The sequence below is a fragment of the Rhizobium sp. RU20A genome, assembly GCF_900155885.1.
In the GTDB taxonomy this organism is placed as follows: Bacteria; Pseudomonadota; Alphaproteobacteria; order Rhizobiales; family Rhizobiaceae; genus RU20A.
Window position 1 is genome coordinate 1,471,560 of the sequence record NZ_FTMB01000001.1, and the last position, 112,030, is coordinate 1,583,589.

General features: G+C 64.6%; 114 protein-coding genes and 1 tRNA gene (2 of these 115 only partly in view). 42 read left to right on the plus strand and 73 right to left on the minus strand.

Features of this window, described 5'->3' with window-relative positions; translation table 11 throughout:
• A protein-coding gene (locus F3H41_RS07050; RefSeq protein WP_149737857.1) for an SDR family NAD(P)-dependent oxidoreductase crosses the window boundary here: on the minus strand, positions 1-551 show its 5' portion. It extends 145 nt beyond the left edge of the window; 551 of the gene's 696 nt are visible here — the first part of the coding sequence; it begins with the start codon at positions 549-551; its stop codon lies off the left edge, out of view.
• Positions 552-729: 178 nt separating this feature from the next.
• Between F3H41_RS07050 and F3H41_RS07055 the strand changes: the two genes are divergently transcribed.
• Positions 730-806 (plus strand) — tRNA-Arg (locus F3H41_RS07055).
• A 119-nt stretch (positions 807-925) separates the two neighbouring features.
• Here the strand turns inward: F3H41_RS07055 and F3H41_RS07060 are convergent.
• From F3H41_RS07060 to gstA, 3 genes are read right to left on the minus strand one after another with little or no spacing between them, the layout of a single operon-like run.
• Positions 926-1,138 (minus strand): 4-oxalocrotonate tautomerase family protein, encoded by a 213-nt coding sequence (locus F3H41_RS07060; protein ID WP_149737858.1) that lies wholly within the window; start codon positions 1,136-1,138, stop codon positions 926-928.
• A gap of 5 nt (positions 1,139-1,143) precedes the next feature.
• On the minus strand, positions 1,144-1,527 hold the full coding sequence (locus F3H41_RS07065; protein WP_149737859.1) for a nuclear transport factor 2 family protein: 384 nt from the start codon (positions 1,525-1,527) through the stop codon (positions 1,144-1,146).
• Entirely contained in the window at positions 1,524-2,153 is a 630-nt protein-coding gene (gstA, locus tag F3H41_RS07070; RefSeq protein ID WP_149737860.1) for a glutathione transferase GstA, read from the minus strand. Before gstA ends, F3H41_RS07065 begins: the two co-directional genes overlap by 4 nt.
• A gap of 117 nt (positions 2,154-2,270) precedes the next feature.
• Here gstA and F3H41_RS07075 point away from each other — a divergent pair, with 117 nt between their 5' ends.
• Positions 2,271-2,627 carry a helix-turn-helix domain-containing protein gene (locus F3H41_RS07075; RefSeq protein WP_149737861.1) on the plus strand — a complete coding sequence of 119 codons (357 nt, stop codon included), beginning with the start codon at positions 2,271-2,273 and terminating at the stop codon, positions 2,625-2,627.
• A 13-nt stretch (positions 2,628-2,640) separates the two neighbouring features.
• Here F3H41_RS07075 and F3H41_RS07080 read toward each other — a convergent pair whose 3' ends face one another.
• Positions 2,641-3,567, minus strand: a complete 927-nt coding sequence (locus tag F3H41_RS07080; RefSeq protein ID WP_149737862.1) for an HD-GYP domain-containing protein — start codon at positions 3,565-3,567, stop codon at positions 2,641-2,643.
• Between the two features lie 533 nt (positions 3,568-4,100).
• On the minus strand, positions 4,101-5,723 hold the full coding sequence (locus F3H41_RS07085; protein ID WP_149737863.1) for an ABC-F family ATP-binding cassette domain-containing protein: 1,623 nt from the start codon (positions 5,721-5,723) through the stop codon (positions 4,101-4,103).
• Positions 5,724-5,912: 189 nt separating this feature from the next.
• On the opposite strand from F3H41_RS07085, the gene F3H41_RS07090 reads away from it, so the two are divergent.
• On the plus strand, positions 5,913-6,551 hold the full coding sequence (locus F3H41_RS07090) for an MliC family protein (RefSeq protein WP_149737864.1): 639 nt from the start codon (positions 5,913-5,915) through the stop codon (positions 6,549-6,551).
• Positions 6,552-6,611: 60 nt separating this feature from the next.
• On the opposite strand, the gene F3H41_RS07095 is transcribed toward F3H41_RS07090, so the two are convergent.
• Complete coding sequence (locus F3H41_RS07095) at positions 6,612-7,667, minus strand: dipeptidase (RefSeq protein WP_149737865.1); 1,056 nt, start codon at positions 7,665-7,667, stop codon at positions 6,612-6,614.
• Between the two features lie 264 nt (positions 7,668-7,931).
• On the opposite strand from F3H41_RS07095, the gene F3H41_RS07100 reads away from it, so the two are divergent.
• Positions 7,932-9,251, plus strand: coding sequence for an alpha/beta hydrolase (locus F3H41_RS07100; protein ID WP_244616091.1), 1,320 nt, complete (start codon positions 7,932-7,934; stop codon positions 9,249-9,251).
• A 19-nt stretch (positions 9,252-9,270) separates the two neighbouring features.
• Positions 9,271-10,290 (plus strand): substrate-binding domain-containing protein, encoded by a 1,020-nt coding sequence (locus F3H41_RS07105; RefSeq protein ID WP_149737866.1) that lies wholly within the window; start codon positions 9,271-9,273, stop codon positions 10,288-10,290.
• Between the two features lie 212 nt (positions 10,291-10,502).
• On the opposite strand, the gene F3H41_RS07110 is transcribed toward F3H41_RS07105, so the two are convergent.
• From F3H41_RS07110 to F3H41_RS07125, 4 genes are all read right to left on the minus strand, one after another.
• Positions 10,503-11,546 carry a Gfo/Idh/MocA family oxidoreductase gene (locus tag F3H41_RS07110; RefSeq protein WP_149738252.1) on the minus strand — a complete coding sequence of 348 codons (1,044 nt, stop codon included), beginning with the start codon at positions 11,544-11,546 and terminating at the stop codon, positions 10,503-10,505.
• 5 nt (positions 11,547-11,551) lie between these two features.
• Complete coding sequence (locus F3H41_RS07115) at positions 11,552-12,337, minus strand: ThuA domain-containing protein (protein ID WP_149737867.1); 786 nt, start codon at positions 12,335-12,337, stop codon at positions 11,552-11,554.
• A gap of 221 nt (positions 12,338-12,558) precedes the next feature.
• Positions 12,559-12,900, minus strand: coding sequence for an SMR family transporter (locus tag F3H41_RS07120; protein ID WP_149737868.1), 342 nt, complete (start codon positions 12,898-12,900; stop codon positions 12,559-12,561).
• Between the two features lie 151 nt (positions 12,901-13,051).
• Positions 13,052-13,612 carry a TetR family transcriptional regulator gene (locus F3H41_RS07125; RefSeq protein WP_149737869.1) on the minus strand — a complete coding sequence of 187 codons (561 nt, stop codon included), beginning with the start codon at positions 13,610-13,612 and terminating at the stop codon, positions 13,052-13,054.
• Positions 13,613-13,790: 178 nt separating this feature from the next.
• Here F3H41_RS07125 and F3H41_RS07130 point away from each other — a divergent pair, with 178 nt between their 5' ends.
• Positions 13,791-14,183: a group II truncated hemoglobin gene (locus tag F3H41_RS07130; RefSeq protein WP_149737870.1), complete on the plus strand. Its 393-nt coding sequence runs from the start codon at positions 13,791-13,793 to the stop codon at positions 14,181-14,183.
• Positions 14,184-14,250: 67 nt separating this feature from the next.
• Positions 14,251-14,628 carry a DUF423 domain-containing protein gene (locus tag F3H41_RS07135; protein ID WP_149737871.1) on the plus strand — a complete coding sequence of 126 codons (378 nt, stop codon included), beginning with the start codon at positions 14,251-14,253 and terminating at the stop codon, positions 14,626-14,628.
• 10 nt (positions 14,629-14,638) lie between these two features.
• Here F3H41_RS07135 and F3H41_RS07140 read toward each other — a convergent pair whose 3' ends face one another.
• From F3H41_RS07140 to F3H41_RS07165, 6 genes are all read right to left on the minus strand, one after another.
• Positions 14,639-15,019, minus strand: a complete 381-nt coding sequence (locus tag F3H41_RS07140) for a VOC family protein (protein WP_149737872.1) — start codon at positions 15,017-15,019, stop codon at positions 14,639-14,641.
• The gene (locus tag F3H41_RS07145) at positions 15,016-15,330 is read right to left on the minus strand and encodes an antibiotic biosynthesis monooxygenase (protein WP_149737873.1); all 315 of its coding nucleotides are present in this window, start codon (positions 15,328-15,330) and stop codon (positions 15,016-15,018) included. The genes F3H41_RS07140 and F3H41_RS07145 overlap by 4 nt, the downstream gene beginning before the upstream one ends.
• 89 nt (positions 15,331-15,419) lie before the next feature.
• The gene (locus F3H41_RS07150) at positions 15,420-15,689 is read right to left on the minus strand and encodes a hypothetical protein (RefSeq protein WP_149737874.1); all 270 of its coding nucleotides are present in this window, start codon (positions 15,687-15,689) and stop codon (positions 15,420-15,422) included.
• A gap of 31 nt (positions 15,690-15,720) precedes the next feature.
• Complete coding sequence (locus tag F3H41_RS07155) at positions 15,721-16,122, minus strand: DUF2325 domain-containing protein (protein ID WP_149737875.1); 402 nt, start codon at positions 16,120-16,122, stop codon at positions 15,721-15,723.
• Positions 16,123-16,346: 224 nt separating this feature from the next.
• Positions 16,347-17,333 (minus strand): TonB family protein, encoded by a 987-nt coding sequence (locus F3H41_RS07160; RefSeq protein WP_149737876.1) that lies wholly within the window; start codon positions 17,331-17,333, stop codon positions 16,347-16,349.
• Between the two features lie 63 nt (positions 17,334-17,396).
• On the minus strand, positions 17,397-17,795 hold the full coding sequence (locus F3H41_RS07165; protein ID WP_244616131.1) for a hypothetical protein: 399 nt from the start codon (positions 17,793-17,795) through the stop codon (positions 17,397-17,399).
• Between the two features lie 219 nt (positions 17,796-18,014).
• On the opposite strand from F3H41_RS07165, the gene F3H41_RS07170 reads away from it, so the two are divergent.
• The 7 genes from F3H41_RS07170 (at position 18,015) to F3H41_RS07200 (ending at position 23,117) form a co-directional block, all read left to right on the plus strand.
• On the plus strand, positions 18,015-18,173 hold the full coding sequence (locus tag F3H41_RS07170) for a hemin uptake protein HemP (protein ID WP_244616092.1): 159 nt from the start codon (positions 18,015-18,017) through the stop codon (positions 18,171-18,173).
• 10 nt (positions 18,174-18,183) lie between these two features.
• On the plus strand, positions 18,184-19,230 hold the full coding sequence (locus tag F3H41_RS07175; RefSeq protein ID WP_149737878.1) for a ChuX/HutX family heme-like substrate-binding protein: 1,047 nt from the start codon (positions 18,184-18,186) through the stop codon (positions 19,228-19,230).
• Between the two features lie 134 nt (positions 19,231-19,364).
• A complete protein-coding gene (locus F3H41_RS07180) occupies positions 19,365-20,279 on the plus strand; it encodes a hemin ABC transporter substrate-binding protein (RefSeq protein ID WP_149737879.1) in 915 nt (304 codons plus the stop codon).
• Positions 20,280-20,370: 91 nt separating this feature from the next.
• On the plus strand, positions 20,371-21,396 hold the full coding sequence (locus F3H41_RS07185) for an iron ABC transporter permease (RefSeq protein WP_244616132.1): 1,026 nt from the start codon (positions 20,371-20,373) through the stop codon (positions 21,394-21,396).
• Between the two features lie 23 nt (positions 21,397-21,419).
• Positions 21,420-22,214, plus strand: a complete 795-nt coding sequence (locus F3H41_RS07190; RefSeq protein WP_149737881.1) for a heme ABC transporter ATP-binding protein — start codon at positions 21,420-21,422, stop codon at positions 22,212-22,214.
• A gap of 94 nt (positions 22,215-22,308) precedes the next feature.
• Positions 22,309-22,674: a DUF883 family protein gene (locus tag F3H41_RS07195; protein ID WP_149737882.1), complete on the plus strand. Its 366-nt coding sequence runs from the start codon at positions 22,309-22,311 to the stop codon at positions 22,672-22,674.
• 11 nt (positions 22,675-22,685) lie between these two features.
• The gene (locus F3H41_RS07200) at positions 22,686-23,117 is read left to right on the plus strand and encodes a hypothetical protein (RefSeq protein ID WP_149737883.1); all 432 of its coding nucleotides are present in this window, start codon (positions 22,686-22,688) and stop codon (positions 23,115-23,117) included.
• A gap of 127 nt (positions 23,118-23,244) precedes the next feature.
• Here the strand turns inward: F3H41_RS07200 and F3H41_RS07205 are convergent, their stop codons facing one another.
• From F3H41_RS07205 to F3H41_RS07215, 3 genes are all read right to left on the minus strand, one after another.
• On the minus strand, positions 23,245-24,735 hold the full coding sequence (locus tag F3H41_RS07205; RefSeq protein ID WP_149737884.1) for an HWE histidine kinase domain-containing protein: 1,491 nt from the start codon (positions 24,733-24,735) through the stop codon (positions 23,245-23,247).
• Positions 24,736-24,844: 109 nt separating this feature from the next.
• Positions 24,845-25,399 carry an RNA polymerase sigma factor gene (locus F3H41_RS07210; RefSeq protein ID WP_149738254.1) on the minus strand — a complete coding sequence of 185 codons (555 nt, stop codon included), beginning with the start codon at positions 25,397-25,399 and terminating at the stop codon, positions 24,845-24,847.
• 8 nt (positions 25,400-25,407) lie between these two features.
• Positions 25,408-25,602, minus strand: a complete 195-nt coding sequence (locus tag F3H41_RS07215) for a NepR family anti-sigma factor (protein WP_149737885.1) — start codon at positions 25,600-25,602, stop codon at positions 25,408-25,410.
• Positions 25,603-25,743: 141 nt separating this feature from the next.
• On the opposite strand from F3H41_RS07215, the gene F3H41_RS07220 reads away from it, so the two are divergent.
• Complete coding sequence (locus tag F3H41_RS07220; protein WP_149737886.1) at positions 25,744-26,538, plus strand: response regulator; 795 nt, start codon at positions 25,744-25,746, stop codon at positions 26,536-26,538.
• A gap of 134 nt (positions 26,539-26,672) precedes the next feature.
• On the plus strand, positions 26,673-27,695 hold the full coding sequence (locus F3H41_RS07225; protein WP_188129361.1) for a sensor histidine kinase: 1,023 nt from the start codon (positions 26,673-26,675) through the stop codon (positions 27,693-27,695).
• 282 nt (positions 27,696-27,977) lie between these two features.
• On the opposite strand, the gene F3H41_RS07230 is transcribed toward F3H41_RS07225, so the two are convergent.
• The 9 genes from F3H41_RS07230 to F3H41_RS07270 all read right to left on the minus strand — a co-directional run bounded on the left by F3H41_RS07230 (position 27,978) and on the right by F3H41_RS07270 (position 38,265).
• A complete protein-coding gene (locus F3H41_RS07230; protein WP_149737888.1) occupies positions 27,978-29,609 on the minus strand; it encodes an FGGY-family carbohydrate kinase in 1,632 nt (543 codons plus the stop codon).
• Positions 29,606-30,298, minus strand: coding sequence for an HAD family hydrolase (locus F3H41_RS07235; protein WP_149737889.1), 693 nt, complete (start codon positions 30,296-30,298; stop codon positions 29,606-29,608). The genes F3H41_RS07230 and F3H41_RS07235 overlap by 4 nt, the downstream gene beginning before the upstream one ends.
• Before the next feature lie 42 nt (positions 30,299-30,340).
• On the minus strand, positions 30,341-31,825 hold the full coding sequence (locus tag F3H41_RS07240) for a mannitol dehydrogenase family protein (protein WP_149737890.1): 1,485 nt from the start codon (positions 31,823-31,825) through the stop codon (positions 30,341-30,343).
• Positions 31,826-31,958: 133 nt separating this feature from the next.
• Positions 31,959-32,732, minus strand: coding sequence for an L-iditol 2-dehydrogenase (locus tag F3H41_RS07245; RefSeq protein ID WP_149737891.1), 774 nt, complete (start codon positions 32,730-32,732; stop codon positions 31,959-31,961).
• Positions 32,729-33,730 (minus strand): ABC transporter ATP-binding protein, encoded by a 1,002-nt coding sequence (locus F3H41_RS07250; RefSeq protein WP_149737892.1) that lies wholly within the window; start codon positions 33,728-33,730, stop codon positions 32,729-32,731. The genes F3H41_RS07245 and F3H41_RS07250 overlap by 4 nt, the downstream gene beginning before the upstream one ends.
• A 27-nt stretch (positions 33,731-33,757) precedes the next feature.
• Positions 33,758-34,582: a carbohydrate ABC transporter permease gene (locus F3H41_RS07255; RefSeq protein ID WP_149737893.1), complete on the minus strand. Its 825-nt coding sequence runs from the start codon at positions 34,580-34,582 to the stop codon at positions 33,758-33,760.
• Positions 34,583-34,593: 11 nt separating this feature from the next.
• Positions 34,594-35,466 carry a sugar ABC transporter permease gene (locus F3H41_RS07260; protein ID WP_149737894.1) on the minus strand — a complete coding sequence of 291 codons (873 nt, stop codon included), beginning with the start codon at positions 35,464-35,466 and terminating at the stop codon, positions 34,594-34,596.
• Positions 35,467-35,829: 363 nt separating this feature from the next.
• Positions 35,830-37,143, minus strand: coding sequence for a sugar ABC transporter substrate-binding protein (locus F3H41_RS07265; RefSeq protein ID WP_149737895.1), 1,314 nt, complete (start codon positions 37,141-37,143; stop codon positions 35,830-35,832).
• A 168-nt stretch (positions 37,144-37,311) separates the two neighbouring features.
• Positions 37,312-38,265, minus strand: a complete 954-nt coding sequence (locus tag F3H41_RS07270; protein ID WP_149737896.1) for a sugar-binding transcriptional regulator — start codon at positions 38,263-38,265, stop codon at positions 37,312-37,314.
• Between the two features lie 197 nt (positions 38,266-38,462).
• On the opposite strand from F3H41_RS07270, the gene F3H41_RS07275 reads away from it, so the two are divergent.
• Positions 38,463-39,824 carry an NAD(P)-dependent oxidoreductase gene (locus tag F3H41_RS07275; protein WP_149737897.1) on the plus strand — a complete coding sequence of 454 codons (1,362 nt, stop codon included), beginning with the start codon at positions 38,463-38,465 and terminating at the stop codon, positions 39,822-39,824.
• 19 nt (positions 39,825-39,843) lie between these two features.
• A complete protein-coding gene (preA, locus tag F3H41_RS07280) occupies positions 39,844-41,157 on the plus strand; it encodes an NAD-dependent dihydropyrimidine dehydrogenase subunit PreA (protein WP_149737898.1) in 1,314 nt (437 codons plus the stop codon).
• A 272-nt stretch (positions 41,158-41,429) separates the two neighbouring features.
• On the opposite strand, the gene F3H41_RS07285 is transcribed toward preA, so the two are convergent.
• A complete protein-coding gene (locus tag F3H41_RS07285) occupies positions 41,430-42,059 on the minus strand; it encodes an exopolysaccharide biosynthesis protein (protein ID WP_149737899.1) in 630 nt (209 codons plus the stop codon).
• 351 nt (positions 42,060-42,410) lie between these two features.
• Here F3H41_RS07285 and F3H41_RS07290 point away from each other — a divergent pair, with 351 nt between their 5' ends.
• Complete coding sequence (locus F3H41_RS07290; protein ID WP_244616093.1) at positions 42,411-43,337, plus strand: DMT family transporter; 927 nt, start codon at positions 42,411-42,413, stop codon at positions 43,335-43,337.
• A gap of 6 nt (positions 43,338-43,343) precedes the next feature.
• On the opposite strand, the gene F3H41_RS07295 is transcribed toward F3H41_RS07290, so the two are convergent.
• Positions 43,344-43,988: a TetR family transcriptional regulator C-terminal domain-containing protein gene (locus F3H41_RS07295; protein ID WP_149737900.1), complete on the minus strand. Its 645-nt coding sequence runs from the start codon at positions 43,986-43,988 to the stop codon at positions 43,344-43,346.
• Between the two features lie 275 nt (positions 43,989-44,263).
• Between F3H41_RS07295 and F3H41_RS07300 the strand changes: the two genes are divergently transcribed.
• The 5 genes from F3H41_RS07300 to F3H41_RS07320 all read left to right on the plus strand — a co-directional run bounded on the left by F3H41_RS07300 (position 44,264) and on the right by F3H41_RS07320 (position 48,405).
• Positions 44,264-45,514 (plus strand): Zn-dependent hydrolase, encoded by a 1,251-nt coding sequence (locus tag F3H41_RS07300; protein ID WP_149737901.1) that lies wholly within the window; start codon positions 44,264-44,266, stop codon positions 45,512-45,514.
• Positions 45,515-45,554: 40 nt separating this feature from the next.
• Positions 45,555-45,782, plus strand: a complete 228-nt coding sequence (locus F3H41_RS07305) for a hypothetical protein (protein ID WP_149737902.1) — start codon at positions 45,555-45,557, stop codon at positions 45,780-45,782.
• A complete protein-coding gene (locus tag F3H41_RS07310; protein WP_149738256.1) occupies positions 45,766-46,386 on the plus strand; it encodes a DUF559 domain-containing protein in 621 nt (206 codons plus the stop codon). The genes F3H41_RS07305 and F3H41_RS07310 overlap by 17 nt, the downstream gene beginning before the upstream one ends.
• A 17-nt stretch (positions 46,387-46,403) precedes the next feature.
• A complete protein-coding gene (hydA, locus tag F3H41_RS07315) occupies positions 46,404-47,861 on the plus strand; it encodes a dihydropyrimidinase (protein WP_149737903.1) in 1,458 nt (485 codons plus the stop codon).
• A 97-nt stretch (positions 47,862-47,958) separates the two neighbouring features.
• Positions 47,959-48,405: a DUF559 domain-containing protein gene (locus tag F3H41_RS07320; protein WP_244616133.1), complete on the plus strand. Its 447-nt coding sequence runs from the start codon at positions 47,959-47,961 to the stop codon at positions 48,403-48,405.
• A gap of 86 nt (positions 48,406-48,491) precedes the next feature.
• Here F3H41_RS07320 and F3H41_RS07325 read toward each other — a convergent pair whose 3' ends face one another.
• A complete protein-coding gene (locus F3H41_RS07325; protein WP_149737905.1) occupies positions 48,492-48,902 on the minus strand; it encodes a cupin domain-containing protein in 411 nt (136 codons plus the stop codon).
• 104 nt (positions 48,903-49,006) lie between these two features.
• Here F3H41_RS07325 and F3H41_RS07330 point away from each other — a divergent pair, with 104 nt between their 5' ends.
• The 8 genes from F3H41_RS07330 (at position 49,007) to F3H41_RS07365 (ending at position 58,899) form a co-directional block, all read left to right on the plus strand.
• On the plus strand, positions 49,007-49,804 hold the full coding sequence (locus F3H41_RS07330) for an ABC transporter ATP-binding protein (protein ID WP_149737906.1): 798 nt from the start codon (positions 49,007-49,009) through the stop codon (positions 49,802-49,804).
• Between the two features lies 1 nt (position 49,805).
• A complete protein-coding gene (locus F3H41_RS07335) occupies positions 49,806-50,141 on the plus strand; it encodes a hypothetical protein (protein ID WP_244616094.1) in 336 nt (111 codons plus the stop codon).
• A gap of 2 nt (positions 50,142-50,143) precedes the next feature.
• Positions 50,144-51,028 carry an ABC transporter permease gene (locus F3H41_RS07340; RefSeq protein ID WP_149737908.1) on the plus strand — a complete coding sequence of 295 codons (885 nt, stop codon included), beginning with the start codon at positions 50,144-50,146 and terminating at the stop codon, positions 51,026-51,028.
• Entirely contained in the window at positions 51,025-51,906 is an 882-nt protein-coding gene (locus F3H41_RS07345) for an ABC transporter permease (protein WP_149737909.1), read from the plus strand. The genes F3H41_RS07340 and F3H41_RS07345 overlap by 4 nt, the downstream gene beginning before the upstream one ends.
• Positions 51,907-51,924: 18 nt before the next feature.
• Positions 51,925-52,917 (plus strand): ABC transporter substrate-binding protein, encoded by a 993-nt coding sequence (locus F3H41_RS07350; protein ID WP_149737910.1) that lies wholly within the window; start codon positions 51,925-51,927, stop codon positions 52,915-52,917.
• A gap of 313 nt (positions 52,918-53,230) precedes the next feature.
• A complete protein-coding gene (locus F3H41_RS07355; RefSeq protein WP_244616095.1) occupies positions 53,231-54,481 on the plus strand; it encodes an efflux RND transporter periplasmic adaptor subunit in 1,251 nt (416 codons plus the stop codon).
• A gap of 9 nt (positions 54,482-54,490) precedes the next feature.
• Entirely contained in the window at positions 54,491-57,805 is a 3,315-nt protein-coding gene (locus F3H41_RS07360; RefSeq protein WP_149737911.1) for an efflux RND transporter permease subunit, read from the plus strand.
• Positions 57,806-58,257: 452 nt separating this feature from the next.
• Positions 58,258-58,899, plus strand: a complete 642-nt coding sequence (locus tag F3H41_RS07365) for a Crp/Fnr family transcriptional regulator (protein WP_244616096.1) — start codon at positions 58,258-58,260, stop codon at positions 58,897-58,899.
• A gap of 286 nt (positions 58,900-59,185) precedes the next feature.
• On the opposite strand, the gene F3H41_RS07370 is transcribed toward F3H41_RS07365, so the two are convergent.
• The 18 genes from F3H41_RS07370 to urtA form a co-directional block, all read right to left on the minus strand.
• Positions 59,186-59,836: an abortive infection family protein gene (locus F3H41_RS07370; RefSeq protein ID WP_244616097.1), complete on the minus strand. Its 651-nt coding sequence runs from the start codon at positions 59,834-59,836 to the stop codon at positions 59,186-59,188.
• A gap of 622 nt (positions 59,837-60,458) precedes the next feature.
• Entirely contained in the window at positions 60,459-61,289 is an 831-nt protein-coding gene (locus tag F3H41_RS07375; RefSeq protein ID WP_149737913.1) for an MBL fold metallo-hydrolase, read from the minus strand.
• Position 61,290: 1 nt separating this feature from the next.
• A complete protein-coding gene (gene ureG / locus F3H41_RS07380) occupies positions 61,291-61,902 on the minus strand; it encodes an urease accessory protein UreG (protein ID WP_149737914.1) in 612 nt (203 codons plus the stop codon).
• A 38-nt stretch (positions 61,903-61,940) separates the two neighbouring features.
• Positions 61,941-62,645: an urease accessory UreF family protein gene (locus tag F3H41_RS07385; RefSeq protein ID WP_244616134.1), complete on the minus strand. Its 705-nt coding sequence runs from the start codon at positions 62,643-62,645 to the stop codon at positions 61,941-61,943.
• Complete coding sequence (gene ureE / locus F3H41_RS07390) at positions 62,638-63,159, minus strand: urease accessory protein UreE (RefSeq protein ID WP_149737915.1); 522 nt, start codon at positions 63,157-63,159, stop codon at positions 62,638-62,640. The genes F3H41_RS07385 and ureE overlap by 8 nt, the downstream gene beginning before the upstream one ends.
• A gap of 1 nt (position 63,160) precedes the next feature.
• Positions 63,161-63,457, minus strand: coding sequence for a putative quinol monooxygenase (locus F3H41_RS07395; RefSeq protein ID WP_188129363.1), 297 nt, complete (start codon positions 63,455-63,457; stop codon positions 63,161-63,163).
• Between the two features lie 65 nt (positions 63,458-63,522).
• A complete protein-coding gene (gene ureC, locus F3H41_RS07400) occupies positions 63,523-65,235 on the minus strand; it encodes an urease subunit alpha (RefSeq protein ID WP_149737917.1) in 1,713 nt (570 codons plus the stop codon).
• A 117-nt stretch (positions 65,236-65,352) separates the two neighbouring features.
• Complete coding sequence (locus tag F3H41_RS07405) at positions 65,353-65,970, minus strand: Urease operon accessory protein (RefSeq protein ID WP_149738260.1); 618 nt, start codon at positions 65,968-65,970, stop codon at positions 65,353-65,355.
• A gap of 32 nt (positions 65,971-66,002) precedes the next feature.
• Positions 66,003-66,410 (minus strand): lysozyme inhibitor LprI family protein, encoded by a 408-nt coding sequence (locus F3H41_RS07410; protein ID WP_149737918.1) that lies wholly within the window; start codon positions 66,408-66,410, stop codon positions 66,003-66,005.
• On the minus strand, positions 66,410-66,715 hold the full coding sequence (locus F3H41_RS07415) for an urease subunit beta (protein WP_149737919.1): 306 nt from the start codon (positions 66,713-66,715) through the stop codon (positions 66,410-66,412). Before F3H41_RS07415 ends, F3H41_RS07410 begins: the two co-directional genes overlap by 1 nt.
• 27 nt (positions 66,716-66,742) lie before the next feature.
• A complete protein-coding gene (locus tag F3H41_RS07420; RefSeq protein ID WP_149737920.1) occupies positions 66,743-66,997 on the minus strand; it encodes a DUF1272 domain-containing protein in 255 nt (84 codons plus the stop codon).
• A 9-nt stretch (positions 66,998-67,006) separates the two neighbouring features.
• Positions 67,007-67,309, minus strand: a complete 303-nt coding sequence (locus tag F3H41_RS07425) for an urease subunit gamma (RefSeq protein WP_149737921.1) — start codon at positions 67,307-67,309, stop codon at positions 67,007-67,009.
• 89 nt (positions 67,310-67,398) lie between these two features.
• A complete protein-coding gene (locus tag F3H41_RS07430) occupies positions 67,399-68,229 on the minus strand; it encodes an urease accessory protein UreD (protein ID WP_149738261.1) in 831 nt (276 codons plus the stop codon).
• A 28-nt stretch (positions 68,230-68,257) separates the two neighbouring features.
• Positions 68,258-68,953 (minus strand): urea ABC transporter ATP-binding subunit UrtE, encoded by a 696-nt coding sequence (gene urtE, locus F3H41_RS07435; protein WP_149737922.1) that lies wholly within the window; start codon positions 68,951-68,953, stop codon positions 68,258-68,260.
• A 220-nt stretch (positions 68,954-69,173) separates the two neighbouring features.
• A complete protein-coding gene (urtD, locus tag F3H41_RS07445; protein WP_149737923.1) occupies positions 69,174-69,938 on the minus strand; it encodes an urea ABC transporter ATP-binding protein UrtD in 765 nt (254 codons plus the stop codon).
• A 4-nt stretch (positions 69,939-69,942) separates the two neighbouring features.
• Positions 69,943-71,127, minus strand: coding sequence for an urea ABC transporter permease subunit UrtC (gene urtC / locus F3H41_RS07450; RefSeq protein ID WP_149737924.1), 1,185 nt, complete (start codon positions 71,125-71,127; stop codon positions 69,943-69,945).
• Positions 71,124-72,701, minus strand: coding sequence for an urea ABC transporter permease subunit UrtB (gene urtB / locus F3H41_RS07455; protein ID WP_149738262.1), 1,578 nt, complete (start codon positions 72,699-72,701; stop codon positions 71,124-71,126). Before urtB ends, urtC begins: the two co-directional genes overlap by 4 nt.
• Positions 72,702-73,185: 484 nt before the next feature.
• Positions 73,186-74,472, minus strand: coding sequence for an urea ABC transporter substrate-binding protein (gene urtA / locus F3H41_RS07460; protein WP_149737925.1), 1,287 nt, complete (start codon positions 74,470-74,472; stop codon positions 73,186-73,188).
• 256 nt (positions 74,473-74,728) lie between these two features.
• Here urtA and F3H41_RS07465 point away from each other — a divergent pair, with 256 nt between their 5' ends.
• From F3H41_RS07465 to F3H41_RS07475, 3 genes are all read left to right on the plus strand, one after another.
• Positions 74,729-75,739, plus strand: coding sequence for an SHOCT domain-containing protein (locus F3H41_RS07465; RefSeq protein ID WP_149737926.1), 1,011 nt, complete (start codon positions 74,729-74,731; stop codon positions 75,737-75,739).
• Positions 75,740-75,857: 118 nt separating this feature from the next.
• Positions 75,858-79,247, plus strand: coding sequence for an ATP-binding protein (locus F3H41_RS07470; RefSeq protein WP_149737927.1), 3,390 nt, complete (start codon positions 75,858-75,860; stop codon positions 79,245-79,247).
• Positions 79,234-80,160 (plus strand): DNA-binding response regulator, encoded by a 927-nt coding sequence (locus F3H41_RS07475; protein WP_149737928.1) that lies wholly within the window; start codon positions 79,234-79,236, stop codon positions 80,158-80,160. Before F3H41_RS07470 ends, F3H41_RS07475 begins: the two co-directional genes overlap by 14 nt.
• A gap of 123 nt (positions 80,161-80,283) precedes the next feature.
• On the opposite strand, the gene F3H41_RS07480 is transcribed toward F3H41_RS07475, so the two are convergent.
• The 11 genes from F3H41_RS07480 to F3H41_RS07530 all read right to left on the minus strand — a co-directional run bounded on the left by F3H41_RS07480 (position 80,284) and on the right by F3H41_RS07530 (position 93,814).
• A complete protein-coding gene (locus tag F3H41_RS07480; RefSeq protein ID WP_149737929.1) occupies positions 80,284-81,402 on the minus strand; it encodes a branched-chain amino acid ABC transporter substrate-binding protein in 1,119 nt (372 codons plus the stop codon).
• A 116-nt stretch (positions 81,403-81,518) separates the two neighbouring features.
• Positions 81,519-81,869: a DUF6867 family protein gene (locus tag F3H41_RS07485; RefSeq protein WP_149737930.1), complete on the minus strand. Its 351-nt coding sequence runs from the start codon at positions 81,867-81,869 to the stop codon at positions 81,519-81,521.
• A gap of 14 nt (positions 81,870-81,883) precedes the next feature.
• Positions 81,884-82,609: an ABC transporter ATP-binding protein gene (locus F3H41_RS07490; protein WP_188129364.1), complete on the minus strand. Its 726-nt coding sequence runs from the start codon at positions 82,607-82,609 to the stop codon at positions 81,884-81,886.
• On the minus strand, positions 82,609-83,496 hold the full coding sequence (locus tag F3H41_RS07495; RefSeq protein ID WP_149737932.1) for an ABC transporter ATP-binding protein: 888 nt from the start codon (positions 83,494-83,496) through the stop codon (positions 82,609-82,611). The genes F3H41_RS07490 and F3H41_RS07495 overlap by 1 nt, the downstream gene beginning before the upstream one ends.
• Positions 83,496-84,884 (minus strand): high-affinity branched-chain amino acid ABC transporter permease LivM, encoded by a 1,389-nt coding sequence (gene livM, locus F3H41_RS07500; protein ID WP_149737933.1) that lies wholly within the window; start codon positions 84,882-84,884, stop codon positions 83,496-83,498. Before livM ends, F3H41_RS07495 begins: the two co-directional genes overlap by 1 nt.
• A 4-nt stretch (positions 84,885-84,888) precedes the next feature.
• On the minus strand, positions 84,889-85,791 hold the full coding sequence (locus tag F3H41_RS07505; RefSeq protein ID WP_149737934.1) for a branched-chain amino acid ABC transporter permease LivH: 903 nt from the start codon (positions 85,789-85,791) through the stop codon (positions 84,889-84,891).
• A 303-nt stretch (positions 85,792-86,094) separates the two neighbouring features.
• Positions 86,095-88,521, minus strand: a complete 2,427-nt coding sequence (locus F3H41_RS07510; RefSeq protein ID WP_149737935.1) for an FAD-dependent oxidoreductase — start codon at positions 88,519-88,521, stop codon at positions 86,095-86,097.
• Between the two features lie 198 nt (positions 88,522-88,719).
• Positions 88,720-89,295: a sarcosine oxidase subunit gamma family protein gene (locus F3H41_RS07515; RefSeq protein ID WP_188129365.1), complete on the minus strand. Its 576-nt coding sequence runs from the start codon at positions 89,293-89,295 to the stop codon at positions 88,720-88,722.
• A gap of 22 nt (positions 89,296-89,317) precedes the next feature.
• Complete coding sequence (locus F3H41_RS07520; protein ID WP_149737937.1) at positions 89,318-92,275, minus strand: sarcosine oxidase subunit alpha family protein; 2,958 nt, start codon at positions 92,273-92,275, stop codon at positions 89,318-89,320.
• Positions 92,272-92,550 (minus strand): sarcosine oxidase subunit delta, encoded by a 279-nt coding sequence (locus tag F3H41_RS07525; protein WP_149737938.1) that lies wholly within the window; start codon positions 92,548-92,550, stop codon positions 92,272-92,274. The genes F3H41_RS07520 and F3H41_RS07525 overlap by 4 nt, the downstream gene beginning before the upstream one ends.
• Before the next feature lie 13 nt (positions 92,551-92,563).
• Positions 92,564-93,814 carry a sarcosine oxidase subunit beta family protein gene (locus F3H41_RS07530; RefSeq protein WP_149737939.1) on the minus strand — a complete coding sequence of 417 codons (1,251 nt, stop codon included), beginning with the start codon at positions 93,812-93,814 and terminating at the stop codon, positions 92,564-92,566.
• Between the two features lie 221 nt (positions 93,815-94,035).
• On the opposite strand from F3H41_RS07530, the gene cysQ reads away from it, so the two are divergent.
• A complete protein-coding gene (cysQ, locus tag F3H41_RS07535; protein ID WP_149737940.1) occupies positions 94,036-94,812 on the plus strand; it encodes a 3'(2'),5'-bisphosphate nucleotidase CysQ in 777 nt (258 codons plus the stop codon).
• Positions 94,813-94,956: 144 nt separating this feature from the next.
• Positions 94,957-95,991 carry a DUF2793 domain-containing protein gene (locus tag F3H41_RS07540; RefSeq protein ID WP_149737941.1) on the plus strand — a complete coding sequence of 345 codons (1,035 nt, stop codon included), beginning with the start codon at positions 94,957-94,959 and terminating at the stop codon, positions 95,989-95,991.
• 9 nt (positions 95,992-96,000) lie between these two features.
• Here F3H41_RS07540 and F3H41_RS07545 read toward each other — a convergent pair whose 3' ends face one another.
• Positions 96,001-96,378, minus strand: a complete 378-nt coding sequence (locus F3H41_RS07545) for a hypothetical protein (RefSeq protein WP_244616098.1) — start codon at positions 96,376-96,378, stop codon at positions 96,001-96,003.
• A 265-nt stretch (positions 96,379-96,643) separates the two neighbouring features.
• On the opposite strand from F3H41_RS07545, the gene F3H41_RS07550 reads away from it, so the two are divergent.
• Positions 96,644-97,153, plus strand: a complete 510-nt coding sequence (locus tag F3H41_RS07550; RefSeq protein ID WP_149737942.1) for a DNA starvation/stationary phase protection protein — start codon at positions 96,644-96,646, stop codon at positions 97,151-97,153.
• A gap of 37 nt (positions 97,154-97,190) precedes the next feature.
• On the opposite strand, the gene F3H41_RS07555 is transcribed toward F3H41_RS07550, so the two are convergent.
• Entirely contained in the window at positions 97,191-97,886 is a 696-nt protein-coding gene (locus F3H41_RS07555; RefSeq protein ID WP_244616135.1) for a Crp/Fnr family transcriptional regulator, read from the minus strand.
• A 390-nt stretch (positions 97,887-98,276) separates the two neighbouring features.
• Between F3H41_RS07555 and F3H41_RS07560 the strand changes: the two genes are divergently transcribed.
• The gene (locus F3H41_RS07560) at positions 98,277-99,140 is read left to right on the plus strand and encodes an SDR family NAD(P)-dependent oxidoreductase (RefSeq protein ID WP_149737944.1); all 864 of its coding nucleotides are present in this window, start codon (positions 98,277-98,279) and stop codon (positions 99,138-99,140) included.
• A gap of 94 nt (positions 99,141-99,234) precedes the next feature.
• Entirely contained in the window at positions 99,235-100,815 is a 1,581-nt protein-coding gene (locus tag F3H41_RS07565; RefSeq protein ID WP_149737945.1) for a VOC family protein, read from the plus strand.
• Between the two features lie 6 nt (positions 100,816-100,821).
• Here the strand turns inward: F3H41_RS07565 and F3H41_RS07570 are convergent, their stop codons facing one another.
• The gene (locus tag F3H41_RS07570; RefSeq protein ID WP_149737946.1) at positions 100,822-101,781 is read right to left on the minus strand and encodes a pyridoxal-phosphate dependent enzyme; all 960 of its coding nucleotides are present in this window, start codon (positions 101,779-101,781) and stop codon (positions 100,822-100,824) included.
• Positions 101,782-101,873: 92 nt separating this feature from the next.
• On the opposite strand from F3H41_RS07570, the gene F3H41_RS07575 reads away from it, so the two are divergent.
• Positions 101,874-102,344, plus strand: a complete 471-nt coding sequence (locus F3H41_RS07575; RefSeq protein WP_149737947.1) for an Lrp/AsnC family transcriptional regulator — start codon at positions 101,874-101,876, stop codon at positions 102,342-102,344.
• A gap of 258 nt (positions 102,345-102,602) precedes the next feature.
• On the opposite strand, the gene F3H41_RS07580 is transcribed toward F3H41_RS07575, so the two are convergent.
• From F3H41_RS07580 to speB, 9 genes are all read right to left on the minus strand, one after another.
• Positions 102,603-103,160, minus strand: a complete 558-nt coding sequence (locus tag F3H41_RS07580; protein WP_149737948.1) for an NADPH-dependent FMN reductase — start codon at positions 103,158-103,160, stop codon at positions 102,603-102,605.
• Positions 103,161-103,240: 80 nt separating this feature from the next.
• Positions 103,241-104,194 (minus strand): ring-cleaving dioxygenase, encoded by a 954-nt coding sequence (locus tag F3H41_RS07585; RefSeq protein WP_149737949.1) that lies wholly within the window; start codon positions 104,192-104,194, stop codon positions 103,241-103,243.
• 154 nt (positions 104,195-104,348) lie between these two features.
• Positions 104,349-104,855: a DUF3833 family protein gene (locus F3H41_RS07590; RefSeq protein WP_149737950.1), complete on the minus strand. Its 507-nt coding sequence runs from the start codon at positions 104,853-104,855 to the stop codon at positions 104,349-104,351.
• A gap of 65 nt (positions 104,856-104,920) precedes the next feature.
• A complete protein-coding gene (locus F3H41_RS07595) occupies positions 104,921-105,706 on the minus strand; it encodes a carbon-nitrogen hydrolase family protein (protein WP_149737951.1) in 786 nt (261 codons plus the stop codon).
• 10 nt (positions 105,707-105,716) lie between these two features.
• Positions 105,717-106,517: an ABC transporter permease gene (locus F3H41_RS07600; RefSeq protein ID WP_149737952.1), complete on the minus strand. Its 801-nt coding sequence runs from the start codon at positions 106,515-106,517 to the stop codon at positions 105,717-105,719.
• Complete coding sequence (locus F3H41_RS07605; RefSeq protein WP_149737953.1) at positions 106,517-107,368, minus strand: ABC transporter permease; 852 nt, start codon at positions 107,366-107,368, stop codon at positions 106,517-106,519. Before F3H41_RS07605 ends, F3H41_RS07600 begins: the two co-directional genes overlap by 1 nt.
• Positions 107,365-108,396 (minus strand): ABC transporter ATP-binding protein, encoded by a 1,032-nt coding sequence (locus tag F3H41_RS07610; protein ID WP_149737954.1) that lies wholly within the window; start codon positions 108,394-108,396, stop codon positions 107,365-107,367. Before F3H41_RS07610 ends, F3H41_RS07605 begins: the two co-directional genes overlap by 4 nt.
• Positions 108,397-108,656: 260 nt before the next feature.
• A complete protein-coding gene (locus tag F3H41_RS07615) occupies positions 108,657-109,736 on the minus strand; it encodes an ABC transporter substrate-binding protein (protein ID WP_149738264.1) in 1,080 nt (359 codons plus the stop codon).
• Positions 109,737-109,816: 80 nt separating this feature from the next.
• Complete coding sequence (gene speB / locus F3H41_RS07620; RefSeq protein WP_149737955.1) at positions 109,817-110,875, minus strand: agmatinase; 1,059 nt, start codon at positions 110,873-110,875, stop codon at positions 109,817-109,819.
• Between the two features lie 236 nt (positions 110,876-111,111).
• Between speB and F3H41_RS07625 the strand changes: the two genes are divergently transcribed.
• Positions 111,112-112,030: the 5' portion of a LysR substrate-binding domain-containing protein gene (locus F3H41_RS07625; protein WP_149737956.1), read on the plus strand. The gene runs 140 nt beyond the window's last position; 919 of the gene's 1,059 nt are visible here — the first part of the coding sequence; it begins with the start codon at positions 111,112-111,114; the stop codon falls past the right edge of the window.

A 112,030-nucleotide genomic window follows, 5' to 3' on the forward strand; every position in this document is an offset into this window, starting at 1 on the left:
GTATCGACCGTTCCGGGATGCAGCGTCGCCAGCACCGCCTGCGGATGGGTGCGCGCGATTTCGACGGCCGCGGTGCGCACGATCTGGTTCAGAGCCGCCTTGGAGGCGCGGTAGGAGATCCACCCGCCGAGCCGGTTGTCGGAGATGGAGCCGACCCGCGCTGAGAGCGTCGCCAGCACCGCCCGCCGGTCGCGCGGCAGGAGCGGCGAAAAATGCTTGATGATCAGCGCCGGCCCGATGGCGTTCAGCGCGAACTGCTTCATCATGACGGCCGGATCCAGCGCCTTCACCGTCTTTTCCGGCCCGGCGCCGTCGATGATCAGCGCCCCGGTCGCATCGAAAACGAGATCGAGGGGCCCCTGCTCCTTCAGCCGCTGCGCCGCATCCTTGACCGCCGATTCATCCGTCACCTCGAGCCCGTCCACCGAACGCGACAGGCCGATCACCGCGCCGGCCCGGCCATCGCTTTCAAGCGCCGCCACGACCGCCGCCCCGATCCCGCCGCTCGCCCCGATGACCACAGCCCGAAACCCATCCCGAAGCGTCCGCATCGCCCTTTGCTCCCATTCCACGCATCGAACGGCACCCTCTACGGGGCGCCGCCCGCAGCGGATCGCCAGAAACAAGAGACAAGAGGCGCTGAGTGCCATTATCCCATTGAAGGCAGCCCCATCCTGAGCTATGAACCCCTCACAGCCTGCTTCGGCGGCCAGAGCGCCGCCACCGGATGCACCCGTAGCTCAGCTGGATAGAGTGTTGGATTCCGATTCCAAAGGTCACAGGTTCGAATCCTGTCGGGTGCGCCATTAACCATATGTTTCGATGAAACAAAAAGCCCTCCGCCCGGTTGCCGGAGAAGGAAGCGGCTCGGCCTGCCGGATGAAGGGTCGCGGGCAGGCCGAGATATCTGGACCATCACACAGTCTTACGATGGCGTGCTGAGCGTTTTCCGGTAGTCAGCGACCGGAAGTCCGCCGACGCCCCAGTCTTCCATGGCGACCTCGTCGATGACGACGAATGTGGTTGCGGGATTTTTGTCCAGCACGGTCACCAGAAGGTCGGTCACGCCCTTGATAAGGCTGGCCTTTTGGTCCGTCGTCGCGCCTTCGCGCGTGATCTTGATGTTCACGTATGGCATGTGCGTCACTCCTGCGAGCGATGGTCGATAATCTGGAAGACCTTGGCGATGATCTGCCACTGCCCCTCGACGCGCACCAGGGTCAGGAAATCGACAAAATCGCGCTGGCCAATGGAGCAGCGCACGCGGGCAAGGGCCGTGTTGTCACCCGCAAGGTCGATCGCATCGATGTGGTCGCGCCGCTGATGGCCGAGCGAAGCGGGCGATTGCCGCGCCGCGACGACCGGAACGTAGTCGTCCATGGTCCGGTAGAGGAATGGCACCTCGTCGGCAGTCGCGTAGATCGCCCTCGGGTGGAAGACAGTCTGCAGTTTCTCGACATCGCAGAAATACAGCGCATCGAAGTAGTCCTGCAGAACGCCACAGATGTCCTGGATCGCCGCGCTCATGCCGCAGCCTCCCCGGCAAGAAGCCCTTCCGCGCGCAGGGCCTCGCGAACCGACGGCCGCTCCGCGATGCGCGCCACGTAAGCCCCGACCCGCGGCCACCGCGTCAGGTCGAAGCCGATGGCATGCGACCAGTTAAGAACGACGAACAGATAGGCGTCCGCCACCGTGAAGGCGTTGCCGAGGATGAAGGACCGGCCATCGGCAAGGCCGTGCGCCACATCGCCGACGCGCCGGGCCAGACGGTCCGCGGCCTGCTGCCCTTCGGTGGCATCGAGCGGATGTCCACGGAAATAGGGGCTGAAGGCCTTGTGCAGCTCGGACGCGGTGAAGTTGAGCCATTCCTGCAGCCGTGCACGCTCCAGGATCGCGACTGGCGGCGCGAGGGCCGCCGCGGGATGGGTATCGGCAAGGAATTGAAGGATCGCCGGGTTCTCGGTCAGGACGGTGCCGTCGTCGAGTTCAAGGGCCGGCACGTAGCCCTTGGGATTGACGCGGCGGTAATCGGCGTCGGTCTCGGTCAGCCCGGCCTGCGTATCGACCTGCTCGGCATCGAAGGTCGCACCGAGTTCGGTGAGCACGATCCGCGATGATAAAGAACACGCGCCTGGTTTGAGGTAGAGCCGCATGGAAAATCTCCTGGTTCATGGGGACGGTCAGACCCTATTGGTGCCGGTTACCATTGCCAACCAGGTTTCCATTGGTTACTTCATATTCAGGTTTCCACCCAGTAACCGGTCGCGACGATGAGCCTGAAAATCCGCAAGAACCGCAGTGCGCCGCCGCCGAGCCGGTGCGCCTTGACCGAATGCATGTCGATCATCGCCGGGGCATGGGCCCCGAATGTGATCTGGCATCTTCGGGCGGGTCCGCGGCGGTTCAGTGAATTGCGTCTCGATATTCCGCCCATTTCCGCAAAGGTGCTATCCCAGCGGCTTCGTGAACTGGAAGGCCGGGGCGTCGTGACACGCACGATCCAGCAGACGACGCCGCCATCGGTGGAATACGCCCTGACATCGCTCGGTCAGGAGTTGATCCCGGCGCTGGATGCGATCGTTGCTGTCGGCCACAAACTCAAGGGAAGTCCATCGTCGCAAGGATGAGCAGAAAGCGGAACTATTGCGGATCCATCGCGTCCAGCAGCCGCCCGAGCGTCAGGACCATTTTCCGATCAAAAAGATGGCCGCGATCAAACATCCAGTGGATGGCCTGCTCCTGCGTCCAGGCGCGCTTGTAGGGGCGCACGGTGGTGAGCGCGTCGAACACGTCGCAGACAGTGGACAGGCGGACAAAAGGGCCGATCTCATCGCCGGAAAGGCCGAGCGGATAGCCGCTGCCATCAAGCGCTTCGTGGTGCAGGCGGCACACGTCGAGGACCACCTGCGGCACGCCGGGATAGCGCTTCAGGATATCGAAACCGATCTGGGGATGGGTGCGGATGATGCGCCGCTCGGCATCGGTCAGCTCACCCTGCTTTTTCAGGATGGCATCGGGGATGAAGAGCTTGCCGAGATCGTGCAGCAGGCCGGCGGTGGTCAGAAGCTGGACCGTATCGGAATCGGAACCCGTCTCGTCGGCGAGCCGTGCCATGAGGCCGGCAACCGCAATGCAGTGGACGAAGGTGCCCTGATCCTTGCTCTTCAGCCGCGTCATCTGCAACAGCACGGCCGGCGCTTCCGTCACGCTGTCGACGAGCGAGGCCGCAGCCGGCTGCAGGGCATCGAAGTCGAACGCCTCGCCCTGCCGTATCATATCCAGCGTGTCGCCGAGCGCATTGATATTGTTTGTGATCGCGGTGCGCGTGCGCGTTGCGACGACCGGATCGACGGATTTTTGCGCCTTGCCGGCGTCAGCGCCGTCCACGGCCACCTGACTGCGCGCCGTATTGACGAGCACGGTTTCTGCGGAGGATGCGACAATGGCACGCAAATCCTGCTCCGACGTCAGCAGGAAGCGCCGCTTGGCAAATTCCGTCTCCGGGCACATCACCGCTTCGACGAACATTCCCTTGCGCAGGGAATTCTTCGGAACATCAACGAGCACACCCCAACCCCAAATTTCCGCTGTTCAGACCAACGTGCAGAGGTCGGAATGCCCTCCTCAGCCGTTGACCCGATGCGAGCAGGCAATCCGGATCCGAAGACGGCGCGCATCGACCGGCGCGTCCAGGCGATATTGCACGACTGTTCCTTAACTTAGAATAAAAGAATTTATAAAATCAACCGATGATGGTTCAAAATGGTGCAAGCCGTGATGGGTTCAGGCACCTTCAGCCGCGCCGGAAGTCCCTTTGCGATTTGGTTTAGAAAAGCATGCCACTCGCCACCGACAGCAAAAAAGCATGATTTTCATGCAAAACAGGATTCTACTGAAGAAAAATGCAGCTGAAGATTTATGATCTTCATGGTTATGACAAGAATACCACGTCAAAATTCGACGGCAATCGAAAATCAGCAATCTGAGCATGGGCATGCCCGATTCTGCGCAGAGTTGTATTCTTCCGCGCAGTCGAGATGAAGATTTCCGCGCAAGCGAGATGAAAATGCCCTGTCAAGCGTGGATGTCAGGCGTGAATGTCAGGCGTGGATGCCGGGCGCTTCCTGGCCGGTGCGGGCCACATATTCGTGATACCCGCCATCGTAGCGCAGGACACCGTCGGCTGTCAGTTCCAGCACGCGGTTGGAAAGGGCGCCGAGGAAGTGGCGGTCGTGCGAGACGAAGATCATCGTGCCCTCGAAGGTCGAGAGCGCCTTGACCAGCATGTCCTTGGTGTCCATGTCGAGGTGGTTGGTCGGCTCGTCGAGGACCAGAAGGTTCGGCGGATCGAAGAGCATCATGGCCATGACGAGGCGCGCCTTCTCCCCGCCCGACAGGACGCGGCAGCGCTTCTCGATATCGTCGCCGGAAAAGCCGAAGCAACCGGCAAGCGCCCGCAGCGGCCCCTGCCCCGCCCGCGGAAAGGCATTCTCCAGCGCTTCGAAGATCGTTTCCTCGCCATCGAGCATTTCCATGGCGTGCTGGGCGAAATAGCCCATTTTCACGCTGGCGCCGAGATTGACAGTGCCCTCGTCCGGCGCGCTGGCACCGGCAATGAGCTTCAGCAGCGTCGACTTGCCGGCACCGTTGATGCCGAGGATCGACCAGCGCTCGCGCCGGCGGATGGTGAAGTCGAGCCCGTCATAAATGACCCGGTCGCCATAGGCCTTGCGCACATTCTTGATGACAACGACGTCTTCGCCGGAGCGCGGCGCCGGCAGGAAGTCGAAGGCCACGACTTGGCGCCGGCGCGGCGGCTCGACACGGTCGATCTTGTCGAGCTTCTTCACCCGGCTCTGCACCTGCGCGGCATGGGAGGCGCGCGCCTTGAAGCGCTCGATGAACTTGATCTCCTTGGCGAGCATGGCCTGCTGGCGTTCGAACTGGGCCTGCTGCTGCTTTTCCGCCTGCGCCCGCTGCTCTTCGTAAAAGCCGTAGTCACCATTGTAGGTCGTGAGCCCGCCCCCGTCGATCTCGAGGATCTTGTCGACGATGCGGTTCATGAAGGCCCGGTCGTGCGAGGTCATCATCAGCGCGCCGTCATAGCCGCGCAGGAAGTTCTCCAGCCAGATCAGGCTTTCAAGGTCGAGGTGGTTGGAGGGCTCGTCCAGCAGCATCACGTCGGGCCGCATCAGAAGGATGCGGGCCAGCGCCACGCGCATCTTCCAGCCGCCGGAAAGCGCGCCGACATCGCCGTCCATCATCGACTGGCTGAAGGAAAGGCCAGCCAGCACCTCGCGGGCGCGCCCTTCGAGCGCATAACCGTCCAGCTCCTCATAGCGCGCCTGCACCTCGCCGTACCGCTCGATGATCTCGTCCATGCGGTCCATCTGGTCCGGATCGCTCATCGCGGCCTCAAGGCCTGCAAGTTCGGCCGCGACCTCGCTCACCGGACCCGCGCCGTTCATCACCTCCTGCACGGCGCTGCGGCCCGCCATTTCGCCGACATCCTGGTCGAAATAGCCGATCGATACGCCGCGATCGACGGAGATCTGCCCCTCATCCGGCTGCTCCTGCCCGGTGATCATCCGGAACAGCGAGGACTTGCCGGCGCCGTTCGGACCGACGAGGCCGATCTTCTCGCCCTTGTTCAGCGCGGCCGACGCCTCGATGAAGAGAATGCGATGGCTGAGCTGCTTGCTGATATTGTCGATGCGGATCATGGGTCGTCGGGCCTGAAAGGGGCGGCCGCTGTGGCCGATAACAATGGTTGGCCGGGCTTTGCCACGCGCGCCGCCCAAAGGAAAGGGTGGCCCAAGGCTTTTGCCGCCCGCCCCCGTTCAAACGGCGCCAGCCTTGCGCTATCGTGTCGGCAGCGCAACAGGCAGCGGTCCGCCGGGAGGAGAAAAGCCATGCGAGGAACGTCGGGGAACGGAAAGGTGGTTCGCGGCACGCTCGTCGCCCTCGGCATCGCCTCGGCGGCGATCGCCCCGCCGCAGCCGCTTGCCGCCGCGCAAAAGACGGGGCCGGCCTTCGACTGCAAGAGAGTGGAGACGGGGTCGATTGCCGAGCGCGTCTGCCGCGATCCGAAGCTGTCTGCCGCCGATCGCAGGCTGGACAAGGTCTACAAACAGGCGACCCTGAAGGCAAAGAACGAGCACCCGCCGACGCTCGCGGCCGAGCAGCGCGGCTGGATCAAGGGTCGTGACGACTGCTGGAAGGCCAAGGATGTCGGCGACTGCATCGGCTTTGCCTATGAAACGCGCATTGCCGAACTGGAAGCGCGCTACCGGCTGGTCAAAGCCCTTGGCCCCTTCCGCTGGCGCTGCAACGATGCGCCGCACAGCGAGGTCGTCACCACCTTCTTCGAAACCGAGCCCGCCACGCTGATCGCCGAACGCGGCGACGAGACGTCGCTGATGTTTTCCCAGCCCGCCGCCAGCGGCACCCGCTATGCCGGCCGCAACGAGACCTATTGGGAGCATCAGGGCGAAGCGACCATCACTTGGGGCTATCAGGCGCCGGAAATGACCTGCAAACAGGTGAAATAGCCTTCACCTGACGGCGCAATGCCACCACCCGTGAGGGGTCGGCACCCGGCCCGGCGTCCCTCAGGCGGTCTCGCCGAAGGCACCGGCCAAAACGCGCAGCCAGTTCTCCCGCGTCAGCTTCGCGAGATCGTCGTCGCCGTAACCGGCGTCGCGCAGCGCATCGACCAGCACCTGCGTGCCGGCCGCATCGCCGATTTCGGCCGGAATGGTCGCGCCATCATAATCCGAGCCGAGCGCCACGCAGTCGATGCCCATGCGCTCGACCATATAGTCGATATGGCGCACCATGGCGGAAACCGGTGTCAGCGCATTTTCCAGCCCGTCCTCGCGCAGCATCGTCGTTGCGAAATTCAGGCCGGCAACGCCCTTGCGCTCGGCAATGGCATCCATCTGCCGATCCGTCAGGTTGCGCGCCACCGGCGTCAGAGCGTGCACGTTCGAATGACTGTGGATCAGCGGCCGGTCGGAAACGCGGGCCACATCCCAGAAGCCCTTCTCGGTGATGTGGGCGCAATCGACGAGAATGCCGAGCCGATCGCAGGCCTTCACCAGCGCCTCGCCGGCCTCGGTCAGGCCCGGCCCCATATCCGGCGTGCGGGGAAAGGCAAAGGGTACGCCATGGCCGAAGATGTTGTTGCGGCTCCACACCGGCCCCAGAGAGCGAAGGCCGGCGGCATGAAACACCTCCAGCTCGGAAAGATCGGCGCTGATCGCCTCGCAGCCCTCCATGTGCAGGACGGCCGCGAAGATGCCATCGGCCATCGCAGCACGAATATCGGCCACGGACCGGCACAGGCGCCAGGCACCGGCGCGGTGCAGTTGAAGCGCGATGGCCGCCATCTCCATGGCGATGTCGAGTGAGGAATGCCGCTCGAGCGGCGGCGACATCGGCGTATCATAGTGACCGTTCTCATCGGGCTGACGCAGGATGATCCCGTCAGAGGGGATGTAGATGGCGGAAATGCCGCCTGCCAATCCGCCTTCCCGTGCCCGCGGCCCGTCAATATGGCCGTTCGGGGCTCCGTCGATAAATTCGGCGATCGGATCGCCGCCGCGTCGCTGGTGCGACCAGAGGCGCAGCAATACGTCGTTGTGACCGTCGAATACCGCCTGCATGTCATGCCTTTCAAGAGGCAGGGCCGGCACCGGGGTTCGATGCGGGAATCGCTGCCTGTCGCCTGCAAACGGTACGTGAGCACCCCGCCTGCATCAATGGGCACCGCATAAACCGGCGGCTGCCCGCCTGGTTCCACGGCGCCGCGCCTTCGTCATCACGCGGATTTCATGCCTTGCGAAGGAGTTGATTTGTGGCAAAGGTAGCGCCGCGGCATTCGGGCGGCATCGGAAAGATCGGCGCCACGCCAGCGGAACGGGAGAGCCATGACGGCGACAGGAATGGTTTTCACATGGCTGGCAGCGTCTTCGCGTCTGCGCGGCACAGCTCCCGCACCGCGTCTGCTGAGCCGCGACAACCGGCTGCGGAGAGCGGCGCTGCTCTTCGTCGGCGCCTTGGTGCTCACCGCCTGCGCCGGCCGCCCGGAGGGCGTACTGGTTCCCGGCGGAACGGCACCCGGTGCCAGCGAGGTCGATATCTTCGTCGCAACGACGCGCGCCCCGTCGGAAAACCCGGGCGTGCTGTTTGGCGGCGATCGTAGCCAGCAGATCTCGGCCGCCTCCATCGTCGTCTCGATACCGCCGGATGCGGCGCGCGAGGTCGGGCAGGTGCAGTGGCCAAAACGCCTGCCGGCCGATCCGCGCAAGGAATTCTCCACCGTCAGCGTCACTCCGCTCGACGGCGAAGCGAGCGTCAAGGCCTGGGCGCAGTCCAACATTCCCGCCAGCGGCCGCCTGATGATCTTCGTCCACGGCTTCAACAACCGGTATGAGGACGCCGTCTATCGTTTCGCGCAGATCGTTCATGATTCGAAGGCGGATGTGGCGCCGGTGCTCTTCACCTGGCCCTCCCGCGCCAGCGTGTTCGACTATGTCTACGACCGCGAGAGCACCAACTACTCCCGCGATGCGCTGGAAGAGCTGATGCGCAGGGCCGCGGAAAACCCGAAGGTCAAGGAAATCACCATCATGGCCCATTCCATGGGTACATGGCTTGCCATGGAGTCGCTCCGCCAGATGGCCATTCGCGATGGGCGCGTGGCGCCGAAGATCCGCAATGTCATCCTGGCCTCGCCTGATATCGACGTGGATGTCTTCGGCAAGCAGTGGGAACAGATGGGGAAAAACAAGCCCAACTTCACACTCTTCGTCTCGCAGGACGACCGGGCGCTCACCGTTTCGCGCCGCATCGCCGGCAATATCGACCGCCTCGGCCAGATCGACCCAAGCGTCGAGCCCTATCGCAGCCAGTTGGAAAGCGAGGGCATCACCGTGCTCGATCTCACCGCGCTGAAGGTCAATGACCGGCTGAACCATGGCAAATTCGCCGAAAGCCCCGAGGTGGTGAAGCTGATCGGCAACCGCCTGATCGAGGGACAGACGATCACCGACAGCGAGGTCGGCATCGGCGACCGTCTGGGCGCCGTCGCGCTTGGCACGGCGCAGACCGTCGGCACGGCCGCGAGCGTCGCGGTCTCGACACCCATTCTGATCTTCGATCCGAAAACGCGGGAAAGCTACGACGACCAATGGCGACGCCTCGGCCGTTCGGTCGAAAACACCGTCGGCTCGGCGGTCGGGCAGTGAGCGGAGTCGAAGGACAGCCATGAACCTCAAGGAGTTCGCCAGCCATCTCGGCCTGTCGCAGACAACCGTCAGCCGGGCCTTGAGCGGCTATCCGGAGGTGCGAACCGAGACCCGCGAGCGGGTGATGCGTGCCGCCCGCGAACTCGGCTACCGGCCGAACACGGCCGCGCTCGGCCTTGCCACCGGCCGGGCCGGCGCCATCGGCATCGTGCTGCGCGGCGCCGGCTTCGGTCCCCACGCCACCGAGTTTCTCGGCGGCCTTGGCGGGCGCCTGCAGGCCGAGGATATCGACATGCTGATCTCGACGGTGGAGAGCGAGGAGGCGGAACTGTCGATCTACCGGCGTCTCGCCGCCAGCAAGCGCGTCGACGGTTTCGTGCTGCATTCCCCGCGCCTTGGCGATCCGCGCGTTGCGCTTCTCGAAGAGCTCGGCCTGCCCTTCATCGTGCACGGACGTCCCGAACAGCCGGGGGGCTGCTCCTGGGTCGATATCGACAATCGCGGAGCGACGCGCCAGGCGACCCGGCTGCTCATCGATTTCGGCCACCGCCGCATTGCCCTGCTCAATGGCCATCGCGGCATGATCTTTGCCGAACACCGCCACGAGGGCTATTGCGAGGCGCTCGGCGATGCCGGCATCGCCATCGATCCGTCCCTGACCGGCAATGGCGACTTCACCGACGAGATGGGCTTTCGCCTGACGCAGTCCTTCCTCGCGGGCGCCAACCCGCCAACCGCCATCATCGCGGGATCCATGATGTCGGCGCTCGGCGCCATGCGCGCCATCCGCGTCGCGGGCCTGACGGCCGGCGAGGACGTCTCCCTCATCGCCCATGACGACGTCTTCGCCTATCTCAGCCCCGAAAACCTCATACCGACGCTGACGACCACCCGCTCCTCCATCCGCGCCGCCGGCACGCGGATTGCCGAACTGCTGCTGCAACGGATGAAAGGCCGGCCGGCCGAGGACCTGCGCGAGGTCTGGCCGGTGGAACTCGTCATTCGCCGCTCGACGGGCCAGCCGAGAGTGAAGGGGTGAGATGCCGGCGATGATTTGTGGTGGCTGCAGAGGTGGTGCCCAAGGGACGCATTGTCCCAACTGCTATCATCGCGCCCCCAGCCATCATCCTCGGGCTTGACCCGAGGATCCACCCGCAAGGCACCGAGTCCGCCGCATGGATGCTCGGGTCAGGGTCGAGCATGACGCAGGAGAGGGCCTTCCCGCCGTAGACGGGCAGGCGCAACCTCGTCTCACACCTTCATTTCCCGCCGCTCGGTTTCCGTCGCGAAGGAGAGGTCCAGCACGCGCTGCAGATTGGCGGCGCGGCGGAAGTCGGGTTCCTGCTTCTGGCCGGTCGTGACGGCGTCCACGAAGCGCTGGTAGTTGGTCGGCACCGTGCCGGCGTCGATGTCGCGCCAAGTGCCGGTCTCGATGTCCTCGCCAAGGCAGCCCTTGAGCGTCGAGCCCTGCGGTGTGTGGATGACCTCCAGCGCGCCGCGGTCCCCGTGCAGCTTCAGGCGCAGTTCGTTGAGATGGCCCGTCGCCCACCGGCTGGAATGCACGACGCCCATGGCACCGTTCGAAAACTCCACCGTCATGGCAAAGCTGTCATTGGCGTCGAGGTCGTAGTCGCCGATGCGGTTTTCCGGTGCCTTGTCGAAGGTCTTGAGCCGCGTGAAAATGCGCTCCACATCCGCCGCACTGCCATAGCTGGCAAAATCGAGAATGTGGATGCCGACATCGCCGAGCACGCCGTTCGAGCCGTGCTTGCGCGACAGGCGCCAGAGCCATTGCGCTTCCTTGGCCCAGTCGCCCCAGGCCTTGGAGACCAGCCAGCTCTGGAGATAGGAAGCCTCGATGTGGCGCACGCGCCCAATCGTGCCGTCCAGCACCATCTGCCGCGCCACCTGCAGCGGCGCGACATTGCGATAGGTGAGGTTGACCATGCCGATCAGCCCGGCCGTTTCGGCCGCAGCGGCCATTTCGTCGGCCTCTGCATAGGTCTCGGCAAGCGGCTTTTCGCACAGCACATGCTTGCCGGCGGCAATCAGTTGCAGAGTCGTGCGATAGTGGATGCGATCCGGCGTGACATTGGTGGCGGCGTCGAATTCGCCCCAGGCGATCGCCTCTTCAAGCGAAGAGAAGGTGCGGGGAATGGAATGACGCTCGGCAAAGGTGGCCGCGCGCGTCGCATCCACATCCACGCAGGCGACCATCTCCACGCCGTCGATGGTCGAAAAGGCGGCGGCGTGGCTGTTCGCCATGCCGCCCGTGCCCAGCACGAGAAGACGGATCGTCATCAGCGATACCCCGCCTCGCCGGCTTCGTGCAGCTTGGGCCCGCGCTCCTCGATCGGCTCCAGCGCCTGTTCCACCGGCACGTTCGGCGCATCGTGAATGGCCTTGTAGGTGCCTTGCGGATTGTGGGCCCACTTCACCGAATTCGTCAGCACGCGGTGCACGTTGGCATCGTGATAGGTCGGATAGGTCTCGTGACCCGGGCGGAAGTAGAAGATGTTGCCCGCCCCGCGGCGCCAGGTGAGGCCGGAGCGGAAGACTTCGCCGCCCTGGAACCACGAGATGAAGACGGTTTCCAACGGCTCCGGCACGGAGAACTGTTCGCCATACATCTCCTCGTTTTCCAGCACGAAATTCTCGTCCAGGCCTTCGGCGATCGGGTGGCGCGGATTGATGACCCAGATGCGCTCGCGCTCGCCCGCCTCCCGCCATTTGAGCGCGCAGGGGGTGCCCATCAATCGCTTGAACGGCTTGGAGAAATGGCCCGAATGCAGGACGATGAGGCCCATGCCCTCCCAGACCCGCGCCGCGACGCGCTCGACGATGGCATCGTCCACCGCGCCGTGATCCTTGTGGCCCCACCAGAGCAAGACGTCGGTCTCGGCCAGCCGCTCGACCGAAAGGCCGTGCTCCGGCTCCTGCAGCGTGGCCGTCGTCGCCTCGATGGCGGGGTCCGCATTCAGCGCCCGCGCAATCGTCGTGTGCATGCCCTCGGGATAGATGCTGCGGACCACATCATTGGTCTGCTCGTGAATGTTCTCGCCCCAAACGACCGCCTTGATCGCCATGACGTCACACCTTTCCGGCCCGCTTCCGGGCCTCCGTTTGCTGGAATTTGAAACCGCTTTCAAATGAAGCGTTACAACGCCCCGATGCGTCCCGCAAGGTCGGATAAAAGCGGTCTGCGAAGAAAATTAGCCTTTGCGGATCAGGCCCTTCCCCGCCGGTTCATCCGTGGAGAGGGCCCGGGTTGCATGATGATCGGTCGCCGCCCGAATGCGACACCCGCCTAGTGAAATGTAGACGACGACAAAAGGTTCAAGACCAGAACACCGGCAATGATGAGGCCAAGCCCGACGACGGCGGCCAAATCCAGCTTCTGGCCGAACACCACGAAGCCGACGATGGAAATGAGGACGATGCCGAGCCCGCTCCACACCGCATAGGCAATCCCGACGGGGATGGTGCGCAGCGTCAGCGACAGGAAATAGAAGGCGATGGCGTAGCAGACCACCATCATCGCCGTCGGCCAGGGCCGCGTGAAGTGCTGGGCCGCCTGCATGGCGGAGGTGCCCAGCACCTCGAAGATGATGGCGATGACGAGAAGGGAATAGACGGCGACAGGGCTCATGATACGGCTCCGGAAACGGCGGCAAGACTTGCAGGGCGACAAAGGGATGGCGTGCGCCATTGGGAAGGCGCACCGTGGGGATGGCGTGCGCCACTGGGACGGCGCACCGGGAAAGCAGGAGGCCACCGTCCGATGACGACAGCAGCACCCCTCACGCGGTGGTGAGGGCCATCAGGCGCGCCTTTAGCGCTTGCCGTTCCGGTGGCTCCAGCCGGTGGCTGCCTAGCATGTCGGCCAGCCAGAGACCGTCTGCCGCAAACCGCGCCGCAAGACAGCCGGCGCTCCCATCCGTTTCCGCATGTCGCTCGGCCTTTTTTGTAACGAAGGCCTGCCAGCGGCCCTTAAGCGCGGGTTCGGCCAGGAGCGCGATGGTCAGAACCCGCCAGCCGGCGCCGGCCGCATCCTGATCGAGATCGAAACAGACGGCGACATAGGCGCGCGAATAACGACCGACCGGCTCGACGTCGCAAGCCATGGCGGCCTCGACCGCCGCCTCGAATTCGGAAAGAAGCCGCGCGAACAAGCCGTCGATCAGCGCCGCCTTGTTCGGAAAATGGTGCAGCAGGCCGCCCTTGCTGACCCCTGCCGCCGCCGCCACCGCATCCAGCGTCAGGCCGGCAAGCCCCGCCTCGGCCGCGAGCGCCCCCGTCACCGCCAGCAATTGCTGGCGGACCTGTTCGGGCTGCTTGGATCTGCGGTGCGCGTTCATCATGCACGCGCTCTAACATACCGTCCGGACGGTTTGCAACAAGAATGCGCGAAGCCTTGGGAACCACGCGACGCGCCATTTGCCGCAGGGCAACGCGCACGGGGCCAGGTGGCATTTTGATCCACCGCATTGCGTCTGACCGCCGCCCTGTCCTATCTGGTGCTGATGACGGGAGACGGATATGGCGGAAGGCGAGACCACAACGCTCTATGAGGCGATCGGCGGCGACGCGACGGTCAAGGCGCTGACGGCGCGCTTCTACGACCTGATGGACACGCTGCCCGAGGCGGCACGCTGCCGGGCCTTGCATCCCGACGATCTCTCCGGCAGCCGCGAAAAGCTCACTCTCTACCTCACCGGCTGGCTCGGCGGCCCGCCCGTCTATGTCGAGCGCTTCGGTCACCCCATGCTGCGGCGGCGCCATTTCGGTGCGGCCATCGGTCCGGCGGAGGTGGAGGAATGGCTGCTCTGCTTCGATCGCGCCCTCAACGAGACGGTCGCCCATCCCAAGCTGCGCGACATCATCCGCGAGCCGATCACGCGCCTTGCCCATCACATGCGCAACGTCGAGTGACGATGGCAGCCACGCCACGCCGACCGGCCATTCCCAAAGAATTTTGCCCGATACCAAGGACCAGATGATGACCTTAGATGCCCCGCTTGCCCTCGCCCAGCGCGCCTTCATCGCCGTCGCCGGCCTGATAGGCGCCGCCGGTGTGGCCCTTGCCGCGGCGGCCGCCCATGGCGGCGATGCCCGCGAGCTTGGCGCCGCCTCCGCCATCTGCCTCGCCCATGCCCCGGCCCTTCTCGCACTCGGCCTCGGCGGACGGGGGCTGCGCCTTGCGGGGCTTTCGGCGATCCTGCTCTTTGCTGGTGCCGGCCTCTTCTCGCTGGATATGGTCTCGCGCCATTTTGCCGGCGCACCGGTCTTCCCGATGGCGGCGCCGACCGGCGGCACCACGGCGATCCTCGGCTGGGTACTCCTCGCCATCGGCGCCCTGCTGCCGCAGCGGCGCTAGAAGCGAGCCGTCAGCGTTCCGGCAGCGGCAAGCGGCGGCCGAACCGCAGCAGATTGCCGTGCGGATCGTGGATATAGAATTCCTGCATGCCCCAGTCGCGATCCATCAGCGGCGACAGGCGCTGGATGTCGCCGCGCGCCTGATATTCGGCGTAGAGTTCGACGATGCCGTCGCCCCTCAGATAGACGGAGGTGTTTTCGCAAAGCGTGCGGTCGCCCGCTCGCCAGAAGTGAAGTTCGGCGATGCCGCGGCGCAGGATGAGATAGGTGTCGTCTCGATACGTCGTGGTGAAACCGAGCTTGGCGCCATAAAAGGCCTCGGTCTCGCCCATGTCGAGGGATGGCAGAACCGGCAGCGCTTCCACGCCGGCCTCGGTTTCGGAAGCGCTCATGCGCCCTCCACCACCGTGTAACCCTCGAACTGCGGCGGTCCGACATACATGGCGCGGTTGTCGCCGGCATTGCGGTGGGCGGCCCGGAAGTTCTCGGAGGTCGTCCAGGCGGCAAAGGCCTCTCGGCTTTCCCACAGCGAGTTGGAGATGAAAGGCGTGTATCCTTCATCGGCCTTTGTCTCACCCCGCAACAGGCGGAATTCGATGAAGCCGGGATTGTCCGCAAGCGTCGAATCGCGGTTCTTCCATACGGCCTCGAAAGCCTCCTCGTGACCGGCAACGATCTTGAAGCGGTTCATGGCAATGAACATCGGTCGTCTCCCATACTGAAATGCAGCTTGAAGATGGGCCGGATAGGAGCCGTGGGCAAGTGCATGAGGCAAGGCGCGCCCGCGCGCCGTCAGGGACGGCGCGATGCCGGGGGCCGGAACAGGATGACCTCGCCACCAGCGGCAAGTGCCCGGCCAAGACGCTGTCCCTGTCGTCGCACGAAGGGCAAAATCTGCGCCGCAGGCCGCGGGAGATCGGCCAAGTCAGGCACCTCTTCGACATCCGGATACGGCAGGCGCGAGAGCGCCGCATGCAGTTCCGGCACCATTGTGTCGCCCTGTGTCTCAGCCAGCTTGTGAAGGCCGATCAGGTGGTAGGGATCCACTCGCTCGTCAGTCATGGGTCACTCCTTGCAAACGGCGTGAAAACCGTCAGGCATCGCGGGCGGTCTTCAGGTCCTGCAAGGCCCGCTCGAGGCTGGACTTGCTGCCGTTGCGCAGCGGCACGAAAGCCTTGCCCCACTTTTTGCAGCCCGTCTTCACGCGCAGACACGCATCATGGCTGATGCAGTCGATAGGGCAGAACACGCAATCGACCGATGGCAGCACGCGGTCGATGCGCGAGACGGCCTCGCGCAGCCCGCCATCATGGTGGATCAGTTCGGCGCCGAAGGAACTGGCGATCTCGCGCAGATGCGCGACCTGGCAATCCCGCCCGCCGACATAGAGAAAGCTGCGCCCGGCAAGTGGATCGCCGGCACGCGCCGTTTCCTCGACACGGGAAGCCCCTGCCTTGCCCTGCTTCTGGTCCTTTTTCCGGCGCTTGTCGGCCATCGCACGACGCTCCCTTTTCCCCTGGCCGCATCGCACGGCCGACGCTCTTCGAATCCGCCGTCGCGGCGGGAATGAGCGGACCCTACAAAACATGAGTATTCCGGTAAAGTATAATCTTGACGAAGATACTCATATTTTTAAGCCGTGGGAAAAAGGCTGTAAAAACAAAAGGCGCCGCCCCGCATACGCGGCAAGCGACGCCCCGATCCTTGGAAGGCAGAGGATTAGCGGTGGAAACCGAGGGGAATGGTGAAGGCCCAGCTGTCTCGGCCGGCCCCCTCGGGGATTTTCGGAAACGGTGCAGCCCGCCGCACAGCAGCCAGGGCAGCCTCATCGAGAATGGGCGACCCGGTGCTGCGCGCAAGACTGATGCTCGCCACCTGCCCGTCGGCCCTGACGGTGAAGCGCACCTGCGCATCGCCCTTGATGCCGCCACGGGCGGCGCCGGGCGGATAGCGCAGCGCCCGCGTCAGACGTGCGCGCACCTTGCCGGGATAGTTCGAAACGGCCGCATTGCCGGCCGCCTGCTGGCGCTGGCCACGCTGCCCGCCGCCGACATCGGCAGCTTTCGCCTGATTCTGTCCGTCCGCCACGCCGCGCTTCTTTGTCTCGGCCGCCTTGCCGTCATCGCCCGCCTGCCGTCGCTCCACCACCTTGCGCGGTGGTTCCTTCTTTTCGATGCGCTTCTTTTCCGGCGCCTTGGGCGTCGGCTTCTCGACAACCTTTTCGGGTTCCGGCCGCGGCATCGGCGTCACCACGTCCTCGATCTCCGGCATCAGCTCTTCGGCAGGCTGAAGGGACGCCGTGACCAACGGATCGTCGGCCGTCACCGGCGGCTCGGCATCGGCGGGCAGCACCACATCCGCCGCAACGGGCGGCGTGATCTCCTCCGGCACGACGTCGCTGACCTCAGGCGTCACCTCGGGCACAACCGGCGTCGGCTCCGCAGGCGCAACGATCGGCTCGCTCTGCAAATCCGGCGAAAGGGCCGCAACCTCATCGGGCGCCACCTCTTCCGGTGTCACCGTCTCGGATATCTCGCCCGCCTGGATCGCATCCTCGAAGGCATTGCCGAGCAGCGCAACCTCCATCGGCTCGCCGCCGGCGACCTGCGCTTCCTCCGGCTCCACGGCGGAGAGATAGGCCGCCGCTCCCGCATGGGCTGCGAGCGAAAAGGCAATTGCCAGGCCCCATTTCACTGTCGTCTTCATTCTGCCTGTCCTGTCGGGACCTCATGCCCGCATTGATCTGTTCTGGCTGCTCAGTGAGGGCCTTCACCCCTTCAGGGAAACGCCATCCACCTTCGATCCCGCCTTCAGCCCCTTCATGCAGGCATCGGCGGAAAGCCCGGCACCGGTGCAGGCCGGGCTGTCATTGAGGAGAAGACCGCCGACATCCTCACAGCGCGTACCGCTGAGATCGAACTGCCGCACCTTGGTCTTGCCTTCCGGAAGGTCGCGGAAATCCAGCACGGCCATACGCTCAACAAGCCCCTTGCGATCGAAGAGCACGACCTCGAAGGAAACTTTGTCGATCGACTGCGGCAGCGTGTTCTCGGTAACGAAGGTCAGCTTGCAGCCCTTCTGCGAGGTCGCGAGATCATTGAGCTCGACCGAGAGCTGACCCGCACTGGAAGCCACCGGCGGCGCATCCTGCGCCACGGCCGGCAGCACGCCCGCAGGGCCGAGCAGCCCCGAAACAACAAGCAGACCCCGCCCCAATGACCGCCTTGCCATATCGCCCAACCCCCACAGCCAAAAACTTGAATCTAAAAATCCGGTATTGCAGGCTTACAAAAAGATGAGTTATGAAGTCAACAAATAATCCAGCCATGCGCGGCGCGCCAGCCGCACCGAAGGGGCCATTGCGCCGTGATCGCCGAGGACAGAAAATTGCCGGAAACCGCCGTCGCGACCGACCGCAAAACCGCACCGAAGGTGGTCGAAAGCCGCGAGCTCTTTGCCGGCCGCAGTGAAATCCTGATCAGCCATGACGGTGCGCTCTACCGCATGAAGATCACCCGCCAGAACAAGCTCATTCTCAACAAATAGGCATGCACAGATGATTGACCGTCGCCCGACCCCCGCCGAAATCCGCGCCTTCCGCACCGAAAATCCCAAGATGCGCGAGCGTGACGCCGCCGAGCGCCTCGGCATCAGCGAAGCCGCGCTGGTTGCCGCCGAATGTGGCCTGTCCGTCGTGCGCATCGACGGCGACGCCAACCGCTTTCTCGCCCGCGTCGGCGAACTGGGCGAGGTCATGGCGCTGACCCGCAACGAAAGCGCCGTGCATGAAAAGATCGGCCCCTTCGAGAAGGTGCAGGCCGGCAAGCAGGCAACGCTCGTGCTCGGCACCGAGATCGATCTGCGCGTCTTCCCCTCCGCCTGGGCCCACGGCTTTGCCGTGACGAAGACGGATGGCGACACGGTCCGCCGCAGCTTCCAGTTCTTCGACCGCGCCGGTATCGCCGTGCACAAGGTGCACCTGCGCCCCGCGTCCAACCTTGAGGCCTATCAGGCAATCCTCGATGATTTGCGCCTTGAGGATCAGGCCCAGACCTTCACCGAAGAGGCAATCCCCGCCGACAAGCCGACGGGCGATGTGGATGCGCTGGAACTGCGGGCCCGCTGGAGCCGCATGACCGATACGCACCAGTTCCACGGCATGCTGCGCAGCCTCAACGTTTCGCGCCGCGACGCCCTGCACAATGCCGGCGCCGACTATGCCGAGGCGCTGGAGCCTTCCGCCGTCGAGGCCATGTTCCGCGGCGCGGCCGGCACCGATCTGCCGCTGATGTGCTTTGTCGGCAATCGCGGCGTCATCCAGATCCATTCCGGCCCCGTGGCCAATGTGCAGACCATGGGACCGTGGCTGAACGTCATGGACCCGACCTTCCACCTGCATCTGCGCACCGACCACATTGCCGAAGCCTGGCTGGTGCGCAAGCCGACCAGCGACGGCCATGTCACCTCCGTCGAGGTGCTGGACGCGCGCGGCGAACTGATCATCCAGTTCTTCGGCAAGCGCAAGGAAGGCAAGATGGAGCGCGACGACTGGCGCGACCTTGCCGAAGGCCTGCCGCGCCTCGCGCGCACCGTCGCGGCCTGATCGCACGGCTGAGCAACTTGCGGGGCGCATCGCGAAAGCCGTCGCCCCGCAGATAAACATCACCCGGCAAAGACTCCGCGGACATCGTGCCGCCGCGCTTTGCCGTGCCCGCCCCTCGGGAGAAAGAGTTCGCCATGATCCGCCCGGCTTTCCGCCTTTTGTCCCGCCCGGCTCGTCTGACCGCCGCGTTTGGCCTCGCCTTGCTGACCGGCCTTCCCGCCCTTGCGGACGACGCCAAGCCCGCCCCCGATGCCAGCCGAATCGTGTCCATCGGCGGCGCCGTCACCGAGATCGTCTACGCGTTGGGCGAAGAAAAGCGGCTTGTCGGACGTGATTCCACCAGCATCTACCCGGCCGCGGCGGGCTCGGTTCCCGATGTCGGCTACATGCGCCAACTCTCGGCCGAAGGCGTGCTTGCCACCAATCCAACGGCCATCCTCGCCGTCGAAGGCAGTGGCCCGCCGGAGGCCGTCGCCCTCCTGGAGAAATCCGGCATCGCCTTCCTCACCGTGCCGGAAACCTTCGACATCGAGGGCATCGCCGCCAAGGTGCGCGCCGTCGGCCATTTTCTCGGCGTGGATGCGAAGGCTGAACCGCTCGCGACAAGGATCGAGGCCGATGTGACGGCAGCAGTGGAGGATGCGGCCAAACGGCCGGAGGCGGAGCGCCGGCGTGTGCTCTTCATCCTCAGCACGCAGGGTGGCCGCGTCATGGCTTCCGGCACCGGCACCGCGGCCGATGCCATCATCACCCTTGCCGGCGCCGTCAATGCCACACCCGACTTTCCCGGTTACAAGCCGCTCTCCGACGAGGCGATCATTACCGCAAAACCGGACGTCATCCTGATGATGGACCGCGGCGGCGACCATGGCGCTTCCAATGCAGAGCTTCTCGCCCATCCCGCCATCAAGCTCACGCCGGCCGGCGACAAAGCGGCGATCATCCGCATGGACGGCCTGCACCTGCTCGGCTTCGGCCCCCGCACCGCCAGCGCCGTGCGTGATCTCAACGCCGCGATCTATGAAGGGCAGAACCATGTCGCACAGTGAGGTGCCGCTGGGGCGCGGGTCGGTGTTGCAGGCGAACGGACGGCAGGGCCTTGCAGCCGCCTGGCGGCTTGGAGATCGCTCCGGCCTCGCCATGCTCGTCATCATCGGTCTCGTCATCGCGACCGGCGCCATGTTCGCCCTCTCGGTCACGGTCGGCGCTTCCGATGCCTCGGTGACGAGTCTCATCGCCACGCTGCTGGGGTTCGGCGATGCGGATGCCGCGCTTTCGGCGCGTGACCGCATCATCATCCTCGACATCCGCCTGCCGCGCGCCGTGCTCGGCCTGATGATCGGCGCCTCGCTCGCCGTCTCCGGCGTCGTGCTGCAGGGCCTCTTCCGCAATCCGCTGGCCGATCCCGGCCTCGTCGGCGTTTCCGCCGGTGCCAGCCTCGGCGCCGTCGGCGTCATCGTGCTCGGCGGCACGGTGCTTGCCCCGCTGTTTGCCTTAGCCGGCATCTACACCCTGCCGCTCGCCGCCTTCTTCGGCGGCCTTGCAACCACCTTCCTTCTCTACCGCATCGCCACGCGCGGCGGACAGACATCGGTCGCGACCCTGCTGCTCGCCGGTATCGCGCTCGCTGCCCTCACCGGCGCGGTCACCGGCGTGCTGGTCTATATGGCCGATGACAAGCAATTGCGGGACCTCACCTTCTGGGGTCTCGGCTCGCTTGCGGGTGCGACCTGGTCGAAGGTCGTCGCCATCGCCCCGATCATCCTCGTCTCCTTCCTCGTCATCCCGTTCCTCGCCCGTGGCCTCAATGCCATCACGCTTGGCGAGGCCGCCGCCTTTCACATGGGCGTGCCGGTGGAACGGTTGAAGCGCATCGCCATCGTCGCCGTCGCCGCGGCCACCGGTGCTTCCGTTGCCGTCAGCGGCGGCATCGGCTTCGTCGGCATCGTCGTGCCGCATCTCCTGCGCCTCGTCATCGGCCCGGATCATCGCACCCTGCTGCCGGCCTCCGCGCTGCTCGGCGGCGCGCTGCTGCTCTTTGCCGACATGATCGCCCGCACCATCGTTGCGCCCGCCGAACTGCCGATCGGCATCATCACGGCGCTGGCCGGCGGGCCCTTCTTCCTCTGGCTGCTACTGCGCGGCCGCGCCCAGCTTGGCCTCTGACACGAGACGACATTGGAAACCCCATGACCCTCCACGCCCGCAATCTCACCTTGAGCCTCGGCAGCAAACGCGTGCTGGATGGCGTGAGCTTCACCGCCCGCACGGGCGAACTTACCGCCATTATCGGCCCGAATGGCTGCGGCAAGACGACGACACTGAAGGTGATCTCCGGCGAGATCCGCAAGGCCGGCAGCGTCACGCTCTTCGGACGCCCGCTGGAAGCCTACAAACCCTGGGAGCTTGCGCTGCGCCGGGGCGTGCTCGCCCAGCACACCACCATCGCCTTTCCCTTCACCGTCCGTGAAATCGTCGGCATGGGCGTCACCGCCGGCACCGGCGCCACATCTGCCTCGGCCGAGGAGCAGGCCATCGAACGCGCGCTCGCGGCCGTCGATCTCGAAGGCTTTGCCGGTCGCTTCTACCAGGACCTGTCGGGCGGCGAACAGCAGCGCGTGCAGCTTGCCCGCGTTCTCTGCCAGGTCTCGGCGCCGGTGCGCGATGGCGAGCCGGCCTTCCTCTTCCTCGACGAGCCGGTCTCCAGCCTCGATATCCGCCACCAGTTGTCGATCATGGCGCTTGCCCGCCGTTTTGCCGATGCCGGCGGCGGCGTCATCGCGATCCTCCACGATCTGAACCTGACGGCCATGTATGCCGACCACGTCGTGATGATGCGCGCCGGCACGGTGGCTGCGGGTGGCGCGCCTCAAGCGGTCTTCACCGACGATACGCTCCAGTCCGTTTTCGGTTGCACCATGCGCGTCGGCGTTGCCCCGCCAATCGGCACGCCCTTTATCCTGCCGCAGACCGCGATCCATTAGAAAAACGGGAACAAAAGCCCGGTCAACGCGTTTTGAGGGCGAACCCGGCCGCGCCTGCGGCCTCGAAATTTGTCCTGATGAAGGAGTTGAACCAATGGCAACCGGTCTTTTTTCCAGCAACAGCAAGAAGCACAACGGCGCCCACCTGCAGGCCTCCATCGAAGAGCGTATCGAAGCCCTGCGTGCGGAGCTTTCGTCCCTGACGGACGAACTGTCCGACCGCGGCCAGGATGCCGGCAAGTCGATCCGGGCCAAGGCCCACGTCGCGCGCGAACGCGCCCAGGAAGGCGTCGAGGATCTTCTCGAAACGAGCGAAGCCGTGCTGCGCGAACTCCGCCGCGCCTCCGCCCGCACCGGCCGCGAAGTCACCAAGACCGTGCGCGAGAACCCGCTGATCGCCGTCGGTGCCGCGGCCGCATTCGGCCTCGTGATCGCCTCGCTGCTCAGCAGCCGCCGCTAAGCCGCCCCATCATGGGTTCGCTCGGGGCACTTCTTTCCGCTGCGGCGTCCTTCGATGCCACAGCGACCACCCACAGGCTGAAGCGAAACGCGCTGGTCTACGGCATCGCCGCCCTCCTCGGCGTCACAGCCTATATCACGCTCATCGTCGCACTCGCGCTCTACCTGGCCACCCGCATGCCGGCCCACCTTGCCGTCGCCACGGTGGCAGCTATTGCGATCGCGCTGATCCTTGTGGTGGTCGTGATCGCAGTCATTCTCAACGCGCGCGACCGCCGGCTGCGCGAAATCAAGCGGCAGCGGTCAATGGCGCGCACGAACCTGATCGTTGCCACGACCCTTGCTCTGGCGCGCAAGAAGCCGGTGCTGGCAGCCGGCGCGGCCATCGCACTCACGGCCGCATTGGCAATGATGCGCGGCGACGATGATGACGCCGACGCATAGGTGACCAGAGCCTTAAAACGACATGAAGCCCCGCGAGCCATTGAACCGGCCGCGGGGTTTTTCGTGCGATCCTGGATGAAGCCCGGTCAGCAACGGCCGCGATCTGCCCTCGTTCAGCCGGATGCTCTCACAGCGGCAACCGGATCAGGGCCGTGAGCCCCGACGGCAGATAGGACACGGAAACGGCGCTGCCGAGAACCTTGTCGAGGCTGCGCTCGATCAGGATGGACCCGAAGCCACGCTTCTCCGGCTCGGTAACCAATGGCCCGCCGATTTCGGTCCAGGTCAGGTTCAGCACCTCGGCCCCCTCCTCCTGGATGCGGCGCGCGGTAATCACGACCTTCCCGGTCGGCACGGAAAGGGAGCCGTATTTGGTCGCATTGGTGGCCAGTTCATGCAGCACGAGACCGAGACCGAGCGCCTGATCCGGTCCGAGCTCGATCTCATCCTTGTGGATTTCGATCTGTGCCGCATAGTCGCGCACATGCGGCATGAGTTGCTTGCTCAGCAAGGCCGCGAGCCGGATCGAGCCCCATTCGTGGTCGGAAAGAAGTCCATGGGATTCGGAGATCGCCTGCAGGCGTCCGGCAAAGGCCGTCATGAACTGTTCGGGGTCGCTGGTGCGCCGCAACGTCTGTCGCGCCAGGGATTGCAGCATGGCAAGCGTGTTCTTGACGCGGTGATTGAGCTCGCGCAGCAAAAGCCGCGTCCGCCGGGCCGATGTCTGCTGCTCGGTCACGTCGATCGTCACGCCCAGCAGATGCGTGGGCTTGCCGTTCGCATCCCGCTCGTGAACCCTGCCCCGTCCCATCACGAAACGGTTCTTGGCGGGGATCCGGAAGGTGCCGTCATAGTCTTCGGTGCCGCGTGCCGCTGCCTTCAACTGGCGTAGCATGGCGGGCCGGTCGGCCGGATCAATGGCGGAGAACATGGTCTCGGCCGAAATCTCGCCGGACTGCGGCAGGCCGAACATGCAGGCGAGCGGCCTGTTGCCCTGCACCGTGCCTTTTCGGATGTCCCACAGCCAGCTTCCGACCTGGGCCGCTTCAAGCGCTGCCGCATGGCGCTGCTCGTCGCGCGCCACCGCAGCTTCCGCCGCCTGATGGCGCCGCGCCACCGCCTTCATCTGGAAAAGCTTGCCCGCCAGACGCGCCAGCCTCAGCAATTGCCCCGCCTGCTGGTCCGTCACCCCGGGGCGCGCAGCGACATCGAAAACGCAGACCGTTCCGATCGGCTGGCCGTCGACCGTGATGGCGGCGCCAGCGTAAAAGCGCAGATGAGGTTCGCCAGCCACCTGGGGATGGGTAGCGAAACGGGGATCATCGCCGGCATCGAGAACAGAAAAGACGTTGCCCTCCCCCATGGTGAGCGTGTGGATGCAAAAGGAGATATCGGCCGGCGCCTCGCTCTGCTTTGTCCCTTCGGCCGCGGTAAACCACTGGATGCGCTGTCCGACGAGGGTGACAAGGCCGACCGGCGCCGCAAAGGCGCTTGCGGCCAGTTTTGCAAGGTCGGAAAAGTCGGCGTCGGGCCGCTCGGGGTTGGGCACGGTTGCACGGAGCACGTCGAGGCGGCCTGGGGCAACCATCAGATCCTGCGCCGTCCCTAACGTGCCCATCTCGGCGTCACTCCTTTGCGTACCCATAGAAAGACCGGCGGGCATGCCCACCGGTCCTTAGTCCCGCTGCCGAGGCGCGGAACACACGTCCTGCTCCCCTGTTGCTGCCTCACGATACGAAGGCGCGGGATGTCAAGGGCGCGGACGTTGCATCCGGCCCGTATTCATGCTCGCCGTTCACCTTCAGGAGATCCTGAAGCCTCTGGCGCGCGCGATTGACACGGCTCTTGATCGTACCCAGCGCGCAGCCGCAGATTTCGGCTGCCTCCTCATACGAAAAACCGGAGGCACCCACAAGAATGATGGCTTCCCGCTGGTCGGGCGGCAGCATGTCCAGCGCCTTGCGGAAATCCTGCATGTCGAGAGATCCGTATTGCGAGGGGTGCTGCGCAAGCGACTCGGTAAAATAGCCGTCGCTATCCTGCACTTCGCGGCCACGCTTGCGCAGCTGGCTGTAAAGCTCGTTGCGCAGGATGGTGAAAAGCCAGGCCTTCATATTCGTGCCCATCTCGAAGTGATCCTGCTTGGCCCAGGCCTTCATGATGGTGTCTTGCACGAGGTCGTCAGCCTTGTCGTGACGTCCGATCAGGGACATCGCGAACGCACGCAGGCTCGGCAGCGCTGCGAGCATTTCACGCTTGAAGCTCGTCTTTTCGGGTTCCATGCTCACGCTCACTCGCTGGCGCTCTTCTTCGATACCTGCTCGACGGCGTCGAGTTGCTCGAGCAAGTCCAGAAAGCGATCGGGAATCGCCTCCTCCTGGACAGAAAGATAAAGCGATCGCAGGCGCGTCGCGATCTGCGCGTTGGGGTCGTCGGTCGCGACCGTCCGGACCGGCGGACGCCCCTCCCCGTGCTGATGTTTCATAGTCGGATGCCATCCTGTGCACAATTTCCTGACCAGAAATGCATCAGAGGTTTTTTTGTTCCAGTAGCAGGAACCTTTTTTTAACATTCGCGTTGTGGCACCATTGGGGAAGCATACGCCCCGCATGAGGGAGTTTCTTGAATGTCATTGTCTACCCGGATCGCGCCTTACCTGCCGTATCTGCGTCGTTACTCGCGTGCCCTGACCGGTTCCCAGACATCTGGCGACGCCTATGTGGCCGCCGTGCTTGAGGCGCTCATTGCCGATATTTCCATCTTCCCGGAAAACGACAACGATCGCGTCGCGCTGTTCCGCCTGTTCACCAAGCTCTACGGCCAGACGTCGCTGGATATTCCCGAGCCCGTTTCTCCCTTTGCCTGGGAGCAGCGCGCCTCGCTCAATCTCGCCAGCGTTTCCCCGCTGGCACGCCAGGCCTTCCTGCTGGTTGCCGTCGAAGGTTTTCAGCCGGCAGAAGCGGCTGAGATCCTCGACATCGACGCCCGCCAGATCTCGACGGTCCTAGATCGTGCCTCGCACGAAATTTCGCGTCAGGTCGCGACCGATATCATGATCATCGAAGATGAGCCGCTCATCGCCATCGATATCGAGCAAATGGTGGAAAGCCTCGGCCACCGCGTCGTCGGCATTGCCCGCACCCATGAGGAGGCGGTGACGCTCTACAAGAACACCCGTCCGAGCATGGTGCTCGCCGACATCCAGCTCGCCGATGGCTCTTCCGGCATCGACGCCGTGAACGACATCCTCAAGACCGCCGCCATTCCGGTGATCTTCATCACCGCCTTCCCGGAGCGGCTGCTGACGGGCGAACGCCCCGAGCCGACCTTCCTGGTGACCAAGCCCTTCAACCCGGACATGGTCAAGGCGCTGATCAGCCAGGCGCTGTTCTTCAACGAATCCACCAAGGCTGCGGCCTGATGGTCGCGAGCCGCACTTGCTGCGGCTCGTATTTCCCCTAGTTTAGCATTGATAGACACGGCGCGCCGCCCTGAACCCGTCCGGCGTCGCGCCCCGTCCGCGCAGTGTCTTCTGCTGGCATGCGGACGACAACAATGAGGCAGACCGTGACACAGGCGGCGGACGGAACAGAGACTGCAGACAATGAACACCCGGTCGAGCGAGTCCTGCGCACCGTTCTTGCCCGCAGCGGTACCGCGTTTCGCTTCCAGCGCGACGATGGCGGGCTGATTACCGCCCATAATCTGTCAGGCCCGCTCGCATCGTTGACGGAAGAATTCGGCGATGCCCGCCTGCTGTTTCAGGCCGAAGCCGGAGAAAGCTTCCGCTCGGCCCTCGGCGCCACGCTGCCGGGAACAGATCCCCGATCCCTTGAACTCGACATGGCCGCCAGTGACGGCACGCGAAGTTACCGCGTTGATCTGGAATGGCTGGAAGCGGGGGACCACAAGGGCGTGCTGCTCGTCTTCACCGACATTTCCGACACGCGGCACCGCGAGAAGGTTCTGAAAACGCTGCTGCGCGAACTCAGCCACCGCTCGAAAAACCTGATGGCGATCATCCAGGGAATCGCGACACAGACCGCACGGCAGGCCCAGTCACTGGAAATCTTTCTCACCCAGTTTCGCGGCCGGCTGCACTCCTTGTCCCGCTCGCAGGACCTCGTGACCGATTCGAGCTGGCGGGGGGCCGATCTCTTCGAACTCGTGGATCAACAGATGACCGCCTATGCCGGCGATGCGTCCACTGTCCTGCGGCGCGACGGCCGCGACATCCGACTGAGTCCGAATGCCGCGCTCCATGTCGGCCTCGCCCTGCACGAACTCATCGTCAATTCCGCCAGTGAAGGAGCGCTCGCCGCCGGCACTCCGCCTGTGCGACTTTCCACCCGACCATCGACGCTGCGCGATCTTCCGGCGATGGACATCGTCTGGCACGAGGAGCGGGGCAAGGCAGAAGGCGCAGATGTCGCCGAAGCGCGCGGTTTCGCCCGCACCGTCCTGGAGCGCGTGGTGCCGACCGCAGTCGGCGGCACGGCCACCTATGGCGCCGATAGCGATCTCGTCGAGTACCGGCTCACCATCCCCGGCAATGAATACGAGGAATTGCCAGGCTGAGCCAACCGCTTTGGGGGCCGGCGTCGATCGACATCGGCTCGGTGGAAGCCCGGTTGGCGCAAGGCTGAAAAAAGAACAGCCAGTGCCGAGGGGGGGGCACTGGCTGATTTTTCGCAACTCACCGGGGGGCGTGAGTTGGATGTTCCTGAGTATCGGATGTGCAGTTGGGGGCATGCACACATCAGGAACACCCCTGAAACGGCCCGACCATGAAGAAGGTTCCAGCCGCATCGGAGTTTTTTTGAAGCGACTTTCCATTTTATTAGGAATGGCGATCCGCGCTCATGCTGAGATGAGAGCTTCCAGTTCGGCGCGCTGGCGTTGCAGCAGCAGAAAAGCCGCATAATCGCGTTCGTAGTGCGCCGCACGCTCCGGCGATGGCAGTATCGTCTCTCCCTCCGGCTGCATCGCGACCCCTGCCGCCTGAAGGTCGGGATGGAGCCCTGCGGCGACGCTCGCGCCCATCGCCGTGCCGAGCAGCACCGCATCCGGCGTGCGCGGCACCACGACCCGGCACCCGGTCACGTCGGCATAGAGCTCGACCAGCAGCGAATTGCGCACCTGGCCGCCCGTCACATGCAGCGTCTCGGCGGGGTACCCTGCCTTTGCCATGAGGTCCAGAATTTGGCGGATACCCAGCGCGAGCGACACCAGCGTGCGCCAGTAGAGCCGGCACAGCGCATCGAAGGAACTGTCGAGCGGCAGGCCGGAGATGACGCCCAGCGCATCGGGCGTCGCGTGCGGGGAGCGATTGCCGTGAAAGTCGGGCAGCACGTGAAGGCGGACGGCGAAGGCCGCACCTTCCGCATCCCGCAACGCCCGGATGCGGTCGATGATACGCCTGTGGCCCGCGGCATCCGGCAGCATCCCGCCGCCATGACTGCGGACAATGTGGTCCAAAAGCCCGCCCGCCGCCGACTGACCGCCTTCGATCAGGAAGAGACCGGGAAAGACGGCTTCATGATAGGGTCCCCACAGACCCCGCGCCGGCCGCGCGGTGGCGGAAAAGGCAACGAGGCAGGCCGATGTTCCGCCGATCAGCGCCATCTGCCGGCCAAGAGCCCCGACATCGCCGGCCTGCCCGCCCAGAACGCCAAGCGCCCCGGCATAGGCATCGATGAGCCCGGCCGCGACCCGCGTCTCGGGATCAAGACCGAGATCGGCGGCTGCCTCCGGCGTCAAGGACCCGATACTCGCCCCGACCGGCAGAACCCCGGCGGAAAGACCGCACCGCTCTTCAAGGTCTTCGAGCCCGATGGCCGCGAGAAAATCGCGATCCCAACCCGATCCCGCCGCCGGCCCGTAATGCCATTTGGCCGCCAGCGTGCAGCGCGAACGCGCCGCCGAGCCGGTCGCCCGCCAGGTCATGAAATCCGCAAGGTCAAAGATGAGGCCCGCCCGGGCCCAGCGCGCCGGCAGGTGCCGCTTCAGCCACATCAGCTTCGGCATCTGCATTTCCGGCGACATCACGGTTCCCGACGCAACCATCACCGGATGGCCGGTCGCCGTGCAGGCCTCTGCCTCCTCCGCCGCGCGATGGTCGAGCCAGACGATCGTGTCCCAGCGCGGCCCAGCCGCTTCCTCTTCCCCTTGCGCCTCGCTGATGCAGAGCGGCTGCCCTTCGCAATCGCGCACGACCAGCGAGCAGGTCGCATCAAAGCCGATGGCGCCGATCCGATCCGCACCGACACGCGCTGCCATCCGGGCGGCGCGAACCGCCGTGCAGGCCGCACGCCAGATATCCTCCGAATCCTGCTCGGCCCGCCCCTCGGCCGGGCGATGCATCGCGATCGGATGGTCTGCGCGCGCCAGAAGCGCGCCTGCGCCGTCAAAGACGCCGGCACGCGCACTGCCCGTCCCGATATCCACGGCTATGACATGGTCACGCTCGGCATTTACGGGGTCACGCTTCAAAGGGATGTTCCGTCGACCTGTTTCTCGCGCACAAGGTGGACCAGCGCGCGCATGTCGTCAAACAGGAGGTCGGGCTGAAGCTCGGCCAGCGCCGAGCGATGCCGGTCATTGCGCGAGTGGCCGGCGCCGGCAAAGGCAAAAACCCGCATGCCCGCCGCCTGCGCCGCGGCGATGCCGGCCGGACTGTCCTCGATGACCACGCAGTCCGCCGGCGCAACGCCCATGCGGTTGCTTGCATGCAGGAAAAGATCCGGTGCGGGCTTGCCGTTGGCGACCATGGTCGCACTGAAGATGTTGGGCTCGAAGCGGTCGAGAAGCCCGGTGACACCGAGCGAGAGGCGAATGCGCTCCGGCTGGCTGGAGGAGGCCACGCAATGCGGCACGGGCAGCCCGTCAATCGCCTCGGCGATGCCCTCCACCGGCTGCAGCTCGGCGCGGAAGCGGTCGTAGAGCCGCGCCCGCATGGCTTCCAGCATCGCCTCGTCGGCCTTGAGACCGAAATCCTGATGAAGAATCTCGATGATCGTCTTCATGCTGCGTCCGAGGAAGCGGTGCGTTGCCTCCTCGGTCGTCATCGCGACACCGGCCTCGGCCAGCACGCTGAGCATCACGCCCATGGAGATCGGCTCGCTGTCCACGAGTACACCGTCACAGTCGAAAATCACCAGCTGTGGCGGCGTCCAGTCCATGTCGATCACGTCTCCGTCGTCATTCGGGTGCAACCCGCCGCCTTACTCGGCCAGCTTGCCCTCGATATAGAGCCTGAGCGTCTGGCGCGTGCCCTTCTCCCAGAGCGTTTTCAGCGCATGGGCAAAGCGCCGACGGAAAAGGTCGGAGCGCCCAACATCGCCGAAGATGTCGGAAAGCGCAAGGAAGGCGTCCGGATCGGTCTTGGCAGCGAGCGCCGCCGCCTGCAGCCGCTCGGCGCTGGCATCGTTGAAGACAATGGTCTTGCCGCTGTCGGAGGTCCCGGCGAAATACCGGCACCACAGCGCCGACACCAGCGACAGCCCGACGACGTCCTCGCCGCGCGCCAGCCGGTCGGCCGCCGAGGGGAGGATAAACTTCGGCTGGCGGTTGGAACCGTCCTGCGCAAGGCGCGGGATCGTATCGCCGATCTTCGGGTTCAGGAAGCGCGTCTCGATCAGCTTGAAATAGTCGTTGAGATCGGTGTCCGGCACCGGCGGCACGACGGCGATGATCTCGTCATGCTCGAGCTTTGCGAGGAAGGCGCGGATGTCGTCATCTTCCATCGCCTCGTGCACGAAATGGATATCCAGCAGCGAGGCCGGATAGGCGATCGCCGCATGGCCACCGTTGAGGATGCGGATCTTCATGTGCTCGTAGGGCGCAACATCCGGCACGAACTGCACGCCAACCTTTTCGAGCGCCGGACGGCCGAGCGGAAACTTGTCTTCGAGAACCCACTGCTTGAATTCTTCGCAGAACACCGGCCAGGCATCGTCGATGCCATAGTCCGAGGCCGCAATGCCGATCTCGCGCGGACCGGTGGCGGGCGTGATGCGGTCCACCATGCCGTTCGGGAAGGCGACGTTCGCATCGATCCAGTCGGCAAAGGCCGCATCCGACAGCCGCGCCAGACCGGAAACGGCCGCGTGGGTGACTTCGCCATTGCCGGGAATGTTGTCGCAGGACATCACGGTGAAGGGCGCGAGGCCGGCCGCCTTGCGCGCCTTGAGGCCGGCGACGATCAGGCCGAAAACGGTCTTCGGCGCATCGGGATTGGCACCGTCCGTGGCGATAGCCGGGTGCTCGGGATCGAAGTGGCCCGACGCCGGATTGATGAAATAGCCGCCTTCGGTGATCGTCAGCGAGACGATGCGGATGGCGGGATCGGCGAGGCGCGCAACGATGGCGGCGGGATCGCCGGGCGTGACAAAATCGATCATGGCGCCGGTGACGCGCGCGCCGCTCTTGTTGTTGTCCTGCTCGACCACGGTCGTCAGGTAATCCTGCGCCGCGAGCTTGTCCTTCATCGCGGCGTCGGAGGCCAGCACGCCGGCGCCGACGATCGCCCAGTCATGGTCGAGGCCGAGATTGAAAAGATCGTCCAGATAGACCGCCTGGTGGGCGCGATGGAAATTGCCGACGCCGAAATGCAGGATGCCGGCCGACAGCTGATCGCGCCGGTAGGCGGGCACCGTCGCCGTCTTGCTGATGGCATCGAGCGTGCCGAGCGAAAGTCTGGTCGTCATGGTCATGTCCTCACAAGCGGCCGTGCGCCGGTCATCATCCGTCAGGCCGCGCCCATTCCTTGCGCGCGGCTTTGGCAAAGACAACCGACATCGTTGCCTTTGCCTGCAAATTTCATGAGCCGAAGCTCATACGTCAACTCATCCAGTTGCCGCCATCGACATTGTAGGTCTGGGCGACGATGTAGTCGGCCTCCGCCGAGGCCAGGAAGACGGCCATGCCGGCGAGATCTTCCGGCGTCCCCATGCGCCCGAGCGGCACGGCTTCGCCGACAAGGCGCTTCTTCTCGCCGAGCGGCCGGTTCTCGTATTTGGCAAACAGCGCGTCCACCTCGTCCCACATCTCGCTGCCGACCACGCCCGGCGCGATGCCATTGACGCGGATGCCGTGCTTGATGAGATCGAGACCGGCCGACTGGGTCAGGGAAATCACCGCCGCCTTGGAGGCGCAGTAGACGCCGACCAGCGCCTCGCCGCGACGGCCGGCCTGGCTCGCCATGTTGATGATCTTGCCGCCGCGTCCCTGCGCGATCATCTGCTTTGCCACGGCCTGCAGCGTGAACAGCGTGCCGGCAACGTTGATGTCGAAGATGCGCTGGTAGCTCTTGCGGGTGATCTCGACGATCGGTGCCAGATCGAAGATCGCGGCATTGTTGACGAGGATGTCGATGCCACCGGCCCGCTCCACGCAGGCGCCGACGGCCGCGTCGATGGAATCCTGACTGGAAACGTCGATCTTCACCGCATAGGCCTGCGGGCCGATCTCGGCGGCCGTGGCGCTGGCGCGCTCCATGTCGATATCGGCGACCGCAACCGTCGCGCCCTCGCGCACATAGGCTTCGGCAAACGCCCGGCCAATGCCGCGCGCAGCACCCGTGATGATGGCGCTCTTGCCGTCCAGTCTCTTCATCGGATTGCAACTCCCTTGTCATTGAAACGGTGCAGGCGCCCGGCCTCAGGCGTCAGGTAGACGGTATCGCCATGCGAGACCGGAACTTCGCCGCCGGCGCGCACCGTCATCGTGCCGATGCCATCGACATTGACATGCAGGAACGTGTCGGCGCCCAGATGTTCGGCCACGCCAACGGTCCCTCGGAAGGTGCCGGCCTCACCGCTGATGCGGATATGTTCGGGACGGATACCCACCGTATGAGCGTCCGAAATGCCGGCCTTGGCGGCCGGAATGAAATTCATGCGCGGCGAGCCGATGAAGCCGGCGACGAAGAGATTGTCGGGCTTGTTGTAAAGATCGAGCGGTGAGCCAACCTGCTCGATCCGGCCGGCATTCAGCACGACGATCTTGTCTGCCATGGTCATGGCCTCCACCTGGTCGTGCGTCACGTAGATCATCGTGGTCTTGAGCGTCTGGTGCAGCTCGGAAATTTCGAGCCGCATCGTGCCGCGCAGCGCCGCGTCAAGGTTCGACAGCGGCTCGTCGAAGAGGAAGGCCGAGGGCTCGCGCACGATGGCCCGGCCGATGGCGACGCGCTGGCGCTGGCCGCCCGACAATTGGCCCGGCCGGCGATCGAGATAAGCCGTGAGGTTCAGGATTCGGGCGGCATCCGTCACCTTCTTTTCGATGATGGCAGGATCGGTCTTCGCCATCTTCAGGGGAAAGGCGATGTTGTTGCGCACGCTCATATGCGGATAGAGCGCGTAGGACTGGAAGACCATGGCAAGCCCGCGCTTTGCCGGCGCCTCAGCCGTCACGTCGCGCCCGTCGATCTCGATGACGCCGCTCGACGTATCCTCGAGGCCGGCGATGAGACGCAGCAGCGTGGACTTGCCGCAGCCGGAGGGACCGACGAAGACGACGAACTCGCCGTCATCGATCGTCAGGTTGATGTCCGGAATGACGGTCGTCGCGCCGAAGGACTTGGTGACGTTCTTGAGAATGATCTTGCCCATAAACCCGCTCCCCGCGGTGACAGTGTTTTACTTGACGGCGCCGAAGGTCAGGCCGCGCACCAGTTGCTTCTGGCTGAACCAGCCCATGATCAGGATCGGCGCGATCGCCATGGTCGAGGCGGCCGAAAGCTTCGCCCAGAACAACCCTTGAGGACTGGAGAAGGAGGCGATGAAGGCCGTCAGCGGCGCGGCATTGGTCGTCGTCAGGCGGATCGTCCAGAAGGCCTCGTTCCAGGCGAGGATGATGTTGAGCAGCATGGTCGAGGCAATGCCCGGCACCGCCATCGGCGTCAGCACGTAGACGATCTCGCCCCAGAGCGATGCCCCGTCCATGCGCGCCGCCTCCAGGATCTCGCCCGGAATTTCGCGAAAGTAGGTGTAGAGCATCCACACCACGATCGGCAGGTTGATCATCGTCAGCATGACGGTGAGGCCGATGCGGGTGTCGAGCAGGCCAAAATCGCGGAACATCAGGTAGAACGGCACGAGAACCGCCACCGCCGGCATCATCTTGGTGGAGAGCATCCACATCAGGATGTCCTTGGTGCGCTTCGTCGGCGAAAAGGCCATGGCCCAGGCAGCCGGCACGGCAATGACGAGCGCCAGCAGCGTGGAGCCGACCGCCAGCACCACCGAATTCATGAAGGGTTTGAAATAGTCCTTCTGCGACTGGACGGTGAAATAGTTCTCCAGCGTGAAGGACGGGATCAGGCTGAAGCCGGAGATCGCTTCCCCTTCGGTCTTGATGGAGGTGATGACCGTGTAGAGGATCGGGAAGAAGATCACCAGCGCGACAGCCCAGGCGGCAACGGTGGCGGCGAGCTTGCGGCGGCTTGAAACGGCGCGGGCCATGGTGTGCTCCCTTAACGATCGAGGTTCTTGCCGACGGCGCGCATCAGGAAGATGGCGACGATATTGGCGAGGATGACGGCGATGATGCCGCCGGCCGAGGCGCCGCCGACGTCGTAGCCGAGAAGCGCGGTGCGATAGATGAGGAAGGCGAGATTGGTCGAGGCATAGCCCGGCCCGCCATTGGTGGTGACGAGGATTTCCGCGTAGACGCCGAGCAGGAAGATCGTCTGGATGAGGATGACGACCGTCATGGCGCGGGCCAGATGCGGCAGCGTCAGATAGATGAAGCGCGAAACGAAGCCGGCGCCGTCCATCTCGGCCGCTTCCTTCTGCTCGCCATCCAGCGATTGCAACGCGGTCAACAGGATGAGCGTCGCAAACGGCAGCCACTGCCAGGCAACGATGATGACGATGGAAAGCAGCGGATATTGCGCGAACCAGTCGACCGGCTGGAAGCCGAGGGAGCGGTTGATGTCGGCCAGAACCCCGTATTCGGGATGCATGATCATGTTCTTCCAGATCAGCGCCGCCACCGGCGGCATGACGAAGAAGGGCGAGATGATCATGATGCGCACGATGCCCTGTCCGAACATCGGCTGATCGAGGAGGAGCGCGATCGCCGTGCCTCCGATCAGCGTGATCAGGAGAACGCCGACGACAATGACGAGCGTGTTCCAGACCGACTGGAAGAAGGCGGGGTCCGTATAGAAATACTGGTAATTGAAGAGCCCGGCGAAGCTGACATTGGCCGGGTTGAGGAGATTGTAGTTCTGGAACGAGAACCACAGCGTCATGGCCAGCGGTACGATCATCCAGATAAGCAGCAGGACGACGGACGGCGCCATCATGGCTCTGGCCAGTCCCTGCGTGTTGCGGGTCGACATGATGAAATCTCCTCCCCCGTGAAGCGCCCCGCTGCCATCAGTGCGGGGAGGCCTTCCGCATAACGTTCCTGTGAGGCCGAACATCTCCTCGACGTCATCCTCGGGCTTGACCCGAGGATCCACTTTTTCAAGCGCTGACGGGTGTGGCCATGGATCCTCGGGTCGAGCCCTAGGATGACGGATGGTAGATTTCGCCTGTATCTCAAGATGCTCAGGCGCATCGTGAGGCTCGACTTTAGCGTCGCGCAAACCCTGTCCGCCCGGCTGAACGCCCTGCGGAAGGACCGGCCTCCCCCTGTCGGAAGAGGCCGGCTTGGCTGGTCCGGCGGTTGCCGGGCGAGCCGTCCTTTGGAGCCAGTCTGCTTACTTGATGTAGCCGGCGCGGGTCATTTCGCGCTCGGTCACCTGCTGGGCCTGGGCCAGCGCATCATCCACGCTCGACTGTCCGGCAAGGGCTGCCGAGAAAAGCTGGCCGACGGTCGTGCCGAGGCTCTGGAACTCCGGAATGGCCACGAACTGCACGCCGACATAGGGAACCGGCTTGACGGTCGGGTTCTTCGGGTCGGCCGCGTTGATCGAGTCGATCGTCATCTTCGCGAAGGGTGCCGCCTTCTGGTATTCCGGGTTTTCATAGAGCGAGGTGCGCGTGCCCGGAGGAACGTTGGCCCAGCCTTCCTTGGACGCGACGAGTTCGCCGTAGGCCTTGCCCGTTGCCCAGGAGATGAACTTCTCGGCCGATTCCGACTTCTGCGAGCCGGCGGGGATGGCAAGGCTCCAGGCCCACAGCCAATTGCCGCGCTTGCCGAGGCCGTTGTCGGGAGCGAGCGCGAAGCCCACCTTGTCGGCGACGGTGGAGTCCTTCGGGTTCGTCACGAAGGATGCCGCCACGGTGGCGTCGATCCACATGCCGCACTTGCCCTGCTGGAAGAGCGCAAGGTTCTCGTTGAAGCCGTTCGAGGAAGCGCCCTGCGGGCCGGCGTCGTTCATCAGCTTGACGTAGAAGTCCAGCGTGTTCTTCCATTCCGGCTGGTCGAACTGCGGCTTCCAGTTTTCATCGAACCAGCGCGCGCCGAAGGAGTTGGAGGTGGCCGTCAGGAAGGCCATGTTCTCGCCCCAGCCGGCCTTGCCACGCAGGCAGATGCCGTTGATGCCGGCATTGCGATCGGTCATCTTGCGGGCGGCATCGGCAATGAACTCCCAGGTCGGCGCGTCGGGCATGGTCAGCCCCGCCTTCTCCATCAGGTCCTTGCGGTACATGACGAAGGAGCTTTCGCCGTAGAAGGGCGCGGCATAGAGCTTGCCGTCTTCGCCGGTGAGGCCCGAGCGGATGGCCGGCAGCAGGTCGTCGACGTCATAATCGGCGCCGAGATTGTCGAGCGGCAGCAGCCAGCCCTGCTTGGCCCAGATCGGAACCTCGTAGGTGCCGATCGTCATGATGTCGTACTGACCGCCCTTGGTGGCGATGTCGGTGGTGACGCGCTCACGCAGCACGTTTTCTTCCAGCGTGACCCACTCGATCTGGATGTCGGGGTTCTTAGCGGTGAATTCGGATGTGAGTCCCTGCATGCGGATCATGTCGCCATTGTTGACGGTCGCGATGGTCAGGGTTTCGGCCTGCGCAAAAGAGCACAGAACGACAGCCGAGCAGGTGCCCAGCAGCAGCGCTTTCAAATTCATGGTCTTCCTCCCAGAAGCAATAATGAGCATTTGCTTCGCTCGTGAGCAATTACCCACAAATTCCCGCAAACTGTCAACTGCATTCGTCGCTGCAGTGCCGAAAAGCAGAGGCCGCCTTTTGTTTTAAAAGGAAAATTTCTGAAAATCAGTGGCGAACTGACCTGTGGATCAGGCGGAAAGTACGGCCCGCGCAGTCGCCTCATCCGTGATGATGCCGTTGACGACACGACCTTTGAGGGCAGCCGCGAGCGCCGGCAGCTTGCGCGGCCCCATGGCGATCCCGATCACCGAGGCGCTCTCGCGCGACGGCAGCGGCACGGACGCAACGCGCGCGTTGACCCCCCGCTCGATCAGCCTCCCTTCGCCATCGAACATCCAGCCGCAGATTTCCCCGCAGGCTCCCTCCGCAATCAGCCGCATCATCTCCTCGCGCTCGAGGAAGCCGTCGAGCACCAGCGGCGCGTCCGGCCCGAGCTCGCCGACGCCGACGAAGGCGACATCGGCGGCGCGGCCAAGCTCCAGCGCCGACTGCACGAGCTGCTGCTTGTGGAGAATGTCACGTTCTTCCGGCGAGGAGGCCAGCACCGGCAGCGGCATGGGAAAATGCCGCGCCTTCACCGCATCAGCCATGGAAAAGATGACGTTGTAATAGGCCGCCGATCCGTCCCGGCCGATATTGCCGGTGAGCGACACGATGCGGTGTTGCGGGCATTCCATCGGCGCCAGCTGGTCCACGGCGGCCTTCAACGTGCGGCCCGTGCCGAGCGCCATGATGATCGGTCGCTCCGTCTTCAGCCAGCGGCTGATTTCCTCCGCCGCCGCCTCCGCAATGCCGATCGTGGTGGAGGCCGATTGCCGGTCGCTCGGCACCACCTCGACATGGCCGAGGTCGAACCGCGCCTTCAGCGCCGCCGCAAGCTCCAGACAGGCGGCGATGGGATGGTCGAGCCGGACCTTGATCAGCCGCTCGGACATGGCGAGCGACACCAGGCGCTGCGCCGACTGGCGCGAAATGCCCATCTGGCTGGCGATCTCGTCCTGCGTGCGGCCGGCGACGTAGTAAAGCCAGCCGGCGCGGGCGGCATCATCCAGTTTGGTCGTGCTTTCGGGTCGGCGGGCCATCGGCTTTCCTCCATCCGACTTTGCTGCCATTTTTTTCCGCATGCTGTCAAACAGCCTGCAAAAGGGAGCGACAGAAGGGAAAAATACGACAATATTTCAATACCTTGAGAAAATCTGCGAACCAATATTTTACCGTTTGATAAAAATATTTTCCGTGTTACCGTTTTGGCATCCTGAGACAACATTGGGAGCCGATAATGGGAACGAACCAGACTGGGATTGCGGCAGGGCGCCTTGCGCCGGCCGATTACGCGGCGAATTTCGCCGATCTCCATCCGCCACTCGACAAACATGAGGCGCTCGTCGCCTCCGACCGCTGCTATTTCTGCCACGACGCGCCCTGCATGACGGCCTGTCCGACCGAAATCGACATTCCGCTCTTCATCCGCCAGATCTCGACGGGCAACCCGATCGGCTCTGCCAAGACGATTTTCGACCAGAACATTCTGGGCGGCATGTGCGCCCGCGTCTGTCCGACCGAAACCCTGTGCGAGCAGGCCTGCGTGCGCAATACGGCCGAGGAGCGTCCGGTCGAGATCGGCCGCCTGCAGCGTTATGCGACCGACACCGCCATGGCCGCCGGCCGTCAGTTCTACACGCGCGCCGCCGCGACCGGCAAGACGATCGCTGTCGTCGGCGCCGGGCCGGCCGGCCTTGCCTGTGCCCACAGACTCGCCCTGCACGGCCATGACGTCGTGATCTACGACGCGCGCCCCAAGGCCGGCGGCCTCAACGAATACGGCATTGCCGCCTACAAGGCGCCCGGCGATTTCGCCCAGGCCGAAGTCGACTACGTGCTTGCCATTGGCGGCATCGAGGTCGTCAACGGCAAGGCGCTCGGCCGTGATTTCACGCTTGCCGATCTCTCCGCCCGCTACGACGCCGTCTTCCTCGGCTTCGGCCTTGCCGGCGTCAACACGCTGGGAGTTCCCGGCGAAATGCTCGAAGGCGTCGAGGATGCCGTCGATTTCATCGAGCGTCTGCGCAGCGCCGACGACAAGGCCACTCTGCCCGTCGGCCGCCGCGTCGTCGTCATCGGCGGCGGCATGACCGCCATCGACGCGGCCGTGCAGGCCAAACTGCTCGGCGCGGAGGAAGTGACGATCTGCTACCGCCGCGGCAAGGAGCAGATGAACGCTTCCGTCTACGAACAGGAACTCGCCGCCTCCAAGGGCGTCTTCATCCGCCACTGGCTGGCGCCGAAGCAGATCATCGAGAAGGATGGCAAGGTCGCCGGCATCGAGGTCGAATATACCGCCCTCGTGGACGGCCGCCTTGCCGGCACCGGCGAGACCGGCGCCATTGCCGCCGACCAGATCCTCGTCGCCATCGGCCAGAAACTCGACAATCCCGCGCTCGACGGCCTTGCCCTTGAGGGCGGCAAGATCGCCGTGGACGGCGAAGGCCGCACCTCGCTTTCCGGCGTCTGGGCCGGCGGCGACTGCGCCTTCGGCGGCCAGGACCTGACAGTCTCCGGCGTCGCCATGGGCCGCGACGCGGCCGAGAGCATCAACCACGTCCTGATGAGCGCAGCCGCGCCCGTCACGGCCGTTGCCTGAGAACGGGGAGGATTGAACCATGGCTGATATCAGAAACACTTTCGTCGGCATCAAATCGCCCAACCCGTTCTGGCTGGCCTCCGCGCCCCCGACCGACAAGGCCTACAATGTCGAGCGTGCCTTTAAGGCCGGCTGGGGCGGCGTCGTCTGGAAGACGCTCGGCTCGGAAGGGCCGCCGGTGGTCAACGTCAACGGCCCGCGCTACGGCGCGATCTGGGGCGCCGACCGCCGCCTGCTCGGCCTCAACAACATCGAGCTCATCACCGACCGCGATCTCTACGTGAACCTGCGCGAGATGAAGCAGGTGAAGATGAACTGGCCGGACCGCGCCCTCATCGCCTCCATCATGGTGCCGTGCGTGGAGGAAGAGTGGAAGGCGATCCTGCCGCTGGTGGAAGAGACCGGCGCCGATGGCATCGAACTCAACTTCGGCTGTCCGCACGGCATGTCCGAGCGCGGCATGGGCTCTGCCGTCGGCCAGGTGCCGGAATATATCGAAATGGTCGTGCGCTGGTGCAAGCAGTACACCCGCATGCCCGTCATCACCAAGCTGACGCCCAACATCACCGATATCCGCCACCCCGCCCGCGCCGCCAAGCGTGGCGGTACGGATGCCGTGTCGCTGATCAACACGATCAACTCGATCGTCTCCGTCGATCTCGACAATTTTGCCCCCGTGCCGAGCATCGGCGGCAAGGGCAGCCATGGCGGCTATTGCGGCCCGGCCGTCAAGCCGATCGCGCTCAACATGGTCTCCGAAATCGCCCGCGACGAGGAAACCTACGGCCTGCCGATCTCCGGCATCGGCGGCGTGACCACCTGGCGCGACGCGGCCGAATTCCTGGCGCTCGGCGCCGGCAACGTGCAGGTCTGCACGGCGGCCATGACCTACGGCTTCAAGATCGTTCAGGAAATGATCACGGGTCTTTCCGACTGGATGGACGCCAAGGGCCACCGTACGCTGGACGATATCTGCGGCCGCGCCGTACCAAATGTCACGGACTGGAAGTACCTCAACCTCAACTATGTGGCCAAGGCCCATATCGACCAGGACGCCTGCATCAAGTGCGGCCGCTGCCACATCGCCTGCGAGGACACGTCCCACCAGGCCATCACGTCGCTGGTGGACGGCGTCAGGCACTTCGAGGTCATCGAGGAAGAGTGCGTCGGCTGCAATCTCTGCGTCAACGTCTGTCCCGTCGAGAACTGCATCACCATGCAGCCCCTCGACCCCGGCGCCATCGACAAGCGCACCGGCAAGATCGTCGATCCCACCTATGCCAATTGGACGACACACCCCAACAACCCGATGTCCACGCAGGCGGCGGAATAGTCGGTCCCACCCGCCCCTTGAGGGGGCGGGTCGGCGCTTGCGCCGGGGTGGGGTGACGCTGGGCAGGCGACACCGAAGGTGAAAGGGTTTCGAAACGGTCGGCTCGGCGGCGTACGAAAACGCGCACTGTCGGGCTACCTCTTCTCCCCCTGGGGAGAAGTGCCGAACGCAGTGAGGCGATGAGGGGTTCCCCCTTGATCAGGCGGCCGGAACCCCTCATCCGACCCTTCGGGCCACCTTCTCCCCGAGGGGAGAAGAGGAAGAGAACCACATCACCCGCCCAGCACACTCTGCCCGGCCGACACCGCCAGCCAGGCCAGCACGGCGAAATAGACGAGCGTCAGCGCGATCATCAGATAGCCGCCGGCCACCACCAGCCCGTCGCGCTGGGAAATGCCGGCCGAGAGCAGGAGGATCGCGACGCCCGGAAGCGTGTTCGAGAAGGGAATGATCGAGAGCGGCATCATCAGGAGAACGCCCGCACCGGTCAGCGCCATGCCGTTCACCCGGTTCACCACCCGGCCATCCGTCAGCGCGTGCATCCTGACCCGGAAGAAGCGGTCGAAGCGGCGCAGGATACCGAGACCCTTTTCCAGCACCGGCACCAGCTTTTCCGCATCGAGCGGCTTGTCGGCAAGGCGCGAGGGTAGCCAGGGCAGCCGGTTGAGGGTGATGGCGATGCCGATCAGCACGATGCCGATGCCGAAGACGGTGGAGACCCCGGGAATGGAGACCGGAACGAGAAAGGGCAGGCTCAAAAGACCGCAGAGCAGCAGCAGGCCGCTCTCGCCCATCTGGGCGAGGATGTCGCGCAACGTCACGCGCTCGCCCTTGATGGTGGCGATCACCTCTGCAAGCGCATCGCTGCTGCGCCGTTCCGTATCCTGAAATTCGATCGTCATCTTTATCCTTCAAACGTCAGACCATCCCGCCGGTCGATCCGGCGTCGGCACAGGTCATCATCAAAATACCTGCCGCACCGAAGGGGCAATTCCCAAGCGCGATCCTGGCAGGAGAGCTTCAATATTTTCTGCCGGGTCATACGCATCCCGGCCCGATATGCAGTAGGGAAGACGACAAACGTGCGACCCCGCCTGAAATACGCAAACCGCGTTCCAGTTGACAACTGCCGGGCAAGGCAACGCGTGCAGAGAGAGCCGCATTCGAAGAATGCGTCACGCCCTGCACCGCGGCGACCCGGCGCTTCCAACCACGATCCGGCGCATGCATGCCGTGACACGAGACCAGACCTGATGCCGCTCGAAAAACCCGCCCAAACCGCCAATATCCACGCCAAGGGCCGGGAAAAGCTGATGGCGCATGCCGCCATGTTGCTCTTTGCAGCCCTGGTCGCCGGCTCCTTCTCCTTCGGCGGGCTGGCGTCCCGCGCACTCGGCGCGGCCCCCGTTACACTTTTGCGTTACCTGATGACGGTCGTGGTCATGGGCGTCGTCGCCTTCGGCGTTTTCCGGGCGCCGCGCGTCTTTCCGCGCCAGCCCTGGCGCTTTGCCATACTTGGCGGCCTCATCGCCGTGTACATGCTGACCATGTTCACGGCGCTGGAAATCACCAGCCCCGTCGCGACCGGCGCCGTCTTCACGCTGATGCCGCTCATCAGCGCCGGCCTTGCTTTCGTGCTGATGGGCCAGAAGACAAGGGGCGGCGTCATCATCTCCCTCGTGATTGCCGCAATGGGCGCCGTCTGGGTGATCTTCCGCGGCAATGTCGACGCCATCCTTGCCTTCGATATCGGTCGCGGCGAACTGATGTATCTCGTCGGCGTCGCGGCGCATGCCGCCTATGTTCCGTTGATCCGCAAGTTCGAGCGCGGCGAACATCCGGTCGCCTTCGGCTTCTGGGTCGTGGTCTTCACGGTGCCCTGGCTGCTGCCCTTCGGGCTGCGTCCCGTGCTTCAAATCGACTTCCCCGCAGTGCCGGCAGCGATCTGGCTCATCCTCGCCTATCTCGCCGTCGTCACGACGGCCATCACCTTCCTGCTCCTGCAGTTTGCCTCGCTGCGCCTGCCGGCCTCCAAGATGCTGGGCTACAACTACCTGACGCCGAGCTTCATCATCCTGCTGGAAGGCCTGCTCGGCCATGGCTGGACAACGATGACCGTGGTGATGGGCGCGATCGCCACGGCACTCGGCCTTCTGGTCGTCGCCCTCCTGCCGGATTGAGGGGCCTCAGGCCTCGCGCATCCTGAGGCCGTTGACGAACAGCGTCTCGAGAAACCGCGCCGCATCCTCGAAGCGGCCCTCGCCGTCATTTTCCTGCCCCAGGACGGCGCGCACCTGCACGTCGAAGTCGGCATAATGCTGCGTCGTGGACCAGATGGAGAAGATCAGGTGATAGGGATCGCATTTGGCGATCTTGCCGGCCTTGGACCAGGCGCGGATCACCTGCGCCTTTTCGTCCACCAGGCTTTTCAGCGAGCCTTTCAGCATATCCTCGATATGTGGCGCGCCCTGCAGGACCTCGTTGGCGAAGAGCCGCGATTCGCGCGGAAAATCCCGCGCCATTTCCAGCTTGCGGCGGATGTAGCTGCGGATCTCGCTTTCGGGATTGCCGGTGGCATCGAAGGCTTTCAGCGGGTCGAGCCAGGTCTCCAGCACCCGGTCGATCAGCGCCCGGTGCATCGCCTCCTTGGTGCGGAAATAATAGAGAAGGTTCGGCTTCGACATGCCCGCGACCTCGGCGATCTGGTCGATCGTCGCGCCGCGAAAGCCGTGCAACGAAAAGACCTCCAGCGCGGCCTCGAGGATCTGCTCTTCCTTCTCCTCCTGGATACGGGTGCGGCGCTGGGTTTTCGCTGCCCTCGGAAGTGCCATTGCGTCCTCTGCCCCCTGCCCGTCACGATCCCGCCATCAAGGCACATGCTCAAATTTAAGGCCAGCCAAAAATTTGAGCACACATCCCACTTTCCCGCAAATTTCGTCTTGAGTGCCGCACCGGAAAGAGTAATGTTTACCAACCGGTCAAATTATCAATCAGTTTGCCACGAAGAGCAACGGTTGATGCGAGGGCAGCGCAAGAATGCACCGATTGGTCCGGCGGGAACAAGAGGGAGCCGCAAAGGCTCCACGACAAAAATGGGAGTATCGCCGTGGCCGCACCGGGCGAAAACATGCGCGTGAACGCCGACCGTCTGTGGGATTGCCTGATGGAGATGGCGAAGATCGGCCCCGGCATTGCCGGCGGCAACAATCGCCAGACGCTGACTGATGCCGATGCCGCGGGGCGCCGCCTCTTCCAGTCCTGGTGCGAGGCCGCCGGCCTCACCATGGGCGTCGACACCATGGGCAACATGTTCATGACGCGCCCCGGCACCGATCCCGATGCCCTGCCCGTCTATATCGGCTCCCACCTCGACACCCAGCCGACCGGCGGCAAATATGACGGCGTGCTCGGCGTGCTCGCCGGCCTCGAAGTCGTCCGCTCGCTCAACGACCTGAATATCAAGACCAAGCACCCGATCGTCGTCACCAACTGGACCAACGAGGAAGGCGCGCGCTTTGCCCCCGCCATGCTCGCCTCCGGCGTCTTTGCCGGCGTGCTGACGCAGGATTACGCCTATGGCCGCAAGGACATGGACGGCAAGAGCTTCGGCGAGGAACTGGCCCGCATCGGCTGGGTCGGCGACGAAACGGTGGGCGCGCGAAAGATGCACGCCTATTTCGAGTATCACATCGAGCAGGGCCCGATCCTCGAAGCCGAAGACAAGCAGATCGGTGTCGTCACCCACTGTCAGGGCCTCTGGTGGCTGGAATTCACACTCACCGGCCGCGAAGCGCACACCGGCTCGACGCCGATGACCATGCGCGTCAATGCCGGCCTCGCCATGGCCCGGATCATGGAAATGGTGCAGACCGTCGCCATGGAAAACCAGCCGGGCTGCGTCGGCGGCGTCGGCCAGGTGAAGTTCTCGCCGAACTCCCGCAACGTGCTGCCCGGCACAGTCGTCTTCACCGTCGACATCCGTTCGCCCGACCAGGGCAAGCTCGACGCCATGCGCGCCCGCATCGAGACGGAAGCCGCCGACATCTGTTCCGCCCTCGGCGTCGGCTGCGCCGTCGAGGCCGTCGGCCATTTCGACCCCGTCACCTTCGACCCGACGCTGGTCGCCTCCGTGCGCAAGGCGGCCGAAGAACTCGGCTACTCCCACATGAACCTCATCTCCGGCGCCGGCCACGACGCCTGCTGGACAGCGAAGGTCGCCCCCTCCACCATGATCATGTGCCCCTGCGTCGGCGGTCTCTCCCACAATGAGGCGGAGGAGATCTCCAAGGAATGGGCCAGCGCCGGCTGCGACGTGCTGCTGCGCGCCGTGGTGGAGACGGCGGAGATTGCGGGGTGATGACTTTCAGCCTATCTTCTAATTCGAGAGAGGTGATGTCATGTCAGACAAGGTCACGAACGAACTCATATACGAGACTCTCAAACGGATGCAGGAAACGTTGGCTCTGCACACGCAATACCATCTTAAAACCAAGGAGCGCATCGGGCTTCTCGAGTATCAGTCCGGGGGACTCACGGCTCAGTACGCCAGCCTCTCCAAGCGTCTCGACCGCGTGGACGAACGACTGTCACGGATCGAAAAGCGGCTGGATCTGGTCGAGGCTTAGGTACGGAACCGCCTGGAATACCCCCTCATCCGACCCTTCGGGCCACCTTCTCCCCGTGGGGGAGAAGGATGGGAGATTGCCTCGCCGCAACGATGCCAAAGCCGTTGACGACGGCGGCACCACGCGGGAAACTCCCTTCTCCCCAGCGGGGAGAAGGTGGCCCGAAGGGTCGGATGAGGGGGCTTTCCGGATGTCGCCCAACACGATTACCAAGCGCCGGCCGGGCAAGACGATGCAAGCCCGCCGACTGCGCCGCGCGGGAACCCTGGACGAACACGACCTCTGCAACGCCCTGCGGAACCGCCACCTGAACGGCTACAAATTCGCGCGGCAAGTGCCTCTCGGCCCCTACATCGTCGATTTCCTCTGCCGGGAGCACCGGTTGGTGATTGAACTGGACGGCTACCAGCATGCCGACAGCAAAGCCGATCTGCAGCGAACCGAATGGCTGAACGCAAACGGCTACAGCGTCCTGCGCTTCTGGAACCACGAATTCGGCCGCGACCGCGCGTCCGTGCTCGATACGATCTTGGCGACCCTGACCGGTGCGCTGACAGACGGCGCCGACAATGACCGCTTTCACCCATCGCAAACAGGCCAATGACGAACGGGAACATCATCATGACCACCACAGTCATCAAAAACGGCACCGTCGTGACTGCCGATCTCACCTACAGGGCGGATGTGAAGGTCGAGGGCGGGAAGATCGTGGAGATCGGGCCGAACCTTGCCGGTGATACCGTGCTGGATGCGACCGGCTGCTATGTCATGCCGGGCGGCATCGATCCGCATGTGCATCTGGAAATGCCCTTCATGGGCACCTATTCGGCCGACGATTTCGAGAGCGGCACGCGGGCGGCGCTTGCCGGCGGCACGACGATGGTGGTGGATTTCTGCCTGCCCGATCCCGGCCAGTCGCTCCTCGATGCGCTGAAGCGCTGGGACAACAAGTCGACGCGGGCGACCTGCGACTATTCCTTCCACATGTCCGTCACCTGGTGGGGCGAACAGGTCTTCAACGACATGAAGACCATCGTGGAAGACAAGGGCATCAACACCTTCAAGCACTTCATGGCCTACAAGGGCGCGCTGATGGTGAACGACGACGAGATGTTCGCCTCCTTCCAGCGCTGCGCGGCGCTCGGGGCGCTGCCGCTGGTGCATGCCGAAAACGGCGACATCGTCGCCTCCATGCAGGCAAAGCTGATGGACGAGGGCAATAACGGCCCCGAAGCGCATGCCTATTCGCGCCCGGCTTCGGTCGAGGGCGAGGCCACCAACCGTGCCATCATCATCGCCGACATGGCCGGCGCGCCGCTCTATGTCGTGCACACCTCCTGCGAACAGGCCCACGAAGCCATCCGCCGCGCCCGGCAGAACGGCATGCGCGTCTATGGCGAGCCGCTGATCCAGCACCTGACGCTGGATGAAAGCGAATATGCAAACCCGGACTGGGATCACGCCGCCCGCCGCGTCATGAGCCCGCCCTTCCGCAACAAGCAGCATCAGGATTCGCTGTGGGCCGGCCTTGCCAGCGGCTCGCTGCAGGTGGTCGCCACAGACCACTGCGCCTTCACCACCGAGCAGAAGCGCTTCGGCATCGGCGATTTCCGCAAGATCCCGAACGGAACGGGCGGCCTTGAAGACCGCATGCCAATGCTGTGGACCTACGGTGTGGCGACCGGCCGCCTGACGATGAACGAATTCGTCGCCGTCACCTCCACCAACATCGCCAAGATCCTCAACGTCTATCCGAGGAAGGGCGCGATCCTGGTGGGCGCCGATGCCGATATCGTGGTCTGGGACCCCACGAAGGAAAAGACCATCACCGCGAAAAGCCAGCAGTCGGCCATCGACTACAATGTCTTCGAGGGCAAGACCGTGAAGGGCCTGCCGCGCTACACGCTGACCCGCGGCGTGGTGGCGATCGACGACGGCGCGGTGAAGACGCGCGAGGGCCACGGCCAGTTCGTGGCCCGCGAGCCCTTCCCCGCCGTCTCCAAGGCGCTGTCGACCTGGAAGGAGATCACGGCGCCGCGCAAGGTCGAGCGCACGGGCATCCCGGCGAGTGGGGTGTGATGCGCGACGGGCATGCGATGATGGCGGCATGTGGGGCGAAATGACCGCGCCGCGCGGTCTCTTCTCCCCTTGGGGAGAAGGTGGCCCGAAGGGTCGGATGAGGGGTCTTGCGATGGCAGAGACGAGTTCAGCCTGGATCAGAAGGGATGGTGCGACAGGACGCGCCCGTTCGCTCCGACGCGACGAAACGGAAGCCGAGTATCGCCTCCGGTTCGACCTTAAAAATCGGAACCTCAACGGTTTCAAATTCTCTCGCCAGATTCCGCTCGGGCCGTTTTTTGCCGATTTCGTCTGCAGACAAGAGAAGCTGGTCGTCGAGATCGATGGGTCGCAACATGCCGACAGTCTCTCGGACGCAAGGCGCACCGACTGGCTGAATGCGCAGGGTTACAATGTCTTGCGGTTCTGGAACCACGAGATTCTGGAGCATCGTCGGGATGTGCTCGAAACGATCGTTGCGGCTCTGGAAGGTCGTCTTTGCAAGAGATCAGAAGCGACGCGGTTTTATCCGGCCGCGAGCGGATGTGGCGAGGGAACAAGGTGATCATCAACGAGAGACTGTGCCGCGCGGGCCCCTCACCCGGCGCTGTCGCGCCACCCTCTCCCCAAGGGGAGAGAAGAAACCGCTTTTCACACCGCCAGCGCGTCCAGTTCCGGCATCAGCACCACGCTCTCCTGCTCGTTCGGGTCCGTGCGGGCAATGACCGCGCAGGCCGGCTGGTCGGAGAGGTTGGCGGGCAGGTGCGGCACGCCGGCCGGGATGTAGAAGAGTTCGCCGGCCTTGACGATCACATGGTGCTCCAGCCGGTCGCCGTACCAAGTGTGGGCCTCGCCGGAGAGCATGTAGATCGCCGTCTCGTGGCTTTCGTGCCGGTGGGCCTTCGCCCGGCCGCCCGGCGGGATGGTCAAAAGATGCATGCAGATGCCCTTCGATCCCACCGTCTCGGCGGCGATGCCGGCGAAGTAGCTGAGGCCCTGCTTGCCGTCATAGGTGCTCTCCGGCCGCACGATGTGGCAGGTCGGCTTCGTCGTCTCGTCCATCCCCGGTCCTCCTGTTCCGTTTTGCAAAAGAAGCATGATTTCCGCCGCCCGCGCAACGTGGCACAAGGGCTGCGGAAAACCTCCAGTCACGAAAGCCAGTCAGCATGACGTCGTCCCACGCCTCCGTCGTCTCCGCCCGCGATCTCGGGCTCACCTTTAACACCGGCGACGGACCGGTGCATGCGCTGACCGGCGTCAATCTGGAGGTGAAGAAGGGCGATTTCGTCTCCTTCATCGGCCCCTCCGGCTGCGGCAAGACGACCTTCCTGCGCGTCATCGCAGATCTCGAAAAACCGACCTCCGGCACCATCACCGTCAACGGCACGACGCCCGAGGATGCGCGCAAGAACCGCTCCTACGGCTACGTCTTCCAGGCGGCCGCGCTTTATCCCTGGCGCACCATCGAGAAGAACATCGCGCTGCCGCTGGAAATCATGGGCTATTCGAAGGCGGAGCAGCAGGCGCGCATCGCCCGCACGCTGGACCTCGTCAACCTCACCGGCTTCGGCAAGAAGTTTCCCTGGCAGCTCTCGGGCGGCATGCAGCAGCGCGCCTCGATCGCCCGCGCGCTCGCCTTCGATGCCGACCTGCTGTTGATGGACGAACCCTTCGGCGCACTGGACGAGATCGTGCGCGACCACCTCAACGAACAACTGCTGAAGCTCTGGGCGGCGACGGAAAAAACCATCTGTTTCGTCACCCACTCCATTCCGGAAGCCGTCTATCTTTCCACCAAGATCGTGGTCATGAGCCCGCGCCCGGGCCGCGTCACCGACGTCATCGACAGTCCGCTGCCGAAGGAGCGCCCGCTCGACATCCGCGAGACGCCGGAATTCCTCGAAATCGCCCACCGTGTGCGCGAGGGCCTGCGCGCCGGACACAGCTACGAGGAGCATGTCTAGGATGTCCCCGACCTTCCTCACGGTCCTCGCCGCTTCCATGGCGACATTCCTGGCTGCCGCGACCGCTTCGCGCGCCTACGTCTCCAGCAACCAGATCTGGATGCTGCTGCTCTCGCTCGCCCTTTACTGCGCCGGCAATCTCATGATGGTGAAGCTGATGCGCGAGGGCGGGCTTGGCCTTGCCATCTCGCTCTCGGCCGTCGTCCAGCTCGTCGCCATCAACGTCATCGCCTTCCTCGTCTTCGGCGAGCGGCTGACCACGATCCAGATGGCCGGCGTCGGCATTGGAATTGTCGCGATGGCGCTGATGATGCTGCCAACCGGCGGGAGGGCGTGACCATGAGGACCGATAGTTTCCTGCGCGACCGTCTCATCCCCGTCGGCACGGTCATCGCGATCCTGATTGCCGTCTGGTACGTCGCCGCCGTCTTCCTCAACGCGCCCTTCGAGCGCGATACGGCCGCCCGAGCCGGCACGGAGGTCACTTTTGCCGAGATCCTGCCGAGAACGATGGCGCAGGAGCGTCCCGTTCTGCCCGCGCCCCATCAGGTGATCGCCGAGATCTGGGACACGACCGTCAACAAGGCGGTCACCTCCAAGCGCAGCCTCGTCTACCACGCCTGGATCACGCTGTCCGCCACCCTGCTCGGCTTCGGCATCGGCGCCGCGCTCGGCATCGTGCTTGCCGTCGGCATCGTCCATAACAGGGCCATGGACCGCTCCTTCATGCCCTGGGTCATCGCCAGCCAGACGATCCCGATCCTGGCGGTCGCGCCGATGATCATCGTGGTGCTGAATGCCATCGGCATTTCCGGCCTGCTGCCGAAGGCGCTGATTTCCACTTACCTGTCCTTCTTCCCCGTCGTGGTGGGCATGGTGAAGGGCCTGCGCAGCCCCGAGGCCATCCAGCTCGACCTCATGCACACCTACAATGCCACGCCGGCGCAAACGTTCTGGAAGCTGCGCTGGCCGGCCTCCATGCCCTACCTCTTCACCTCGCTGAAGGTCGCCGTAGCCATTTCGCTGGTCGGCGCCATCGTCGGCGAACTGCCGACCGGTGCGGTCGCAGGCCTCGGCGCGCGGCTGCTCGCCGGCTCCTATTACGGCCAGACGGTGCAGATCTGGTCGGCGCTCTTCATGGCGGCGGCGCTTGCCGCCATCCTCGTCGCCATCGTCGGCATAGCGCACACCGCCGTGCTGCGCCGCATGGGAGCACGCCCATGAGCGGAGAAAACAACTGGGGCCTCATCCTCGGCACGCTCGTCTTCTGGGCCGCCGCCTGGGCGCTGAACGAATGGCTGGTGCGCCGGGATTTTGCCGCGCCGCTCGCCCGCAGGGCTGCGCGTCTTGCCGTGCCGCTGATCTTCGGCATCACCATTCTCGTGCTGTGGGAAGGGCTGGTGCGCGGCTTCAACGTACCCTCGGTGCTGCTGCCGCCGCCCTCGATGATCGGCGTGCGGCTCGTCAATTCGCTGCCCATCCTCGCCGCCGATTTCCGCCAGACCTTCCTCAAATCGGTGCTGACGGGCTATGCCATGGGTTGCGGCCTCGGCTTTCTCGTCGCCATCCTTATCGATCGCTCGCCCTTCCTGCAGAAGGGCCTGCTGCCGCTCGGCAATTTCGTCTCGGCGCTTCCGGTCATCGGCGTCGCGCCGATCATGGTCATGTGGTTCGGCTTCGACTGGCAGTCCAAGGTCGCCGTCGTCATCATCATGACCTTCTTCCCCATGCTGGTGAACACGGTTGAGGGCCTTGGCGCCGCCAGCCATATGGAACGCGACCTGATGCGCACCTATGCCGCCAGCTGGTGGCAGACGCTGATCAAGCTGCGCCTTCCGGCCGCATGGCCCTTCATCTTCAACGCGCTGAAGATCAACTCGACGCTCGCCCTCATCGGCGCCATCGTCGCGGAGTTCTTCGGCACGCCGATCGTCGGCATGGGCTTCCGCATCTCCACCGAAGTGGGGCGGATGAATGTCGACATGGTCTGGGCCGAGATCGCGGTCGCCGCGCTCGCCGGCTCGGCGTTTTACGGGGCCGTGGCGCTCATCGAGCGCATGGTCACCTTCTGGCATCCGTCTGTCCGTGGTGGGCAGGCCTAACAAGAAGAGGGAACGACAATGAAGACCACCATCGCATCGCTGATCGCCGGCACCGCGCTGGCGCTGACGGCCTTTTCCGCGCACGCGGCCGACAAGGTCACGCTGCAGCTGAAGTGGGTGACGCAGGCCCAGTTCGCCGGCTACTACGTCGCCAAGGAAAAGGGTTACTACGAGGAGGAAGGCCTTGATGTCGAGATCAAGCCGGGCGGCCCGGACATTGCCCCGGCCCAGGTGATCGCCGGCGGCGGCGCCGATGTCATCGTCGACTGGATGCCCTCGGCGCTGGCCACCCGCGAAAAGGGCGTGCCCCTCGTCAACATCGCCCAGCCCTTCAAGAAATCCGGCATGATGCTGACCTGTCTGAAGGAAAGCGGCGTCGCGACGCCCGCCGACTTCAAGGGCAAGACGCTCGGCGTCTGGTTCTTCGGCAACGAATATCCGTTCCTGTCCTGGATGAGCCAGCTGAAGCTGAAGACCGATGGCGGCCCGGATGGCGTGACGGTGCTGAAGCAGGGCTTCAACGTCGATCCGCTGATCCAGAAGCAGGCCGCCTGCATCTCCACCATGACCTATAACGAATACTGGCAGGTGATCGACGCCGGCATCAAGCCGGAAGACCTCGTCACCTTCAAGTACGAGGACCAGGGCGTGGCGACGCTGGAAGACGGTCTCTACGTGCTGGAAGACAAGCTGAAGGACCCGGCCTTCAAGGAGAAGATGGTCAAGTTCGTCCGCGCCTCCATGAAGGGCTGGAAATACGCCGAGGCCAATTCGGACGAAGCCGCCGAGATCGTGCTCGAAAACGATTCCACCGGCGCCCAGACGGAAGCCCACCAGAAGCGCATGATGGGCGAAGTCGCCAAGCTGACGGCCGGCTCGAACGGCGCGCTGGATGAAGCCGACTACAAACGCACCGTCGCCTCGCTTCTGGCCGGCGGTTCCGACCCCGTGATCTCCAAGGAGCCGGAAGGCGCCTGGACGCATGACGTGACCAATGAGGCGCTGAAGTAATCCGCAGCGCGCGGCTCAGAGTAGAAGGGGGCGTGCGACAAGCTGTTGCGCGCCCCTTTTGCGTTGGCGACTCTTCTCGTGTTGCAGTGCAGTGCAAAGCAGGCTAAAAATTATTGAGGCACCACAAGATTTGCAATCTTGTAAGCATTTCGGGCGCTGATTACATTCGCCTGCGCCCGCAGGTTCGAAAAACCTACGAGAAGCCGTTGGTTTTGCGGTGTCTCCGGCAAGCAATGACGCCCGCAAGACTCCGGGCAGAGCGGAATGACGGCGAATGCCACAGGCGGTAAGGCCGCACGCAGGCGCAAAGTCCATGGTTTTGAAAGTATATGAGATGGCCGACACGTTGAACCCCCTCCTGGCCGGCGCCCTTCTTGCAGGGCTTTCGCTGGCCGCTGCGGCCCCCTTGCAGGCTCTGGCGCAGGACACTGCCACACCTGCCGCTGAGACCAGCGCGCAGCCGTCTGCCGAGCAGGCGCTGCCCGCCATCGTCGTCAGCGCCGTGACAAGCCGCAAGATGACGGACCGCGTTCTGACCTCCGGCACGATCCGCGCCATCGAGGAAGTTTTCGTCGCGCCGCTCGTCGAAGGCCTGTCGATCCGCTCGCTTCAGGCCGATGTCGGCGATACCGTTGCCGCCGATCAGGTTCTTGCCACCCTCAATGACGACCAGCTCGTGTTGCAGAAGAGCCAGCTGGAGGCAACGCTTGCGAAGGCCGAGGCGGGCCTCGCCCAGTATCAGGCAGCGCTCGCCGAAGCTCAGGCCAATGCCGAAGAGGCCGTGCGCACCCGAGACCGCAATGCCGCGCTCGTGAAGAACGGCATCGTCTCAACGGCCATCGCCGACCAGACACGCGCCGCCGCGACGGCCGCCCTCGCCCGGGTCAACTCCGCCGAGCAGGCGATCGCCGTCTCCAAGGCCGACATCAAGGTCGCCGAAACCCAGATTTCCGATATCGACCTTCGGCTTGCCCGCACCGCCGTCAAGGCGCCGGTCGCCGGCGTGATCTCCGCTCGCACCGCCAAGGTGGGGGCGATCGCCAGCGGCGCCGGCCAGCCCCTCTTCACGCTCATTCGCGACAATGCCATCGAGCTCGTCGCCGACCTTTCCGAAACCGACATCCAGAAGATCAAGGTCGGCCAGCCGGCCACTGTGACAGTGGCGGGCGGAACGACGGCAATCGAAGGCAAGGTGCGGCTCGTTTCGCCCACCGTCGATCCCGTCACGCGCCTCGGCGCCGTGCACATCGTCGTCAGCGGAGATCAGGGCGCGCGCGCCGGCATGTATGCGAGCGCCGAGATCGTCATCCGCGAGGAAGAGGGCCTTGCTTTGCCGCTGTCGGCCATCACCAGCGGCCGGGACGGCTCCTTCGCCCGCGCGGTGGAGAACGGCGTCGTCAAGCAGGTGAAAATCGAAACCGGCATCCAGGATGGCGGCTTCATCGAAATCGTCAGCGGCCTGAAGGCTGGTGACCTTGTGGTGGCGAAGGCGGGGGCTTTCGTGCGGGATGGCGACAAGATCAAGCCGATCCGTAGCGAAGAGACCCAGGCCGCGTCCAACTGAGGGTAGGACATGAACTTTTCCGCCTGGTCGATCCGCAATCCCATTGCGCCGCTGCTCGGCTTTGCCCTGCTTCTCTTCATGGGGATCCAGGCGTTCTACGCCCTGCCGATCACCCGCTTCCCGAACATCGACGTCCCCGTCATCGCGGTCAGCGTCCAGCAGAGCGGCGCATCACCCGCCGAGCTGGAAGTGCAGGTGACCAAGGAAATCGAGGACGCGGTGGCGTCCATCAGCGGCGTCGATGAGGTCCAGTCTACCGTCACCGACGGCAATTCGCAGACCGCCGTCGTCTTCCGCATCGAAAAGCCGACGGCCGAAGCGCTGCAGGAAACCAAGGACGCCATCGACAAGATCCGCGGCGACCTGCCGGCCGGCATCGAGGAACCCGTCATCACCAAGGTGGACGTGGAAGGTCAGGCCATCCAGACCTTCGCGGTGACCGCACCGAACATGACGCTGGAAGAGCTTTCCTGGTTCGTGGACGATACCGTCAAGCGCGCCCTTCAGGGCCAGCCCGGTGTCGGCCGCATCGACCGCTACGGCGGGGCGGACCGCGAGGTGCGCATTGCGCTGAACCCGGACAAGCTCGCCGCCTACGGCATCACCGCGCCAGACGTCAACGCGCAGCTGCGCGGCACCAACGTCGATCTCGGTTCGGGCCGCGGCCAGGTGGCCGGCAACGAGCAGACGATCCGCACGCTCGGTGACGCCCGCAGCGTCGCCCAGCTCGCCAACACCACCATCGCCCTGCCGACAGGGACCTTCGTCAAGCTCTCCGAACTCGGCACCATCACCGACACCTATCAGGAACAGAAGTCCTTCTCGCGCTTCAACGGCGCGCCGACGGTGACCTTCGCCGTGTTCCGCGCCAAGGGCGCCAGTGAAGTCTCGGTCTCCGACACCGTCGCCGAAAGCCTTGCGGCCGTGCGCAAGACCCATCCCGAAGTCTCCATCGCCATGGTGGATGACAGCGTCTACTTCACCTACGGCAATTACGAGGCGGCCCTGCACACGCTGATGGAGGGAGCCCTGCTCGCCGTCATCGTGGTCTTCCTCTTCCTGATGAACTGGCGCGCCACGCTCATTGCCGCCGTCGCCCTGCCGCTGTCCGCGATCCCGACCTTCTGGATCATGGACCTCATGGGCTTCTCGCTGAACCTCGTCAGCTTCCTCGCACTGACGCTGGCGACGGGTATTCTCGTCGACGACGCCATCGTCGAGATCGAGAACATCGCCCGCCACATCAAGATGGGCAAGACGCCCTATCGTGCCGCGCTGGAAGCCGCCGACGAAATCGGCCTCGCCGTCATCGCGACGAGCTTCACCATCATCGCCGTCTTCGTACCGGTGTCGTTCATGCCGGGCATTCCCGGCCAGTACTTCATCCAGTTCGGCCTGACGGTCGCCTTCTCCGTGTTCTTCTCGCTGATGGTGGCGCGTCTCATCACGCCGCTGATGGCCGCCTATCTGATGCGCTCCGGCGACGGCATGGACGAACACCACGACAAGGACGGCCTGATCATGCGCGGCTACACCCGGCTGGTGTCCGGGACGACCCGCAAATGGTACTGGCGCTACACCACCCTGCTCGGCGCCATCGCCTTCCTGATCGGCTCCGTCATGCTGCTCGCGCAGGTGCCCGGCAGCTTCCTGCCGCCGGAAGACAATTCCCGCGTCGTTCTCTCGGTGGAACTGCCGCCGAACGCAACGCTGGATGAAACCAGCGCCTCGACCAACCAGATCTATGCGGCGATACGCGACATCCCCGGCGTCGAGAGCGTCTTCGTCCTTGGCGGCGCCTCGCCGAAGGGCGATCTCGAAATGCGCCGCGCCACCGTGCGCGTCATCCTCGAACATATCGACCACTCGCTGCTGAAGACGCTCGTCAACAAGGGTCTCGGAAATCTGCCGCTGATCGGCCACCTCATGCCCAAGGTGGAAGACAATGGCCGCACGCGCCCGCAATGGGATATCGAGCGGGAGATCTTCCAGGCGGTGCGATCGATCCCGGACGTGCGTATTTCCAAGGTCAACGACCGCGCCGAGCGTGACCTGACCTTCAACTTCCTCTCGACCAACGAGCAGGATCTGAACGAGGCGATCGGTACGCTGGAATCGCGCCTGCGCGCCTCCTCGGTGCTCGCCAACGTCTCGTCCGAGGGCGCCCTGCCCCGGCCGGAATTGCAGATCCGCCCCCGCACGGCGGAAGCGGCCCGCCTCGGCATCACGCCGCAGCAGATCGCCCAGACAGTGCGCGTCGCCACCATCGGCGACGTGGACGCCAACCTCGCGAAGATCTCGCTGGACGACCGGCAGATCCCGATCCGCGTGCAGATGTCGCTGGATGTGCGCCGCGATCTCCAGGCGATTCGCAACCTGAAGATCAAGACCGCGAGCGGCGCCAGCGTGCCGCTCTATACGGTCGCCGACATCGACTATGCGGAGGGCCCGAGCTCGATCAAGCGCAACAACCGCAACCGCGTCGTCGCCATCGGCTCCGACGTGCCTTTCGGCACCGCGCTCGATACGGCAACGGCCGAATTCAAGAAGATCGTGGCCGAAACCCAGCTGCCGCCGACGGTGCAACTGGCCGAAAGCGGCGACGCCAAGGTGCAGGCGGAGATGACGCAGAGCTTCGGCAACGCCATGCTGCTCGGCCTCCTGATGGTGCTCGTGGTGCTGATCCTGCTCTTCAAGGACGTGATCCAGCCCTTCACCATCCTCTTCTCGCTGCCGCTGGCCATTGGCGGCGTGGCGATGGGGCTCATCCTCACCGGCAACTCGCTCTCCATGCCCGTCCTCATCGGCATCCTCATGCTGATGGGCATCGTGACGAAGAACGCCATCCTGCTGGTGGATTTCGCCATCGAGATGAAGCGGCACGGCATGGAGCGGGTGGAAGCCATGATCGAAGCCGGCCGCAAGCGTGCGCGCCCGATCATCATGACCTCCATCGCCATGTCCGCCGGCATGCTGCCCTCGGCGCTCGGCGTCGGCGAAGGCGGCTCCTTCCGCGCACCCATGGCGATCGCCGTGATCGGCGGCATCATCGTCTCGACGGTGCTCAGCCTCGTCGTCGTGCCCTCCTTCTTCCTGATCATGGATGATCTGTCGCGCCTGCTCGGCCGCATCTTCGGCCGCTTCGTCGGCAAGAAGGACGAGGAAAGCCCGCCGATGGACAACGAGGCGCTGACGGAAACGGTGATCGACCAGAGCCGCGTCATCAATGCGCTGCAGACGCGCCTTGCCAAGCTGGAGGCCGAGGAAAACGGCCCGCCCGCCAAGTCGAACGTGATCAACCATCCGGCGCTCGCCGCCGAATAGCGGCCACGACATCCGATCGGCTGACAGGCCCCCGGCATCCGTGCCGGGGGCTTTCTTGTTTTTGAGCCGTCTTCCAGACCTGCGCCAGCGCCTCAACGAAGCGAAAACGGGTCTGGTCAGAAATCACCCTCTGCCTGCAAATGCTCCCGCTTGCTGCGGCCGCCGATTGATCAAGATCAAGGCCGGTCTTGCCCTTTGCTGCGATTGTCTTCCCAGAACGAACCATGTGCCACCGAAGGCCTGAACCCGCGCAAGCCGGTTCAGCGCGCTGTCAGCATGCCTCGCCCAATGGTCCTGCTTCCTTGCGGGAGACGGCGCGGCGGCCGGGCCATGGGGCTGGGGCGCGTCACGACGGGCGCAAAGAACGGGGGCGGCGACCAGACCTTGCCGCACCCGGAAAGGGGATGACGGTGAAAACCTTGAGATTGAACACGAGAGACCGCGAAACGATCATGAAATGCCAGCTCTTTGGCGGCGTGCGTCCGGAAACGGCGGCGCGCCTGCTGGATGGCGCGCTGGTCTCGAGCCATGAGGCCGGCGACATTCTCTTTCGCGAAGGCGAAGGCATCGACAGCCTGATGGTGGTGCTGAACGGCCTGGTGCGCGTTTACCGCAGCGGCCGCGAAGGCCGGGAAGCCGACCTCGGCGTCTTCACCGCCGGCGACGTTTTCGGTGAATGCGCCATCCTCTCGCGCGGCCGCGTGGCCGGCGCCCATGGCCAGGCGCTGGAACCGAGCCTGATCGCCCACATCGACATGCACCGCGCCCGGCAGATGCTCGCCGAAGACCCGAGCTTTGCCAGCGCCGTCATGACGCTGCTCTGCCAACGCCTGCACGATCTGCAGGACAGCCTGGCCGAAGACCGCCTGCTGACGGCCCACCAGCGCGTCGCCCACTATCTGCTGCGCCACTGCCCGGAAGGCCAGGCCCCGGTCAGCTTCCGCCTGCCCTTCCAGAAAAGCGTCCTCGCCGGCAAGCTCGGCCTTGCGCCGGAAGCCCTCTCCCGCGCCTTCTCCCACCTTCGCCAACGCGGCGTGGTGGTGCGCGGCCGGGTGATCGAGGTGCACGACAAGGATGCGCTGCGCGAGGCGTGAGGGGTGCAGCGGGTGTGAGTGGCGGTTGGGGGTCTTGGCGGCAGGCTCAGGGCTGTCGTCGGCTTTTTGCCCGAAGCAGACCTACTTATCTGGAATTCTGACGGCGGCTTTGCACCCTCAATTCGGACGTTTGGATAGCTTCCAGTTTTACCCAAATCCCGTCGTTCGCATTCGTATATCGAGGTGACTTATCGTGCGGAGATTGGGAAATGAGACTCGTTGGTGAAGTCTAGATGCGAACCTTTTTCGGCGTGTGAGGCAGAGGCTTATCGGTGTCTGTTTTGGGTTAACGGGAGCGTTCAAGCGATGTTTCTACAAGAAACATCGCCATGGCACCTGCTAAATTAACCGCAAGTGCCGCGTGGCGTTCGGTTGCACGCGCGGGTTTGGAGCCTCGTCCATGGGCATCGCTTAGTTTGTTCCGGATCGCGCCCAACCCTTCAACAACAGCTTGGCAGCTACCGAGTATACGTTTGAAAATATCTTCGGTGTGCTGATCTGGAGCAAGATTCAGGCATTCGGCAGCGCTGCGATATAGGCGCGGCAGTTCATCTTTTTCATTATAGGCCGCGCCTGCTCCTTCGATAATATGCTTGCAGACCGTCTCTAGTAGCGTGCGGGCCAGGGTAATTGCGCCCTCCGGATCGGTTTGCCTGCGTTCAAGAGCACGTTGCCAAACCGTGTGAACGCCTACTTCGTCGAAAGAGGCTAAGGCGTCGGACACAATGCTGTCGGCAGGCTGCCTTTGCGTTGCGCGTTGGACCGCTTTAAAAAGTTCCGGAGTAGGGTATTTGTCGAAGGTCCGGCGGGCCACCTCTAACACTTGTTCACGCGACAGCTTGAGCAGACGGATCGAAACATAACGCTGTTTGCTTGAGAATGCTTGGTCACGCGTGCCTGGCTCCAGACCAAGTGCCTCGCAGACATCTGCGAGCATGTTGGCGCTGATCGGGTATAACGCTTGTACTATGGCAGCTCGGAGTGCCGCGGTGCTAGACTGTTGCATAACTTATTCTGACATATTGCAAAGCCGCATCACCTTACGTTGCACTTGCGGTTAGTGCTAGATTAAACTGGAATCGAATGATTGAGATCGGCTGATTTGTAGCCGAATGGCAGCTCACCCAACTTGTCATGCGAAACTCGCCGTTACCCTCTCGGCATACCTAAATATAAAGCGGGCGCTGTTTTTATAACTCATCCCAGATATTTTTTGAACACCTGCACAACGGTGCCGTGATTGCTGCGGGGCCAGCACACGGGGTGACCATCACGCGGGAGGTAGTGTATGTCGTAAGCGCAGCAAGCTGCGGCTTTTCCGCCAAGTTCAAGATGTATTTATAGCAGTTGATGACCGCATTTTGATGGCTGGTGCCAAACAGGCGGCTCCTAATCAAGTAGTAAAACTCACCTGCTTGAACGACTGCGTTCCATAATCGAACCTTAAAACCGCCAGTCCGGTCCCGGCCCCATGGCAGCCTGCACCCTCGAATTGGTCCATGTCTCCTATCGCCGCTTCCCATCCGATGAACCTCGCGCCCCGGAAATGCCCCCGCCCCTCAGGCCAGAAACGACGACGGCACCAGGCGGTAGCCCTCGCCATCGCGCATCACCAACCGGAAGCCGTCAATGTGCCCGCCGCTGATGACGAGTTTCTCTTCGGCGGCGAGCGCCAGCGCCTTGCGGCGGCTCTCGCGGGCGGTCTCCGGATCGAGGTCGAAGGTGAAGCCGAGAGCGGGGTCCTGCGGTTGCAGCGCCTCGGCATGCACGACATCGCCCCACAGCAGCAGGCCCCAGTCACCGGCGCCGATGCGGTAGCCGCTGTGCCCCGGCGTATGGCCGGGCAGCGCGAGGCAGCACAGTTCCTCGGCCACGTTGCCGGGCTCGATGGTGCGCAGCCGCAGGCCGGGCGTCGCAAGAAGCCGGGCGGCGACATCGAAGGCGCCGCGCCGGCCCTCCGGCACATGCGCGCGCGCCGCTGCATCCGTGTAGAAGGCGAGTTCGGATGCCGGCACCAGCACCTCCGCATTCGGAAAATAGGCGCTCTCCCCATCGACCAGCCCATAGGCGTGATCGCCATGCAGATGGGTGAGGTAGATCCGGTTGATGTCGCCGGGTTCCACGCCCTGCACGTCGAGCGCGCGGCGCAGGGATCCGTAGGTGTCGCCCCAGACCGTGCCGCAGCCGACATCGACGAGGCTGAGGCCATCCGGCCCCTCGAGGAGAAAACCGTTGACGGGCATGGGGATGGTATCGGCGCTTTCCCCGAGCAGGTCGGCGATACGGCCTGCCCCCTCCGGATGCATCAGCGCGGAGACAGGCGCCTTGAAGATCCCGTCGACCAGCCGGGTGATCGTATAGACGCCAGCCCTGACCGGATGTGCCCGCATGTCAAAGCCCGCCGTTCACCGTGAGAAAATCGACGATCTCGTCCACGCCCGCGCCGCGCTTCATGTCGGAAAAGACGAAGGGCCGCGCCGCACGCATCCGGCCCGCGTCGGCCTCCATGACGGAAAGATCGGCGCCGACGAAGGGCGCAAGATCGGTCTTGTTGATGACGAGGAGGTCCGAGCGCGTGATGGCCGGCCCGCCCTTGCGCGGGATTTCCTCGCCCTGGCACACGGAGATGACGTAGATCGTCAGATCCGCGAGATCCGGCGAAAAGGTCGCGGCCAGATTGTCGCCGCCCGATTCGATGAAGATGACGTCAAGATCGGGAATGCGCCGGTTGAGATCGGCAATGGCCTGCAGATTGATCGTCGCATCCTCGCGGATCGCCGTGTGCGGGCAGCCGCCGGTCTCAACGCCCACGATGCGCTCGGACGGCAGCGCCTGCATGCGCACCAGCGCCTCGGCATCTTCGCGCGTGTAGATGTCGTTGGTGACAACGGCGACGGAATAGCGCTCGCGCATCGCCTTGCACAGCTTGTCGGTCAGCGCCGTCTTGCCCGAGCCCACCGGCCCGCCAATGCCCACACGAAGCGGTCCGTTTCTCGATGCCATGTCCTGTCCTCGTCCTTGCCTTCGGTTTGCGCGGCCGCTCACGAGCGGAACAGCCGGGGCTCCATCGTCTCATGCTGCAACACCATCACATCTGCAACAAGAGTGGATGACCAGAGATCATCTAAACTGGAAATATCCGCACGTCTCGCAACCTGAAGTGTATTATCTTCGATTCCGGCCAGAATGGCCACCCCGCCCGTCTGCCCCGTGACACCGAGGCGGATCGCCGCCGAAACGGCATTGGCGGCCCCTGCATGGAGATAGGCCGCGATGGCATCGACCCGCGACACGCCATGGGCGCCGGCGACGGCCCCGACCGCCACGGCATAGGGAACCTCGGCCGGCAGCCGATCGAAAACCGCATGCGGCCAGCTCAGCGCCGCCGTCAGGAAAGCCTCGCCCTGCAACAGCGCTTCCATCTGCCGCTCCCGCCCGCCGAACATGGCGACCGCAAGCGCGCAGATCTCGCCGAGGCGATCGGCATCGTCGTTGGCACGGTGAGCCGCGGCCAGCAACACGCAATCGGCCCAACCGCTGCCCGACACGAACAGGCTCTCCAGCCAGCCACGCAGCGTGGCGGCATCGGTCACCAGCCCACCCTTCACCGCCTGTTCCAGCCCGCCCGAATAGGCAAAGGCCCCGACCGGAAAGGCGGGCGATAGCCAGGTGACGAGACGGATCAGGCCGCGCGTCCCCGCGCCGCCCTCCTCAACCCGCGCCCCGGCCACCGCCGCGTCAGTCATGGTGGTGATGCCCGTGATCATGGCTGTGATCGTGGGAATGCCCATGGCTATGCGAATGACCATGCGAATGCCCGCCGCCGGCCTGGTGGTAAGCGCCGCGCACGGGATGGAACGGCTCGCTCGCCTCCCTCAGACTTGCGCCCAGCCCCTCCAGCATGGTCCGGATGACGGGATCCCTGAGGATCACGATCCGCTCTTCCTCGATCTGCGCCGGCAGATGGCGATTGCCGAGATGCCAGGCAAGCTCGATCAAGTGCAGCCGGTCGCGGCCGCGGATATCGTAGACCTTCTCCTCCGCCGCGATCACCTCGACCACGGTGCCGTCATCCAGCGCCAGCAGGTCGCCATGCGCCAGCATCACCGCTTCCTTGAGATCGAGCATGACCATCTCGCCATGCTGGAGATGCAGGAGCTTGCGGCGCAGGTGCCGCTGGTCATGCGCGAGAACGACGACATCGACCGGCACCGGATGCTCGGCGTCCGCCGGCAGGATGCGCGTGCAACGCTGCGTCATCTCAGAGCACCTCGACCTTGTCCGAATGCACCACTTCCAGATTGCGCCAGGCCACCATGCCGTCGATGGAATCGAGGAAGGTCTTCACATGCGGCTGGCCGAAATGCGCCTGAAGGTGATCGCGGCTTTCCCAGCGCTCCACGAAGACGATGAAGTTCTCGTCCTCCACATCCACATTGACCGTGTAGTGGATGCACCCCGCTTCCTTGCGCGTCGCCGCGGCCACGATCTTGGCGGCCTCGATGAAGGCGGCGGTCTTGTCGGGATGGATGCGGTGTTCGGCCAGCACGTAGATCATGGTGTCTCCTCGGTATGGGTTTCGGGTGCCCGTTGATCGGACATCCCGCATCATTGCGGCAGATATCAGAACAGGAAGTAGCGCTGCGCCATCGGCAGCACGGTTGCGGGTTCGCAGGTCAGCAGCACGCCGTCGGCCCGTACCTCGTAGGTCTCGGGGTCCACCTCGATATGCGGCGTCAGGCTGTTGTGGATCATTGAGGCCTTGGAGATGCCGCCGCGGGTGTTCTTGACCGCGACAAGTTGCTTGGCAACGCCGAGCCGGCCGGCGAGGCCGCCGTCGAGGGCGGCCTGGCTCACGAAGGTGACCGAGGAATTGGTGCGGGCCTTGCCGTAGGAGCCGAACATGGGGCGGTAGTGCACCGGCTGCGGCGTCGGGATCGAGGCATTCGGATCGCCCATGGGTGCTGCCGCGATCATGCCGCCGAGCAGCACCATGTCGGGCTTCACGCCGAAGAAGGCCGGGTTCCAGATCACAAGATCGGCGCGCTTGCCGACTTCCACCGAGCCGATCTCGTGCGACAGGCCATGGGCGATGGCCGGGTTGATCGTGTATTTGGCGATGTAGCGCTTGACGCGCACATTGTCGTTGTTACCAGTCTCTTCCGTCAAGGCGCCACGCTGGCGCTTCATCTTGTCGGCCGTCTGCCAGGTACGGATCGCAACCTCGCCGACGCGGCCCATGGCCTGGCTGTCGGAGGAGATGATCGAGAAGGCGCCGATATCGTGCAGGATGTCTTCCGCCGCGATGGTTTCCTTGCGGATGCGGCTTTCGGCAAAGGCGATGTCTTCGGGGATCGACGGCGACAGGTGATGGCAGACCATCAGCATGTCCAGGTGCTCGGCGAGCGTATTGACCGTGTAGGGCCGCGTCGGATTGGTGGACGATGGAATGACGTTCGGCTGGCCGCAGATCTTGATGATATCAGGCGCATGGCCGCCGCCAGCCCCTTCGGTGTGGAACGCGTGGATGGTGCGGCCCTTGATGGCCGAGATCGTGTCTTCCACGAAGCCGCTCTCGTTCAGCGTATCCGTGTGGATCATCACTTGCACGTCGTATTGGTCGGCAACGGACAGGCAGCAGTCGATGGCGCCGGGCGTCGTGCCCCAGTCCTCGTGCAGCTTCAACGAGGTGGCACCGCCGAGCACCATCTCCTCCAGTGCGCCCGGCAGCGAGGCATTGCCCTTGCCGGCAAAGGCAAGGTTCATCGGAAAGGCGTCCGCCGCCTCGATCATCCGGGCGATATGCCAGGGGCCGGGCGTGCAGGTGGTGGCGAGCGTGCCATGCGCCGGTCCCGTGCCGCCGCCCAGCATGCAGGTGAGCCCGCTCATCAACGCTTCCTCGATCTGCTGCGGGCAGATGAAGTGGATATGCGCATCCATGCCGCCGGCGGTGACGATCTTGCCCTCACCCGCGATCGCCTCGGTACCCGGGCCGACGATGATATCGACGCCCGGCTGCGTATCCGGGTTGCCGGCCTTGCCGATGGCGACGATGCGCCCGTCCTTCAGCCCGATATCGGCCTTCACGATGCCCCAGTGGTCGACGATCAGCGCGTTGGTGATGACGGTATCGACCGCGCCCGCCGCCCGCGTCACCTGGCTCTGGCCCATGCCGTCGCGGATCACCTTGCCGCCGCCGAACTTCACCTCCTCGCCATAGGTGGTGAAATCCTTCTCCACCTCGACAAAGAGTTCCGTATCGGCCAACCGCACCTTGTCGCCCGTGGTGGGGCCGAACATGGAGGCATAGGCGGCACGCGGCATTTTGTAGGACATGGGTTCATCCCTCTCGTCTGTTCGGTCACGTCAGTCTGGCTCTGCCTTGCGGCGGACACCACGGCATTGACGGGGCCGGCCCGGGGAAGCCTTGCGCTTCCCGCGATCATCGTCGGCCTATCCGGCCAGTTCTGCCGGCTCAGCGACAAGCCGGGATAGCCGGCCGGCGGCGACGTGAGCCTCCACCCACAGCCGCTCGGCCTCCCACGGGTGCCATTCCCAGCCCTGATGCCCGAAACCGGCGAGCAGGATGGCATCCCCCTCAACCGCATGGTTCCACAGCACCTCGGCAATCACGATGAGGCCGGTGGAGGGCACCACGAAGGGCGTGCTGTCCAGCGCCGCCAGTTCAAGGGCAAGCCGCTGATGCGTTCCGGCCGGCAGCACGGTGTGTCGCTTGCCGGCCTCCGCACAGATCGCCGCAAAGCCATCGGTGTAGTCGTCGCAGAAATCGTCGAGTTCAGGATGCGTCAGCGAAAGCGGCGCGCGCATCGCGGCAAACATTTCGGGATCGCGGATCGACCAGATCTCGCCCGCCGCCATCACCGCCGGATTGAGCCGCCACGCCACGCCTTCCGTCATCGCCTTGCCGGGCCGACCCGTGTTGCAGACGGCGACGATATCGGTGCGATGGGCCTGGCCGCCGGCAGAGCGGCAGTCATTGAAGCGGATCACGCAATCGGCGGCAAGGATCGCGGCTTCAGCCTCCGCCGCCACCGGTCCGTTCCCCACGATCGCAAAGCGCCGTCCGCCCACCAAGGCTCTCCTCAATACATCTGCAGCAGGGCATCGAGCTCCTGCGTGCGCTTGCGCGTCAGTTCCGCCCTGCAGCTTTCGATCAAGAGCGGCTCCATCGATCCGCCATGGGCCGAAAAGCCTTCCGCCTCGCACTGGCCGTCGCGATAGTCGATCCAGGCGCGCTGCGCCTTGAGGAGCGCCGCTTCCGCGCCGGTTGTGAGCGCGCTCTCCGCCACCGTCTTGTCCCAGTCGGCCATCGCCTTGCGGACCTTGGGCCAAAGCGCGTTCAGCGCCTCATCCGCCTTCTGGAAATCCTCGGCCGCGCATGCGTTCATGTCGGCCTGCGTCATGGCATTGTTGCAATCGATCTCCGGCGTCTCCTCGGCGAAAGCCGGGAGCGCGAGGAAAAGCAGACCGATCGCCACCGCAGCACGCATCACAGGCTTCCCATCACCTGCTGGCGGAAACCGTACACTTCGCGCTTGCCGGAAAGCGGGATCAGCGACACCGTCCGCGTCTGGCCTGGCTCGAAGCGCACCGCCGTGCCCGCGGGAATGTCGAGCCGCCGGCCGCGCGCTGCGTCGCGATCGAAGACGAGGCCCGCATTGGTTTCGGCGAAGTGGTAGTGGCTGCCGACCTGCACCGGCCGGTCGCCCGTATTGGACACCTCGATCGTCACGACATCGAGGCCGGCATTCAGCTCGATGTCGCCGGGGGCTGCGATGATTTCACCTGGGATCATGGGCATCGTCCTTTGGTCGAGCGGGGTTCAGGCAGCCTTGACGGGCGCGCAGCCCTCGGCCTTGAGAATACGCGTTGTGGAAGCCGGGTACTTCGCCAGCATGGCCGCCGGCCGCACGGGGCGGCGCACCAGCTCGCCGCCGCAGTTCGGGCAACTGCCGGCCAGCACACCCTCCGCACAATCGGCGCAGAAGGTGCACTCGAAGGTGCAGATGCGGGCGTTGTCGCTTTCCGGCGGCAGGTCCGCGTCGCAGCATTCGCAGTTTGGGCGCAGCGCCAGCATCGGAAGACCTCAGCGGATCGGTTCGTGAACGGTCACCAGCTTCGTTCCATCCGGGAACGTCGCCTCGATCTGGATGTCGTGGATCATCTCCGGGATGCCCTCCATCACCTGATCGCGGGTCAGAACATGGGCGCCGGCCTCCATCAGGTCCGGCACCGAGCGGCCGTCGCGCGCGCCTTCGACCACGAAGTCGGTGATGAGCGCGATCGCTTCGGGATGATTGAGCTTCACGCCGCGCTCCAGGCGCCGCCGGGCGACCATGGCCGCCATGGAAATCAATAGCTTGTCTTTTTCTCTCGGCGTCAGGTTCATGCGTCGTCACCAATGGTTGGAGCAAATCCAGCGAAAATGGGAACCGATTTCGCGTCAGGCGTTTGCGTCATCACACAGAAGTCGAAGGGTCAGAGTGACCAGACTTTCGGCACTGGCGCGTCTTTGCGCAAGTGCGAAATGACCGGCACGAGGATTTTTCTCAAGGCAAAACCATCGGCGGCGACGAGCCGCGCGACCAGCTTCTCGCCGGCCGCGCTTCTGATAAGGCTGACCCCGCCAAGCGCCGGCCCGAGCAGCGCGCGCAGCCGCTCGACCTGCGCCTCCGCATCCGCCCCGACATAGAGAAGGGTGGCAAAAGCGACGTTCCCGCCAAGCACCGCCGGCTGCCCGGTGAGCGCGGTAATATCGCCGTCGAACTTCAGGTTTTCCGCATGCAGAAGGTGGCCCGCACGGCGAATGCGCCAGCGATCCATGAACAGCCCGCGCCGCATCGCCTCGCCCATCGCCTTGCGCCCCAGCAGCACGGCCTCGACGGCGAGGAAGGCGGCATCCGCGGCGAGATCGACTTCCAGCCGCCGTGACAGGGTCGAGCCATCAAAGAGGATCGTTTCCTGCGGCAGCCAGGCAAGCCTGGCGCCTTCGCCCACCGTGATCTTCGTCTCGACCTCGGCAACCCCGCCGGAGGCGCGGTAGATGCGCTCGCAGGCCTGCGTCGTCAGCGTCAGATCCGTTCCGGCCTTCGCCTCGAAGCGCCAGGCAAGATCGTCCCCGCCCGTCAGCCCGCCGGAGGAGTTGATGAGGATCGCCTCCATGCGCCCGTCGAAGCTTTCGGGCACGCGGATTTTGGCGCAGCCTTCCTGATAGAAGGTGTCGAGCCGCGTGCGACCGCCGGCGGGCTTGGCCGTCAGCCGGCCCCGCCCCCACGCCCGTTGGGGCACTATTGTCGCACTCTCACCCATCTGCCCTGCCATTCCCGTATCCGCGTCCTCAAACCGTCAGGTGCCGGCGGGCCTCCGCCGTATCCAGCGTCTCGGCCGACCCCTCATGCACGATCTCGCCACGGTCCATGATATAGACGTGGTCCGCAAGCTCGCGGCAGAAATCGAGATACTGTTCCACAAGCAGGATCGCCATTCCCGTGGAATCCCGCAGATATTTCAGCGCCCGGCCGATATCCTTGATGATCGACGGCTGGATGCCCTCTGTCGGCTCGTCCAGCACCAGAATGCGCGGCCGTGTCACCAGCGCCCGGCCGATGGCGAGCTGCTGCTGCTGCCCGCCGGACAGATCCCCGCCCCGGCGCGACAGCATGGTGTTCAGCACCGGAAACAGCGAGAAGATGTCGTCTGGAATGAAGCGATCCTTTCGCGCGAGCGGCGCATAACCGGTCTCCAGGTTCTCCTTCACGGTGAGAAGGGGAAATATCTCCCGCCCCTGCGGCACGAAACCGACGCCCATCTTCGCTCGATTGTAGGCCGCGACCCCATCCAGCGGCTTGCCATCGAAGGCGATCGCCCCGCCACTCAGCGGATGCCGCCCGGTGATGGCGCGCAGCAGGCTCGTCTTCCCCACCCCGTTGCGCCCCAGCACACAGGTGATCTTCCCCATCTCCGCCCGGATGGTAATGCCCCTGAGCGCCTGCGCGGCGCCGTAGTGGAGGTTTGCGTTGTCGACGGTCAGCATGTGATGCCCCATGGTTGGCGTGTCGTTGCGGGGATACCCCCCTCTGCCCTGCCGGGCATCTCACCCACGTGGGGGGGAGATCGGCAGGCGGCTTGCACATCTCTTCAAAGGAGACGTCTGTTTTCGGGCAGGCGGTTGCTCCACCGGATCTCCCCCCTTGTGGGGGAGATGCCCGGCAGGGCAGAGGGGGGTGCATCGCCCTCAGCCTCCGCATCCCCCCTCACCGCCCCAGATAATTCTCGATCACCTTCGGATCGTTCGAGACGAAATCGATCGATCCTTCGGCCAGCACCGAGCCTTCCGCAAGGCAGGTCACCTTCACGCCGAGGTCGCGGATGAAGCCCATGTCGTGTTCGACGACGACGACCGAGCGAGTCTTGGCGATTTCCTTCAGCAGGATCGCGGTCTCCGCCGTCTCCGCGTCGGTCATGCCGGCGACGGGTTCGTCGACGAGAAGCAGCTTCGGCTCCTGCGCCAGCAGCATGCCGATTTCCAGCCACTGCTTCTGGCCGTGGGAAAGGTTGGCGGCGAGGTCGTCCTTGCGGTGCGAGAGGCGTACGGTCGCGAGGATCTCCTCGATGCGCGCCTTGTCGGCGGGCGAGAGCGTGTAGAACAGCGTGGCGAAGACGCCGCGTTTGCGGTTCAGCGCCAGCTCGATATTGTCCCACACCGTATGGCTTTCGAAGACGGTCGGCTTCTGGAACTTGCGGCCGATGCCGAGCTGGGCGATGTCGGCCTCGTCCTTCGTCGTGAGGTCGATCGCGCCTTGAAAGAACACCTCGCCGCTGTCGGGCCGGGTCTTGCCGGTGATGATGTCCATCATCGTGGTCTTGCCGGCCCCGTTCGGGCCGATGATGGCCCGAAGCTCGCCAGGCTCGACGACGAAGGAGAGCGAATTCAACGCCTTGAAGCCGTCGAAGGCGACGGAGACGCCGTCGAGATAAAGCAGGCTACGGGGTTTGGCATCGGGATTGACGACGGTCATGGTCTCACTCCGCGGCTTGGGGGTTGGCGGGCGTGGCGGCATCGGCGCCGGGCGGCGGAGTGGCCGAGGTGTCTTTCGCCGTGGCCGCGGCCCGCTCGCGGCGGCTCGCAAGTGCCTGCTGCACCGTCCCGACGATACCCTTCGGCAGGAACAGCGTGGTGGCGATGAAGAGGCCGCCGAGCGCGAAGAGCCAGAGCTCGGGGAAAGCGCCTGTGAAGAAGCTCTTGCCGAAATTGACGAGGATGGCCCCGACGATCGGCCCGATCAGCGTGCCGCGCCCGCCGACCGCCGTCCAGATCACGACTTCGATGGAGTTGGCCGGGGCAAATTCGCCGGGATTGATGATGCCGACCTGCGGCACGAACAGCGCACCGGCAATGCCCGCCATCATGGCCGAAACGACGAAGGCGAAGAGCTTCACGTTTTCGACGCGGTAGCCGAGGAAACGCGTGCGGCTCTCCGCATCGCGCACGCCGACCAGCACCTTGCCGTATTTGGACCGCACGATGGCCGAGGCGAGCACCAGGCACAGCGCCAGCATTGCGGCCGAGAGGGCAAAGAGCACGGCGCGCGTGCCATCCGCCTGGACGGAATAGCCGAGGATGTCCTTGAAGTCGGTCAGGCCGTTATTGCCGCCGAAGCCCATGTCGTTGCGGAAGAAGGCGAGCAGCAGCGCATAGGTCATGGCCTGCGTGATGATCGAGAGATAGACGCCGTTGACGCGGGAGCGGAAGGCGAACCAGCCGAAGACGAAGGCGAGCAGGCCGGGCACGAAGAGCACCATCAGCATGGCGAACCAGAACATGTCCATGCCGTGCCAGAACCAGGGCAGTTCCTTCCAGTTGAGGAACACCATGAAGTCCGGCAGCACGGGATCGCCGTAGACGCCGCGCGGGCCGATCTGGCGCATCAGATACATGCCCATCGCATACCCGCCGAGCGCGAAGAAGGCGCCGTGGCCGAGCGAGAGGATGCCGCAATAGCCCCAGACGAGATCGAGCGCCAGCGCCAGCAGGGCGTAGCAGAGATACTTGCCCGTCAGCGACATGATGTAGGTCGGCACGTGCAGCGGGCTGCCGGCGGGTACGAGGAGATTGAGGGCCGGCACGAGGATGGCGACGGCCATCAGGATCGAGGCGGCGATGACGATGCGGCCTTCCAGCGCGCGCAGGATGAAGCTCGTGATCATGCTTCCACCGCCCTTCCCTTGAGCGCGAAGAGGCCGCGCGGACGTTTCTGGATGAAGAGGATGATGAGGACGAGCACGAGGATCTTGCCGAGCACGGCGCCGACCCAGGGCTCGAGGAACTTGTTGAGCACGCCGAGCGTCAGCGCCCCGACGAAGGTGCCCCAGAGATTGCCGACCCCGCCGAAGACCACGACCATGAAGCTGTCGATGATGTAGGCCTGCCCGAGGTTCGGCGAGACATTGTCGATCTGGCTGAGCGCCACGCCCGCAATGCCGGCAATGCCCGAGCCCAGCGCAAAGGTGAAGGCATCGACCCAGGGCGTGCGAATGCCCATGGAGGCCGCCATCTTGCGGTTCTGCGTCACCGCGCGCATCTGCAGGCCGAAGGGCGTACGCTTCAGGAGCACCAGAAGCGCCACGAAGACGGACAGCGAGAAGGCGATGATCCACATGCGGTTATAGGTGATCGTCATGCCGCCGAGCGGGAAGGAACCGGACATCCAGGAGGGGTTGCCGACTTCCTGGTTGGTAGGGCCGAAGAGCGTGCGGATCGCCTGCTGCAGGATGAGCGATATGCCCCAGGTGGCGAGCAGCGTTTCGAGCGGCCGGCCGTAGAGGAACCGGATGACGCCGCGCTCGATGACGAGGCCGACCGCGCCGGTGACGAGGAAGGCAAGCGGCAGCGCGATCATCAGCGACCAGTCGAAAAGGCCGGGGAAGGAGGTGCGGATCACCTCCTGCACCACGAAGGTCGTGTAGGCCCCCAGCATGACCATTTCGCCATGCGCCATGTTGATGATGCCCATGACGCCGAAGGTGATGGCAAGGCCGATGGCGGCGAGCAGCAGCACCGAGCCGAGCGAGAGCCCGTACCAGACATTCTGCGCGACGTCCCAGAGCTCCTGCTCGCTCTGGATGGAGGCGATGGCGGAATTGATGTCGTCGGCCAGCGCCGGATCGGCATTGGCGGCGGCACCGCTGAGGATCGAGATCGCCTCGCGCCCGCCGAAATTCTTGATGGTGGCGACAGCCTGGCGCTTGTCCTCGACGGACCGGTCGGAAATCAGCACGGAAACGGCACGTGCCTCTTCCATGCGGATCTTCACGGCAGGATCGGTCTCCTTCGCGAGCGCCGTTTCCACCAGCGCAAGATTGTCTGCCGACGGCGATTTCAGCACGGACTCGGCAGCTGCAAGGCGCACGTCGCGGTCAGGCGAGAGCAGCGTCAGACCGCCCAGCGCCGAGCGGATGGCGCGGCGCAGCGTATTGTTGACCTTGATCTTCGTCATCTCGGCCTTCGCCGCCGTTCCCGCGCTCTCGCCCGTCAGCGGGTCGACTAGATCAAAACCGCCCGAGGCGGACCTGGCGATGAAGACCGCATTGTCGGCCTTGCGCAGATAAAGATCGCCCTCGGCAAACGCCTCCAGCGCCGGCACCACGCGGGTGTCGCCGGTCGCGGCGATCTGGCCGAGAATGTCTTCCGCCTGCTTGAAATTGGCCGAGCCGAGCTGGTCGATGAGCGGCTTGGGATCGGCGCCCCCTTGCGCAAAGGCCGGGGTGGCCAGCACCAGCATGAGCCAGATGACCTGGAAAAGACGTTGGATCACGATGCGTGCCCCCTGTTGGCGCTGATCTGGGCGGGCATCGGACGGGGATACCCCCCTCTGCCCTGCCGGGCATCTCCCCCGCAAGGGGGGAGATCGGTTGGAGCCGCCGCATACCCCTTTTCGGGCGTCATCGGCCGCAGCCCCATCTTCGGCTTCAGCCCGGACTTCGGCTTCAGCCCCGTCATCCTTCCTACCTCTGCTGCGTCATCCTCGGACTGGACCCGAGGATCCACGCCGCATGGCGCAAGGTGAGAAGAATGCAGAAGCCTCAAGAATGGATCCTCGGGTCCAGCCCGAGGATGACGTCGCGTGTGTGGAACCGAACCGGGCATACGGTTTGAAAGCCGATCCGCTGCAGCCTGCGGATCTCCCCCCTTGCGGGCGAGATGCCCGGCAGGGCAGAGGGGGGTGAGCGACCCTGCATCAGACCGCCGCACACCCCCTCGCGCTATCAGCTGCCCTTGCCGCCGCACTTGCCCGTGGCAACGTTGAAGTTGCCGCAGGACATCGGCTTGCGCCAATCGGAGATCAGGTCCTTGGAGTCCGGCAGGTAGTCGGACCATTCGTCGCCGACGACCTGCGCGGTCTGCTGGACGATTTCGAACTGGCCGTCTGCCTGGATTTCACCGATCAGCACCGGCTTGGTGATGTGGTGGTTCGGCATGACGGTGGAGTAGCCGCCCGACAGGTTCGGAACCGAGACGCCGATGATCGAGTCCAGCACTTCGTCGGTTTCGGTCGTGCCGGCGGCCTCGACGGCCTTTACCCAGGCGTTGAAGCCGATATAGGCGGCTTCCATCGGGTCGTTGGTGACGCGCTTGTCGTTCTTGATGAAGGCGTGCCATTCCTTGATGAACTCGGCATTGACCTCAGTATCGACAGACTGGAAGTAGTTCCAGGCCGCGAGGTGGCCGACGAGCGGGCCCGTGTCGAGGCCGGCGAGTTCTTCTTCACCCACCGAGAAGGCGACGACCGGGATGTCCTCGGCCTTGATGCCCTGGTTGGCGAGTTCCTTGTAGAAGGGAACGTTCGCGTCGCCGTTGATGGTGGAGACGACGGCGGTCTTCTTGCCGGCAGAGCCGAACTTCTTGATGTCGGAAACGATCGTCTGCCAGTCGGAATGACCGAAGGGCGTGTAGTTGATCATGATGTCCTCTTCCTTGACGCCCTTCGACATCAGGTAGGCCTTCAGGATCTTGTTGGTCGTCTGCGGATAGACGTAGTCGGTACCGGCGAGAACCCAGCGCTCCACGCCTTCGTTCTCGGCGAGGTAATCGACGGCCGGAATGGCCTGCTGGTTCGGAGCCGCACCCGTGTAGAAGATGTTGCGCGAGGATTCTTCACCCTCGTACTGCACCGGGTAGAAGAGGATCGAGTTCAGCTCTTCGAAGACCGGCAGGACCGACTTGCGCGAGGAAGAGGTCCAGCAGCCGAACACGGCAGCGACCTTGTCCTTTTCGATCAGTTCGCGCGCCTTTTCGGCAAACAGCGGCCAGTCGGAGGCCGGGTCGACGACGACCGCCTCGAGCTTCTTGCCGAGAACGCCGCCCTTCTTGTTCTGCTCCTCAATGAGGAAGAGCATCGTGTCCTTCAGCGTCGTTTCCGAAATGGCCATGGTGCCGGACAGGGAATGCAGAACGCCGACCTTGATCGTGTCTTCCGCAAAGGCGGTCGTCATGGCCGTGGTAGCCAGAGCGCCGGCCAGAAACGCGCTGATCAAATGCGCCTTGAATGTCATGGTGAACCCCTCTCGTTCGTTTGGCGAAGCCCGTTTCCGTCCTTGGGAGCCGTTAACCGTTCGCAAACGAACTATCCGATGCTGCGCCGCAAAACCGTATACGTAGTTTGACGTAGACGCCGGGGGGAAAGCGGCGCAGGGCGCTCGTCTCGCCCGCCGGTTTACCTGTCTTCTGTCACACACCCGTGCTAGGGTGACCCAATCGCAAAGGCCGGCAGCACCGCGGGCCACGCCTCCTCCCACGATCGGACACTCCATGCACCCCTTGAGCGAAGACGGCCGTCGCATCCTGACGGAGCTTGCCGCGCGCCATGGCATCAGCCTCGACGCCGCCACCCACATGCTGATGGCGGTTGCCAATGGCGGCGGCACGCAGGCACAGTTCAACCATCCGGAAGTCGGCGGCATGGGCCAGTGGTCGCGCGGTGGCATGATCATGATCGGCGACATGTTCAACAACGGCCTGAAGGCGAAGGTGGACTGGCTCTGCCAGGAACTCTCCGACCTCCTCGGCAGCCAGCCGGCGCCCGCCCCGGTGCCGCAACAGATGCAGTCGCAGAACCAGTGGCCCAATCAAGGCCAAGGCCAGAGCCAGGGCTACGGCCAGTCCCAGCAGCAGGGCGGCGGTTACGGCCAGTTCCAGGGCCAGTCCTCCGGCCAGCAGGGCGGCGGCACCTCCAGCCTTTTCGTCTCCGGCGGCACCTCCATGTCCTCGGGCGGCTGGCCGGGCGAGTTCGGCCACCCCTCGGCCGTCGGCTCGCAGAACAATCTGCGCTACGCCTTCTTCCCCTCCTCCCGCCGCCTCGTCATCGAGATCAACGGCCAGCAGACCACCTATGACACCGGCGACCACCAGATTTCCGGCTTCGGCCAGCAGCAGTCGGGCGATCAGTCGCTGACCTTCACCTCGCAGTTCGGCCTGGTGCGCGTCGCCGACCTGCCGCAACTGACCGCCTCCACCGACCGGCAGAACGGCTCGCAGCAGACCCACGCCCCGGCGAACGGGCAGCCGGCCGAGATGCCCGCACCTGCGCCCATGACAACAGAACCCGTCGCGCAGGAACCCTTCGTGACGCAGTCCTACACCCCCACGCGTCCCGCGGACATCAGCCAGCCAACACCCGCCGCCCAGCCGGCGCAGACCGCGCCGCTCTCCGACGACGAGATCTTCGCCAAGATCGAACGCCTCGCCGCCCTCCACGCCAAGGGCGTTCTGACGGACGAGGAATATTCTTCGAAGAAGGCCGACCTGCTCGGCCGGCTCTGAAAGTCCGGATAGAGAATGGGGGCGGCCGTTTCCGCCCCCATCGCCCTTGCCTTTATGCGCATCCTGTCCAAAAGTGCCCACACAGTAAGCACTCCCATACAGGCGCCAGAAAACAGGCATGACCGCCCGCCAACGCATCATCCCCGTCCGGCGCGACTACAATCGCTGGGTGGCCGACCAGACGCTGGAAGACTATGCGCTGCGCTTTACGGCGAAAAGCGCGCGGCGTTTTTCCTCCGAGCGCATTTCCCAGACCGCCATCGGCGCCATCTCCTTCCTGGCGCTGGAGGCGATCGGCGGGACGATTACCCTGGCCTACGGCACCACCAACGCCTTCTTCGCCATCCTCGTCGCCTCGGTGCTGATGCTCGCCGTCGGCGTGCCCATCAGCCGCTACGCGATCCGCCATGGCGTCGACATCGACCTGCTGACACGCGGCGCGAGCTTCGGCTATATCGGCTCCACGGTGACCTCGCTGATCTATGCCAGCTTCACCTTCATGCTCTTTGCCATCGAGGCGTCGATCATGACCGGCGCCCTGCAGCTCGCCTTCGGCATTCCGCTCTGGCTCGGCTACATCATCTCCGCCGTCGTCGTCATTCCGCTCGTCACCTACGGCATCCGGCTCATCTCGCGCTTCCAGATCCTCACCCAGCCCTTCTGGATCGTGCTGAACATCCTGCCCTTCGTGTTCATTGCCTTCCTGGATTGGGAGAAGATCGACCTCTGGCGCGCCTTTGCCGGCATCGGCCATTCGAATGCCGAGGTTGGCGGCGCCGCTCCCTTCGATCTCATCGAGTTCGGCGCCGCCTCCGCCGTCATCCTCGCGCTGATGCCGCAGATCGGCGAGCAGGTGGACTTCCTGCGCTTCCTGCCGCCCGAGGGCAGCCGCAAGCTGCGCCACCGCATCGCCGTTTTCCTCGCCGGCTCCGGCTGGGTGGTGCTGGGCGTGCCGAAGCTGCTCGCCGGCTCCTTCCTGGCCGTCCTGACGCTCTCGACCGGCGTGCCGGCCCGGGAGGCGGCCGATCCCGCCCACATGTATCTCGCCGCCTTTGGCTACATGATCCCGAACGACACGGCAGCCCTCCTGCTGATGGCCGCCTTCGTGGTCATCTCGCAGCTGAAGATCAACGTGATGAACGCCTATGCCGGCTCGCTCGCCTGGTCGAACTTCTTCTCCCGCCTCACCCACAGCCATCCCGGCCGTGTCGTCTGGCTGGTCTTCAACGTGGCGATCGCTCTCCTCCTGATGGAGCTTGGCATCTACCGCCTGCTGGAAGCGACGCTCGGCATCTTCTCCATCATCGCCATGTCGTGGCTGGCGGCCATATCGGCCGATCTCTTCATCAACAAGCCGCTCGGCCTTGCACCGCCCGGCATCGAGTTCAAGCGCGCCCACCTCTACGACATCAATCCGGTCGGCGTCGGCGCCATGGGGCTCTCGGCCGGCATTGCGTTGGCCGCCCATTTCGGCGTCTTCGGCGAAATCGCGGCCTCGCTGGCGCCCTACATCACGCTGATCGTCGCCTTCATCGCCTCCCCCGCCATCGCGTCGGCGACGAAGGGCCGCTACTACCTCGCCCGCAAGCCGCGCGCTGCGTGGCACAACCAGACCAGCATCGCCTGCTCCATATGCGAACACCCCTTCGAGCCCGAGGACATGGCCTGGTGCCCGGCCTATGCCGCGCCGATCTGTTCGCTGTGCTGCTCGCTGGACAGCCGCTGCCACGACATGTGCAAGCCGCATGCGCGCCTGAACGCGCAGGCCGTCACGGTCGCGCGCAGGCTCCTGCCGGAATGGGTCATCGAGAAGCTTGGAACCCGCCTGGGCCGCTACGCGCTGAGCGCATGCCTCTCGATCGGCGTCATCGGCGCCATCCTCGCCCTTATCGGCCATCAGGCCGGCGAAGCCTCGCCGGAAACCGCCGAGGTGGTGAACGGCACGATCGCCGTCGTCTTCTTCGTCTTCGCCGTCGCCGCCGGCGTCGTCTGCTGGTTCTACGTGCTCGCCCATGACAGCCGCGTCGTCGCCGAGGAGGAATCCTCCCGCCAGAACACGCTGCTTTTGAAGGAAATCGCCGCCCACAAGAAGACCGACGCCGCCCTGCAACAGGCCAAGGAAACGGCCGAAGCCGCCAACCGCGCCAAGAGCCGCTATGTCGTCGGCCTCTCTCACGAGCTGCGCACGCCGCTGAACGCCGTGCTCGGCTATGCCCAGATTCTCGAGCGTGACGAGACGATCCCCGCCCCGCGCCAGTCCGCCATCAAGGTCATCCGCCGCTCGGCCGACCATCTGTCGGGCCTTATCGACGGTCTGCTGGATATCTCGAAGATCGAGGCCGGGCGGCTGCAGGTCTATTCGAACGAGATCAACATCGCCGATTTCCTCGACCAGATCGCCGACATGTTCCGCCCGCAGGCCGAGGCCAAGGGCCTTGCCTTCGTGCACAGGCGCGCAGCCAACCTGCCGCGCTACGTGAAGACCGACGAAAAGCGCCTGCGCCAGATCCTCGTGAACCTCCTCTCCAACGCCATGAAATTCACCGAGCAAGGCACGATCCGCTTCGAGGTGGAGTATCGCAGCCAGGTCGCGACCTTTACCGTCGCCGACACTGGTCGGGGCATATCCGAAAGCGACCTGCCGCGCATCTTCGAGCCCTTCCAGCGTGGCGAGGCGGAGCATATCCGCCCCATGCCGGGCCTCGGCCTCGGCCTCACCATCACGCGGCTGCTGACCCAGACGCTCGGCGGCGAAATCGCCGTCACCAGCGAGCGCGGCGCCGGTTCCACTTTCCGTGTCCGGCTGCTGCTCTCGGCCGTCGATCGTCCCGCCCCGCCCCCTTCGCAGCGCAAGATCGCCACCTACAAGGGCCCGCGCCGGACCATCGTGGTGGTGGACGACAACGAGGACCACCGGGACCTCATGGGCGAGATCCTCAAGCCCATGGATTTCATCGTGCTGACGGCGGCGAGCGGTCCGGAATGTCTGGCGCTGATCGAGGGTGTGAAGGCCGACCTCTTCTTCGTGGATATTTCGATGCCCGGCATGAATGGCTGGCAACTCGTCACGCGCCTGCGCGAAACCGGACAGATGGCGCCCATTGTCATGGTCTCAGCCAATATCGGCGACGTCTCCGCCGCCGAGGGCAAGAGCGGCCACAATGATGCGCTTGCCAAGCCCTTCGACATCCGCCGCCTTCAGGACAAGCTCGCCATCCATCTTAGCCTCGAATGGGTCTACGACACCGGCGAAAGCCCCGCGACGAAGACCGTGGCGCCGGGCGTCATCGTCAACCCCGGCAAGGCGCATCTGGAAGAGCTGATCCGGCTCGGCGAGATCGGCTATGTCAGGGGCATTGAGGCCAAGCTTGCGGATCTCGCCAAAACCGACGAAAACGGCCCCTTCGTCGCGCAGGCGCGCGCCTTCGTGCAGGCCTTCGACCTCGCTGGCTACACCGATTTCCTGCACGAGATCACCACCAAGGAGCAGACCCGTGGCCCCTCCTGATGCGGCAGCCCATCCGCGCGACATTGTGCTGATCGTCGATGACAGCCCCGAAACGCTGGGCTTCCTCACCGATGCGCTCGAACAGTCCGGCTTTTCCGTGTTGATCGCCACCTCCGGCAAGGCGGCGCTGAACGTGGTCGATCGCATCACGCCGGACGTGGTGCTGATGGATGCCGTCATGCCCGGGATGGACGGGTTCGAGACCTGCCTGCAACTGAAGACCCGCGCCGCCGTCACCGATGTCCCGGTCATCTTCATGACCGGGCTGACGGAAACCGAGCACATCGTGCATGCACTGGAATCGGGCGGCGTCGATTATCTCACCAAGCCCATCAACATCGACGAACTGCGCGCCCGCATCCGCGTCCATCTCGCCAATGCCCGCTCCGCCCAGAGCGCCCGCGCCGCGCTGGATGCAGCCGGCCGGCATCTGATGGCGGTCGATGGCGCAGGCGCGGTGCGCTGGGCCACCCCGCAGGCCGCCCGGCTCGTCGATGCCGCCACCGGCACCGGCGAGGGCCTGGGCGCCATTGCCGCCGACATCCGCGCCTTCATGGGCGAACGCGCCGCCGGCCGCGGCGGCGACACGCTGGTCATCGCCATTGGCGGGACCCCTGCCCTCAACCTCGCCTTCGTCGGCGCCATCGGCGCGGACGAATTCCTCTTCCGCCTGACGAGCGCCACCCGTGCCGCCGGCGATTCGCTGCTGCGCCAGACCTTCGGCCTGACGGAGCGGGAGGCCGAAGTGCTGCTGTGGATCGCCCATGGAAAGTCCAACCGCGACATCGGCGAGATCCTGGGCCTCAGCCCCCGCACGGTCAACAAGCACCTCGAGCAGATCTATGTGAAGCTCGGCGTCGAAAACCGCGCCTCCGCCGCCGTGCGCGCCGCCAACGTGCTGCACGAGACGTAAGCGGCATCGTCTGGTTTCCAACAGGCCTCTAAACGCGAAAACGCCCGGCACGATGGCCGGGCGTTCCGCAGAAGCGATCCTCTCGCCACGCCCCGCCGGACGGCAGGGCGCGGCTTTGAACCTTTAGGGGTTCTGCACGTAGTCGTACTTGCCTTCGGCGTTCTTCTTCCAGGTGTACATGACGTAGTCCGGACGCGTGATGTCGCCCTTTTCGTCAAAGCTGAGCTCGCCGATGGCGGTTGCGAACGGGCCCTTGGCCTTGATGGCTTCGGCAACAGCCTGGCCGTCGGTGCTGCCGGCAGCCTTGGCAGCTTCGGCAATAACCTGGAGAGCGGCGTAGGAGTAGAGCGTGTAGGCTTCCGGTTCGAAGCCGGCAGCACGGAACTTCTCGACGAGTTCCTTGGCAGCCGGGTTCTTGCGCGGATCGGGAGCAAACGTCATCAGCGTGCCGTCGACGGCGTCGCCGGCGATGGAAGCCAGTTCGTTCGATACGATGCCGTCACCCGACATGAAGGTAGCCTTCAGGCCCTGGTCGGCAGCCTGGCGCTCGAGCAGACCGAATTCGGTGTGCAGGCCGCCGTAGTAGATCATGCTGACGCCGGCATCCTTCATCTTGGCGATGAGGGCGGAGAAGTCCTTGTCGCCGGCATTGATGCCTTCGTAGACGGATTCCGTCACGCCGGCAGCGTTGAGAGCCTTCTTGGTTTCGTCGGCAAGGCCCTGACCATAGGGGGTCTTGTCGTGAATGACGGCAACCTTGGCGTCCTTGAAGTTCGCAGCGATATAGGCACCGGCAACGGCGCCCTGCTGGTCGTCACGGCCGCAGGTACGGAAGGTGTTCCACAGGCCGCGCTCGGTGTAGTTCGGGTTCGTGGAAGCCGGGGTGATCTGCACGATGCCGTTTTCGGCATAGACTTCCGAAGCCGGGATGGAAACGCCCGAGTTGAAGTGACCGACAACGAACTTCACGCCGTCAGCAACGAACTTGTTGGCGACGGAAACGCCCTGCTTCGGGTCCGACACGTCGTCGCCGAGAACGATCTTGATCTGCTCACCGTTGATGCCACCGGCAGCGTTGATGTCTGCGGCAGCCTGCTCGGCGCCCTTCTGGAGCTGTGCACCGAAGGCAGCGTTCGGACCCGTGAGGGGACCGGCGACGCCGACCAGGATGTCAGCCCAGGCAGTGCCGCTGAAAGCGACCATTGCCGAAAGCGCGACGGCCGACAAAAGAGACTTCTTCATCTTGTAACTCCCAATAGCCAAGCGGGTGTGTGTTTGACCGGTCGCAATAACCCACCACAACTGCGCCGGTATTTATGATGCGAGGGGGAGATGAGGCCACCCCCGCATTGTTCCCTTTATGATCTGGACTTCCACGAAAAGGGCGAGGCCTTCTCGTAGAGCCAGTAGTAGTTGTTGGTCATCTGCTTCGTCCGGTAGAAGCGGAATCCGGCGACAGAAAACAACAAAAGGATGGCGGTGTCCACGACATAGTACTGCGCCGTCAGCATCGTGCCGTTGAACAGCGCGTGATGGATGAAGCGGATCGCGACACCGAGCAGCAGCGTGTAGATGACGAGCGTTTGCATGCCCTGCCAGCTCTCCGCAACGCTCCTTCCGGTGCGCCATGCGGTCCAGCCGCCCATGAGGATGGTGATGAAGAAGAACTGCAGGATGGACGGTTCTTCGTGCAGAATACCCTGTAACATAGCCTCGTTCCCCCTCAGTGACGGCCGCCCTCGAGATACGCGGCGCGCACCTCGGGATTGGCAAGCAGTTCGCGGCCCGAACCTGTCATGGTCACCTTGCCGTTGACCATCACATAGGCGCGGTGCGAGAGCTTGAGGGCAGCAAAAGCGTTTTGCTCGACGAGGAAGACGGTCAGGCCTTCGGTTTCGTTGAGCTTCTTGATCGCCTCGAAGATGCCCTTGACGATCAGCGGTGCGAGGCCGAGCGAGGGCTCGTCGAGCAGCAGAAGCTTCGGACGCGCCATCAGCGCGCGGCCGATGGAGAGCATCTGCTGCTCGCCACCCGACAGCGTGCCGCCGCGCTGGCTCTGCCGCTCCTTGAGCCGCGGGAAGAGCGTGAAGATCTTCTCGACGTCCTCGTTGAAATATTTCAGGTTGTCGAGGCTCGCGCCCATCTGCAGGTTTTCATAGACGGTCATGCGCGGGAAGATGCGGCGCCCTTCCGGCGACTGCGCGATGCGAAGACGAGCAATCTCGTGGGTCGGCATGCGCGTGATGTCGCGACCCTCGAAAATGACCGAGCCGGTGCGCGCCTGCGGGCTGCCGCAGATGGTCATCATCAGCGTCGACTTGCCGGCACCATTGGCGCCGATCAGGCAGACGATTTCGCCCTTCTTGACTTCCACATCGACGCCGCCAAGCGCGCGGATATTGCCGTAGTAGGTCTCGACAGCCTTTACGTTCAGAAGAGTCTCGCTCATCAGTGCTTGCCCTCCTCGACCGTCTCGACAACGTCCTCGATCTCTTCGATCACCTCTTCGACCTCTTCGTCTTCCACGCCCAGATAGGCCGCGATGACCTTCGGATCGTTCTTCACATGCTCGGGCGTGCCGTCCGAAATCTTCTGGCCATATTCCAGCACCACCACATGGTCGGAGATTTCCATGACCACGGACATGTCGTGTTCGATGAGCAGGATCGACGTGCCCGTCTCGTCGCGGATGGCGCGCAAAAGTGTGTTGAGCGCCAGCGATTCACGCGGGTTGAGGCCGGCCGCCGGCTCGTCGAGGCACAGGAATTCCGGACCCGTGCACATGGCGCGGGCAATCTCCAGACGGCGCTGGGCGCCATAGGGCAGATCGCCCGCTGGATCGTCGGCGCGGTCGATGAGATCGGCCTTTTCGAGCCAGAACCGCGCCTTCTCGATCGAGGCAGCCGCCGCCTTCTTGTAGGCGGGAAGGCCGAGCAGGCCGAGAACCGTGTAGCCCGACGCCTTCATCAGCGTGTTGTGCTGCGCGACAAGAAGGTTTTCCAGAACCGTCAGGCCTGAGAACAGGCGAATGTTCTGGAAGGTGCGCGCGACCTTGGCTTCGCGCGTCACCATGAAGTCCGGCAGGCGCTCCAGCATGTAGGACTTGCCGGACTTCTGGGTCATGGTGATCATGCCCATGGTCGGCTTGTAAAAGCCCGTGATGCAGTTGAACACCGTGGTCTTGCCGGCGCCGTTGGGGCCGATCAGCGCGGTGATATCGCCGCGCCTGGCCTCGAAGGAGAGGTCGTTGATGGCCATCAGGCCACCAAAGCGCATCGACAGATGCTCGACCTTGAGAATGCTGTCCTTGGTCATTGTCGTACCCGTCGAAGCCATCAGCCGTGACCTTCCTTGGTGAAGCTGCCGGAGACGGCCTTGCGCTCGAAGAGGAAGGCGGTGGGTTCACGCGATCCGACGAAGCCGCGCGGCTTCCAGACCATGACGACCACCATGGCGATGCCGAAGATCAACATGCGGTAGAGTTCCGGCGTGAAGTCCGGCCCGAAGACGGCCTTGAGGAAAGTCATTTCACGCAGGAGTTCCGTGCCCCCGATCATCAGCGCCGCCGCCACCGCAATCCCGATCAGCGAGCCCATGCCGCCGAGAACGACGATGGCGAGGATGATCGCGGATTCGAGGAAGACGAAGGATTCCGGTGAGACGAAGCCCTGGCGGACCGCGAAGAACGAGCCGGCGAACCCGCCGAACATGGCGCCGATCGAGAAAGCCGTCAGCTTGGTCGTCACCGTGTTGATGCCGAGCGAGCGGCAGGCGATCTCGTCCTCACGCAGCGCTTCCCAGGCACGTCCGATCGGCATGCGACGCAGCTTGATCGTCACATAGGCCGTCAGCAGGGCAAGGGCCAGGATGAGGTAGTAGAGGAAAATCTTGTAATAGGCCGACGACATCGGCAGGTCGAAGGCCTTGGCAAAGTTGTTGGGCGCAGAGACATCGAACGACCAGATGCCGAAGAAGGTGGCTTTGGGAATGCCCGAGACGCCGAAGGTGCCGCGGGTGACCTCTGTCCAGTTGATCAGCACCAGTCGTATGATCTCCCCGAAGGCGAGCGTCACGATGGCGAGATAGTCGCCCTTCAGCCTCAGCACCGGAAAGCCGAGGATCATGCCCCAGAAGGCGGCCAGAATGCCGGCGAGCGGCAGCAGGATCCAGAAGGACAGGCCAAAGGTGGAGGCCAGCAGCGCATAGGAATAGGCGCCGACCGCGTAGAAGGCGACGTAGCCAAGGTCGAGCAGGCCGGCAAGGCCCACCACGATGTTGAGGCCCCAGCCGAGCATCACATAGATCAGGATCTGGATGCCGAAATTGTCCACCCACTTCAGCGAGCCCTGAACGCCCGAGAGGGCGATGACGACGGGCGGGAAGAGAACGAGGGCAAGGACGGCGAGCTTCGAGAAGTTGCGCTTCACGAAGCCGTCTTCGGTGTCGGCGACCTGCGCGTCCCGGCTCGCCTTGCGGGCGGCGAGGTAGGGGCGAAGATAGGCGACGGTGATGAAGCGGCCGACCATGGCCACGCCGATGAAGATCGCAAGCAGACCCCAGCGCTGCACCAGGATCAGTTCGTTGCGGATGTTCTGGTCGGTTTTCAGACCGACGAACAGGACGAAGAGGCCAAGCGAGACGAGACCGGCATAGAAGGCTTCGCGCAAGGCCTGCGCCGTCAGAGAATTTCCGGCGGCGGGCGTGTTGGATTGAGGATTTGCCATGGGATCAAACCTTCTCGACTTCCGGTCGTCCGAGAATGCCGGACGGCTTGAAGATCAGAACGATGGCGAGGATCGAGAACGCCGCCACATCCTTGTAGTCGATGCTGAAATAGGCCGACCACAGCGATTCGATGAGGCCGATCAGGATACCGCCGATCACGGCGCCCGGCAGCGAGCCGATGCCACCCAGAACGGCCGCGGTGAAGGCCTTGACCCCCGGCACGAAACCATCGGTGAAGACGACCACCCCGTAATACATCAGGTACATCGTACCGGCGACGGCGGCGAGCGCGGCGCCCATGATGAAGGTCACGGAAATGGTGCGGTCAACGTCGATGCCGAGCAGGGCCGCCATCTTGCGATCCTGTTCCGTCGCGCGCTGGGCACGGCCGAGCGGCGTGTGATTGACGATGTACCAGAAGGCCGTCAGCAGCACCGCGGTGATCACGACGATCAGGATCTGCTTCAGCGAGATCGAGATGCCGAAGACATCATAGACCGAGGTGACCAACGGCGGGATTGGCTTGTTGCGCGGACCCTGGGTCACCTGGATGAAGTTCGACAGCGCGATCGACATGCCGATCGCGGTGATCAGCGGCGCCAGGCGGAAGGAGCCGCGCAGCGGACGATAGGCCACCCGCTCGATCGTCCAGTTCCACAGGCTGACCATCAACATGGCGACGATCATCATGATGAGCAGCGCCAGCGCCACCGGAATGCCGGCGAAGAACGACGTGAGCAGGAGGAAGACGATGAGCGCGGCAAAGCCGCCGAGCATGAAGATATCGCCATGGGCAAAGTTGACCATGCCGATAATGCCGTAGACCATCGTGTAACCGATGGCGATCAGGCCATAGATCGAGCCAAGAGTCAGCCCGTTTACGAGCTGCTGGATGAAATATTCCATACCAATCCCCCGGATATGATCCCTGAACGGTCATATCTCTTGTTTTCGCACCCTTTGCGGGTTTCTTCTGCGGATCAGGATTCCATAGCGGTTTGGATCGAAATTGAAAGTCAAAAATCACATTAAAGACAGGATCTTTTAACCCTTGCACGATTCCGCCGATTTTTCGGCCGAATGGCGTCAAAATGCGGCATCAATCTGTGGAACAGCCGGGCATTTTCGAATTTTCCACGAAAATGGGCGCAGCCACCGCTGCGCCCCTATCTGCCTCTTCACGCAACTGTGCGAAATTCCTGACGAAGATCAGGAGCGCATGCGCGATCCGTTCGCATCGAAGAGCGGCTGCGGCTGCAGCCGGGCGCCGAGAACCGCGCCCAGCAGCTCGACAGACCAGCCGTCGGCCTCGTCGGCGATTTCCTTCGGCACATAGCCCATCGCCACCGAAAGGCCGGCCGCATGGGCATAACCGCCCGACGTCACCCAGCCGCGCACCTCGCCGTTGAAATAGATCGGCTCGTCGCCGATGACGTCGGCGTCCGTGGCCTCGATGATGAAGGTGCGCAGCCGAAGCGTGCCGCCCTCGGCCTTCTCGGTCGCGGCTGCCGCCTTGCCGATGAAGTCCGCCGGCTTGGAGAGCGCCACGAAGCGGCCAAGGCCCGCTTCCAGCGGCCCGTAGAGCGGGCGATACTCGCGCGACCAGCTGCCGAAGGATTTCTCGAGGCGCAGCGCATTCAGCGCCCTGAGGCCAAAGAGGCGGATGCCATGCGGCGCGCCTGCCTCCATGATCGAGTCGAAGAGGTAGCGCTGGTACTCCGGCTTCATCCAGATCTCGTAGCCGAGATCGCCGGTATAGCTGACGCGGCCGACGATGGCGGGCGCCATGCCGAGATCCATGCGACGGATGTCCATGAAGGGAAAGGCCGCGTCGGAGAGATCGAGATGCGTGAGCGCCTGCAGCACGTCCCGCGCCTTCGGCCCGGCGACGGAGAGGCCGACAAGCCCGAGGTTCAGCGCCTCGATCGTCACGGAACCGTCCTTCGGCAGATGCTGTTCGAACCAGCGCATGTGGTAGTCTTCGGCAATGCCCGATCCGATGACGAGGAAGTCCCCCTCGCCCAGCTTGGCGAGCGTGAAATCGCCGATCAGCTTGCCGTCCTCTTTCAGCATCGGCGCCAGCGCCATGCGACCGGCGGCGGGGATGCGGCAGGTCAGCATCCGGTCGAGCCAGGCTTCTGCGCCCGGACCCTTCACCGCATATTTGGCAAAGCCGGAGGTTTCCATCAGGCCGACGCTCTCGCGCACCGCCTTCGTCTCGGCGCCGACCGTGTCGAAGTCGGTGGAGCGGCGCCAGGAGAAATGATCCTCGACACCTTCCGGCGCAAACCAGAGCGGCGCTTCGAGGCCGTAGGAAGCGCCGAACACGGCACCGGCGTCCTTCAGGCGGTCGTAGATCGGCGTCGTGAGGAACGGGCGGGCTGCCGGCAATTCCTCGTTGGGATAGCGGATCGAGAAGCGGCGGGAATAATTCTCGCGCACCTTCTTGTTGGTATAGGCAAGCGTTGCAAAGTTGCCGTAGCGGGCAACGTCCATGGCAAAGACGTCGAAGCCCGGGTCGCCGTGGATCATCCAGTTGGCAAGCGCGAGGCCGACGCCGCCGCCCTGGCTGAAGCCGGCCATGACCGCGCAGGCCGACCAGAAGCCCGTCATGCCGCGCACGGGACCGACGAGCGGATTGCCGTCCGGCGAGAAGGTGAAGGGGCCATTGATGATCTTGCGGATGCCGGCCTTGTTGAAGGCCGGGAAGTGGCGGAAACCGACTTCGAGCTCCGGCGTGATACGCTCGAGATCTTCCGCCAGCAGCTCATGACCGAAATCCCAGGGCGTATTGACGGGCGACCAGGGCCGGCAGGCCTTTTCGTAGGTGCCCATCAGCATGCCGTTGCGCTCCTGGCGCAGGTAGATCTCGCCATCGAAGTCCACGCAGTGCATCAGCTCCTTGCCGCGCGTCTGGTTGAATTCGATGACTTCCGGCATGTCCTCGGTGATAAGGTACATGTGCTCCATGGCGAGCACCGGCAGCTCCAGCCCCACCATGCGACCGACTTCGCGCGCCCATAGGCCCCCGCAGTTCACGACATGCTCGGCGATGATCTCGCCCTTGTTGGTGATGACACGCCAGTGGCCGTCCTCGCGCTGCACGAGATCCTCGACCTTGGTGTGGAGATAGATGTCCGCGCCGTTCTTCTTGGCGGATTTGGCATAGGCATGGGTGGTGCCGTAGGGATCGAGGTGACCTTCGACGGGATCGAAGACGGCGCCGACGAACTGGTCGGGATCGATCAGCGGCATCAGGTCATGCGCTTCCTTCGGCGTCAGCAGATGTGCGTCGAGCCCCATGTAGCGGCCCTTGGCAAGGATCGACTTCATCCAGTCGAACCGTTCCTTCGTGGCCGCCAGCATCATGCCGGAGGTCATGTGCAGGCCGATATCCTGGCCGGAGTAGTCCTGGATCTCCTTGTAGAGTTCCACCGTGTATTTCTGCAGCTTGGCGACGTTCGGATCGCCGTTGATCGTGTGCATGCCGCCGGCCGCATGCCAGGTGGAGCCGGAAGTCAGCTCCGAGCGTTCCACGAGGACGACATCCGTCCACCCGAATTTCGTCAGGTGATAGAGAACGGAACAGCCGACGACGCCTCCACCGATGACGACGACCCTGGCATGGCTTTTCATGAAGATTTCTCCGGGATGGGATGGGCGCTCTGGCGCAATGCCACCCGGAAACAGCGACCGGCAGGCACCGCGATTTGCCTCACGCTACCCAGAATCCACGCGCCGCAAAAGCCATCCCGACGAAGACGATTGGCGCGATTGCGCCATTTTCTAGCCGATAAGCGTCTTGTTTGCGTCACGCCATGACGCATTCCGTCGTCAGTCGGAAAAGCCCACGGAAAGCCCGAATTCACGACCCATCAGCAGGAGATCGTCGAGCAGCGAAACGGCAAAGCTGCGGGTCACAGCGATCTCAAAACGATCCGGCTGACAGGCGCAGAGATTGGCCGCGACATGACCGATCAGGACGTTGGCGGAGGCGCCGGGCGGGAAGGCATCGGGCCGAAGATCAACACCGGCACCCTTGGCCAGGATCGTGCGTGCTGCGGGGCCGGAGAGGTCGAGCAGCACCCGCGCATCCGACTGATCGACGACATCGGCCATGCCGGCCAGCGTCACCGACAGGCGGGCGACGAGCCCTTCCGGCATGTCCTCGCGCGAGACGGCCAGCCATTCGCCGGGCGCCACGAAGCGCAGGCCATCGCCGAGCGCGGCCGAGAGTACGGCCTTCACCTCCGCCTCGAAGGCCGGCGCTACCAGCACGCTCGCCATGGCGACCGAGCGGATGACGGCCAGATGATCCGGGGCCGGAAGGCCGAGCCGGATGGCGGCATGGGCGTCGAGCGGATGCACCTTGCGGAAGGTGCCCGCGGGGGAAGAGGTGGAAGCGGTCATGGTCGTACTCATCGCGCTGGTGTCACCCGTTGATCTTCAGATTGTCGGGATCGACGAAGACCGGCCGCACCACTTCGGCGACCACCTCTTCGCCATGCATGCGATCCCAGACGACGATGCGCTCGCCATAGCGTTCACGCCCGGATTTGAGGAAGGCGAGCGCGATATGGCGGCCGACCACGGGAGAATAGCAGGCCGAACTCACCCAGCCCTGATCGTTGAGCGTGGAGGGCTTGGCGCCCTCGCGCAGCAGGTGCGCCCCGGCCCGCACCGGCTTGTCGCGGTCCACGGGCAGGAGGCCGATCATCTGCATGCGGTCGGCCGCCGTCAGGCCATAGCGCGAGGAGAGCCGCTTGCCGATAAAATCGGGCTTCTGCGTCGAGAGCATCTTGCCAAGGCCGAGGTCGTCTGGCGTCGATCGCCCATCGATTTCGGCATGGGTGACGAAGCCCTTCTCGATGCGCAGCACGTTCAGCGCCTCGAGCCCGTAGGCGGTGATGCCATGGGCGCGGCCGGCCTGCATGATGGCTTCCGCCACAGCCTCGCCATAGCTTGCCGGCACCGCCAGTTCGTAGGCGAGTTCCCCGGAGAAGGAGATGCGGAAAAGGCGGGCCCTGAGGCCACCCTTCAGCGTCACCGCACCCGCGGCGAGCGCCGGGAAGGCCGTGTCGGAAAGATCGGCTTCCACGAATTGCGCCAGCACCGCGCGCGCCTTCGGCCCGGCGATCGACATCTGCGCCCACTGGTCGCTGACCGAGACGAAGCGCACGTCGAGATCCGGCCAAAGCACCTGCGCGGCATATTCCATGTGCGACAGCACGCCGGCGGCGAGCGCCGTTGTGGTTGTCACGAGGTAGTGCGTCTCACCGAGCCGGCTGACGGTGCCGTCATCATAGACGATGCCGTCCTCGCGCAGCATCAGCCCGTAGCGCGCCCGCCCGACCGGCAGCTTCAGCACAGCATTCGAATAGAGACGGTTGAGGAACTCGGCTGCATCCGCGCCGAACACCTCGATCTTGCCGAGCGTCGAGACATCGCAGATGCCGACGGCAGCGCGCACCGCCAGCACCTCGCGATTGACCGTCTCGGCCAGACCCTTCTCCCCGGCCCGCGGGAAATGCGAGGAGCGATACCAGGGCCCTGCCTCCACGAAGCGGGCGCCTTCGCCTTCCGCCCAGCCATGCAGCGGCGAGCGGCGGATGGGGCTTGCATGCATGTCGCGCGCCGTTCCCGCCAGCGCGCCGAAGGAGACCGGCGTGTAGAAGGGCCGGAAGGTGGTGGTGCCGACCTGCGCCGGACTGACGCCCTGCATGCCCGCGAGAATGCCGATGGCGTTGATGTTGGACAGCTTGCCCTGGTCCGTCGCCATGCCGTTGGTGGTGTAGCGCTTGGCATGCTCGATGTGGCCGAAGCCCTCGCGCAGCGCCAGCCCCAGATCATCCGCCGTCACGTCGTTCTGGAAATCCACGAAGGCCTTGGACCGCGCGCCCGGCACGTACCAGAGCGGCGCGGCCGCGCTTCCCTCGCGCGCATCCGTTTCCGGCAGGGGCGCAGGCGCAGCGCGCCGGCCGAGATCGGCCATGGCCGCCAGCGCCTTCGAGACGCCATCCGCCAGCGCCGCGGCGAGCGCGCCGTGGCCGGCCGCCGCGCCGGCGACGGTCAGGTGCGGGCCGGTCTCCGGTGCGAGAAAGGCCGAATGGGCCTCCGACCAGAAGGGCTTCAGCCCGCGTTGGCAGGCAAGGTGAATGACCGGGCTGACGCCGCCGGACATGGCAACGGCGTCGCAGGCGATCGTCTCGCGAAAACCGGCCCGCTCCACGGTCACCCCGTCGACCCTGAGCCCGCCCGACGTATCCACGATACCGGCGCCGGCAATCACCCTGACGCCTTTCGGCGCGGGATCACCGGCCTCTGTCCGGCTGTCGACGATGGCGGGAACGGAAACGCCGACCCGCACCAGATCGGCCGCCGTCTGGTAGCCCTGCGGCCCATTGGTGAAGACAACGACGGCGCGGCCCGGCGCCACGGCATAACGGTTGATATAGGTGCTGACGGCCCGCGCCGTCATGATGCCCGGCCGATCATTGCCGCCAAACACCAGCGGGCGCTCCTCTGCCCCGGAGGCAAGGATGGCCCGCGCCGCGGCAATGCGCCAGACACGCTCGACGGGCCGCGTCGAGACCGGTTCCGCCACATGCTTCTGGACCCGCTCGACCGCGCCGAACACATTGTCGTCGTACCAGCCGAAAACCGTCGTGCGGGTCAGGATGCGCACATTCGGCAGCGATTTCAGCTCGTCCACGACATGCGTCGCAAAGACCGGAGCGGCCTGGTTGTCGATAAGGGCCGTCTCGCCGAGCAGCCCGCCGCCCGGGCGGAACCCTTCGTCGGCAAGGATGACATCGAGCCCGGCGCGCGCGGCCGTCACCGCGGCCATCAGCCCGGCGGCACCGGCGCCGATGACGAGCAGATCGCAATGCGCCCAGCTCTTTTCGTAGGTGTCGGGATCGCGCTCCAGCACGGCCTTGCCGAGGCCCGCGGCGCGGCGGATGATCGGCTCGTAGACCTTCTCCCAGAACGCCGCCGGCCACATGAAGGTCTTGTAGTAGAAGCCGGCCGAAATCATCGGCGAGAGCAGACCGTTGACCGCGCCGATGTCGAAGGAGAGCGAGGGCCAGCGGTTCTGGCTCTTCGCCGTCAGCCCGTCATGGAGCTCGGCCACCGTGGCGCGCGTGTTCGGCTCGCTGCGTGCGCCCGTGCCGATCGTCACCAGCGCATTCGGCTCCGACGCTCCCGCCGTCACGATGCCGCGCGGGCGGTGATATTTGAAGGAGCGGCCGACGAGCGTGATGCCGTTCGCCAGGAGCGCCGAGGCCAGCGTGTCGCCGGCAAGGCCGCGCATGCGCCGCCCGTCGAAGGAAAAGTCGAGGCTCTGGCCGCGATCGACGAGACCGCCATTGTCGAGACGATGCGGGCTCATGCCATTCTCCCCCGCGAAAAGGCTGCGCCATCCGTGACCGAATAGACCTCATGGGTCACCGTATCGCGCTCCACCACCAGGAAGCGGCGGCATCCCGCCACATGCTGCCAATGCTCGAAGGTGCGCCCGCGCGGATTGGCGCGCACGAAGACATAGTCGGCCCAGGCCTCGTCCGAGGCGGCGGGATCGGGCCTCAAGGGCGTCGCATCGCCGCGCACGGCAAATTCTTCCTTGGGACGGGTGCCGCAATGCGGGCAGGTGATCAGGCTTGCCATCTGTGCAGTCTTCTCAGTGAAGGTTCGGTTGCGGCCCGGCGCCGTGCTCGTCGATCTCGTAGCCGCGCTCGAAGCGGTCGAGACGCAGCGCCCGCGCCACCGGATGCGGATCGTTCTTGGCGATCAGATGCGCGAAGCAGAAGCCGGAGGCGGGCGTCGCCTTGAAGCCGCCGTAGCACCAGCCGCAATTGAGGTAGAGGTTGTCGATCGGCGTGCGGTCGATGATCGGCGAGCCGTCCATGCTCATGTCCATGACGCCGCCCCAGGCGCGCAGCACGCGCACCCGCGACAGGCCGGGGATCATCGTCACCCCCTCCTCCATTACATGCTCGGCGGTCGCGAGATTACCGCGCTGAGCATAGGAGGTGAAGCCGTCGATCTCCGCCCCGAAGACGAGGCCGCCCTTGTCGGATTGCGAGATGTAGAAATGTCCCCCGCCATAGGTGATGACATGGTGGATGGCCGGCTTGATGCCTTCCGTCACGAAGGCCTGAAGGACATGGCTTTCGATCGGCAGTTTCAGCCCCGCCATCTCGCCGACCACGCTCGTGTTGCCCGCTGCCGCCAGCGCCAGCTTGCCGCAGCCGATGAAGCCCTTCGAGGTCTCCACGCCGGTGACGACGCCGTTCTCGCGACGGATGCCCGTCACCTCGCAGTGCTGGATGATATCGACGCCGTGCCGGTCCGCCCCGCGCGCATAGCCCCAGGCCACCGCATCGTGGCGCGCCGTGCCGGCCCGCTTCTGCAAGAGGCCGCCGAGGATCGGGTAGCGGGCATGGTCGAAATTGAGGAAGGGCAGCATGGATTTCAGCTGCGCCCGCGTCAGGTTCTCCGCCGCAACGCCCTCCATCCACATGGCATTGCCGCGCCTCAGATAATCGTCCCGCTGGCCGTCGGAGTGGTAGAGATTGATGATGCCGCGCTGCGAGAGCATGACGTTGTAATTGAGGTCCTGCTCCAGCCCCTCCCACAGCTTCAGCGAAAACTCGTAGAAGGGCTCGTTGCCGGGCAGGAGATAATTGGACCGCACGATGGTGGTGTTGCGCCCGACATTGCCCGAGCCGAGATAGCCCTTTTCCAAAACGGCAATGTTGCGAACGCCGAATTCCTTGGCGAGGTAATAGGCGGTTGAAAGGCCGTGGCCGCCCCCGCCGACGATGATCACGTCGTAATGCGGTTTCGGCTCCGGCTGGCGCCAGGCCGGTGTCCAGCCGAGATTTCCCTTGAAAGCATTGCGAAGAATGGAAAGAGCCGAATAGCGCATGCAGCAACCTGTCTGTTTCGCCCGTACACTGGCATAGGCGGCACACGCTTCAAAGCGCCCGATTGTCACGCCGGACATTTGCCGCGCAAGTGTGGCAGGGCTGGCACGTTGCGACCGGCGGCGCTTGAAAAGGCCGTGTGCGCGCCGGATTCTAGGATAAGATTGCGAAGCATGATTCCCCGGATGCGTCGTCAGACGCCGAAAGGCAGACAGGACACCCGATGCTGGACATCCTCAGGCACACGGCCATCGAGGCCGGTCAGGCGATCCTCGTCATCTATCGCAAGGGCGCGGAGATCGGCTGGAAGGCGGATTGCTCGCCCGTCACGGATGCCGATTGCGAGGCCGAGCGGATCATCCTGGCCGCGCTGACGACGGCCTTTCCGGATATCCCCGTGATTGCGGAGGAATCGGTCGCGGCCGGTTGCATTCCCGACATTTCCGGCGGCACATTCTTCCTTGTCGATCCCCTCGACGGCACCCGCGAATTCATCGGCCGCCACGACGATTTCACCGTCAACATCGCCCTGATCGAGAATGGGAAGCCGGTGCTGGGCGTCATCTATGCGCCCGCCCTCGGCCTTCTTTATACCGGTGCCGGTGGGCGCGCGGAAAAGATGCTGGTCGGCGAGGACGGGCAGGAAAAGCCCGCCATTCTCATCGGCTGCCGCAATCGGGGCGATCGCATCGTGGCGGTGGCGAGCCGCTCCCACAACAGCGAAGCGACGGTCGCCTATCTCCATGAGCATGGCCTGCAGGACTTCCAGGCGGTCGGCTCTTCCCTGAAGTTCTGCCTGCTGGCCGAAGGCGTCGCCGACATCTATCCGCGCTTTTCCCGGACCATGGAATGGGACACCGCCGCGGGCGATGCGATTTTGCGGGCGGCGGGCGGCGAGACACTCACCATGGAAGGGGTGCCGCTGACCTACGGCAAGCGCGGTCTGCCGCACGACGCCGATTTCGCCAACCCCTTCTTCGTCTCACGCGGCCGGTCCTGACGGCACGCGGCCCCTGCTGATGGCAGGGCATCCCGGCGCAGAAAAACCAAGTTTCCACGGCCCTTTTCCTGCCCCTTCGTCCCCGCCGCCCCACCGGCTCCTAGGCTCGCATCCGGATGCTGCCCCTTGAAGGAGACCAGACGGATGAGCGACACCACTCCCAACCTTGCCATGCCCTACATCCTGCCCTCGCAGGCGTTGAAGCATGTCACGCACAATGAGGCTCTGCAGATCATCGACGGGCTCGCGCAGCTTGCCGTCCTCGCAACCCTGACCGCACCGCCCTCGGACCCAGAGGACGGCGCCTGCTTTGCCATTGATGACGCCGCGACGGGTCTTTGGGCCGGACGCAGCGGCAAGCTGGCGCTCAGGCAGGACGGAGACTGGATCTACCTCTCGCCGCGCGCCGGCTGGCGTGGCTGGTTCCTGGCGGAAGACAGGCTGAAGGTGCATGACGGCGTCGGCTGGGAGGTCTTTGACCCGATCGGCACCCCGCCCCGCTTCGGCATCAACACCACCGCCGACGACACCAATCGCCTTGCCGTCGCCGGCCCCGCCAGCCTCTTCACCCACAGCGGCAACGGCCATCGCATGGCGCTCAACAAGGCGGCGGCCGCAGAAACGGCCAGCCTGCTCTTCCAGACGGGCTTTTCAGGACGCGCCGAGATCGGGCTTGCGGGAAGCGACCAGTTGACCGTGAAGACCAGCGCCAACGGCTCGACCTGGACAACGGCGCTGACGCTGACGGCCGGTGGCACGGTGCTGACACCGCAGCGGCCGCTCGCCCGCGCCACGCTCGGCGGCGGTGTGCAGACACCGGCCAACAACAGCCTGACGGGGTTTCAGACGCTGTCGCTGTCGCAGGGCGATGTCACGCTCGGTGCGGCCGTGCCCGGCGGCACCGGAAACCGGCTGGTGGTGCCCGTAACAGGTCCCTACCTCGTGGCGCTGGCCGTCGATGCCAACCCAAACGGCGCTTTTTCGGTAACGGTCGAAGTCAATGGCACGACCGCCCTTGCCCGCATCGCCGACAACGACGCCGCCACCGCCGCCTATCAACGCAGCGCCGCAGGCATCGCCATGCTGACGGCCGGCGACTGGCTGGCGCTGCGCCACACCGGCTCGACGCCGATCGATTTCGGCCTCAACAAGACCGAACTGATGCTGGTTATGCTCTGAGGCGGGCGCTCAGCCGGCCGCCTGGAACAGGCTGAACAGGCTGTCGGACGTGAAGGGCTTCAGCGTGCGCGGCGAGGAACGGAATTCCGACGGGAAGACCTCGTCCTCGCCGTAACCGCTGACGAAGCCGAAGGCGATGCCGCGTGCCTTTAGCACGCTGGCAAATTCGAAACTCGTCTGCTGGCCGAGATTGACGTCGAGCAGGGCAAAATCAAAAGCGCCGGCGTCGATCGCGGCATGGGCCTCCTCGAGGGTCGCGGCAATCACGACTTTCCGGCATCCGAGGGTCAGGAGGATATCTTCGGCCTCCATGGCAATGATGAAGTTGTCCTCGAGCACGAGGACGGATTCGGGCAGGGCCATGGTGCGCGCGGTTACCTCAGTCATGTCGAAGCCTCCTCAATGATAACCCACGCCGCACGACGGGCTTCGGGGCTACCGCCACCGGCGGCTTCCGGATCGATTCTCGATCACATCCATAGGGTTATCTGACTTAATCGGCATTTAACTTTGACATAGCGCCGCACCATTCCCTTCAGACCGCATGCCATGCGGAACAATCAGCCGGGCGAAGCGTTCCCAGACCGGAGCATATCGCAACCGAATTTTCCGAAAAGACAGAACCCGTCGACCCCCGAAAAGGAGCCTTCCCATGGCCGTTGCCGCCACCCTGAAGCCCAAGGCACATTCCGAGACGATGAACATCGGCCTTGCCGCCACCTATCGCCGCGAGATGGCAAAGTCGCTCTCCGACATCCTTGCCGACAGCTACCGCCTGCTCATCAAGAACCATGTCTATCACTGGAACGTGGTCGGTCCGCTCTTCAAGCCGCTGCACGAACTGACGGAAGAACACTACACGACGCTCTTCGGCGCCATCGATATCATCGCAGAACGCATCCGTGCCCTCGGCCACCTCGCTCCGGCCAGCATGGGCGATGCCGCGCGCTTTGCTCCGAAGAACGGCGATGTCGAAAACCTTTCGGCTGCCGGCATGATCGAGGATCTCATCGCCGAGCATGAAAGCGCCGTGCAGGCGATGCGCAAGGCAGCAACGAAGGCCGACGAGAACGAGGACGTGGTGACGGCGGACATGCTGACCGACCGTCTGACCTTCCACGAAAAGGCGCTCTGGATGCTGCGCGCCATCGTTGCCGAATAAGCGGGACGCAAAGACAAAACCGGATGACGGCGCGCCTTCAGATGAAGGGGCGCCGTTTTTCCTTGTAACCCTCGAAATGCGCGATTTCCATCAGCGCTTCTTCATCAAGCACTTCGTAGCCGCGCTCGGCCCAGCGCACGAGGCCGCGTTGTGCCAGCTTGCGCAGGGTCTTATTGGTGTGGACGATCGACAGTCCCAGCGTATCGGCAACGTGCTGCTGGGTAATGGTCACGATATTGTTGGCACCGCCGAAAAGGCGCACCGCCCGGCCTCTCTGGTAGAGGAAGACCAGCAGATAGGCAGCGCGTTCGAGGGCCGTTCGCCGGCCGATCGACAGGAGATTCTCGTCGAGAATGCGCTCCTCGCGCGAAGCGATCCAGGTCAGGTCGTAGGCAAGATCCGAATAGTTCTCGAAAATCTCGTGCAACCGCGTACGCTCGAAAACGCACAGGGACATCGGCGACAACGCCTCGACCGAATGCTGCATCTCGCCCATCAAAGACCCTTGCAGACCGACGAGATCGCCGGGCATCAGGAAGTTGAGGATCTGCCGGCGCCCGTCCTCCAGCGTCTTGTAGCGGAACCCCCAGCCATCCAGAACCGTATAGAGATGCGCGGCACGGGTGCCCTCGGCGAGAACAGTCGTGCCGGGATCGACGGCCAGTTCGCCCATCTTGAAGGTCGAGACGAAATCCAGTTCCGGCTGGGAAAATGGCCGGAAATGATCCAGCATGCGCAGCGGACAGAGTTCGCATGGCGTGCGCCCCGCCGTGCGCCGCGTCTTGGCGTCGCCGCTCGCGCCAACGCCGTGGCCGGCCTCGCCGGAACCCTTGCCGTTCCCGTTGCGCGGCGCGCTCTTTTCACCGTCACCTGATGCCATCCGGCACATCCGTCCTGTCTTGCATACCCCGGAGACGGAATCTAACGCCTGGCCGCCCGCGCGCAAGGGCTAGACACTGCGCAAGCCTCACGAATTTCAGCGAGGCTGGCGGCAGAAAGACTAAGGATTTTGCGGACATGCCGCATCGCACCTGCCTTTGCCTCGGCGCCCGCCTGCCCTATGTCTCACCCATCAGAACCTCACCTGCGGCGCCAACGCCCGTTGCTTCGAAAGGCCTCTCTCATGTCTGAAACGTCGCCTGCCACCTCCGTCATCGCGCCCGGCAAGACCGCCGTCGTCACCGGCGCCGCCTCTGGCATCGGCCTTGCCGCCGCGCGCCGATTCGCTGCCGCCGGCATGAATGTCGTGCTTGTCGACCGCCCCGGCGAGCGGCTGGATGCGGCGACGCGCGAGCTGGTGGAGCTGGCAAAGGGCGGGACCATCCTCGATCTTGCCTGCGACGTCGCGAGCCTTGCCGCGCTCGAAACGCTGGCGGGCGAAGTGCGCGGCCAGCTCGGCCCCGTGCATCTGCTGATAAACAATGCCGGCGTGCAGCCGGGCAGCAGCATCTTCGGCCCGCAGGACGAATGGGACCAGGTGCTCGCCGTCAATCTCTTCGGCATCGTCAACGGCACCCGCGTCTTCGGCCCCGGCATGATCGAGCACGGCGAGCCGGCCATGATCATCAACACCGGCTCGAAGCAGGGCATCACCACGCCGCCCGGCGACCCCGCCTACAATGTCTCCAAGGCCGGCGTGAAAGCCTTCACCGAAGCGCTCGAACACGACCTGCGCAACCGGGATCCGCGCACCGTCACCGCCCATCTCCTCATTCCCGGCTTCGTCTTCACCCCGCTCGCCGCCGGTGGCCGGACGGAAAAGCCGGACGCCGCCTGGACGGCAGACCAGACCATCGCTTTCATGCTGGAAAGCCTGGAACGCGGCGATTTCTACATTCTGTGCCCCGACAATGACGTGCCGCGGACGCTGGACGAAAAGCGCATCCTCTGGGCCGCCGGCGATATCGTCGAGAACCGCCCGCCTTTGTCGCGCTGGCACCCTGATTACGCCGAGAAATTCAAGGCGCATGTGGAGAAGAAGGACTGATAAGGTCGCGTTCCGTTGACAGTGCATCGACCATGCGCGGTCTATCGTGAACAATCGAGATGATGTCTGGTGGCGGCAGAAAGGAGAGACCACCATGTCTTCCGCCATCGACACCACCTTCAAGAGCGCCGGCCTGCATCACGTCACGCTGATCACCCGCAAGGTGCAGCCGAACGTCGATTTCTACGCAGGCTTCCTCGGCCTCAAGCTCGTCAAGCGCACTGCCGGCTTCGAGGATGCGCAGCAGTTGCACCTCTTCTACGGCGACGCCGAAGGGCGCCCCGGTTCGCTCGTCTCCTTCCTTGTCTGGCAGGATGGCGCGCCCGGCCGCGTCGGCCACGGCCAACCACTGGAGATCGCGTTTGCCATCCAGCCCGAAGCGATCGGCTTCTGGCTGACCCGCGCCCTGCGGTTCCAGGTACCCGTTACCGGCCCCGCGCAGGAATTCGGCGAACCGGTGCTGCGGCTGAAGGACCCCGACGGCGTGATCGTCAAGCTTGTCGGCACGACCGCAATCGACCGTCAGCCACTCGCCTCGCCCGTCCGCGACATCCCCGACGCGGATGCGATCCTCGGCCTTCGCGCCGCGACCGTGCTTTCCGAAAAGCCGGAGAAGACGGCCGCCTTCCTGATGCGCCATTTCGGCCTGACGGAAACGGCGCGCGAGGGCACGACGACGCGGCTTGCCGGCCGCGACGGCGATGCCGTCGACGTGCGCGATGCCGGCGGCTTCTGGACGTCTGCCCCCGGTACCGGCACCATCGACCACATTGCGCTGCGCGCCCCCGACGTCGCCACCCTCGACGCCGTCGAGGCCCGGCTGAAGTCTGCGGATGCGGGCGCGACCAACGCCCACGACCGCACCTATTTCCATTCGCTCTATGTCCGCGAACCGCAGGGCACGCTCTTCGAGCTTGCCACCGATGGGCCGGGCATGGCGATCGACGAGCCGGAAGGCCGGCTTGGCGAAACCTTGTTCATTCCACCCCATGCCGAGGGCAAGGCTACGGACCTCAAAGCCGTCCTGCCGCAATTTGCCCTCCCCGGAGATCCCCGCATGACCGAAAGAGAGCTTCCCTTCATCCACCGTATCGTGGAGCCTGAAACCGCCAATGGCCGCACGCTGGTGCTGCTGCACGGCACCGGCGGCAACGAGACCAGCCTGCTGCCGCTCGGCCGCGAGCTCGATGCGAACGCGCTGATGCTGAGCCTGCGCGGCCGGAGCCTCGACGAGGGCTTCCCGCGCTTCTTCCGCCGCCTGACCGCCGTCACCTTCGACCAGAAGGACATTGCCGGTGAGAGCGCGGCACTGGCGGCTTTCATCGAAGGCGCGCGCGATGCCTATGGCGTCGATCTCGCCCGCACCGTTTTCGTAGGCTACTCCAACGGCGCCAACATCCTCGGCGCGATGATGCTCGCCCATCCCGGCCTCATCCGCCACGCCGTGCTGATCAGGGCGATGAACGTGCTGGAGACGATCCCGGCCGCCGATCTTTCCGGCACCAGCGTGCTGATGACGACCGGGGAGCACGACCCCTACGGTCGCTATGCGGCATCGCTGGAAACGGCCCTCGCCAGGGCCGGCGCTAAAGTCGAAAACCGGCTTCTCTCCGCCGGCCACGAGTTGACGATGGAAGACGTGCGACTCGCCCGCACCTTTATCGCCAACATCTGAAGCCGGTTACCGGACGCTGGCCGGCAGCCACAGGCGGCGCTGATCCTCGGTGAGGTTGGCGCCGCACAGCATGGTCGCGACCCGCTGTCCGCGAAAATCGCCGCGCCGCGTTATCAGCCCCGCCAGCCCCGCAGCCCCCGCCGGCTCCACCAGCCGGTGGAAGGCGGCATGGGCAAAGCGCATCGCCTCGATAATATCGGTGTCATCCACCAGCATCACCTCATCGACCGTATCGGCCAGCCAGCCAACCGCCGCCGGGACGGGATCACGCACGGCAATGCCATCCGCGATGGTCAACGCTTCCGGCGTCGGGACCGGTGCCTTGGCGGCAAAGGAAAGGGCCATGCAGGGCGCCCCGCGTGCCGCGACCGCAATCACCCGCGTCTTTGGAAAGGCATGCCGGAACCAGCAGCCGATGCCGGCCGCAAGGGCACCATTGCCGAGCGGCACGAAGACGGCATCGAGATCGCCCGCCGCATCCGTCAGTTCCGCTGCCATCGTGCCCGCCCCTTCCGCGATCGCGGCGCTTGCCCCGTCCTCCACGAAGGTCAGGCCATGACCTTCGGCATAGGCGCGCGCCGCAGCCTTCGCGGCATCGAAATCCTCGCCCTCCAGCACGACATCCGCCCCGAGGCCGCGCATGGCCGCGATCTTGACCGGGTTGGCGGACACGCTCGCAAAGACCGTCACCGCCCGGCCGGCGCGGGTCGCGGCATAGGCAAGCCCCTGCCCGAAATTCCCCGCCGACGCCGTCACCAGCGAGCCGCGGCCGCCCTCGCCCGAGGCGATGTACCAGCCCGTGCCGCGCCCCTTGAAGCTGCGGATCGGATTGTCGGTCTCGTCCTTCACGAAGGCCGTCAGCCCGAGGCTGTGGCTTTCGAGAAGCGGGGAGTTGAGGAAGATCGGGTCGATGGCATTGCAGGCGTCAAGGATACGGGCGGCGGAGGGAGGAACTTGCTGGGTCATGGCCGGGATGATAGCCAGACGCGACGCGGGAGAACGGCGCCGGATGAAAGACAGGCGCCGATGATCTGCGCTCAGTTGGGGGAAGCCGCCGCATGGACGCAATCGACCGCACGCTTCTGGAGCTGCTGCAGGACAATGCCGACCGCCCCGCCAAGGCGCTGGCCGAGCATGTCGGCCTTTCCGCGAGCGCCGTCGAGCGCCGCATCGCCCGACTGAAACGCGACGGCATCATCGAGCGGACGGTGGCGGTGGTCTCGCCGAAGGCCGTTGGCCAGGCGCTCACCATCCTTGTCGAACTCGAAATCCAGAACGAGCACCGCCACAGCATCGAGCAGTTTCAGCGCTGGATCGACAAGGCGCCGGAGGTGCAGTCCTGCTTCTACGTGACGGGGGACATGGATTTCGTTCTCATCGTCACCGTCCGCGATCTCGACGCCTACAATGCCTTCATCGCGCGGATGATGGAGGATCAGCAGGGGCTGGTGCGCAAATACAAGAGCCTCATCACGCTGAAGACGGTCAAGCACGGGCTGACGGTGTTTCTGGATGAAGGTGGGGATTAGCCGGCGTGAACGGCGCCGCAGGCCGCATGGGTCCTCGGGTCAAGCCCGAGGACGACGACGCAGAGGTCGGTGACGAGCCGATCAGCGAAGTTCTTCACGCTACCGCAAACCGTCTGCCGCCTCGCTTTGGGCAAGACGGGCCACTCCACACTCCGTCATCCTCGGCCTCGAGCCGAGGATCCACAGCCAAGCACGCGGATGGTCGCATGGGTCCTCGGGTCAAGCCCGAGGACGACGGCTGGAATAGAGGGTGACGCGTCACCCCTTCACGCTTACATACGCCCCGAACGCGGCCAGAAACTGCACCACCTTGTCGCGGTTTTCCTCGTCCGCAATCCGTCCGTCGTCACCGAACAGCTTGCCGGCATGGGCGAGCATCAGCCGCTTGCCGGAGAAGATGTCGGCGCCGAGCGTGTGGAGGACCGGCAGCCAGGCATTCTGGGAGAGGATCGTGCCGAAGCCGCCCGGCGTGGTGCCGGCGAGCGCCACCGGCTTGCCGGAGAGCACCTTGCCGCCGCCGGACGGGTTGGAGGTGATCCAGTCGATGGCGTTCTTGAAGACGCCCGGCAGCGAATTGTTGTATTCGGGCGAAAAGAGGATCAGCCCGTCGGCCGAGGTGATGGCGGTGCGCAGCCGCGCCACGGCCTCCGGCACACCCTCCTCCTTTTCCACATCGGCATTGTAAAGCGGCACGCCCTCAATGCCGTGCGGCTCGATCTCGACGCCTTCGGGCGCAAGACGCACGGCCTCCTTGAGAAGCGACCGGTTGAACGAGTTGCGGCGCAGGCTGCCGGAAAGGCCGACGAGGCGGGTCATCTGTCACTCCTGATGGAACGGGTCGAGGCATAAAATGACGCCCCCGGAGAACATCTCAAGGGGCGTCGCTCATGAAAGGCTTACGTCAGCGGCTTCAACCGCGCTTCGATCTGGGCGCGCTTGGGCTCCAGGAAGGGCGGCAGCGACAGGCTTTCGCCGAGCGTTTCCATCGGCTCGTCCACGTCGAAGCCGGGCGTATCCGTGGCGATCTCGAAGAGGATACCATTCGGCTCGCGGAAATAGAGCGAGCGGAAATAGTAGCGCTCCACTTCGCCGCTGGAGGGCACGCGCATGCCGTTCAGCCGGTTGGCCCACTGGCTGAGCGCGGCATTGTCCGGCACGCGGAAGGCGACGTGGTGCACGGAACCGGCACCCTGGCGCGCCGGCGCAAGGCTCGGCTGGACCGCCACGTGCAGTTCCGCCGCCGGGCCGCCCTCACCCATCGAGAACACATGCACCTCGCCGACGCCATCCGGCGAGGCATAGGCGCGCACCTTCTCCATGTTCATCAGCTGTGTCAGCACAATCTCGGTATTGGTGATGTCGGGCACGCTCATGACGATGGGGCCGAGGCCCTTGATCTGGAAGTCTGCCGGCACCGGGCTCTTCTCCCAGGGATGGCCGGGCGTCGTGCCGCCATCATCGACGAGCCGCAGGCGCTGGCCCTCGCGATCCTCGAAATCGATCGAGGCGCGCCCGTCGATCTCGGCGATCTCGCCGGCCTTGATGCCGAGTTCGGCAAAGCGGGCCTTCCAGTAGGCAAGCGCTTCGGCACCGGCGACGCGAAGGCCGGTGCGCACGATGGAATGCGTGCCCCGCTTTTCCGGCGCGACGGGCCAGTCGAAGAAGGTGATATCGGAACCCGGCGACGCCAGACCGTCGGCGTAGAACAGGTGATAGGCCGTCGTGTCGTCCTGGTTCACCGTCTTCTTGACGAGGCGCAGGCCAAGCACGTTGGTGTAGAAATCGAGATTGCCGGGCGCATTGCCGGTGACGGCGGTCAGATGGTGGATGCCGGTCAGGTGCAGGGTCATGGACAGATCCTCCTCGGCCCGGATGCCGCGCTTTTCCGGCATCCTCTCGGGCACTTGGTTCGTTCGATGGGTGGAATATCGGACGTTCCGAGCGTTTGATAAAGATGCCCGACAAGCACGTAGTGTTCACTATCTGTGAACAAAGAAAGCGCGATCAGCGACGGAAATGGACGGACACGAAGGCAACGGGAAAGCCGTATTTCGTCACCGTCGCGGTGTTTTCCATCGTCCTGCCACCCTTCTGAAGCGTCAGGCGATCATGAAAACGCACGATGTTTTCGCCCGGCCCGGAATCGAGATCGACGAGATAGGTGAAGGTGGCGCTGTTGCCGGAAACGGTCAGCACCGTCTCGCCGATCACATCCTCCCGCGTGCCGACATAGGTGTTGGCGCCGGTGCGGGTAAAACGCCAGGTCTTGGTATCGCGCTCACCATCATTATAGACGAAGTCCTCGCGAAGGATCAGCGTCTTGCCGCGCACGGTGCCCGTCAGCTTGACGTCGAACTGCCGCTTCACGCCGTTGATGGCTGCAAAGGAGCCAGTCGCCGTCGTCTTGCCGCGAAAGAAGGTTTCCATGAACGTGTCGGCGGCCCGCGCCGGCGCGCTGGCGGTCACGAGCCCGGCGGCAAGGATGAGCGAGGTGGAAAGCGTGCGAAACATGGGGTCTCTCCCGTTTGCTGTTTCGCTCCTCTACGAGGAAAACGCGCACCCGGTTTCATCCCCGGTCAAGCGGGCGCACGCACCAGATCGCGCAGATAGGCATTCTCGGCCCGCGAGACGGCATAGTCGGCGGGATCATAATCGAAGACCATCAGGGATTCGCCAGACGCCGGCCCCTTGGCAAGGATCGTCCCGTCGGGCGCAGCAACGCGCGACTGGCCGGCGAAAGTGAAGAGCGGGTCGGCGCCGCAATGGTTGACATAGGCGACCAGCACCTGGTTTTCGAAGGCGCGCGTCGCGATCATCACATCGGCGATCACGCTGCCCGACCAGCCCGCCGGCAGGGCGGTCGGCACCAGCACGGCATCGACGCCCGCCTCTGCCAGCCGGCGCACGTTTTCCGGAAACTCCACGTCGTAGCAGATCAGCATGCCGCAGGAGAGGCCGCGATGGGAGAAGACGATCGCCGCCGGCTGTCCCGGCACGAAATGGCCGCGCTCGTAATCCCCATAGAGATGCGACTTGCGATAGACGGTCGCCGGCCCGTCGCCATCGACATAAACCGCGCTGTTGTAGACCGTTTCACCATCCCGCTCCGCGAAACCCGCGATGATCGCAACGCCCGTCTCCCGCGAGATGGCGCGCAGCCGCGTCACCTGCGGCCCGTCCACCGGCTCGGCCATGCCGGCGAGCGCCGCATCGGCGCCGTAGCCGGTGAGCGCGAGTTCCGGCAGGACGAGGAGGTCGGCACCGGCCGCCTTCGCCTCCGCCGCCGCCGTCGCAATGCGCGCGAGATTGGCCGCGACATCGCCGCAGGCCACCTTCATCTGCAAGGCTGCAATCCGTGCCATCATCCACTCCCTATTTGTCGTCGCCAGCCATCGCGCCGAGCAGCTTCGGCAGGTCGCCGAAGCGGGCGATCAGACCGAAAACCACAGCCGCCGTCGCCACGAAGAGGATCGTGACCGAGGCCATGGTCGGCGTATAGCCGTAGCGCAGCGCATTGAAAATCTTGATCGGCAAGGTTTCCATGGTGAAGCCGACCGTCATGTAGGCGACGATATATTCGTTCAGCGACAGGACGAAGGCAAAGGCATAGCCGGAAACGATATAGGGCAGGATGAGCGGCAGGATCACCGTTCGGAAGATCGTCCGGTCGTCGGCCCCCATCGTTGCCGCCGCTTCCACCAGCGATCGGTCGATCGAGGAAAAGCCGAGCGAGAGCGTCACGAGCGGCAGCGTCACGAAGAAGATGCCGTGGCTGACGGCCGCCGTCCAGGGCTGGCCGTAAAAGCCGGCCGTTGCCCAGAAGGTCAGAAGTCCGAGCGCCGTGATGACCGGCGGCAGCGTGAAGGGCGCGATGCCGAGCAGCTGGAAGAAATTCGCCCAGGGCGCGATGCGCCGCCAGAGGAACCAGGCCAGCGGCAGCGCGATCGCAACCGCCACCGCCGCCGAGGTGAGCGCGAGTGTCAGCGAGGCAAAGAGCGCGTTGCGCCATTCGGGATTGGCGAAAATCTCGCCGTACCAGCCGAGCGAAAAGCCTTGCGGCGGGAAGGTCAGCGATTGCTTCTGGTTCACCGAAACGCCGGCGACGACGAGGATCGGCAGGGCGAGGAAGAGCCCGATGGCGCCGAAGAAGAGCTTGCGGAAAATGCTGTCCATCATGCCTCTCCCTTGCGCCCGATCAGCACCGTCATGGCCACCAGCCCCAGCGTGACGAGCACGAGGAAGACGGCCATGGCAGCGGCGAAGGGCATGTTCGACTGATAGATGGCCTGATCCGTGATCAGCACCGAGAGCGTCCAGTGCTGCGGACGGCCGAGCAGTTGCGGTAAAAGGTAGGAGCCGAGCGCGAAGATGAAGACCATGACGACCGTCGCGACCAGCGTGTTCCTGAGCGCCGGCACGACGACGGTGAAGAAGGCCTTCAGCGGCGAGGCACCGAGCGTGCGCGCCGCTTCCGTCAGCGTCGGATCGAGCCGGACGATGGCGGGGTAGAGCACAAGAACCGTATAGGGAAAGGCCTGATAGACCATGCCCGTCAGCACTGCCCCGAAGGAGGGCGTCAGCGCCTGCGCCTGTTCCATGATGCCGAGCCAGACGAAGAGATTGGTAATGCCGGCCGTGCGCGACAGGAGCGTCGACCAGGCAAAGCCGATGATGACCTCCGACAACGACAGGACCGACAACAGCGCCACCAGCCAGACGACCTGCGCCTTACGCGGCAGGCGCGCCAGCATATGGGTGAAGGGCAGCGCCAGCGCCACCGAGACGATCGCGACCGTCATGGCGAGGAACAGCGAGAACCCCAGCACATTGGCAAAGAACAGGCTGAGGAAGCGGGCGTAATTGTCGAACACGAAGTCCGGCGCATAAAAGCCGGCCGGATCGCGCCGGAAGAAGGAGACGGCGATCATCGTGCCGAAGGGCACGACGAAGAAGACGACCAGCATCAGGCCGGGAAAGGCGATCGGCAGATAGTCGAGCGGATGGCGGGGCGCTTCGCGTCTCATGATTTCAGCACCACGCAGTCTTCGGCCGTCAGCTGAATGCCGACCGCCTGGCCGACCGAAACCTCCGGCCGCTCGCGCGGCGTGGAGACGGCGACGACCTGCCGGCCGCCGGCATCGAGGAAGGTCTCGATCGTGCCGCCGAGATCGCGCACGAAGGTGACGGTGGCGGGAACGGCCGAGCCGCCCGGGGCCGTCAGGTGCACGTCTTCCGGCCGCACCGAGAGCAGCGCCTTCCCGCCCGCCGGCAGCGTCAGCCCCGGCACGGCGACACCGAGCACGCTTGCCACACCGCCGGTGGCTTCGGCCTCGATGAGGTTTGTCTGGCCGATGAAGTCGGCGACGAAACTGTCGGCCGGGCGGCGGTAGATCTCGATCGGCGAGGCCGCCTGCCGGATCTCGCCCGCCTGCATGACGACGACCGTATCGGCCATGGTCATCGCCTCGCGCTGGTCATGGGTCACGACGATGGTCGTGATGCCAAGGCTCTGCTGCAATTGGCGCAGTTCCACCTGCATGGCCTCGCGCAGCTTCGCATCGAGCGCCGACAGCGGCTCGTCGAGCAGGAAGAGTTTCGGCGAAATGGCGAGCGCCCGGGCAATCGCCACGCGCTGCCGCTGGCCGCCGGAGAGCTTGGAGACGGGCCGGTCGGCATAGCCCTTCAGATGGATCATCGCCAGGAGCTCCTCGACCCGGCGCGCCTGCGCCGCCTTGTCGATGCCGCGAATGCGCAAGGGGTAGGCGATGTTCTCGCCGACTGTCAGATGCGGGAAGAGCGCCAGCGACTGGAACACCATGCCGAGATTGCGCTTGTGCGTCGGCACCGCCGTAATGTCTTCGCCGCCGAGCCGGATCGCGCCGCGCGTCGGCAGATCGAGCCCGGCGATCATCCGGAGCAAGGTGGTCTTGCCGCAGCCGGATGGCCCCAGCAGGCAGACGAAGGTGCCGTTCGGCACCTCAAGGTCCACGCCCTTCACGGCCGTGAACGATCCAAATTCCTTGACGACATTCTGAAGGGCAAGACCTGACATGGGAGGTTCCCGAAACAGAGAAGAGAAATGGCAGCGGATGAGGGGGGACGAGCGCGGCTGGCTGCGCCGCCCCCCCTCATCCGCCTGCCGGCACCTTCTCCCCGCTGGGGAGAAGGGACAACCATCATCCATCGCAGCCGCATGACCGGACACATCAACATCCCCAAAGCTGACCCCTCGCCGCCTCGATCCTTCTCCCCAGCGGGGAGAAGGTGCCGGCAGGCGGATGAGGGGGACGCAGGGACGTAGGATCTGCCGCCTTACCCGACGATCAGCTCCGTCCACTTCTGGTTCAGCCAGTCCGACTTGGTCTGGTAGAGGTCGTAGCGCGGGATGACCGGATCGATATCGGAGGAGACGGCGGCGAATTCTTCCGGCGTAAGGTCCAGCAGCTCGCGCTTGACGGTGGGCGACGTGCCGACCTTGCGCGACAGGGTCGCCTGAACGGCTGGCTGCGACATGTAGTCGATGAAGACATGCGCTTCCTCGCCCTTCTGAGAAGCGCGCGAGACGGCCCAGCTGCCGCTGTCGAGAATGCCGCCTTCCTTCGGGAAGGTGGAGCGCACCGGATTGCCGTCGGCAGCAGCAAGGCCCGTCACGTCGTGATAATACTGGCCCATCGGGATTTCGCCCGACTTCAGGGACTGCTCGAACTGGGCTTCGTCGCGATACCACAGGCGCACATTCGGCTTCACTTCGGCAAGCTTTTCGAAGGCCTTCAGAATACCCTCTTCCGTGTCGAGCGCGTTGGTGCCGCCCATGAAGGACTTGGCGGTCACTTCGAGCAGGAAGGAGTTGGAGACGAGCGCCAAGAGGCCGAGCTTGTCGGCGTTGGCCGGATCCCACAGCGCCTGCCAGCTCGTCGGTGCCTCCTTGAAGACATCGGTGTTGGTGACAAGCGTGATGTACCAGGAGACGGCGCCGATGCCGGCGATGCGTCCATCCGGATACTTGTTGATGAAGGTTTCCTTCAGGTTCGCCATGTTTTTCAGCTTTGCAGCATCCAGCGGCGCCCAAAGCTCCGTCGTCTGCCCCTTGAGCATGGCGACCTGGGAGATCATCGACACGTCGGCCGGCGCCTGGCCGGCCCTGGCGGCCTGCTCTAGCTGCACCAGCCATGCTTCGCCCGTCGGCTCGGCGACACTTTCGACGGCAATGCCGGTCGCCTTGGTGAATTCGGGGAAGATGTGCTTGTCGAAACTGTCCTTGAAGTAGCCGCCGTAAACGCCGACCTTCAGCGACTTGTCCTGCGCGCGCAGCATGGAGGGCATGGCCAGCATGGAAACGCCGGCAAGGCCGGTGCCGAGCACGGCGCGGCGGCTGACGGATGTCTTCAGAATATCCTTCATTGTCTTCTCCTGTTTTGGGCGGCCGCCGCTTTCGGCGTGCCGGTCCCGTTCCCGTTTCTGTATCCGTTCTGTCAGGCCTGGCCGATCACCGAAGGGCTGAAGGCCATGAGGCTGAGGATTTCGAACAGCACCTGCGCACCGGCATGGGCCGTATTGGTCGTTGAATCATACTGCGGCGCGACCTCGACGACATCCCCGCCGACGAGATTGACACCCTTGAGCCCACGGATGAGTTCCAGCACCTCGCGGGTCGTCAGGCCGCCGATCTCCGGCGTGCCGGTGCCCGGCGCAAAGCTCGGATCGAGGCTGTCGATGTCGAAGGACAGGTAGGTCGGACCGTCGCCGACGATCGCCCTGGCCTTTTCGATGATGGCGGGAATACCCATGCCTGTCACCTCCTCCGCATGGATGACGGTCATGCCGGATTCATAGGAGAACTCCCACAGATATTCGGCCGAGCCGCGAATGCCGATCTGGATCGTACGGGTCGGGTCGAGCACGCCGTCCAGCACCGCATTGCGGAAGGGGCCGCCATGGTGGAACTTGGTGAGGTCATAGGCGCCGCCCGTGTCGCAGTGGGCGTCGATGTGGATCATGCCGACCGGACGATCCTTGCCGACGGCGCGCATGATCGGATGGGTGATGGAATGATCGCCGCCCACCGACAGCGGGATGACGCCGGCCGAAACGATCTTGGCGATATGCGCCTCGATGTCCTCGTGGCACATTTCCAGCCGGTAGCGGCTGCGAAACGGCACGTCGCCGATATCGGCAACCCTGAGATCGAAGACCGGTGCGCACCCGAGAACATGATTGTAGGGGCCGATCCGCTCGATGCTGCGCATGGCGCGCGGTCCGAAGCGCGAACCGGGACGATTGGTGACACCGAGATCCATGGGCACGCCGACCAGCGCCACCTGAAGATTGCCAAAATCCGGCTCGCCCGCAGAGATGGGCATGTGGGGCGCCGAAAGCAGCGTCGGAACGCCGGAATAGGGCGCAAGACGCGTCCCGCTTTTCGAGAAGATCTTGTCCGCGACCTTGCGGAAGTCGGGATCGAACATCTCGCCGCCATGCGCCTCGCCGTACTTCTCGCGCAGTGCCTTGAGCGTCGTTTCGTCGATGGCCATGTCGGTCTCGCCCTTCTGTCTCGGAAGGGGCCCGCATGCCGGTCGATCCGGACGATGCGCGTGGGAGAGCTTACGTGGAACGGCAGCCGCCGATCCCCCGCATCTCCCTTCGTGTTCCCCTTCGGTCTTTTCTGATCGTTGCGAGAACTAGAGCGGAAATGTCTTTGAAAATCAATTGACATTGTTATAGGATCATAGGTGAGAAAAACTCACAGAACATCATTCGGAGAGCGCCCCTGCCCGCCCGTCTGCCACCGCTCAATCCGCTGCGAGCCTTCGAGGCGACGGCCCGGCGTGGGTCGGTGTCGGCTGCCGCCCGCGAGCTCAACGTCACGCACGGCGCCATCAGCCACCAGATCCGCGCCCTCGAACTGTCCGTCAATACGCCGTTGTTCGAGCGCGGCGGCAAGCGGCTCAAGCTGACGCCGCAGGGTGCGCTGCTGTTGCCCGCCGTCACCCGCGCCTTCGACGACATTGCCGCCGCCACCGCCGCCATGACGAGGCCGGCGACCAGCGGCGAACTGACGATTACCTGCGTGCCCGCCCTCCTCTCCCTGTGGCTGATCCCGCGCCTCCATCTTTTCACCGAGCAGTATCCCGATGTGCGCCTGACCCTGACGGCTTCGAACGACACGGCAAATCTCTTCGATCCACGGGTCGACCTCGCCATTCTCTACGGCGACGGCAACTGGGGGGACGTGTGGACACGGCTGTGGAGCCGCCTGTCGCTGTTTCCCGTGGTCAGCCCCGCGCTTGTCGCCAGCCGGCCGCTGCGCTCCATCCGCGACCTGTCCGATCATACGCTGCTGCACGGCGATGACGGGCGTGAGTGGAGCACCTGGCTCGCCGCCGCCGATGCCGCCGACGTGCAGCGCGGGCGCCGGCATTTCATGAGCGACGCAAGACTGTCGACGGAAGCCGCCCTGCACGGCCAGGGCGTCGCGCTCGGTGATACCATCACCGCCGGCAGCCTCATCGCGCGCGGCGAACTGATTGCGCCCTTCGACCTCTCCGTTCCCGCCAACGATGCCTTCTACGTTGCCTGCCGCTCGGAGAACCGCGCCGCGCCGATCGTCAAGGTCTTCATCGACTGGCTGTTTGCCGCCCTCGAGGCCGATCCGCTGCCGGAACCGCAGGCGTCCGGCCGCACGGTGC

Coding starts and splice junctions, on each gene's coding strand:
- F3H41_RS07195 (WP_149737882.1), top strand. CDS start 22,309: ATGGCAACCGGTCTTTTTTCCAGCAACAGCAAGAAGCACAACGGCGCC.
- F3H41_RS07540 (WP_149737941.1), top strand. CDS start 94,957: ATGAGCGACACCACTCCCAACCTTGCCATGCCCTACATCCTGCCCTCG.
- F3H41_RS07150 (WP_149737874.1), bottom strand. CDS start 15,689: ATGACTGACGAGCGAGTGGATCCCTACCACCTGATCGGCCTTCACAAG.
- F3H41_RS07365 (WP_244616096.1), top strand. CDS start 58,258: ATGAAATGCCAGCTCTTTGGCGGCGTGCGTCCGGAAACGGCGGCGCGC.
- F3H41_RS07575 (WP_149737947.1), top strand. CDS start 101,874: ATGGACGCAATCGACCGCACGCTTCTGGAGCTGCTGCAGGACAATGCC.
- F3H41_RS07465 (WP_149737926.1), top strand. CDS start 74,729: ATGCACCCCTTGAGCGAAGACGGCCGTCGCATCCTGACGGAGCTTGCC.
- F3H41_RS07235 (WP_149737889.1), bottom strand. CDS start 30,298: ATGGACTGGACGCCGCCACAGCTGGTGATTTTCGACTGTGACGGTGTA.
- F3H41_RS07220 (WP_149737886.1), top strand. CDS start 25,744: ATGTCATTGTCTACCCGGATCGCGCCTTACCTGCCGTATCTGCGTCGT.
- F3H41_RS07135 (WP_149737871.1), top strand. CDS start 14,251: ATGACCTTAGATGCCCCGCTTGCCCTCGCCCAGCGCGCCTTCATCGCC.
- F3H41_RS07425 (WP_149737921.1), bottom strand. CDS start 67,309: ATGAACCTGACGCCGAGAGAAAAAGACAAGCTATTGATTTCCATGGCG.
- F3H41_RS07180 (WP_149737879.1), top strand. CDS start 19,365: ATGATCCGCCCGGCTTTCCGCCTTTTGTCCCGCCCGGCTCGTCTGACC.
- F3H41_RS07495 (WP_149737932.1), bottom strand. CDS start 83,496: ATGGCTTCGACGGGTACGACAATGACCAAGGACAGCATTCTCAAGGTC.
- F3H41_RS07285 (WP_149737899.1), bottom strand. CDS start 42,059: ATGACGATCGAATTTCAGGATACGGAACGGCGCAGCAGCGATGCGCTT.
- F3H41_RS07480 (WP_149737929.1), bottom strand. CDS start 81,402: ATGAAGAAGTCTCTTTTGTCGGCCGTCGCGCTTTCGGCAATGGTCGCT.
- F3H41_RS07430 (WP_149738261.1), bottom strand. CDS start 68,229: ATGGGTGAGAGTGCGACAATAGTGCCCCAACGGGCGTGGGGGCGGGGC.
- F3H41_RS07105 (WP_149737866.1), top strand. CDS start 9,271: ATGAACCTCAAGGAGTTCGCCAGCCATCTCGGCCTGTCGCAGACAACC.
- gstA (WP_149737860.1), bottom strand. CDS start 2,153: ATGCGGCTCTACCTCAAACCAGGCGCGTGTTCTTTATCATCGCGGATC.
- F3H41_RS07410 (WP_149737918.1), bottom strand. CDS start 66,410: ATGCGTGCTGCGGTGGCGATCGGTCTGCTTTTCCTCGCGCTCCCGGCT.
- F3H41_RS07260 (WP_149737894.1), bottom strand. CDS start 35,466: ATGTCGACCCGCAACACGCAGGGACTGGCCAGAGCCATGATGGCGCCG.
- F3H41_RS07160 (WP_149737876.1), bottom strand. CDS start 17,333: ATGAAGACGACAGTGAAATGGGGCCTGGCAATTGCCTTTTCGCTCGCA.
- F3H41_RS07065 (WP_149737859.1), bottom strand. CDS start 1,527: ATGAGCGCGGCGATCCAGGACATCTGTGGCGTTCTGCAGGACTACTTC.
- F3H41_RS07420 (WP_149737920.1), bottom strand. CDS start 66,997: ATGCTGGCGCTGCGCCCAAACTGCGAATGCTGCGACGCGGACCTGCCG.
- F3H41_RS07505 (WP_149737934.1), bottom strand. CDS start 85,791: ATGGAATATTTCATCCAGCAGCTCGTAAACGGGCTGACTCTTGGCTCG.
- ureG (WP_149737914.1), bottom strand. CDS start 61,902: ATGGCATCGAGAAACGGACCGCTTCGTGTGGGCATTGGCGGGCCGGTG.
- F3H41_RS07185 (WP_244616132.1), top strand. CDS start 20,371: ATGCTCGTCATCATCGGTCTCGTCATCGCGACCGGCGCCATGTTCGCC.
- F3H41_RS07305 (WP_149737902.1), top strand. CDS start 45,555: ATGTCAGACAAGGTCACGAACGAACTCATATACGAGACTCTCAAACGG.
- F3H41_RS07550 (WP_149737942.1), top strand. CDS start 96,644: ATGGCCGTTGCCGCCACCCTGAAGCCCAAGGCACATTCCGAGACGATG.
- F3H41_RS07470 (WP_149737927.1), top strand. CDS start 75,858: ATGACCGCCCGCCAACGCATCATCCCCGTCCGGCGCGACTACAATCGC.
- F3H41_RS07205 (WP_149737884.1), bottom strand. CDS start 24,735: ATGGGCACGTTAGGGACGGCGCAGGATCTGATGGTTGCCCCAGGCCGC.
- F3H41_RS07155 (WP_149737875.1), bottom strand. CDS start 16,122: ATGGCCGACAAGCGCCGGAAAAAGGACCAGAAGCAGGGCAAGGCAGGG.
- F3H41_RS07525 (WP_149737938.1), bottom strand. CDS start 92,550: ATGGCAAGCCTGATCACCTGCCCGCATTGCGGCACCCGTCCCAAGGAA.
- F3H41_RS07115 (WP_149737867.1), bottom strand. CDS start 12,337: ATGGCGATCAAGGCGGTCGTTTGGGGCGAGAACATTCACGAGCAGACC.
- F3H41_RS07335 (WP_244616094.1), top strand. CDS start 49,806: ATGTCCCCGACCTTCCTCACGGTCCTCGCCGCTTCCATGGCGACATTC.
- F3H41_RS07585 (WP_149737949.1), bottom strand. CDS start 104,194: ATGACCCTGCACCTGACCGGCATCCACCATCTGACCGCCGTCACCGGC.
- F3H41_RS07350 (WP_149737910.1), top strand. CDS start 51,925: ATGAAGACCACCATCGCATCGCTGATCGCCGGCACCGCGCTGGCGCTG.
- F3H41_RS07320 (WP_244616133.1), top strand. CDS start 47,959: ATGAGGGGTCTTGCGATGGCAGAGACGAGTTCAGCCTGGATCAGAAGG.
- F3H41_RS07250 (WP_149737892.1), bottom strand. CDS start 33,730: ATGGGCAAGATCATTCTCAAGAACGTCACCAAGTCCTTCGGCGCGACG.
- F3H41_RS07215 (WP_149737885.1), bottom strand. CDS start 25,602: ATGAAACATCAGCACGGGGAGGGGCGTCCGCCGGTCCGGACGGTCGCG.
- F3H41_RS07200 (WP_149737883.1), top strand. CDS start 22,686: ATGGGTTCGCTCGGGGCACTTCTTTCCGCTGCGGCGTCCTTCGATGCC.
- F3H41_RS07360 (WP_149737911.1), top strand. CDS start 54,491: ATGAACTTTTCCGCCTGGTCGATCCGCAATCCCATTGCGCCGCTGCTC.
- F3H41_RS07490 (WP_188129364.1), bottom strand. CDS start 82,609: ATGAGCGAGACTCTTCTGAACGTAAAGGCTGTCGAGACCTACTACGGC.
- F3H41_RS07060 (WP_149737858.1), bottom strand. CDS start 1,138: ATGCCATACGTGAACATCAAGATCACGCGCGAAGGCGCGACGACGGAC.
- urtE (WP_149737922.1), bottom strand. CDS start 68,953: ATGCTGACCGTCGACAACGCAAACCTCCACTACGGCGCCGCGCAGGCG.
- urtB (WP_149738262.1), bottom strand. CDS start 72,701: ATGCTGGTGCTGGCCACCCCGGCCTTTGCGCAAGGGGGCGCCGATCCC.
- ureE (WP_149737915.1), bottom strand. CDS start 63,159: ATGACGCAGCGTTGCACGCGCATCCTGCCGGCGGACGCCGAGCATCCG.
- F3H41_RS07555 (WP_244616135.1), bottom strand. CDS start 97,886: ATGCTGGATCATTTCCGGCCATTTTCCCAGCCGGAACTGGATTTCGTC.
- F3H41_RS07395 (WP_188129363.1), bottom strand. CDS start 63,457: ATGATCTACGTGCTGGCCGAACACCGCATCCATCCCGACAAGACCGCC.
- F3H41_RS07560 (WP_149737944.1), top strand. CDS start 98,277: ATGTCTGAAACGTCGCCTGCCACCTCCGTCATCGCGCCCGGCAAGACC.
- F3H41_RS07270 (WP_149737896.1), bottom strand. CDS start 38,265: ATGGCCCGCCGACCCGAAAGCACGACCAAACTGGATGATGCCGCCCGC.
- F3H41_RS07265 (WP_149737895.1), bottom strand. CDS start 37,143: ATGAATTTGAAAGCGCTGCTGCTGGGCACCTGCTCGGCTGTCGTTCTG.
- preA (WP_149737898.1), top strand. CDS start 39,844: ATGGCTGATATCAGAAACACTTTCGTCGGCATCAAATCGCCCAACCCG.
- F3H41_RS07340 (WP_149737908.1), top strand. CDS start 50,144: ATGAGGACCGATAGTTTCCTGCGCGACCGTCTCATCCCCGTCGGCACG.
- F3H41_RS07130 (WP_149737870.1), top strand. CDS start 13,791: ATGGCGGAAGGCGAGACCACAACGCTCTATGAGGCGATCGGCGGCGAC.
- F3H41_RS07075 (WP_149737861.1), top strand. CDS start 2,271: ATGAGCCTGAAAATCCGCAAGAACCGCAGTGCGCCGCCGCCGAGCCGG.
- F3H41_RS07375 (WP_149737913.1), bottom strand. CDS start 61,289: ATGCGGGCACATCCGGTCAGGGCTGGCGTCTATACGATCACCCGGCTG.
- F3H41_RS07245 (WP_149737891.1), bottom strand. CDS start 32,732: ATGAAGAGACTGGACGGCAAGAGCGCCATCATCACGGGTGCTGCGCGC.
- F3H41_RS07600 (WP_149737952.1), bottom strand. CDS start 106,517: ATGGACAGCATTTTCCGCAAGCTCTTCTTCGGCGCCATCGGGCTCTTC.
- F3H41_RS07370 (WP_244616097.1), bottom strand. CDS start 59,836: ATGCTCGCAGATGTCTGCGAGGCACTTGGTCTGGAGCCAGGCACGCGT.
- F3H41_RS07240 (WP_149737890.1), bottom strand. CDS start 31,825: ATGACGACCAGACTTTCGCTCGGCACGCTCGATGCCATCAGCAAGACG.
- F3H41_RS07325 (WP_149737905.1), bottom strand. CDS start 48,902: ATGGACGAGACGACGAAGCCGACCTGCCACATCGTGCGGCCGGAGAGC.
- urtD (WP_149737923.1), bottom strand. CDS start 69,938: ATGACCGTCGTCAATCCCGATGCCAAACCCCGTAGCCTGCTTTATCTC.
- F3H41_RS07210 (WP_149738254.1), bottom strand. CDS start 25,399: ATGGAACCCGAAAAGACGAGCTTCAAGCGTGAAATGCTCGCAGCGCTG.
- ureC (WP_149737917.1), bottom strand. CDS start 65,235: ATGTCCTACAAAATGCCGCGTGCCGCCTATGCCTCCATGTTCGGCCCC.
- F3H41_RS07385 (WP_244616134.1), bottom strand. CDS start 62,645: ATGACTGACGCGGCGGTGGCCGGGGCGCGGGTTGAGGAGGGCGGCGCG.
- hydA (WP_149737903.1), top strand. CDS start 46,404: ATGACCACCACAGTCATCAAAAACGGCACCGTCGTGACTGCCGATCTC.
- F3H41_RS07120 (WP_149737868.1), bottom strand. CDS start 12,900: ATGAGCCCTGTCGCCGTCTATTCCCTTCTCGTCATCGCCATCATCTTC.
- F3H41_RS07255 (WP_149737893.1), bottom strand. CDS start 34,582: ATGGCCCGCGCCGTTTCAAGCCGCCGCAAGCTCGCCGCCACCGTTGCC.
- F3H41_RS07145 (WP_149737873.1), bottom strand. CDS start 15,330: ATGTTCATTGCCATGAACCGCTTCAAGATCGTTGCCGGTCACGAGGAG.
- F3H41_RS07290 (WP_244616093.1), top strand. CDS start 42,411: ATGCCGCTCGAAAAACCCGCCCAAACCGCCAATATCCACGCCAAGGGC.
- F3H41_RS07565 (WP_149737945.1), top strand. CDS start 99,235: ATGTCTTCCGCCATCGACACCACCTTCAAGAGCGCCGGCCTGCATCAC.
- F3H41_RS07295 (WP_149737900.1), bottom strand. CDS start 43,988: ATGGCACTTCCGAGGGCAGCGAAAACCCAGCGCCGCACCCGTATCCAG.
- F3H41_RS07515 (WP_188129365.1), bottom strand. CDS start 89,295: ATGACCGCTTCCACCTCTTCCCCCGCGGGCACCTTCCGCAAGGTGCAT.
- F3H41_RS07225 (WP_188129361.1), top strand. CDS start 26,673: ATGAGGCAGACCGTGACACAGGCGGCGGACGGAACAGAGACTGCAGAC.
- F3H41_RS07570 (WP_149737946.1), bottom strand. CDS start 101,781: ATGACCCAGCAAGTTCCTCCCTCCGCCGCCCGTATCCTTGACGCCTGC.
- F3H41_RS07190 (WP_149737881.1), top strand. CDS start 21,420: ATGACCCTCCACGCCCGCAATCTCACCTTGAGCCTCGGCAGCAAACGC.
- speB (WP_149737955.1), bottom strand. CDS start 110,875: ATGGCCATCGACGAAACGACGCTCAAGGCACTGCGCGAGAAGTACGGC.
- F3H41_RS07090 (WP_149737864.1), top strand. CDS start 5,913: ATGCGAGGAACGTCGGGGAACGGAAAGGTGGTTCGCGGCACGCTCGTC.
- F3H41_RS07125 (WP_149737869.1), bottom strand. CDS start 13,612: ATGATGAACGCGCACCGCAGATCCAAGCAGCCCGAACAGGTCCGCCAG.
- F3H41_RS07085 (WP_149737863.1), bottom strand. CDS start 5,723: ATGATCCGCATCGACAATATCAGCAAGCAGCTCAGCCATCGCATTCTC.
- F3H41_RS07595 (WP_149737951.1), bottom strand. CDS start 105,706: ATGGCACGGATTGCAGCCTTGCAGATGAAGGTGGCCTGCGGCGATGTC.
- F3H41_RS07140 (WP_149737872.1), bottom strand. CDS start 15,019: ATGAGCGCTTCCGAAACCGAGGCCGGCGTGGAAGCGCTGCCGGTTCTG.
- F3H41_RS07545 (WP_244616098.1), bottom strand. CDS start 96,378: ATGACTGAGGTAACCGCGCGCACCATGGCCCTGCCCGAATCCGTCCTC.
- F3H41_RS07520 (WP_149737937.1), bottom strand. CDS start 92,275: ATGAGCCCGCATCGTCTCGACAATGGCGGTCTCGTCGATCGCGGCCAG.
- F3H41_RS07095 (WP_149737865.1), bottom strand. CDS start 7,667: ATGCAGGCGGTATTCGACGGTCACAACGACGTATTGCTGCGCCTCTGG.
- F3H41_RS07100 (WP_244616091.1), top strand. CDS start 7,932: ATGACGGCGACAGGAATGGTTTTCACATGGCTGGCAGCGTCTTCGCGT.
- F3H41_RS07415 (WP_149737919.1), bottom strand. CDS start 66,715: ATGATCCCAGGTGAAATCATCGCAGCCCCCGGCGACATCGAGCTGAAT.
- F3H41_RS07330 (WP_149737906.1), top strand. CDS start 49,007: ATGACGTCGTCCCACGCCTCCGTCGTCTCCGCCCGCGATCTCGGGCTC.
- F3H41_RS07580 (WP_149737948.1), bottom strand. CDS start 103,160: ATGACCCGCCTCGTCGGCCTTTCCGGCAGCCTGCGCCGCAACTCGTTC.
- F3H41_RS07175 (WP_149737878.1), top strand. CDS start 18,184: ATGATTGACCGTCGCCCGACCCCCGCCGAAATCCGCGCCTTCCGCACC.
- F3H41_RS07355 (WP_244616095.1), top strand. CDS start 53,231: ATGGTTTTGAAAGTATATGAGATGGCCGACACGTTGAACCCCCTCCTG.
- F3H41_RS07605 (WP_149737953.1), bottom strand. CDS start 107,368: ATGAGACGCGAAGCGCCCCGCCATCCGCTCGACTATCTGCCGATCGCC.
- F3H41_RS07610 (WP_149737954.1), bottom strand. CDS start 108,396: ATGTCAGGTCTTGCCCTTCAGAATGTCGTCAAGGAATTTGGATCGTTC.
- F3H41_RS07530 (WP_149737939.1), bottom strand. CDS start 93,814: ATGCGCTATTCGGCTCTTTCCATTCTTCGCAATGCTTTCAAGGGAAAT.
- F3H41_RS07345 (WP_149737909.1), top strand. CDS start 51,025: ATGAGCGGAGAAAACAACTGGGGCCTCATCCTCGGCACGCTCGTCTTC.
- F3H41_RS07275 (WP_149737897.1), top strand. CDS start 38,463: ATGGGAACGAACCAGACTGGGATTGCGGCAGGGCGCCTTGCGCCGGCC.
- urtC (WP_149737924.1), bottom strand. CDS start 71,127: ATGATCACGAGCTTCATCCTGCGCGCGCTGGAAGGCCGCATCGTCATC.
- cysQ (WP_149737940.1), top strand. CDS start 94,036: ATGCTGGACATCCTCAGGCACACGGCCATCGAGGCCGGTCAGGCGATC.
- urtA (WP_149737925.1), bottom strand. CDS start 74,472: ATGACATTCAAGGCGCATTTGATCAGCGCGTTTCTGGCCGGCGCTCTG.
- livM (WP_149737933.1), bottom strand. CDS start 84,884: ATGGCAAATCCTCAATCCAACACGCCCGCCGCCGGAAATTCTCTGACG.
- F3H41_RS07485 (WP_149737930.1), bottom strand. CDS start 81,869: ATGTTACAGGGTATTCTGCACGAAGAACCGTCCATCCTGCAGTTCTTC.
- F3H41_RS07590 (WP_149737950.1), bottom strand. CDS start 104,855: ATGTTTCGCACGCTTTCCACCTCGCTCATCCTTGCCGCCGGGCTCGTG.
- F3H41_RS07510 (WP_149737935.1), bottom strand. CDS start 88,521: ATGAAAAGCCATGCCAGGGTCGTCGTCATCGGTGGAGGCGTCGTCGGC.